Origin of the sequence: Nocardia sp. NPDC006044 (assembly GCF_042871115.1) — a bacterium.
GTDB lineage: Bacteria > Actinomycetota > Actinomycetes > Mycobacteriales > Mycobacteriaceae > Nocardia.
The window spans coordinates 2,385,703-2,499,613 of sequence record NZ_JBIAID010000001.1 but is presented as its reverse complement, the minus strand read 5'-3'; the positions used below and the strand labels follow the sequence as shown (position 1 = coordinate 2,499,613).

Sequence of the window (113,911 nt, the reverse complement as noted above, 5' to 3'; positions counted from 1 at the left end):
CCTGTTCCTCGATAGCTTTGTCGCCCACTCATCAGCCCTTCGAGTCCGAGATCAGTTCAAATCGACAGCACACTCTTGACCATTGAACCCGTTCAGCCACAACCCATACGCGTGCCACCCGGTCCACCCAGACAGTCTGCATGCCGTAATAGTCGGCCCACTCTGCAGCAATGTCGTTGCCGTACTTGCACTCCCGGCGACGGTGACACGAAAGTACCATCGCCACTCTGGGTTCGCTCCGCATCCCGCCCCGCACTCCCATCACCCTGCGTGTTAGACGCCTACCCGGTAGCCAGTGCACGGTCGCAGATTTGAAGTCCGCGGCTCGGCCTCGCTGTGTTCCGTCCCGTGTGAATCGCTACACAAACGTCGGGGTTCAGATATCGCGATAGTTCGCTGCCGCGTCGTCGATGGTGTGCAAGATCTGATCGACGGGGACCGGCTGATGGCGGGCGGTGTAGTCGGCGGACGGACGCGGAAGCAGGACCAGCCGATCGACCCCGAGCGCCGCGTATTGCGCGACGGTATCTCGGTCCACCGGACCGGCCGGTGTCACGGTGATCTCCAACCGTCCCAGCTCTGCTGGTCGCTCGTATTTCCGGCCGGCGGCCGCCAGGTTCTCGAGGTGCGCACGGGTCTGGTTCAGATCCAGCCCGAAGCCATACCAGCCGTTGGCCAGGGTGACCGCGCGGCGGTCGGCCACGCGACCACCCGAGGCCACGACGATCGGCGGGCCCGGCTGTTGCCGTGGTCGCGGATGGGCGTCGATTCCGGAGAAGGTGACATAGCGGCCGTGATAGGCGGGCTCGGGCATGCTCCACAAGGCCCGCATCGCGTTGATGAAGTCGTCGGTGCGGGCGGCCCGCTCCGACCTGGCGACACCGACGGCGTCGAATTCCGCCCGGACGTAACCCGCACCGACACCGACGATCAGCCGGCCCTGTGCCACCTGATCGAGGCTCGCCAATTCCTTCGCGAGTACGACCGGGTTCCGCAGCGGCAGGACGATGATGCCGCTCGCGATCTTCACCGTAGTCGTATGCGCCGCAACCAGAGTCAGACCGACGACGGTGTCCAGCATCGGAAGCGTCGGAGACAACGCGAATCCCTCGGGAGCCGGGTCCGGCAATACCAGATGCTCTCCACTCCACAGAGATTCGAGCCCGGCCGCCTCAGCGTGCCGGGCGACGCGGACAGCGGTGGCAGGATCGGCGCACGCGCCGTAATTGATCGCGAACAGTCCCAGCTTCATGGCCGTCACCGCCTACTCGTTCCGAAACAAGACACGCAATGGAATCTAAGACCGGGCCAGCGATGCGACTAGCGATAGTCTCGCACAGCTGCTATGACTATTCCGCATGTCTGACTTCACCGTGCCCGGTCTGCGAGTCGTCCGCGAGGCGGTGCGTACCGGTTCCTTCTCGGCGGCGGCCGAAAGATTGGGCTACACGCAGTCGGCGATTTCGCGCCAGGTCTCGTTGATGGAACAGGTCACCGGCCGACAGCTGTTCGACCGGCACGCTCGTGGCGTACGGCCGACCGAGGCGGGCCGCATCGTGGCGCGGCACGCCGAATCGGTGCTCGAAGCCCTGGACCGCGCCCAGAGCGAACTACGCGACCTCAGCAAGCACGCCACGGCGCGCATCCGCCTCGGCGCCTTCTCGACCGCCACCGCCGCGCTCGTACCACGCGCCATCACCATTGCCGCACAACACAATCCACTGCTCACCGTGCAGCTCCGCGAGGGCACGAGCCCGCACCTGCTGACCGCGCTCGCCCGCCGCCGCATCGATCTGGCCGTACTCTCCGGCGAATTCGACGTCCCCGACGGCGTCGAGGTGACCCCGCTGACCCAGGACACCCTGTATCTGGCTGTGCGCCAAGGGCATCGCCTGGCACACCAGAGCAGCACCTCGATCGCGGCGCTGCGTACCGAGAAATGGATCGTCGGCAGCGAAGAATCCCACACCTCGCTGCTCGGCGCCTGGACCAATGCCTCCTGGCAACCGATCATCTCCCACGTCGCCCGGGACTGGGTCACCAAATGGGGCCTGGTCGCCGCAGGCCTCGGCATCACCCTCGTCCCCGGCCTGGCCATCCCCGCGCTGCCCGCCACCATCGCGATCGTCGCCATAGACGACCCCGCCGCCACCCGCCGAACAGTGCTGGCCCACACCCCCAACCCAGCCAACCACATCATCCGCGACGCCCTCCTCGATGCCGGCGCACAACTGAATGTCGAACTGCGAGAACGCCTCAAGACCTGACCGGCCTCCGGCGCGTCCCGCCAATCGCTGGCCGACTATGACCGCAAACTCGGCAACTATCGCGCGGCGCCCGAGCCGCCGGCAACGACCCTCGACTGATCGCGACGTGGACCCGACAAGTCCAATCTGAACGAGAGATTGCCGCTGCTCAGCTCGTAGCCATGGAAGCCGCCACCGCAGCACGCCCTACATTGAGCCGCAACGAGATTCGGGACCTGATGGAGTCGCTCGGCGGTCTCATCAAGATCCTGCGAGCCGCCGATCCCACCGACAAGCTCGAGGACTATCGACAACTCGGCCTCAAGAGGACCAAAACCACGAAACACGGGTGGTGATGGCTGAAGTTCAGCCACCACCACCCGCGGGCGTAGTGGTCGTGTCCGGAGGGGGACACGAACACTACGCCCACGCGTTTCACCGGCAGATTTCGATAGAGCTGGCGCCGTAGTCGCTCAGTATGACCAGACCACCTGCGCGGCTGGCGTATCCACAAGCACAGTCCACCACGGTGACCGCATTCGACCACCTGACACTCACCGTCTATGGGGCACCTCCACTGCGAGGCCCGGCGCGACGTTTCAACCAGCCGATACGCGGTACCCGACAACGGAACCGCACGGCCACACAAAGCCGTACGCAATCGACAGGAGGATGTTGTGTCCGACAACAACTACCGTTCCGCAGAGACCGGCGAATATGTCACCGAACAGACCGCAGCCGAAAACCCCAAGACCGCCCTCGCCGAAGACGAACCACACGCCGGCGACAACCGCCGCGACCGCTCAGCGATCACCGGCAACTTCGTCAAACCCGAGACCAGTCGACGCCACCCCGACACCACAGTCACCGAAAACAAGTGACCCACTGAGCTACATACAGGCCATGGCCCTTTCTCTTCCCCACAATTACACCTCAGTCAACATGACCTACACTGCGGCGTCCGACGAGTTCGGTCGACGGCATCGCTACTGATCGAAGGCGATGAATATTTCGTCGGTGTCCGGCAGGGACTGACAGGCAAGGGTCAGGCCCTGCGCGATGTCTTCCTCGGGAAGAGAATCGTTGGCCACCATGCGGGTCCGGCCCTTGCGGACAAGGCACACGCAGGTACCGCAGATCGATTCACGGCAGACGTACGGCACATCGATGCCGTGTTCGAGCAGCACATCCAGCAGCCTGGTCTGCCTAGGCCAGGTCAGCGTGTGGCGGTCACCATCGATCTCGACCTCGAGGGCCGCACCTTCGGTGCCGGGCGACGCAGGCGTGGACGACGGTTCGGGTTGTTCGAAGGGATTCTCGGCCAGTGAGAGGTACTTCTCCTGGTGAATCCGGGAAGCGGGTACACCCAGGCCCGCCAACGCAGCCGCGGCTGCGGCCATGAAACCGGCAGGCCCGCAGAGGTAGGTCGCACGCTCAGCAAACGGTGCGAGCAGCGTGGTCAAGGTGGATGCGTCTGGCACTCCCTGATCTGTTTCGAACCAGTGTTGGATCCGCAGGCGCTCGGGATGCTCACGGGTGAGCTGTTCGAGCTGGCCGGCGAAGATCGTGGATCCTGGGTCTCGGTTGGCGTAGAGCAGAGCGATGTCGCCCGTACCGCACGCCAGCACTGTCTTGATGATCGACATGATCGGCGTGATCCCGCTGCCGGCGGCCAGCAGCAGCAGGTCCTCGTTCGCACCGTCGGGCCCGAACTTGCCGGAAGGCTCGAGCACGGTGAGGGTCGATCCAGGAACGACGTTGTCGCACAGCCAATTCGACGCATATCCGCCTGCGACCCGTTTGACGGTCACGGTCAGCGCCTCGTCACGATGCGGGTTGCCGGATAACGAGTAGCACCGCGCCACCGACCCGGTTTGCGCACTCGGAACACGAACGGTGAGGAACTGCCCACACGTGTATACGAATCGTTCCCGCAGCTCCGGCGTGAGTCCCAGCACGATCGATACCGCCTCGGGGGTCTCCTGGACAACGTCGAAGACGCGGACTTCGTGTGCGTGCCGGTTCATCCCAGGCTCCCTACCGTTCGGGTTCCACCCCGCCGAACTATAGATATTGACACTATTCAAATATAGCTTACATGTGAATAATTAGACAATGCAGTACTGCTCGCCTGGCCGCCCACCGGCCGCAGCATCGGAAAGGATGGCGACGATGGCTCAACCCGAATTCCGGCGCAGGATCACCGAGCGCGCCGCCAGGCTGCCGCGGCCGATCCCCGCGCTCTGGTCGCTGGTCGACGGTTTGCACTACACCGCCGATGCCGGACTGACACTCCTCGAGGAGATCCATTCCCGCTTACACCGCAACGCGATTCGGATGGCGGGCCCCCGGTTGGGTCTGTCCTCGGAACGCATAGGCGCCTACCTTCAATGGCATGACCGGGCCACCACACGGGTCTACGGCGCGGCCCGCGCGGCGCACTGGTATCTCTGAGCACTGGTCAGCGTGTGGCCGGCCACGGGTTTCAGGCTGCCGTTTCTGTCTCAGTTGCCGGTGATCTGTAGTCGGACCACTCCGTCCGGGCTGACCGAGTTCACTGCCTGCGCGATCAATGCGGACAAGTCCAGGCCCCGCACCGATCCTCCCGCGTGCTCGATCAGCGGACCGAGCACTGGATACAGCCGCTGCGCGCCGGGCCCGATCCGGTTGAGATAGTCGTCCACCTTCGACAGGAACGGCAGTAGACCGGTGCCGGTGGAGTAGGCATCGGGTACCTGCCGGGCGTTGAGGAGCTGCTGGAGCGAGTCGACCACACCTTGCACTTTGATGCCGAATTGATCGAGTTGTGGTCCGCCGGCCGCCATGTCGGCTCCTGCCTGGGCGACGTCAGGGCCCGGGACTTGGAGATTGGTGAGCAGTTCGCGGACGTTCGGTAAACGGGCGATCAGAGTGGAGGCCAGCAGGTCCGCGGCCCGGGTCAGGTCAGGGATGACCACATCGGTACCGGTCAGCGCCTGGGAGAAGGTGGCGACCAAACCAGCGAGGGCCTGCGGGTCGAGTTGCTGCATCAGCGACGTCACCGTCCGCGCGACATCCGGAATCGAACGCGGGGTGCGCACCACCTGCGTGCGGATACGTTGCCCGTCAACGACATACGGCGGCTTACCGGTGGACGGACGGAAGTCGACGTACGGTTCGCCCAGTGCGGACAGGGTCTCGATGACGACCGTGCTGTCGGCGGGCAGGCGCCGATCCGACTCGATGGAGAATCGAATCTCCACGCCGTCAACGGTGTTGTGCACCGAGGTCACCTGGCCGACCTCGACGCCCGACAGCAGAATCGGCGATCGCGGCACCAGATTCGCGGCATCCGGAATGATCATGGTGGCGCTGATCCGATGCTCGAACCAATCGACCTTCGCGACCCCGAACACCAGGTACACCGAGCCGACCACGGCCACCAGGGCGATCGAGGCGAGGGAAAGCACCGACGCGGGCCGTGGTCGTCTCAACGCACCATTCCGATCATGCGCAGCGTCGCCACGATGCGATCGGTCTGATCCTCGACCGAGAGTGGTGTGGCCGTATCGAAGCCGCTCACGTGCACGCCGAAGACGTTCACGGTCGGGCGTTGCACCCACGGAATCAGCTTGTCGCGCAAGAACTCCACCAGACGATTGAGATTCGAGGGGGCCGACAGGTTCAGCGGGCGCCCGGTGTTCAACAGCATCGGTACGAACGCACGGGCCGTCGCGTCGCCGGCGGTGAGCAGCGGTGCCAGCCACGCCAACGCGTGAGCGATGCCGCCGAGCGCCCCGATGACGCCGATCACGTGGATCAGGGTCTGGGCGATCTCGGTGATGTCGACAACGCCTTGCGGTGTGAGTATTTCGTCGAACTGCGCGCGATTGTCCAGCAGCAGCCGAGCGTTGACATCGACGGAGTCCAGGAATGCGCCGACGTCCGCGGTGTTGGCGGCGACGTCGACGAGGTCGTTCTTCAGCACGTCGGCGAGTCGGCGCGTATCGGCCGGATCGGCGGGCAGTGCGGCGTTGAGCTGGTCGACGGTGTCCTGCGCCGAACGTAGCGCGCCACCGGAAACGAAGGTCGCCAGCCCGGCGAGGACGTCCTCGATCTGTAGCGCGGGTTCGGTCTGGGTGATCGGCAGCAACGCGTTCGGCGCGAGATAGGGGCCGGTCGAGTCGGCGGGGAGGTCGAGCCCGATGTATACGTCGCCGAGGATCGTGTCTTGGCGCAGTTGGGCTTTCGCGGCGGCGGGCACGTGCACCGATTCGCGGATATCGACCTCGGAGATGACCGAGCCGCTCGCGTCCGCCGTCGGGTCGACGACGTTGACCGCGGTCAGCGTGCCGATCTGGGCGCCGTTGGCCATCACCCGGGCATGTGCGGGCAGGTTCAGCGCGTTGGCGAACTGGATTCGGATCGAATATGTCGGGCCTTGCGTTCCGGTGCCCGGCAGAATCAGGTTCGAGGGGTCGGCCCGGCAACCAGCGGACGCGGTCAGCGCCGCGCAGGCCAGTACGGCGACGGCGATCCGGTGTAAGCCGTTGGGTTTGTTCATCATGCGCGTCCGACCATGCCGAGGATCAGTGTCGTCAAATCGGTGGTAGCCAGGCCTTCGCTCGATTTCGTGCAGCGGCCCGGTAGGAGTGCGTCGAGTGCCGCGCAGATTTGATCGGCCCCCGGCTGATCCAGTGTCACCGTCGGTCCGCGATAGGACACCATAAAACGTCCGGTGCCGGGGTCGGTGACCGTACGAAACCCCTTATCCACGACAGGAATAAGGTCCAGCAGCTGCTGCAACGAACCGGCGTGCGCGGCCGCCAGATCCAGGAAAGGCACCGTGTTGTCCAGCAGCCCCAGAATCCGACCACCATATTTGCTGGTGATGTCGTTGATCCACGGCAGCAGCACGACGATCGAATTCACGATCTGCACCACCTGATCCCAGACGTTGTTGACCAATTGCAGGATCGGGGACAATCCTGTCAGCATCTGGCGCAGGTCGCCCCAGCCGTTTGCGACGCTCTTGGACAACGAGGTGAGCGCGTCGAGCAGCGATCCGATGTGTGCGATCGAGGCGTCGGGGCTGCGCAGCACCGACGCCAGCTGGGTGATGACCGTATTCAGTCTCGGTCCTGTTCCGGCGGTGGCGCGGTCGAATTCGGCGACCGCGTTGCTGATGGAGTCGCGGCGGGCCGGGTCGCCACCGCCGTCGAGTTGATCGGCAAGTGTGGACAGCGCGTCCAAGGTCTGGGTGATGCTCTTGGGCGTCGCGGTTCTGGTCAGGCAGGTCTGGGGTTTCCAGTCCGGGCCGGAACTGCTGTTCACCGCGAGGCGCCGATCGGCGACGACGGTGTCCGACACCGTCGTCGCCGTGGGGTCCCCGCGCAGTGGATACTCGGCGTCGATCCGGAAATCGACTCGGACAGCAGCGTTCTCATTGGTGATCGCGGTGACGGTGCCGACCTTGATACCGCGCAGGGTGACGTCGTTGCCGACATAGAGGCCGATGGTGTCGGGCAGGATCGCGCAATACCCGATGCGTCCTTTCGCCGGTTGCAGCAGCACGATACCGGCCGCGATCGCGATCACGCCGGCCAGCAGTGCGCCGAGCGCGGAGACGAATCCGCGAGATGCGAAGAGGCGACGCAACATTCAGCACCCCTTTCCCGGGACCGGCACGCAGATCGGTGCGGCGGTGAGGGTCTGGCCGGATTGATCGAACGCGACGCCCTGTGGGGTGATGAGGGCGCGCAGCCGGTCGCCGGCCTGGGCGAGTTGGTCGGCGACGGCGCCCAGGCGTTGGCCGAGCTGGTCGAGTTGCGGGGCGGCCGCGAGAATACGGTCGGCGAGCGGCTCGAGTTGCTGACGCCAGGCCGGTTCGATCGCGGCCAGCCGCGACAGCAGCTCGGTGGCGACGCGTAGCGCCTCGGTGACATCGGCTTTGCGGTCGAGGATCTGCGTCTCCATCAGGCCGATCTTGGTGAGCATGGCGCCGACGATCTTGCGCGAGTCGCTGAGCATGCTCACGTATTCGTCGGCCACCGCGAGCGCGCGGTCGACGTCGGCCTTCTGGGCGTCGAGCGTCGAGACCATGGTCGAGAGCGCGTCGGTGAGGGTGCGTACGGAGCCAGGGCTCGCGCGCAGCGAGGCGGTCAGGTCGGCCAGATTGCGGCGCAGGGTGTCGCCGTCGACGCCCGCGACCGGCCGTTGTGCGTCCTGCATGGCCTGAACCAGGTTGTAGGGCAGCCGGACCTTCTCCGCGGCAATGGTTTTCGACCCCAGTGGTGTCGCACCCGCTGGGGTGAGGGCGATGTAATGGCCGCCGATCGGGGTGAGCATCCGAATGTCCAGAGTGGTATCCGCACCGAGCCGCACCGAGTTGTCGACGGTGAACGTCATGCGCACCGCGTCGTCGGTGAGGGCCAGCGAGCGCACCGATCCCACCGAGATGCCTGCGATGCGCACATCGTCGCCGGCCCGCACCGATCCGCCGTCGGTGAGCATGGCGGTGACCGTGCGGTGCCCGAAGGGGACGATGTAGACCACGGCGCTGACGGCCAGCAGCACTACCACCACGACCAGCCCGACGACGCCGAGCAGTCGCTGGACTCTGGGGTCGGTGTCGGTGCCGTAGTTCAGCTCGCGCAACAGCCGCCACGGCGCGGTCAGCCTTTGCATACCGAGATCCGCTGTCCGGCAACGAGTATCGCGAGCGGAGCAGGCACGGCCGCGTTGCCTTTGCTGCACGCCGGCTGGGTATTCGTGGCGCCGTGCGGCAGCAACGCGATCATCGACTGCAACAGCCCCGGCAACTGATTGAGCAAGTCCACCGTGGTCTGCGGATCGGGAAACAGTAGCCGCAGATCCTGCTCGAGGTCGGGGTTGGCGGGCTGGGTGAACCCGAGACGGGCAAGCAGGCTGTTGAGCGGACCGAGCACCGACGGGGCGACATCGACGAAATCCATCAGCCCCTCGAACTGCTTCTGCAGGTTCACGAACACATCCGAGATCCCCTTGACCAAGGTCGCCGTTTCCGGCGTCTTGCCGCCCATCTGCTGCGATACCTGCTCGAAGTTACGCAGCAACAGCGAGATGACGGCCTGGCGATCGGAAACATAGGCCGACAGTTTCCCGATCGCGTCGAGCGTCGCCCCGACCGCGGTTCCGTCCCCCTCGATCACCGCGATGGCATTGCGCATGAACTGGTTCAGCGCTTCCGGCGAGAACTGCGTGAGGACCGGTTCCATCCCGTTGAACAGCGCGGTGATGTCGAACGACGGGATCGTGTGCTCGTTTCCGATCTTTGCTCCCACGCTGAGCCGGGTGCCTGCCTTGTCGGGTTGTTTGATGTCGAGATACCGCTGCCCGGTGAGGTTCTGGTAGCGGATGGCGAGGGTGCTTGTGTCGTAGAGCCGGCGGTTCTGCTGCAGGGTGAAGCGCACCCGCGCCTGACCGTCTTGAAGATCGATGGCTCGTACCTTGCCGACGGCGACACCGAACATGCGCACGTCGTTGTTGAGGCGCAGGCCGCTCGCGTCGGTGAACATCGCCTCGAATGTGCCGGTATCCCCGTCGACGGGTCGCTGGATGGCGATGCCGATCCCGGCGAGCAACGCGGCGATCAGCGCGGTGAAGGCGATCAAACGCACCAGCACCGCCCGTATGCTCTTGTTCTTCGTCACCGGTCTCCCCCCGTGGTCGGCGCAGCGGCGCCCAGCAGCGGCACCGCGATTCCCGGCATGCCGCGCACCAGGATGTCGAGGCCGACCTGCGGACCGTCGGGTGTGTCGCGGAAGGTGCGGTCGAGCCGGTCGAGCAAGTCGGTCAGGTCGGCGTGGGAGCGGTCCGGGTCGGGGACCGTGCGCGCCAGTTGGGTCAGCATCGTCGTCGCGCTGTCGGCATAGCCGCCGAAATAGCCGTCGGCAGTGCCGAGAACGCGGCTGATGAGTGGGAACAGTTGGTCGACGACCAGCGAGACGCCGGTGTCGAAATGCGCGCGGTCATTGCGCAGCACATCGATGTGGTAGATGTTGGCGACGAGTTTGATAAAGCCGTTGCCGAACTTGGCGACCCCGTCGAAGAGGGCGGCGTACTGGGCGATCAGGAACGACGAAGAGTACTGCTGGGTGTCGGCGACGGCGCGGCCCACCCCGACCATCGCTTGGATGAGCGGCGCGAAAGCTTCGACATCGGAACCGATCTGGTTCAGGACCTCGGTCAATTGCGGCGTGAGCACGGTCAACGTCGTTTGCGACAGTGAGCGCAACAGGCTGCCCATGGTCGCGTCGGTGACTCGGTCCGCAGCTGTCAGATCGACCACGCTGCCGTCGTGCAGCGCTACGCCGCCGTCGCCGCGCCGCAGCACCACCTCGCTGATGCCGAACAGGTTGGCGGGCGCGTACTCCACCCGCAGGCCGTCACCGAGCCCGATCAGCTGGGTTCGGTCCAAGTCCAGGGTGATCAACTGGGCACCGCCCGGCGTGCTGTCGACGGTGGCGATCCGCCCTACCTGGACACCGTTGAGCCGCACCCCGGCGCCGGGCACGACGCCGTCGCCGGTCCGACTGGTGCGTAGTTGAATTCGCCACTCCCCCGCATCACGATGTGTGGCCAGGCCGTGCCACGCGAACGCGGCCAGCACCATCGCGACCACGGTGGCGGCACCGATCGCGAATGCGGATCGGCGCGTCGCGCGCACTCCGGGTAATCCATACGCAGGCACTGGCCTCACCCCGAGAATGTGATCGGCGAGTTGATCCCCCACAGCACGATGGTCAGCATCATGTCGAGGGTGATGATGGCGATGAAGCTGGCGCGGACCGCGCGGCCGCTGGCGATGCCAACGCCCTCTGGTCCGCCGGTCGCGAAAAACCCTTGGTAGCAATGGATCAGGATCACTACGACGCTGAACACCAGCATCTTGAGGACCGCGGCGACGATGTCGTGCAGGTTGACGAACTGGTCGAAATAGTGGTTGTAGATGCCGGTGGATTGACCGTGCACCACCAGCACGACCGCCGAGCAGGACAGATAGCTCAACAGCAGGGTGACCAGGAAGGTGGGCACCACAGTGATCGCGCCGGCCAGCACGCGGGTGGTCACTACGAACGGAATCGAGCGCAGCCCGAGGGATTCGAGCGCGTCGATCTCCTCGGAGATGCGCATGGAGCCGATCTCGGCGGTCATCCGGCAGCCCGCCTGCGCCGCGAAGCCCACGGCCGCAGCGATCGGGGCCAGTTCGCGGGTATTGGCGAACGCGGAGATAACGCCCGTCATCGGGCCCAGCCCGACGAGGTTCAGCGCCATGTATCCCTGGATTCCGACTCCGCCGCCGATGGCGATGCCGAGGATCACCAGCACCGGGACGGTGCCCCCGCCGACGATCACCGAACCGCGACCCCAGGTCATGTCGGTGATCATGCGCATGGTCTGGGCCCGGTAACGCTGCAGCGCAGCGGGAATCGAGACGAACGTCTCGAAGACGAAGGCCACCGCGAAACCGATGGCCTCGACCGGCGTCGCCGCATACACCCGGCGCGCAACCCGGCGCAGCGCACCGAGCCGGAGTGGCACGTAGGGCGCGGCCATCATGCCACCTTTGTCGGGTAGAACATCGACAGCAGCTGTGTCATACCGACGTTCACCACCGCGATGGCGACCACCGAGAGCACGACCGACGCGTTGACGCCGTCGGCGACACCGCGGGGACCGCCCTTGGCTTCCAGCCCGCGCTGACAACCGATGATGACGACCAGGAAGCCGAAGAGCAGCGCCTTGCCGATCGAGATCGCCACGTCGGTGAGGGTGGAGAAGGCCCCGAAGGTGGCCCAGTAGCTACCCGGTGTCACGCCCTGCACTCCGGTTGCCACGGCGTATCCGGCCAGCACGCCGACGAAAATGATCAGGATGTTGAGCAGCGGCGCGACGAACAGCATGGCGACCAGCCGCGGGATGACCAGGCGATGCACGGGACTGATCCCCATGGTGCGCAACGCGTCGATCTCCTCACGGATCGTACGAGCGCCGAGGTCGGCGGCAATGGTGGCCGTACCCGCCCCGCCCAGCAGCAGTCCGGTCGCCAGCGGAGCCCCCTGCTGGATCACACCCAGCCCGCCTGCGGCACCGAGCAGCGAATCGGCCCCCAGCTGATGAATCAGGTTGCCGACCTGCACCGAGACCACCACACCGAACGGCACCGCCATCAGCACCGCGGGCAGAGCGGTGACCGTGATCAGATACCACGCCTGCTGCACGGTCTCACGCCATTGGAAGCGGCCCCGGATCAGATCTCCGATCGCGCCGCGGACCGCTTCGATCGCCAGCGCGACCAGCCGTCCCAACGTTTCGACACTTGAGAACACCGTACGAGAGATGTTGCCGCGCAGCACCGCAGCCGCCGAAGGCACACTCATCACGCGCGCTGCGCCGACGCATCGGCCGCTGCCGCCGAGGACACCCGGGCTTCGAACCCGCGCAGCAACGCCGGCACCGCGCCGACCTGCCCGCCGATGTCTTCGAGTGCGTCTTCGATGCTCTCGAGCCGTTGCGACGCGGACCGCAATCGGGCATCGAGCCGGGACACATCGGCAGCGGTCGGCAGGTTCAACACCCCGAGTACCACTTCCTGGACCGCGAGCACGGTCTCGCGCAATTCACCGGTTCGCTGCAGGGCATCGGCGGTAGCCGGATGCTCCAGCACGGTGTTGACCAGTTTCAGCGTCGCGCCGAACGCGTGCTCCGCGAAGCTCATCGGGACCTCCTTGTCCGTGTCGGCAGAGTTCTTCTCACACCGCGGTGTCGAAGGTGACACCACGGAATTCGGCGTCGGCGCGGCCGAGTTCGCCGACCGGCGCCGTGTTGTCGAGCCATTCGCGCAGGATTTGGTGCCAGTCGCCGGTGGCCCGCAGCTGTCCGGCGGTGGCGATGACCATCAGCATCATGCGCAGCACCACCGCCTGGTCGGCGGGCATGGACTGCTTGCGCGCGAGGTCGAAATGCGCCGCACCCGGATTGAGCGTGACCAGCACGGCGTCGTTGATCACGTCTGGGGCCAACGTCACCGCGCCCGGGGTGCTGGCCCACCAGAACAGCGTGTGGATGAAGTCGTACGCTTCCTGATCCGGTACGTCATCGCCGTCGGCGATGATCCCCGCGCGGCACAGCTCGGCATGGATCCGGCGCGGGGAATCGGACAGGACCGCCCGCATGAGGGCGCGCTGACGCTCGGTTTCGGCCCGGTCGAGGTGCTTGTAGATGCCGAAGTCCAGGAATGCGACTCGTCCGTCCTTACCGACGAGGAAGTTGCCCGGATGCGGGTCGGGCGAGAACTGCCGATGCAGATACAGGCTGCCCATGTGGAAGCGGAACATGATCTCGGCGACCCGATTTCGCTCCGCGGCATCGGTGTGGTCTCGAATCTCCTCGAACCGACGGCCGTCGAAGAACTCGGTCACCAGCACGTGCGCGCCGCAGAGCTCGCCGATCACCTCCGGCACGGTGATGAACGGATGCCCTCGGTACAGTCGTGCTACGCGCCGATGGTTCTGGGCCTCGACACCGTAGTCGAGTTCCTCCTCCATGCGTTCGCGCAGCTCGGTCGACAGTGCGGCCCAATCGACATTCGGCGCAATCACCTTGCCCCCCTTGAGGATCAGGGCGAGGTTGCGCAGATCGGCGCGAATAGCCTTGTCGATCCCGGGGTATTGGACTTTCACCGCGACCCGCCGGCCGTCGTGCAGCCGAGCGCGGTAGACCTGGCCGATCGAGGCGGCGGCCAGCGGGGTCTCGTCGAATTCGGTGAAGAACTTCGAGAGTGTGCCTCCCAGATCGCCTTCGATCACCTTACGCATCTTCTCGAACGACACCGTCGGCGCGGAATGTAGCAGTTTGACCATCGCCCGCTGCATGTCCTCGCGGATCTCCTCGGGAAACAGCCCGACGTCGACGAGCGCGAGCATCTGCCCCAGTTTCATGGCGGCGCCCCGCATCGTGCCGAGGCCGTTGACGATGGCCTTGACTGCCTCGGCCTGTCGTTTCTCGAGCTTCGCGCTGCGGTAGTCCGCGTCGCGCCCGGCGATCGCCACCTTCGTGCCCACGTGCCGCACGGCCTGTCCGGCGACCACCCGCCCCAGCATGGCGGTGCGCACCATGCGCGAGGTCGGGAGGTTGTTTTCTTGGGGCATGCCGTCGCTCCTGAGGGGACGCTTCGTCAACGAAGCTGTGGTGTGGATAATAGCGATATGCGGATAGTGAAGCAATCCATATTTGCAACATAGCTGAATGGCCTGCGGTGGAGGATTGCCACACCATCTCACATAGCGTTACTATCCACAAACTATCGCTATTCCCACTTTGGGCGCAACGACGATGATGCGGAGAAGCAATGACCGAGACACCCGTGGCCGCGGACCGTGCACCTGTCGATCCGGCGATGGAACGGCTACGGTCCATCCTCGATCCGGCACGTTTCCGCGAAATCACCGAAAGTCCCACCGGCTATCTGGAACTCGCGGGCGCCGATATCCCCTCGGCGCGTGGGCTGGGGCAGCAGTTGATGCGCACTCGCTTCTACGCGACCTTCTACCAACTGGGCCGCCCGTTGGGCATGCGGATAGCCAGCGCGCTCGAAGCGCCCGGTCGCGACGCCGACCGCGCCCGCACTGCGGCCCGGCTCAACCTGTCGCCGGGGCGCACGGTGCTCGACATCGCTTGCGGGCCCGGCAATTTCACCGGCTACTACGGTTCTGTCGTCGGCGCGGACGGCCTGGCGGTCGGCGTGGACGCCTCGATCTCGATGCTCACCCGCGCGGTCGCCGACAATTCGGCGCCGTCGGTGCACTACCTCTACGGCGCCGCGGAACGGCTCCCGTTCCGTGACGAGAGCGCCGACGCGATCAGCTGCCTGGCGGCGCTGTATCTGATCAACGACCCCTTCGGCGCGATCGATGAGATGTCCCGAGTCCTCAAGCCCGGCGGCCGGATCGTCTTGTTGACCAGCCTTGCCCCCGGCGGCCGACGCGAGCGGCTGCACGTTCGCCTGCTGGAAACGCTGTCCACCATGCGCATGTTCGGCCGAGACGAGGTCACCGGCTTCCTGCGGGGCCGTGGCTTCACCAACATCAACCAGGTGAGCGCCGGCCTGGCCCAAACCGTTTGGGCAACCAAATCATGAACCCGCCAAGGAGATTGGACGACAACCGATGAGCACCGAAACCGAAGCACCTCCGTCCGAGGCCAAACCCGTGACCGCCACGACACGATCGATCTCGATCAGCGTGCCGACGATGATCTGGACGACAGCAACAGCGTCACTGGCTGTGCTCGCGCTGGTGCTCGGCGGGTTGCTGATCTCTGTCCACGGCGACCTCGCCGTGCGGGACTCCGCCGCTGCCGACGACAAGCACGCCGAACAGGTCGCCACCGATTACGCGGTCGGCGCGGCGACGGTCAACTTCGCCGATTTCAATTCCTGGGTCGGCAAACTGAAGGCCAACACCACCCCCGCGCTGGCCACCAAATTCGAGACCACCGCACCCAAGCTTCAGGAGATCCTGACGCCACTGAAGTGGACCTCCACCGCGACACCCATCACCGCCAAGGTCACCGCGGAATCCGCAGGCGTGTACAAGGTGAACGTCTTCGTGAATGTCACCTCCACCAATGCCCAAGACCCCAACGGCGCGCAGACCACGGTCACCTACCACGTCTCGGTCGATCGCAATGCCGACTGGAAGATCACCGATGTCGGCGGCATGGACGGCGCACTGCCGGTCAAATAGGTTGCGACGGTATGGATTCGCCGAGGCGCTGCAGCCAGAACTCCATCGTCGCGGTGAGAATCGCACTGGAGTCCTCAGCCCCGATCACGTCGGCGACGCTGCCGACCGCCAACCCCACGCCGGTGGCCAGGATGCCGCGCACCGCGTCCTGGAGCAGTGCGGTGTTCTCGGCGGCATGCTCGGGCAGGTGCTCGAGCAGCAGTTCGCGCCCGGATTCCACGAAGCGCTCACACATCTCGACCGCGGCGGCCGTCTGACCTGGCTCCCGGATCACGCTGATCGCGTATTCGGCGGCCAGAACCATGGGCGCCCGTTGCTCCATGCCCTCATCCCACCACGTGGCGATGGCCCGCTTGCGCTGTTCGAAGGAGCCGTCGGTTGCGGCGATCAGGGCGGTGAGCCGCCCGAGCCGTCCGGTGGCCCAGCTGCGCAACACCTCGGTGCACAGCGTGCCCTTGTTGTCGAAATTGCTGTACACCGCGCCGATTGTGCGGCCGGCCTCGGCCGCGATCGCCGCGAGCGACGTGGTGAAGTAGCCATCGGCGTAGAACAGCGTCTGCGCGGCCTCGATCAGCTCTTCCCGGGTCTGCGCCTGACTCTCCGCGCGCGTCAACACCCTGCGAGCAGCCACGGCAGATCCTCCACTGTTCATTCGACGGAACGACTTATGCAGCCAGCACATATTCCGGGTACTGACACTATCCAGATTAGTGCAATGTGACCAAATGCTCGACCAATGCGGCCCGAAGTGTCGTAGAGCGGAATCAGCGGCTCGTGGTCCGCGACCGTTCGGCCAGCACCTGTCCGATCTCCGTGGCCGGCGGATCCCCGTACCACCATTCTCGGGCGATCCGATGCCAATTGTGGGTCGCGTGGAGCTGGCCGAGCACGCCGAATGTGAGGAAGTCGGCGCGCCGGGAGAAGACGTGCTCGGGCGGCAGTTGCTGATGACGCATGCCACCGAACTGCGCCGATCGCGGGTCGATCGCGATCAGCAGCGCACTGGTGGCGAGTTCCGGTGTGACGGTGATCGATTCGTCGGTCAGCGCGATTTCCGATGCCGCCCACACATAGTCGAGACACTCCTGCGCGGTGACCCCCGAGGCCGGGTCGATGATGCCGCGGCGCACCATCAGGGCGTGCAGGTCGTCCGCCCGGCATTCGGCGGCCAGGCGCGCCAGCGTCCGCTCGAAGTCGACGTCCTGCGGGTTCATCCGGTTGTAGAGGCCGAAGTCGATGAATCCCACCCTGCCGTCGGGCGCGAGCAGCACGTTGCCGGGATGCGGGTCACCGCAGAACTCGTTGTGCTGAAACAGCGAACCCACATAGAAGCGGTAGATCAGCTCGCCGATGTGGTCGCGCTGCTCCTCGGGCAGCCGGCGCATGGCCTCGAAGGACTGGGAGGGAAAGTATTCGGTCACCAGTACGCGGGCCGTGCAGTGCTCGACGATGACGTCGGGTACCGCGATGAACGGGTGCCCGCGGTAATGGGCGGCCACCTCGTGCTGGGTCCGCGCCTCGCGCGGATAGTCGAGTTCGCCGGCGATATTGCGCGCAACCTCCTCGACCAGCGCGCCACCCTCCAGGGTGGGCCACATGGCCTTCCACATCTTGGCGAACAGTCGCAGGTTGCGCAGATCGGCCCGCACGGCCAGGTCGATGCCGGGGTATTGGATCTTGACCGCGACCTCGCGCCCGTCCCGTAGGACGGCGCGGTATACCTGCCCGATCGAGGCGGCCGCGATCGGCGCCTCGTCGAAGTCGCGAAACACCGCCGATACCGACCCGTAGTCCTGCTCGAGGGTTGTACGCATGATGTCGAACGGTGTCGTGGGCGCTTGATCGCACAACACCGCGAGTTTCTGGCGGAACCGTTCGCGATGCGACGTGGGCACCAGGTCCAAATCCAGCAGCGACAGCATCTGGCCGAGTTTCATGGCCGCGCCCTTGAGATTGCCGAGCACGTCGACCATCTGCTCGGCAGCGTCGATCGTCGACCGCTGGGCCAGCACCGCTCGGGCCTGCTCGGAGCGGCCGACCATGCTCAAGCGAGCCGACGCGCCCCGGGCGGCTTGCCCGGCGGCCAGCATGCCGAGCTTACGACCGCGCGCTATCCGCCCTTTGGCGATGCGCTCACCCATGCGGTTCCTCCCACCGACTCGGCCACGACCTCGGCGCACAATACGCGCTCACCACGGACAATCCAGTTCGAATGCGGCCATTATCCACATTGAAGTATTATCCAGATAGGTGGGGGCGTCAAATATCACGGAGGTGCTGGCCCGGTGGCGGTTCGAAAGCTCCTGACGCGCGCGGAAAGCCAGGCCCGGACCCGGGCGGATCTGGTGGAAGCCGCCGAACGACTGTTCCTGGCCCAGGGGTATCACGCGACCTCGATCGCGGCCATCGCCGCCGAAGCCGGCCGCACCATCGGTGCCGTCTACAGCAACTTCGAGAACAAAGAATCACTCTGCTACGAGGTGATCCGGCAGCGGGTGACCACCGAGGCCGCGAAGCTGGTCGCGGTCATCGCCGCCGCGCCCGAGGACCTCGAGTCACGCCTGGCCATCCTGCCGACCTGGTGGGCAGGGGTTTCGGTGGACACGGCGATGATCAACCTGGCTGGGGAGTACCTACTCACGACCGTTCGCGACGATCAGCGGACGATCGCGTCCGGCAATCTCGACCGCATCATCGCCTCGGGCCGAGCCCTGCTCGAAGACTTCCTGCCCGCAGAGGTACAGCCGTCGAGCCCATTGCTCGACACTGCGGTGCGCGCCGTGCTCGCGACCGGCGCCGGCCTGGCCATCGGCCAAGCCGCACAGGCTGTTTCGCTCGAAGAGGCGACCGGACTGCTCGCCGACACCCTGCGGCTGTGGCTGAGCCGGTTGGCCCAGGCGGGTTAGCGCCGGGTCAGGCGCGCGGCGTTTCGACCCGGTATTCGTAGTCCTCGCGGTCGAACCGAGTCGCCTGCCGGTGCGCCCGGCGGAAGGTCCAGGGCCGGATGTAGGGGGATTCGTTCTGCGAGTTGACGAAATATGTGTTCGAGCCGCTACAACGAGTCACCAGGTAGTAGCTGAGGTTTCGGCCACTCGTCAGCATGTCCTGATGGAAGCGCTCCTGTGCTTCCGCTCGCGCCTCGACGACATTCGCCCCGCGACTGCGGGTTTCACCGATCACCGCCACGATGTGGGCTACCGCGGTTTCGAGCACCGCGAAGAACGACACGCCTCCGGTCCACGAGTACGGCCCGACCATGATGAATCGGTTGGGAACTCCCGCCACCGACGTGCTCATATACGGCTTGAGCGTCTCCTTGTTGAAGAAGTCTCCGAGGTCGAAGCCGTCGCGGCCGGTGACGACACCCGACCGGTAGCTCTCTGGGTCGGAGAACACCTCATAGCCGGTCGCCAGCACCAGTGCGTCGACGGCGCGCTCGGTACCGTCGCCGGTACGGATACCGTCCGGGGTCACCTCCGCGATCGGGGTGGTGATCAGATCGACGTTCTCCCGGTTGAGATTGCTCAGGTATCGTCCGGCCAAACCACCTCGGACACAGGCCACTCCGAACCGGACGCGCAGCTTGTCCCGGGTGGCCTCGTCCCGGACGTTCGCCCACAGCCACGCGTTGTAGGCCCGGTGCCCGGCGAAGTCGATGACCGTGGCGCTCCTGCGCCACAGCGACTCCGGTACGTGTACGACAAATCCGATCGCCACATCGGCGACGGCGTAGACCGCGCGCAGCACACCCGGCACCAATCCCGGTGTGGCAAGCAGTTTTTGGCCCCACCGCGGCATCCGGAAGTCCGGTTTGGGCAGATATATCTGTGGGGTGCGCTGGTAGAGATCGAGACTGCGGACCTTGGGGCTGAGCTGCGGAGCGATCTGCATGGTGCTGGCGCCGACGCCGATCATGGCGACGCGCTTGCCGGTGAAGTCGTAGTCGTGGTCCCAGTGCGCCGTATGCATGATCTTGCCCCGGAACGAATCCAGCCCTGGGATATCGGGTTTGTCCTTGGCGTTGATGTAGATGCCGACCGCGCTGATCACGAACCGGGCGGTGATCTGTTCGCCGTGCGCGAGCTGAACGCGCCACAGGTGCGCCTCGTCGTCCCATGCCTCCGTGACGACCTCGACCCCGAAGCGCATCTTCGCCGGCAGCCCGTGGTCGTCGGCGACTTCCTGAATGTACCGCAGGATCTGATCACGTTTGGCGAAGAAGCGGTCCCAGTCGGGTTTCGGGGCGAAGGAGTACTGGTAGGACATCGACGGCAGATCACAGCCCGCGTCGGGATAGTCGTGCGAGTACCAGACGCCGCCCGCCCCGGCATTGCGGTCCACGATCAGAAAATCGTGGATCCCGATTTCCTGCAACTTGATTCCGGCACAGATGCCACCGATGCCGGCACAAATAATCAGCACTTCGTGATGGGGAATTTCGGGGGCTACCGACTCGATGTCATCGGCGAGTGCGTTTTGCGGCATGGATTTATCCTTCGGCCCGCGTTTTGGCGAGTTCACTTGTGCGAGTGGAGATTTGCCCTTTGGCCTGCCCCAACGCGAATCGGTAGACGGCGGCGAACACCGGGGTGCAGAGGTGTCCGATCCGGAAGGGCCCGCGCAGCCGGAGGGCAATCTTCCAGGTGACGAGTGTGCGGCCGTCGCCGGTTTCGTCGAACCACAGGTGTTCGGCGTACTGCCGCACGAACAGGTGCTGCATCCAATTGCTGGAGGAGACTCCGTAGGAGACGCGCCTGCCTGGTTCGTATCGCCAGAACTTCTCGTGTTCGATCCAGAACACTCGTCAGATACCGTGGACGCTGCCCATCTCGCGAACGGCGTCCACACCCCGGTGCGGTGTCGTGTAGCGGACCCCAGCGCCGCACAGTTGCATCCCCGACAACGGCAGCCACTCCCAGGCATGGTCGCTGTCGAACACGTCCCAGACCGCCTTGATCGGCGCGTCGAAAACCACCTCGGTGGTGAAGACGATCGGTGCGGTGTCGAACGTCGAATCGTCGACCGGCTCGGTCGGCCAGTCGCGTTGCAGGAGTGAAGACAAAGCCATAACGGGCTCCTCATGGTGCCGGGTTGGTGTGGTCAGGCGGTCAGCTCGATGGTTCCGCGGGGATGCCAGGGCAGCGGGCCGCTAGGAAAGCTGAAGCGCACCATGCGATGTGGGCTCGCCACCTCGAAGTGACCGAGGAACGGCGGGAGGAACCCGGCGATCACCTTGTCCAGCAGGCCGTTCATGTGGCTGAAGCTCGGACGGATGTGCACCTGCCACACGTCGAAGGACCCGGCGGGCACGTCCACCGTCAACCGCTTCTCGACCTTCAGCTCGAGCGGCCAGTGGATCGAGAAAGCCAGCCAGAGATCGTGTTTGGATTTCGCGCCCCGCTGAAAGTCGAGGCCGCGCAGCAGGGTCAGGCCGCCGAGGAGCGGCATGACTCCGGACGGAAAGGGTGCGAGCTTGCCGCCGAACTGCATGTGTTCGGTGTCGACGAAGTAGCCCTCCTCGCGCGAGACCAGCCGCCCGCGGAAGTACGACGCCGCTTGATAGCTTTCGGCCGTAATGGTTCCCGACTCGCGGCGGATCCGTTGTTCGACTTTCATGCTGTAGGAGTCCTCGGAGCCGGACTCCAGATACGACACGTACGCATCGTCGCCGTGCTCCACGACGCTGGTGAGGCGGCCTTCGGACTTGCTGTCGGCGAGCCGGATCGAATAGGTCGATTTCTCGCCATCGGCGATGGCTGGATCGCGGAAGGGACTCGACATCACTGTCCTCGTGGTTCGGTCCGGGCGTGGCCGGACGTGCTGGTGCGGCGGAAACGGTTGTCAGGCAGTTGTTCTTGCCGGGGCGTGGATGTGCGTCGAGGCCGCGGCAAGGGTCGTGCGGGCGAACCGGCCGATCTCGGCGATGGCGTCGCGAGCGTCGGGCAGCAGGTCGGCGCCGGCTTGGAAGACGTGGATGGCGTTGTCCCAGATCTGCAGGGTGAGCGGCACTCCGGCCTCGGCGCAGCGGGCAGCCAGTTGTTCGCTGTCGGCGAGCAGGGTCTCGGTCGAGCCCACCTGAATAAGGGTCGGCGGCAGTCCGGTGAGCACCTGATTGACCGGGGACCAGGCCGGATCGAACTGGCCGTCGACGGCGACTCCCCATTTCGAGGGCAGTGCGTAGGCGTCCGCGGACAGGATCGCGTCGGTGACCGTATTGGGGTGGGCGCGTCGCACGGCGGCGTCGTAGTTCGCCCAGGGGGCGATCGCGACGATCCCCGCGGGCATCGGCAATCCGTTGTCGCGGGCGGCCAGCGCCAGCGAGAAGGTCAGGCCGCCACCGGCGGAGTCGCCGGCGAAGATGATCCGGTCGGCGGTGAACCCGCTGTCGAGCAGGTGCCGGTAGGCAGTCAGGCAGTCCTGCACGGTCTCGGTCACGTGGGCTCGCGGAATCTGCCGGTAGTCGACGTTGAGTACCGGAGCCCCCACGGCATTCGAGATACGGCCGACCAGCCGGCGATGCGTGTGCAGCCCGCACGACAGCAGCCCGCCGCCGTGGAAGTACAGGATCGCGGTGTCGCGATACCGGTCCGGGTCGGCGATGCCCTTGCCCCAGACCCATTCCGCCCGGAAATCCGGGAAGGACACCGCCCGCAGTCCGGTTCCACGCTGCGGGCGCAGCGGCATCAGCAGCGGATCAACGCGGGTGGTGATGGCCAGCATCTGATTCGGGGTCAGCAGGCGGTTGCGGTCCACCCACACAGCGAGCTCGAAGAATTGGCGGACTGTGGCGTGCAGTACCGCGTGGGCGGCACGCAGGCGCAGGCTGGCGCGGCGCGGCAGTTCCGCGACGACGGCCGGATGTAAGGGGGAAATGGTGGCGAGGGCCGGTGAAGGGGTCATTGTCGAATTCCTCTGCATCGTCGTTGATGTGGACCGGACCGGTGCTCGGCTGTTCAGAGCAGCCGATGGCACTCGAGGGTGAGACCTGCGGCGCGCAGCCGATCGATCAGGACGTCGCCGAAGGCCGCGGCGGTGGTGAGGACGCCGCTGATCTCGGGCAGCCGGTCGCCGTCTTGGATCAGTGCCAGTGCGGCCTGGCCGATCATCAGTGCGGAGACCTCGTATCCGGGATCGCCGTCGGCGTGGTAGTGGGCGACATAGTGTGCCCCGGTGGTGGTCCGCGTGTACGTCTCGACGTCGAGAACGCCTTTGTCCCTGATGGTTTCGGACGGTCCGTGGCCCGCTTCTGGCAGGAACAGACCCAACACCCGCCGAATCGGTGGCACCGCCAGCGCGGCGGCCGCGGCGGCATAACCGGCCAGAACCGCACCTGCCGCGACTGTGGAGACGATCGGGAGCTGTGTGACGCCGAGGGTTTCGCTGTAGCGGAAGCCGGGGCCGTAGGCGCCACCGAGCAATGCGTTTGATCTGCGGACAACCCGGGTGTTGTAGAAGGCGGCCGCGAAGGGTGCGAGCGTACCCCGCAGCGCTGGATAGACTGTGGCGGCCCGGAGGATCCGCAGGTCGAATGGCTGAGCGGTTCGCGGTGGTGGCTGTCCCGGGTTCGCGGTGAGCGAATCCCGGTCCAGCAGCAACCGCAGAACGCCTTTGTGGAAGGCATGTTCGGCCAGGACGCGGCCCGTGTCGACCGAACCGCCGGAAGCCCACATGACGAACTTCCGGATGACCATCGTGGTGTCGGTCAGCGTGCCCTCACCGTCGGCGGCGACCGTTCTGTGCAGCAGATACACCGGCAGATCCGAAGGGATGGAATCGAACCCGGCCGAGTGCACGATGCGGCAGCCGTTCGCGACGGCCTGGTCGTGGAACTTGTCGATGGACCAGCGCACGAATGGCGGCTCCGCGGTGAGGTCGAGGTAGTGACAGCCCGCGTTCACCGCCGCGGCCACCAGGTTCTCCCCGTACCGCATCCACGGCCCGACGCTGGTGATGACGACCCGCGTCCGTGTCGCCATCGCGTCCAGGCTGGCCGGTGAATCGACATCGGCCTGCACCAGCGTCCAGCGGGATGCCCTGGGCGGCAGCCCATCCCGGACCTTGGCGAGCTTGATGAGATCACGACCGGCCAGTGCGATCGACACCTGCGCCGGAGCATGGTCGGCGAGATAGCGCGCGATGAAACCGCCGGTGAAGCCGGTCGCTCCGAACACGACGATGTCGAACTCGCGGGTGGCGGTGTCGATGGTCATCGGAGCCGGTCGACCAGGTCACCGTTGGCGCCGAACAGCTTGAGCTGCCATTCCTGAACCAGCGCTTCGGTATCGATGTCATCGGGGTGGAAACCGGGCCGCATGAAGACGGCCAGCTCGCCGAGCAGACCTTTGAGCAGCGGTCCGCGGACGATCTCGATAGCTTGCCGGGTGGCGATGACCGGACGCCACGCCTCACGGTCCCGCAGTATCGACAAGAGCAACAGCGGCGCCAGTACCGGATACAGCAGCGTGACGACGACGGCCATGCTGCCGATTCGGGCGATCTCCGACGCGCCCAGATGTCTGGCAGCATCGAACATCACCGATTTATGCTCGAGTTCCTCGAGCGCGTGCCAGGTCAGCAACTTCAGGGCCTCGGGGTCCGCACCCGGCATGGCGTACAGCTCCGGGTTCGCCAGCATGCGGCGGCCGAGCGTGGCGGTGATGTGCTCGAGCATGGCGGTGACAGCGGCGTGCATCCGGATGCCGACGAAGTCTTCCGCCCACACGATCGCCTTGTACCCCAACTTGCTCTCGATGTGTGCCTGCATGATCCAATTCGCGATCGGGTAGCGCAGATTCACGAGATGATCGCCGTTGAGCCGGTCATGTTCCTGGCTGTGCACGATTTCTTGTCCGACGAATCCGGCGACCCGCTTCTTGAGCGCCGGGTCGTCGATGTCTTTCATGAACTTCTTGGCGGCGCGGACCAGGCTGTCCTCGCCCAGCGGAATCGCCGCGTTGCCCAGGGCGAGGCCGTGGCTGAGTGGAATGTTGCCTACGACGAACAGGTGCTCCATCGGAATCGGCTCGCCGAAGCGGAACCGCATGCGCCGCACTTTTGGCGGCGTGGTGTCTTTCGACAGCCGAGTAGGAGCGGCGACCTTGCGCCGCAGAGTCGAGATAATTGCCATGATCGTGCCTCTCCCTCAGACGGAGGTGGACGCCGGCACCACGACCGGCTCTGCTGTGGGTGATATCTGCTCGTAGCAGTAGTGATCGAGCGGGAAGCGCCGGTTGCCGCGACTGGCTTCGAAGAAGCCGGCCGGACGCAGATAGGTGGTATCGCCCTGCGAGTTGCGGTAATAGGTCGGCACGTGGCCGTTCAGGTCGGCGAGGTAGTAGCGCATGGACTCGCCCTTCGCGTACATCTGCCGGTGGTAGGCCTCGGCGATGTCCTGGCGGATCTCGCACACCTGCGCGCCACGTCGGCGGGTCTCGGTGATGGCACGGACGGCGTGATCGGCGGTCATCTCGACGAACGAATGCCAACCCGAGCCGGTCCACGAGTAGGGACCGCACAGTGTCCAGCGGTTGGGCAGGCCGGGTACCGACACACTCTCGTAGGCTTGCAGCCCCTGCTCGTTGTAGAACTTGGCGAGGTCGAAGCCGTTGCGGCCCAATATGGTTCCGGGTCGGTAGGTCTCCGGGTCGGAGAACACCTCGTAGCCGGTCGCGAGGACCAGCGCGTCGAGCTTGTGCAACACGCCGTCGCGCGTCTTGACCCCGGTGGGGGTGATCTTGTCGATCGGCTCGGTGATCAGAGAGACGTTGTCGCGGTTGTAGGCCCGAAGATAAGCGCTGGAGATGGTAGGGCGTTTGGCCAGAATCCCGAAGTCCGGGGTGAGCTTGGCCGCGGTGGCCGGGTCGGCGACGACGCTGCGGATATAGCGCCGGTAGCCGGCGATCGACCACGCGTCGAACTTGTTCATTGCCGGGTGCAGAATCGTCGGCGGCGGCACGACGATCGCACGGAACAGCAGGTCCATCGTGACCAGCACGCCACCGTGCAAAGTCTTGGTCAGCCCGGGAATCGCGAACGCGCGCTGCATGATTCGCGGGACTGCGAAGTCCGGCTTCGGTAGCGACCATACCGGAGTGCGCTGGAAGACGGTGAGCTGTCGTACTTGCGGCGCGATGGTGGGAATGATCTGCACCGCGCTGGCGCCGGTGCCGATGATGCCGATGGTCTTGCCGTCGAGGTCGTAAGCGTCATCCCAGGAACTGGGGCGCAGCACCTTGCCCTTGAACGACTTCGCTCCCGGGATTCCGACATCTTCCTTCGGCCGCACGAACGCTCCGACCGCGCTGATCAGAAACCGTGCGGTAACCGTGGAGCCGTCGTCGAGCCGCAACGTCCAGCAGCGCCTGTCGTCGTCCCATACCTCGCGTTCGACGTTGATGTTGAACCGGATCCGCGGATACAACTCGAAGCGCCGCGCCACATCGACGTGATACTGCTTGACCTCCGCACCCCTGGGAAAGATCCGGCTCCACCGCGGGTTGCGCGCGAAGGAGTACTGATAGGCCAGCCCAGGCACATCGACGCCGAGGCCGGGGTAGTGATTCTCGTGCCAGCTGCCGCCGACGTCGTCGGCCCGCTCGAGGATCAGGAAGTCGTCGATGCCGGCGGCTCGGAGTTTGACCCCGGCGGCGATGCCCGCCGGGCCCGCGCCGATGACGGCGACCTCGTACTGCGGCTGAACGGTCTCAGCGGTCAAGGCTGATCGCCTCCTGAGTCTGGTGATCGATGACGTCGACCAGTGCGGCCGTGCCGAGGGCAGGAGCAGTGCCGGAGCCGGTGACGCGATCCAGCAGTCCGAGCACGCGTTCGCCCGCGGTCTCCAGGCGCTCGACCGGGAAGTTGCGCAGCACACCGCGAGTGAGCGACGGCGCGAGCCGATACAGCGCGTATGTCAGCCATGCTTCGGTACGCACCGGCACCACATCCAGGTCGAAACGGACCGCGCGCACGGCCGCGCGCGCGACCAGGTCTGGGCTCATCGGCGAGACCGGCAGCTTCTCCGCGAATGCCTGGATCTGGCCGACGACGCCGACCCCGCGCTGGAACAGGTCGGGATTTACGCCCACGGTCTCGGCGTGCTGTCCCAGGTTGGTGTTGATCAGGCCGGGACAGATGGAGCTCGCGCTGACGCCCTTGGGGCCGAGTTCCACACGCAGACAGTCGGTGAGCATCCGCACGCCGGCTTTGGCCACGTTGTAGGCGGAGGTGCCCGGGACCGGGGTGTAGGAGGCAGCCGAAGCGATGTTGACGATGTGCCCGCGCCCGCGCTCGGCCATCTGCCGTCCGAAAATCCGGCTGCCGTGCACCACACCCAGCAGGTTCGGACCGAGCTGGCGCTCCCACGATTCGGCGGTCGTGTCCAGGAACGCACCCGCCAGAACGAAACCCGCGTTGTTGACCAAGACGTCGGTGATCCCGTACTCCGCGCGGACCTGTTCGGCGAACCGCTCCCAGGCCGCGGCGTCGGTGACGTCGAGCAGAGCGGAACTCGCCCGGCGTCCTCGTCCCCGGATGAGTTCCACGGTCTGGCCGGCGGTGTGCAGATCGATGTCCGAAACAACCACGTGCGCACCACGATCGGCGAAACGGATCGCGATCGCGCGCCCGATGCCGCTGCCCGCGCCGGTGACGACAACCAATTCTGGTCGCAAGCCGTTGATTTTCATGACAGCGCCTTCCCTGCCCCGGTCAGTTCACGGTTCGACACCGCGACCCGGGTCGCGTACCGGTAGTGATCGAACGGGAAATGCTTGTTGCCCCACCACATCTCCAGATGAGTGCTCGGGCGGATCGCGGCCGCGTCACCCTGGTAATTGACGTAATAGGTGTTGGAGCCCTCGCACGCCGAGGACAGCCACATCGTCTGCTGCGCGCGGCGCCGGTATTTGCGGTAGTACGCGTCGTGTGCGTCTTGTTTGATCTCGATCCGGGTGGCGCCCCGGCGCCTCGATTCCGTGATCGCGCGGGCCGCATGCCGACTGGTGCACTCGATCATCGCGATATAGGAGCCCGCCGCGAATCCGTAGGGGCCGGTGATGAGGAAGCTGTTGGGGAATTGCGGGACCGAGACGCCCTGGTAGGCCTGGAAATGGTTCTCGTCCCAGAACTCGTTGAGGTCCAGCCCGCCGACTCCACGCATAGGGAACGGTGGTGTGCCGCCCTTGGCCATGACCTTGAACCCGGTGGCGCACACCAGGACATCGATCTCATGGTGCGTGCCGTCGGCAGTCACGACGCCGTTGTCGGTGATGCGCTCGATCGGGTCGGTGATGAGCGTTACGTGCGGCTCGGTGAAGGTCTTGAGGTACCGGTTGGACACCGACGGCCGCTTGCACCCCGGCGCGTAGTCGGGTGTGAGTTGCTGTGCCAGTTCGGGATTGCCGCGCAGCCAAGCCCGGTAGCCCATCGCGCCGCCGCGTTCGAGTGCCTCCGCCAGGAACGGCACGCGCTCGTGGAACACTCCGATGCCGGTGATCCCGAAATCGATGGCGACGGTGAGCGCGGCCCGGATCGGGCGGCGGATCATCGGCAGCTTGAGCAGGGCCGCGCTCACCGGTCGCGGGATCGCGAAATCGGGCTTGGGGGCCACCCAGATCGGGGTCCGCTGGAACACCGTCAAATGTCCTGCGACATCGGCCAATTCGGGGATGAGCTGCAACGCCGTCGCGCCGGTGCCGATCACCGCTATGCGTTTTCCGCGGTAGTCGAAATCGTGGTCCCAGCGCGAGGTGTGCACGATTTTGCCGGTGTAGGAATCGAATCCGGCGATGTCGGGCAGCTGCGGCACCTCCAGCGCACCGATCGCGCCGATCACATAGCGGGCGACCAGCGTCTGTCCCGAAGCCAGCTGGACTCGCCACACGTGCTCGGACTCGTCCCATTCCGCGCCGGAGACCGCGGTGTTCAGCCGGATCCGGGACCGCAGGTCGTAGTTGTCGACGACTTGCTCGGCGTACTTCTTGACCTCCGCGCCCGGGGCGAACATCCGGGTCCAGGTCTTGGGCGGTGCATAGGAAAAGCTGTAGTAGATCGACGGAATATCCACGGCCACACCGGGATAGGTGTTGGCATGCCAGGTGCCGCCGATACCGTCGTTCTTGTCGATGATGAGGAAGTCGTCGATGCCTGCCTTGCGCAATTCGACGCCGGCGCCGATGCCGCCGAAACCCGCGCCGATGATGAGGACTTCGTGGTCGATCTGATAGGTCATGGGATCGCCTTTCACTGAGCGAGGCGGTTGATCAGGGGACGGGCCAGCGTCAGCAGCTGCTCGGCACGATCGAACGAGGCGATGGACAGCACCCCGCGCACCAGAGCAGGCGAGAGCCGGAAGACGGCGTATCCGAACCACGCCTCCGGATTGACCGGTACGACAGCCCAATTGCGGCGCACCGAACGCTCGATGATTCGGGCCACTTTGTCCGGTCCGGCGTAGGCGAAGCCGGTTTGCACCTTGCTCATCTGCTCGCGCCATTGAGTCTGTTGTTCGTCGGTGATGCCGTTGCGCTCACCGTGGGCCAGCAGATTGGTGCCGATGATGCCCGGGCAGATGGCGGTGACGCCGATGCCGTGGCGGCTCAGTTCGATCCGCAGCGACTGCGTGGCCATCAGCACAGCGGCTTTGGCGACTCCATAGGCGGGTTCGAGTTCCATCGGCACGAAGGCCGCAGCCGACGAGATGTTGACGATGTGACCGCGGACGCCGCCGGCGATCATCTGCTCGGCGAAGACCTTCGAGCCGTAGACGACGCTCATCAGGTCGATGTCGACCATCCGCTGCCATTGCGGAATCGTGGTCTCGACGAAACCGCCGAGATCCATCACTCCGGCGTTGTTGACCAGGACATCGGCCGGTCCGAACTCCGCGCGCACCCACCGCCCGAAGTCGTCCCACTCCGATTCGCTGCTCACATCGAGCCGGTACGGCACCGCGTGCCCGTCAGCGGCTTTGATCTCGGCCACGGTCTCCGCGGCGGCCGGCTCGTCGATGTCGGCGACGATCACGCGATATCCCTTGCCCGCGAACACCTTCGCCGTTTCCCGCCCGATTCCCGCCCCGGAGCCGGTGATGATCGCCGTCTTCATCGCGCACCCCCGAACACCTTGCCGGAAACGGTCGCGCCGAAGTCGGCCACCGACATGTTCACCAGCCCGGACAGCCCGCGCACCAGCGACGGCGACAAACGGTAGCCATACCATCCCGCCCACGCCTCGACCCCGACGGGAACCGTCGACAGATTCCATCGGACGGCCCGCTCCACCGCGGCCGCCACCCGATCCGGCGAGCGGCCGATATAGCGATGTCCCGCCGCGAGCCTGGCCGCCCAGTCCGCGCTGACGCCCTCATCGACGCCGGCACGAGAACCGTTGGCCGCCAAGCTGGTACGGATCAAACCAGGGCATATCGCGCTGACCCCGATCCCCTTGCCGCCGAATTCCGCGCGTAGCGCCTGCGTGCCGAACCACACCCCCGCCTTGGCCGTGACATACGAGGGCGCGACAGCCGTCGGCAGGAACGCACCCACCGAAGCGACGTTCACGATGTGTCCCTTGCGGCCCGCGTCGACCATCCGCTCGACGAACAACCGAGAGCCGACAAGCGGGCTCATCATGTTGATCTGGATCATCCGCCGCCAGTCGTGACCGGACTGCTCGAGGAACCCGCCGCTGATCAGAATGCCGGCGTTGTTCACCACGACATCTGGGATGCCGAAGTCCGCACACACCCACGTGACAAACCGCTCCCAGTCCTCCACATCGGCGACATCGAGACGGCGGAACACCGCCTTCCCGCCCTTCGCGCGAATGAGATCGACGCTCTCCTCACCGGTCGTCTCGTTGATATCGGCCACGATCACCGTCGAGCCACGCCGCGCGAGCCGCTCGGCGGTCGCCCGGCCGATGCCGCTGCCCGCTCCCGTCACCACGGTCACTGCACCCATGCCGACCTCCCGCAATCCCCGGCGGATCCGTACGTCTCGGGCATGCTCGACTCCCTTGTCGGTGTTGAAGCTCACTATTCTCGAATAGTAGACATATTCGAATTGCATGGCAATCCCAAAATCTTCTTTATTTGAGTTGGTCCGTTGCCACGCACCAACCCCACGCAGGCCGTCAGCACACCAACGCCGGACACGCGCGTGACACCCGCCAACGCCGGATCCCGCTCTAAAGACGACACGCGTCGGTGACGGCACGCGCAGTGCAGGCAGCGAGCCCGTCGCGCGCCAGCACCTCGCGCCGGTTCTACACGCAAATGTTCGACTGGCCGGTCACCGATCCCCCGGCCGGCCACTGTGGGGTGATGAGGGTGGTGTCCGGGGGCGGGTTCACACCGCTCGCTCCCGGCGATTCACGTGACCTGCAATGGATTCCGTACGTTGCGGAGCTCGACATGGATGCGGCGGCCAAGCAAGCGGTCGTGCTGGGAGCGCGAATCGTCAAGCCGCGCACCGATCTACGGCCGGGATCGGTAGTCGTCATCGATGAGCCCGGTGGCGCGACGCTGGCACTGTGGCAGGCAGCGAAACGGCAGGGTGATGCGTTGTCGTGTGCCCTGCGCGCACGGCGGCGATCATCGATCATGCCCGCCTCGCCGAGCAACTCGGCTACCACCGGTTGCGGGTGTTCGAATCACCCGCGCTGCATACCGATCTGTGGATCGGGCTCGCTAGAGCCGCGGCATCGACCCAACGCATCGGGCTCGGAGCCGGGGTCGCCGTCGCGGGCCTACGTCATCCAATGGTGGCCGCGGCCGCAGCCTCGTCGGTCACCGGACTCGCGCCGGGTCGACTGACAGTGACCTTCGGTACCGGCCGTACCGCGCGCCGGGTACTCGGCCAGCGGGCGGTTCGCGTCGTCGATCTCGTCGAGGAAGTTCGTCAGGTGCGCTCGTTTGCTGGCGGGCCAGGTGATCGACGTCGACGGAAAACCTTGCCAGATGCGGCAATTGCCGGCTTCGGCCCGCCCTGCCTGATCGAGGTGCCGATCTGGCTGGCCGCCGCGGGGCCACACGCCTTCGCCGCCGCGACCGATCTCAGAGTGCCTGGCGTGCTGGTCACCGACACCCCGGACCGATCGTGGCTGAATGCGCTCTGCTGCGATTCGGGGCGGTGCTACGCCCCGTCGAGGACCACAACTTCAGCCAGTCCGGCGTCTCGCTGGCAGGTCGGGCCCGGCTGTAATGCGCCACGCAGTCATCCATCGGGTACAGGGCCAGCGTTGAGTTGCCTGCGACTGGTGGCAGCCTGACTGTTCAGCGTCTGAAGCCACATTGTACAACGACATTTTATCTGTAAACGGTCGTCTCACGAATCCCGAAAAGCGGGTGAAGCACCGGCGATATACGCGCTACCTCCATATGCTTCGAGAGAGGCCGAGGGCTACCGTTCACCGCATCAAGTCAGGAGACAGGTCATTGGAGGAGCAGGAGGACGAGGCAGAGCAAGATCTGACGTCGAAGGTCGCTAAGTGGTTACAGCAACAGGGCTATCCACTTGAAATGCGCACAGCCAGAGAGCTCCAGTCTAAGAACATCTGGGCCAGCCTAGGCCACTACGAGGACGCCGAGTCTGGACAGCTGCGAGAGACCGACGTGTATGCTCGCGCGTCGCGTGAGGAAGAGGATGGCCCCACTCTCGATATCTGGCTTGCGCTTGAGTGCAAGACATCTCGGAGAAACCCGTGGGTCCTGTTCACCGATACCGTCAGCCCCTGGACGCAGAGAAATCTCAGGACGCAGCGCCTTTGCGCGCCGGACGATCGGAGGTGGCTAGCACGTGCGACGCGTAGTAGCACACAGTCCAAGCTTCCCATTCCTCTGCTCCAGGGTTATGCGCCCTTCGGATACGCCGTGGCACGCGCCCTTAACCGCAACAACGAAGATTTCGCCTTCGGCGCAATGATGTCGGTCGGCAAAGCGGCGGCCGGGATCCAAAAATCATTGTCATCAGAAGCCTCATTCTTCGGAGACCGAAACCACTCAGTAATAGTGCCAGTTCTTGTGATCGACGCTCCCTTGTTGCAGTGCCAACTGAAGGACGATGGGTCTATCGGTTTGCAGGAGATCGATCGCGGAACCGTTGTGTGGAAGTACCGCCTATCGCCAGACCATCCACCCAGCACCGTCATTAGAATTGTCACACCCAGTGTGCTTCCGCAGCTCGCAGACGATCTCAATCTGACAGCCGACAATCTGTTCGCTACCTTGAAACGTCAGCCACAGCAGTAGGTCGCCCCGTGGGTGGTTGTCTTGTCTGCGCATACCGGGCTGGCTTCCCGCTTGCCCACAACCCCCTTCTCACGCCCCCGGCGTGTGCACTATGCGGCAGAGCCAGGGGAGACGACTCGCTAAACAGCAAGAAACCGTTTGCGTTCCTTGGGACCCTCACTGGACCGGAATTGGCCGGTCTCCTAGAGCACAATGTCGAAACGAAGGAGCGAAACTGCCTCGCCGGACGATCCTGCTGCCAAGGTATCTGGCCTGAGTGCCGACAAAACCGCTTTCCGGCAGCTGGCTCTCAACCCTTCGGCTGGTCCAGAGTGCAGCTGCTGCTCGGCTATCCGAACGGGATCGGATCTATCGGAGCATGTCTCAAAGTCAACGCCGTTCGCTGCTACTACTGCGTCGCCGAATTACCGACGCGGACACGAAGTTACAGCGCCACCTGGCAGCCATCGAAGCAGGCGTAGACCCGGCAGCTTTCGTGACTTCGATGAACGCGGCACAGGCCGAGAAGGCCGCAGCACGGGCCGAACTTGACGCAATCCCGAAGCCGATTCGACTGACGGAAACCGAGATGCACAAGCTGATCGAATCAGCAGGAGACATCCGAGCCGTACTGACAGCTGGAACTCCGGAGGACAAGCAACTTCTCTACGAAGCCCTGAACATCCACGTCCGATACCAGCACTGACAACAACTCGCTGTTGTCAGTGTCAGCCTCCCTGGGTTTAGCACTGGTGTCCGGAACACTATGCCTACGCACTCCACCAGGGAACATCGCTGGAGATCGGGCAATAGAGGCGGAATGTCCACTTGGGCTGGACCGAAGGGATTTACCCGGCATGCACCGCTCAGCCGGGTTCGTTCCATCCGATGGAACGCTCGATTGTGTCGCAACAATGGCCTGCCTCAGCCTGGGCATGAGTCGCCGATTGCCGGCGTTACCGAGCAGCTTCTGCCGAGACAGCCAGAAGTCGACCGAGCCGACCAATGCGTCGGATGCTCTTGCGTCCTCTTCGCGCGCTCGTATCGAGCATCCAGTCCGGTCGGCCGCGGTGGGACTTCCGCCCTCGAACTGCTTCGCGAGACGAAATCCGCTGTGCTGCAAAAAACACCGAGGTCGCGTGGTGCGGCCTGCGCTGGTTCCACCACGCGGAACCGTTCCTTGGGGGCGAGTGATGATGCGTGCACGCTGAACGGAACGCAACGCTCGGTTAACCAGATCGCGTCCCCGGCCATCCATTTCACGCTTCGAAGCTGCGGCGCGCGGACCGCTATCGGCGGTTTCGGGTGAAGGCGAGAGTCGTGCTCGCATATCACAGGAGGTAGCGAATTATGTCGGCATCGGCACAGGATCCTATTGCGATCATCGGCATGGGGTGCCGGTTGCCGGGCGGGGTGAGTTCGCCGGCCGGTTTGTGGGATGTGGTGGCCAACGGCCGTGAAGCGGTCGGGCCGGTACCCGCTGGAAGGTGGGATGCCGCGCGGTTGAAGGAATTTCAACATCCCGATGGCGTGAATCGTTACGGGATAGGATGTTTCGTCGACGGAGACCCGTGGTCGTGGGATCCGGAGGCGTTCTCGGTGGCCCCGGTGGAGGCGGCGTGGGTGGATCCACAGTTCCGGATGCTGATGGAGGTGTCCTGGGAGGCAGTCGAGCACGCAGGGCTCCCGATCGACCGGGTTCGGGGGTCACGTACGGGCGTCTACATGGGGGTGTACTCCCCGGACAATATCTGGCGCGAGGCCAGACCGGTTCAGGAGGCGCTGGATTCGCTGTATCTGTTCGGCAATTTCCACGCCGGCGCCGCCGGCCGCGTCGCGTTCGGTCTGGATCTTCGTGGCCCGGTGATGGTGGTCGGGACGCATTGTTCGTCCGGTTTGGTCGCCGTGGATGTGGCGTGCACCCAGCTCACCGCTGGTGACTGCGAACTCGCGCTGGCCGGTGCGGTGATGCTGATGATCTCACCGGAGACCCACCATCTGGAGGCACCGTATCTGTTGTCCCGGCGGGGCCACTGCCACGCGTTCGACGACCGGGCCGACGGCTACGTGCGCGGCGAGGGCGCGGGGGTGCTGGTGCTGAAGCGGTTGGCCGACGCGCGTCGTGATGGTGATCGTGTGCTGGCGGTGATCCGGGGATCCGGCACGAACAACGACGGTCGATCCGGCCGCCTGACCGCACCGTCAACGGTGTTGCAGCAGCAGCTGTTCCGACAGGTGGTGGCGCGCGCGGACATCGATCCCGGTGCGGTAGGCCTGGTGGAGACCCACGGCCCGGGTACCGCGGTGGGCGACCCGGTGGAATTCGAGTCACTGGACGCGGTCTACGGAATCGGTAGTGGTGCTTGCGCATTGGGTTCGGTCAAAACCAATATCGGTCACACCGAACCGGTTTCGGGTATCGCGGGCACGATCAAGGCCGTACAAGCGTTGCGCCACGGGGTGATTCCGCCGAACCTCAATTTCCGGACGTGGAACCGGCAGATCACCCGACGCGCGAATTCCCGGTTGTTCGTGCCCACCGAGCTGCGGGAGTGGCCGGTAGCGGACCGGACCCGTTTGGCGGCGGTGTCCTCCTACGGGCTGGTCGGCACCAACGCTCACCTCGTACTCGAGCAGGCACCGACGCGCAACGGTTCGTCGTGGCGGCCGGCGGCGCGCACTCCCGGGCCCGCGCCGAACCCAGCCCCCGAGGTGTACCTGCTGTCAGCGGGTTCTTCGGAAACCCTGGCGCGCAACGCGATCGGGCTGGCCGACTGGCTCGGCAACGATATCGAGGGTAAGGCGACGCCGCTGACCGACCTCGCGCACACACTGAACACCCGCCGCTGGCACGCGGCCCACCGCGCCGGGCTGATCGCCGCGGATCGGGCCGAGGCGATCCAGGCCGCGCGGGCTCTGGCCGGCGGGTACGACAGCGAGGCCGTGGTGTCGGATACGGTGCGGCTGCCCGATGGGCACGCCGGTCCGGTGTTCGTCTATACCGGGCAGGGCTCCCAATGGCCGGGCATGTGCCAAGGCCTACTCGACACCGAACCCGCCTTTCGCCGAACGATCGAGGAACTCGAACCACTGGTGCAGGCCGAGAGCGGCTTCTCCGTGTACGAGATGCTGCGTGAGCCGGTGCGGTTGCGCGGGATCACGCGGATACAGCCCACCTTGTTCGCGGTTCAGCTCGCGTTGACCGAGCTGTGGCGCTCCTGGGGAGTACGGCCCGCCGGTGTCATCGGGCATTCGATGGGTGAGGTGGCCGCGGCCGTCGTGGCCGGAGCGCTCGAACCCGCCGATGCCGTCGCGGTGATCTGCCGGCGATCGGCGTTGATGGACACGATCGCCGGTGGCGCCATGGTCTCGGTTCTGCTGGGCGCCGCCGAGATCGCCGCCGATCTCGATCGCGCCCGGGCGGATCGGGTGTCGGTCGCGGTGCTCGCGGCGCCGAATTCGACGGTGGTTTCCGGTGACCCGGCGCAGATCGCCGATCTGGTACAGGAGTGGAGCGGCCGAGGCGTGCCGACCAGGACGATCGATGTCGACGTCGCGTCGCATTCCGCACATGTCGACCCCATCCTCGATCAATTGCGCACGGCCCTGGCCGAGCTCAACCCGCAGCCGCCGCGGTTGCCCTTCTACTCCACAGTCACCGACGATGCCCGCGAGCCGGGCCTGCTCGACGCCCGGTACTGGGTGGACAATCTGCGCCGCCCCGTCCGGTTCGCCGCCGCCTGTGCGGCCGCCGTGGCGGCGGGGCATCGTCTGCTGATCGAAAGCTCACCGCATCCCCTCGCGGTCGGCGCGATCATCGACACCTCCGGCGACCTCGGCATCGCGGACGCTGTCGCGCTCGGCACCCTGCGCCGCAACACCCCGGACCGTCATGCCTTCCTGACCCACCTGCTGAGCGCTCATTGCGCCGGCGCGGAGATCGACTGGTCGTGCCGCTATGGCGACGGCGCGCTGGCGGAGCTGCCGCCAACGACGTGGCGACGGATCCGCCACGGCGGCACCGACCAGCCATACCAGCTCGTCGCACCGGGTCTGGTCGGGGCTGATCAGCATCCGCTGCTGGGCGGGTACGTGCACGACCCGGACACCCCGGGGCGGCATCTATTTCAGACACCGATCAGTCCGGCCCGGGTGCCGTGGTTGGCCGATCACCGAATCGCCGGGGTTCCGGTGTTGTCGGGCACAGCGATCGCCGACATGATGCTCACCGCCGCCACCCGCGTCTTCGGCACCCACAACGTCGCGCTCGCCGGCCTGACCCTGGACCGACCGCTGGTGCTCGCCCCGGAACCGACGGTCACGACTCGTCTCACACCGAGCGCCGGTGAACGCGAGCACGAGGTGACCGTGCTGGCCGTGACCGAGCGTGGTTCGGTAGCGCATGCCCGCGGCGCCGTACGCATGCTCCGCACCGAACCCGAAGCCGTGATCGCCACCTCGGACGAGGACGACCCGAGCTGGCAGGACGCGGTGCCGGCGGAATTGTATCGGCGATTCGAACAACGCCACGGCGTGCAACACGGCGCAGCCTTCGCCGCCACCGAACGCCTGCGGCTGCATGCGGATAACACCCGCGCGATCGGCACGATCCGTATCCCCGATACGGCGCGCGTGTCTGCCTGGACGATGACGGCCCACCCGGCGTTGATCGACGCGGTAGTGCAGACCGCGGCAGCGATCTGGCTGCTACGCCACGACACCGAACCCGGGCCGGTGATGGTCGCGGGGATCGGCGACATCCGCGTCCGCGGCCGGATCGGCCACACTCGGCTCGCCCACGTCACGATGATCGCGAGCAACCGTCTGGAATTCACCGCGAACGCGGTGCTGACCACCATGACCGGCTCGGTCACCGCCGAGATCGACGAACTGCGACTGGTGAACATCACCTCACCCGAGCAACGCTTCCAGCAACGGGTCGCTCACCAGACGTGGGAACCGGTTCCACGCCCACCCGACACCGGCGATACCGCGACGCGGACTCGCTGGCTGGTCATTACCGAACCGGATACCGACTGGGGCCCGGCCCTGGCCCAGGCCCTGGGCACAGACGCCCGGATGCTCACTCACCCGCTCGCTGATCACGACACCTTCGCCGATCGGTGTAGCGCCGAGCTACGACTCGACGACGCCGAAGGATCGGCGCACAACCTCGACGGCGTCGTGATCGCGGTGGCCGACCCAGGCCCGGAACTCGTCGAGTCACCGCCGAGCAGAGCTCGCGCGCACGTCACCCGCGTAGCCGCGGTACTGGCCACACTCGCCGCGCTGCCCCGTCCGCCACGACTGTGGGTCGCGCTGCGCACCACCGGGGATCGCCCGTCACCGGCCACCGCTGGGTTATCGGGACTGGTGCGCAGTGCGGTCTACGAATGCCCGCAGTCGGCTCCCAGCATGGTGCGTACCGACGGTAGCGTCGACGCCGCCGAACTCGCGCACGACCTGCGCGCCGCCGCCGACGCACCCACGGAGATCGCGTGGCGGCACGGCGAACGCCGGCTGGCCCGATTGCGCTTGGGCTTACCCGCTTCCTGCCCGTCGTGGGCGCACGACACCCCGGTACGTCCCGACGGCGCCTACCTGGTCACCGGCGGCGTCGGCGCACTCGGGCTGACCGCGGCCCGGTGGCTGGCCGCCCGCCATGCCGGACACGTAGTGATCTGTGGCTGGAACGCACCCTCCGACGAGGTCCAAACGGTCCTGGACGGCATCCGCGACGGTGGCACCGGCGTGTCGGTCGTCGTCGGCGATCTCGGCGAGGCACGCACCGCCGAGCATGCCGTCACCGCCACGGGCGGGTACCCCCTGCGCGGCATCATCCACTCGGCGGGGGTAGTCGATGACGCCACCCTCACCACGCTCACCCCCGCGTTGATCGCCCGGGTGTGGCGCGGCAAAGTCAACGGTGCCTGGGCACTGCACGAAGCCCTGCAACGCCACGGCCGGCAGGTGGACTTCTGGGTCAACTACTCCTCGTGCGCGGCACTGCTGGGCTCTCCAGGGCAGGCCGCTTACGCCGCGGCCAACACCTGGCTGGACGAGTTCACCGAATGGCGTCGCGCCCAGGGTCTTCCGGCGAGCGCCATCCAGTGGGGTGCCTGGAGCGATATCGGACGCGGCCAGCACATGGCCGAGCGCGGTCTGGGCCTGATCAGTCCGGCCGACGGCACCGACGCGCTGGAACGCACCGTGATCGCTGGATACGGCCAGATCGCTTATGCCCCTGTCGATCTCGACCGCTGGCTGGAACCTTATCCGCACGCGGCGGCCAACACCCTCTTCGACGATGTCGTCGTCACCGCAGGCGAGGACGACATCAGCCCCGTGGTAGCCGAACTACTGTCCGCCACCAGTGAACACCAACGCCGCGGCATCCTCGAACGTCACATCATCGACTGCGTCCGGCAGGTCCTGGGCGGCACCGCGCGCCACATCACCGGCTCTACCAGCCTGGTCATCCTCGGCATGGACTCGCTCGGCGCGGTCCAGCTACAGAACCAACTCGGCCGCAGCCTCGGCATCGTGCTCGATCCCGGCGTCGTCTGGGTGCGCCCCACACCGACCGCGCTCGCCGAATGGATCACCGAACGAATGGGCCACACCGACACCCTCGGCGCGGAGCCGGTGTCGCCATGACGAACCCGGCGGTGCCGCCGCGGAACTCGACAACGACGATGACACGGCTCCACCGGTCCCCCGATGGATTGGCGGCGCACGTATGCGCGCGGTGATTCTCGGCGGCAGCATCGCCGGCCTGCTGGCCGCTCAGGCGTTGACCGAGCACGTCGACGAAGTCGTTGTCGTGGAACGTGATCGGCTACTCGACAGTCCAGGTCAGCGGCCGGGGGTACCACAGTCAGTACACCTGCACGCCTTGGTACATCGAGGGCTGCGGGAGATCGAGCAGCTCGTGCCCGGATTCGCCGCCGACCTGGCCGCGGCCGGCGCGCGAGCCTTCGATTTCGGGGCTGACACGGCCATCTACAACCCGGCGGGCTGGAGCAAACGATTCCCGTCCTCCTTGACGATCTACGGCGCCAGTCGAGTGCTGATCGAATCGGTCCTGCGCGACCGCGTCCTCGCCCACCCCCGGGTCCACCTGTGTTGCGGGCGCGCCGTCGAGGGTCTGGTCGGCGACGCGCGAACCATCACCGGAGTCCGTCTCCAGGCCACGCCCATCCCCCTCGACGCCGACCTGGTCGTCGACGCCACCGGCCGCGGTTCCCGCGCCAGGCACTGGCTGGCCAGGCTGGGCTATCCCCCGGTGCCCGAAGTCGTGATCGACGCGCACGTGGGCTACGCCAGCCGCCAATACGCGATCCCCGATCGCCACATCGCCGACTGGCACGCCTGCTACGTCCAGCTCGCCGCACCCCATCGCCCCCGCGGTGCGGTGCTCGCCCCCGTCGAAGGCAACCGGTGGATGGTCAGCCTGATCGGGGTCAAGTCCCATCGCCCGACCACGACCGAAGACGACTTCCTGCGCTTCGCCCGCAGCTTGCCTACCCCGGCCATCGCCGAGGTCCTTGCCCACGCCACACCACTCACCCCCATCCTCGCCACCCACGCCACCAGCAACCGCCGCCGATACGTCGAGAACGCGCACGGCCAACCGACCAACCTCATCCATCTGGGCGACGCCGTGTGCAGCCTCAATCCCATCTACGCCCAAGGCATGAGCACCGCCGCCGCGGCAGCCGCATTGCTGGCGCGCTGCTGCCGAACCCGACCCCGCAGCTGCGACCTCGCCCCCCGATTCCACCGGCAGCTGGCCCGCCTCAACAACTGGGCATGGCAACTGGCCACCACCACCGACCTGAGCTGGCCCACCACCGACGGCGGCCCACCGACGCTCCTCCAACGCATCACCGACCGCTACGCCGAGCACGTGTTCACCGGCGCCACCGACAACCCCCAGGTCGCGAGCGCAGTGCTCGACGTACTGCACCTGCTACGGCCGCCACGCTCGCTGCTGGCCCCGACCACTCTGGCCCGCACGCTACGAGCAACTCACCGAGGAGCACACGTTGACTAGCGACACCGCTGCCTCCCCGCAACCGGCAACCACCACCGCGGCCGTCAAAGCCGGCTGGTTCCTGCTACCTCGTCCGGTCTGGACCGGATTCGGGGTAGCGAGCCTGGTCGTACAGCTGATCATCTTTGCCCGCTGGCTCGCCGACGGCGGCCACCGGCTCGCCCCCGCCCCGACCTCCGGCAACAACTTCCCTATCGTCACCGAATTGGTGATCTGTGCGTTCTATAGCGCGATCATCATCGCGGGTCTGGTGGTCTACCTGCGTCGCATGCGCAGAGAAGGGCGCATGAACCTCGAACTGGCGCTCTGCCTGGGGACGTTGCTGTCCCTGTGGATCGAACCGCTGGTCAACCTACGGACCCGAGTCATGCAATACAACGCCCACGGTGTCGCCGTCATATCGTCCTGGGCGCCCTACGTACCCGGATGGTCCGGTGCGCCCGCGCACTATGAGCCCACTCAGCTGCTCATCCTCATTCCCGCCTGGGTGGGCGGCGCCGTCGCCGGCATGACCGCGTGCAGCCTGCTCATCCGACTACGCCGACGCTACCGACTCGGCATCGCACGCTTCATCCCCATCCTCATCGGGACCAGCGTCCTCTTCACACTCCCGGCAGACCCGCTGTTCTACGCCCTGGGTTTCTTCCGCTGGGACAGCGGAATCGCCGGATTCACCCTCTTCCCAGGCACCTGGCATCAGTTCCCGCTCTACGAAACCATCTCCTTCAGCATCCTCATGGCCAGCTACCTCACCTTCTACTACTGGTACAGAACCAAAGGCACACAATTCTTCGACCCGCCGGCCACCGCGCCCCGCCCCCTGCAACGCGTCATCCCCGTACTCGCCGTCATCGGCGTCACCAACGCAATAATGATTCTCTACATCTTCGTTTTGGGACTCTTCGGCCAGTTCGGCACCATCAGCCCCGCAGAACTTCCCGAATTCTGGAGCGTCCCGGTGCCTCCGACCGCAGCCGGATGACGGCACCGGCGCGGTGTGAACGCCAGCCGTAGCTGTCTCGGGTTCAACCAGCGCGATCGCCGAGGCTGCGGCCGCGCGGTGTCGGCGGCGATGCAGCAGGGCCGGTGAGGGCGGGTCGTGCATCCAGGACCGGCCGAGCGTGCGTCAACGCTCGGCCGGTCGCGTCGGATTACGGGTGGATCCAGGACCCGATCGGAGTGGGAGGCAATGCGCGGACCGCGACCATCACCGGCGCGCACCAGAACGTCGAGGACATGCACACGAACGCGCCCGTCTTGTCGTAGTTCCAGGCATCGCCGTGCCAGGACCAGGTCAACCCGTCCGGCGACGGGCTCATCGCGCATTCCTGCGGCGCTTTGCCCGCACACGGGCCCTCCAGTCCCCACGGGCCGACCGGGTAGGCCGACGCGGCCGGAGCGAGCGCCACACTCGCGGCGACGGCGACGGCGCCGAACGCAGCGGCGGCAAAGGCAGAGCGTTTCATGTTGAGATTCCTTCCCTGGACCGGCGGACCCCTCGACCACAGGCCCGAGGTCCGCACAAAGACTTGACAACTCGATAACCCGGAGATCGCCACAACAGGGCGACCGGACCAGTAGAATGTAAACATCAGATGTTTGTCAACCTTGCGTGTTCCCCGTATCGAGACCGGCGATGAGCAGGATGAAGGAGTTATCGAGGTGGCCGAACTGGCCAGGCCTGTTCGAGTGAGAACCTTGTCACAGCAGGTAGCTGACGAATTGCTGGATCGGGTGGTGGCGGGCGAATGGCCGGTAGGGGCCAAGATCCCATCCGAGCCCGAGCTCGTGAGTGCGCTGGGCGTCAGCCGCTCCACGGTCCGGGAAGCGGTACGGTCACTGGTGCAGGCGCGCATGCTCGAACCCCGGCGTGGCGACGGCACCTACGTGCGCTCGGCCAGCCCCCTGGAGTATCCCCTGCTCGACCGGCTGGCTCGCGCCAGCGCACGCGATGTCCTGGAAATGCGTGTGATGCTCGAACAGCGCACCGTGCGCCTGGCCGCGGCCCGCGCCAGCGACGCCGACGTCGACCGGCTCCGCGCGCAGCTGCGCCTGCTCGAGCTGGCGGCCCTGCACACCGACACGGTCGAACAATTCCTGCCCGCCGCACTGGCGTTCTACTCCGCGCTCAACGAGGCCTCGCGAAACCCGTTGCTCGCCGAGCTCTACCGGTACCTGATGACCGCCCCGATTCCCGGTGTCGCCATCGACACCAGCTGGAACCCTGACCACGCCGCTGATCTGCTCACGCGGCTGCGCGACATGGTCGACGCAATCGCCGCCCACGATCCCGATCGCGCCGAACATGCCGCCCGTGCCGCCGGAACCGCATGGTTACCCCGCATCCCCACCGCCGAGCAACCCCTGGTCTGATCGCATACCTGTATCAAATAGGTCGATTCTGCTTCGACTGCCGTCTTCTCGTAATTCTCGTGTGGGCGCCCCGGCGGGGTCATTCCCGCAGTGCGCGGGTGATGAAGTGCTGGGTCTGTTCGATCGTGTCCTGCTTCAGGTTTTCCGGCAGCGTGCTCAGTGGGCCGTCGACCAGTAGCTGCGCGAGTCCGTGAATGGTTGCCCATACCGGTGTTTCGACCTCGGCGCGGCGGTCGGCGGGCAGCACCCCGGCCGTCACCAGACCGTCGAGCGCGTCGGACAGCAGCAGGAAGGATTCCGAGGAGGACGCGGTCGGGGTCTCGTGGTTGAACGCTGCTCGGAACCAGCCCGGTTCCTGCTGGGCGAACCGCAGGTAACCACGACCGAGGGCGTGTAGTCGTGCCAGCGCTTGGGCGGGTGGTTCCGCGTGCGGGGGCACCGGCTCTGCTGCCATGGCGCGCGTCAGTTCCTGCTGGACGTGGTCCTTGACTGCGACGATCAGCTCGTGGTGGCTGGCGAAGTGCCGATAGGCCGATGTCGCTGACACGCCGACTCTGCGTGCCGCTTCCCGTAGCACAATCGCTTCCGGTCCGCCCACGCGCGCCAACTCGATCGCGGCGCCGATCAGCGCGTTCGACAGATCCCCATGGTGATAGCCCTTGCGGGTCACCCTTGCCGTGGTGCTCATGCGCCGACCTTACCGCAAATGTTGACAGTGTTACCATTCCCATTTATGTTAACGGCATAAACATCGCATCCGTCCGATCATCGTTTCGCTACTGCAGGGAGCCCGCAGCTCATGAGCACACCGACCATCGTTTTCGTCCACGGCGCCTTCGCCGATGCCACCGGTAGCTGGGATGCGATCGCCCGCACCCTGATTCAGCGCGGCTACCCGGTCCTCGCCCCGGCGAACCCCCTGCGCGGCCTGCGGCACGACGCGCAGTATCTGCGAGCGGTGCTGGCCACGGTCCCCGGACCGGTCGTTCTGGTCGGGCACTCCTACGGTGGCGCGGTCATCACCGCGGCCGCGACCGGAATCGACGCCGTCACCGCTCTGGTCTACGTCGCCGCGTTTGCTCCCGACCAGGGTGAATCCGCTGGCGCGATCGACGAAAAGTTCGGCGGCGCGGCACAACACGTCACCCAGGCCCGCCCGCTGCCCGGCGCCACCGACCCGCAGGGCCCGCCCAACATCGAACTCGCGATCGATCCGGCACAGTTCCACCGCGTCTTCGCACCCGACACCGACACCGACACCGCCGCGCTGCTCGCGGCGACCCAGCGCCCGCTGGCACTGGCCGCGATGCTCGAACCCGTCGACACTCCTGCCTGGAGATCGCTGCCCACCCACTACGCCATAGCCACCCGCGACCAGATGATCCCCACCGACGGCCAGCGGTTCATGGCCGCCCGGATGAACGCCGCCACCATCGAGGTGCCCACCGGACACCTGGCAATGCTCGGCGCACCGGAGGCCATCACCGGCCTGGTCACCGCCGCGGCCACCTGCTGACCGACAGTACTGCTCGACGAACAGGAACGATGATATGAGCCTGCGTGCCACAGCACTATTGCGCAGCCCCAAAATCTGGGTGTTCACCGTATTCGCAGCGGTACTGGGTTTGGTGTTGACGCTGGGATATCTGGGTGGGGTGCTCGACACCGACGCGCCAGCGGGCCGGATCCCGATCCTGTGGGTGAACACCGACACCGGAGCCGGAACTATCTCGGCCGGAAAGGTTCTCACCGAACATATACGCACGGGCACGGCCGCCGGGGCAGCGCACTGGATCACCGCCGACGACGAGCCGGCCGCGCGGCAGATGCTGGCCGAAGGCGCCGGCTACGCCGCGGTGATCGTGCCGCCCGACTTCAGCTCCCGCCTGGCCGGCCTGACCGATCCCACCGGCGCCCCCGCCCCGCCGACGATAACCGTACTGACCAACCCGATCGCGGGCCCCGCAGCGACCGGCACCGCCACCGGTGTCGCCCAGACAGTGCTCGCGCAGCTGTCCCGAGCACTCGGCGCGAACCTGACAACCCACCTACCCGCGGACAGTCCGGCGAAAACCGGTGCCGCACAGGTGGCGCTGGCCAACCCGATCACGGTGGTGACGACGCCCACCGCCCCCGCACCCGCACACACCGCGGGCGGGATGGCGGCCTTCTACTACACGCTGGTCCTGATCCTGACCGGATTCCTGATCGCCCAGCTGCTGCACTCCGGGGTCGACGGAATACTCGGGTTCACCCCACGAGAGTTCCTGCACAAGAGGGCAACCCACCCTCCGCTGCCGATAGGGCGCGTGCAGACGCTGCTGACCAAGGTCGTATTGATGACCGGATGCGCGGCCATCGCCGCCACCGTAATCGAGACGGTGGCAGTAGCCGGACTGGGGATGCCCAGCTCCGCCCCGCTGGGTCTGTGGGCCTTCTCGGTGCTCGCCGTCGCCACCGCCGGAGTGCTGCCCTTGGTGCTACTCGCGGTGTTCGGGGCACCAGGTGCACTGCTGGCGACGGTGGTGCTGGTGGTCTTCGGGGTGCCGTCCTCCGGCGGCGCTTACCCACCGGAACTGCTACCAGCGGTCTTCCGCCGCCTCGGTGAGGTGCTGCCGATGCGCCACGTGACCGACGGTGTCCGCGACCTCGTCTTCACCACCCCGGCGACCGGTCTCACCGGCAGTATCGCCGCCGTCCTCGGATGGCTGCTCGTCAGCCTCGCCACCGGGGTCGCCCTGACCCACTTCTACGACCACAGCGGACGCCTCCGCGCCAGCACCCACGAACTCTCCATTCCCACCGTCGCGGCCTGACCCACCGCTCCCGGCCTCATCCAAAGGAAGACACCCATGTCCACTCAGCCACTCACCCTCTCCAGCACCTGGGGCGCGGTCACCCGCACCGGCCACTGGCAGGTCCCCGCCGCGATCACCGCCAACTCGACCATGGGCTCGATCCTGCTCGACTTCACCGCCGCCGACTGCCCCCACTCCGAAGTGGACCTCCGAGTCAACTGCCAGGCCGGAAAGATCACCCTCATCGTGCCGTCGGGCTGGGCGGTCGACGCGAACGAACTTACCGCCCACGGCGCCGGAGTCACCATCACCGGCGAGCACCGCGGCGACCCAGGGCTGCCCCTGCTGCGAGTGACCGGTCGAGTCGTCTGGGGCGGAGTCCTCATCACCGACCCCGAAGGCTCAAAAACCGCCCTCGACTCCCGCGCCGACCGCGAACAGCGTCACCACGAACGCCACGAGGAACGTCACCGCGAACGCCATCGCTGACATCACACTCGGAACTATCGGACGCGAGCGGCTCATCGACAACTGGTCGTACCCGAACGTCCACGGCGACATACTGTTCACCGCAGACGGAGCAGGTGCCCGCACCGGGAGCGATTCATCTCTACGACTCCTACGGCCAGAACATCGACCCAGCCACCGGGATGATCGGCGATATTCCGATCCCAGCCACCGCCGAAGACGGTGTGGACTTCGGATACCTCGGCCAGCACACTGTCCCGATCGAACACATCGCCGGCCAGCAAGCCCTCGAGATGGGAGCCCGCACCTGCCGATACTCGCCGATTGCCGCAAATCGACCCCGTCCTCGGCGGATCAGCAAACAACTACGAGTACGAAACACGAACATCTGACGATCAGGGGCAATCAGAGAGTTCCCGATGTATTGGACCACACGCACAAGGTTATTGATGAGATAAAGAACGTGGAGCATCTGGCCTTGAACGAGCACCTCAGTGAACCGTCACGGGTTCGGGACCGGCTTCGTATTCGGCAGGGGCTTGGTTGTCCAGCCGCGAGTGCAGATGGGCGTTGTTTATACCAGTCGACCTATTCCATCAACGCGTATTCGACCTCGCTGATCGTCTTGAACGGGCCGTGCCGGTTGACGACTTCGGTCTGGAACAATCCGATGATCGACTCGGCCAGCGCATTGTCATAAGCGTCATCGACAGAACCGATGGATGCCGAGAGTCCTTGCACTGCCAGCGATTCGGTGAACTTGATCGAGGTGTATTGCTCAGGTTCAAGCGGTCGTCGGAATGATGGATCAGACCGGGTTCGCTCGGATGCCCGTAGTGACCGCGCCGCCAGATCGCCATGGTGAGCGCCTTGGACACTAACGCGGTCGTTTTCGTGCTCGCAGCTGTCCAACCACGATCGCCCGGGAGTAGGCGTCGAACACGAACGCCAAATACGCCCACCCCGACCAGGTCGATACGTAGGTGAATCCGCGACCTACACCAAATTCGGTGCAGAGCAGCTGAATTCGCGGTTGAGTTTGCCGGTGGCACGGACCCCGTCCTTGGACGCGATGGTGGTGCGATGCCGCTAGTGCTTTCACGATCCACACTCGCAGCGTTTCCGCATGCACGTCGACCATCGGCCCGATCGCGTACGCGGCGGCATACGCACACCGGAACTCATCGAGGTGATCGAGAACCAGACGCAGGGCCTTCTCACGAACCCCAGGCGGGTAACGCTTCGGCATGATAACGATCTTCATCACGAAAGGAATCGCCCCTCAACCCGTGACGGTTCATCATGACCAACGGATTCCTGCACTATCACCAACAAACCGTCCGCTACCACCCCGATTCCAATGTCGAACCCGAATATCGCAGCCCCGAATTCCACTGGGCCCCTCGCCGCCGTTCGGTCTGCCACAAACCTCGCTGCTGACCACCCCGGATATGGCTCCGTGAGGGCACCCAGCCGGCTTCGTTCCAGCCGACGGAACGCTCGATTGTGTCGCAACAATGGCGTGCCCCAGGCTGCTATCTATCACGTTGCTCATCGAACTCTGGATAGGTAAGTGAGGAGCTGATGATGCGCAGGTACGAGGTCCACATCGACTGGTCGATCACACCGAAGCTGTTGTGCCGTGGCGGGTTTCGATGACATCCGCGCATGAGTTGCCGATTGCCGGTGCTGCCACCGAGCAGCTGCAGCCGAGACAGCCAGACGTTGACCGAGCCGACCACTGCGATGTCGATCCAGCCGAAGGCCAGCTGCTGCCCGGCGATTCGAAATCGGAATGTCCGCAAAATCCAGCAGCGACTACTTCGACCAAGTCTTCCGAGCCCACGCGCAGCCAGGCCGCGGTTCGCGGTCAGCAGCAACCGAGTCCGATGAACTACGAAAAGTATGTCGCGTATCAGCCGGTGGGTCTGACCGATCGGTCCTGGCCGCAACGGCGACTCGGCACGGCTCCGATTTGGGCGAGTGTCGATCTGCGCGACGGCAATCAGGCCCTGATCGACCCGATGGACAGCGACCGCAAGCGCATCATGTTCGATCTGCTGGTTTCGCTGGGGTTCAAGGAAATCGAGGTCGGATACCCGACCGCCTCCCGGGACGATCATGAATTCGTCCGGCACCTGGTGGCAGCCGATGCGGTCCCCGACGATGTGGTGATCCAGGTGATGGCGCCGATCAAGGGCGATTTCATCGAGCGAACGGTCCGCTCGCTGGCCGGTGCTCGGCGCGCGATTCTGCAGATCTTCCACCCGACCTCGGAGGTACAACGCCGGTTGGTGTTGGGAATGAACCGGGCGGAACTGACAGCGTTGGCGCTCGACGGCGCCGAACAGGCGCTCCGCCTTCAGGATTCGCTGCCGGGTACGGAGATCTTCCTGCAGTACGCGCCGGAATCGTTCACCCAGACCGAACCCGAGTTCGCGCTGGAGATCTGTAATGCGGTGCTCGGGTTCTGGGCGCCCCGTGCTCGGAACACTCTTGCGGTCAACCTGCCCGCGACCGTGGAAGTCTATCCGCCGCACGAGTTCGCCGACCGCATCGAGTACATGAGCCGCAGCCTGCTGCATCGCGAACAGGTGCTGTTGTCCGTGCACCCGCACAACGATCGAGGGTGCGGCGTCGCCGCGGCGGAGCTGGCGGTGCTCGCCGGTGCGGATCGGGTGGAGGGCACGTTGTTCGGCAACGGCGAGCGGACCGGCAACGTCTGCCTGATCACGCTGGCGCTCAACCGTCTTGCCCAAGGCCTGGACCCCATGCTGGATCTGCGCGACCTCGACGGCATTCGGCGTGTTGTGGAGCGGTGCACGCGCATGCCGGTGGGCCAACGGCATCCGTGGGTGGGCGATTTCGTCTACACCTCGTTCGCCGGGACCCATCAGGACGCGATCGCCAAGGGGCTGAAGGCGCGCGGCGGCTCCCCTGATGCTCGGTGGGATGTACCGTATCTGCCGATCGACCCGCACGACATCGGCCGTGATTACCAGGCTTTGATCCGGATCAACAGCCAGTCCGGCAAGGGCGGTATCGCCCATCTGCTGCGCGCCGAGTACGGCTTGGAGCTCCCGCGTCCGCTGCAGATCGACTTCGCCGCGGCGATGCAGCGGGTCTGCGAGACGACCGGCGGAGAGATCACCGCGGCGCAGCTGTGGCGAAACTTCGACGAGCGGTACGTGCGGCCCGGTCGCGACGCCCACATCGCACCCGCCGATGGCATGAGCGACGAACCGATCGACGATGATTCGGCCTCGGATCTGCTTGCGGCCCACGGTGCAGAGGGCGTCGTGCAAAGACTGACGGTCGGCGCGGTCGCCGCCGGCGTCCACCACGGGTCCAGCTATGCGTGCTGCGAGGTTCTCGCGGATGGCCAATCGTTCTGGGGCGTTGGCTTGGCGGACTCTCGAAATCTGGCGATCCGCGCGGCAGTGTGTTCGGCGGCCAACCAGATCCACAAAACCGGGCCGCCTGTGACTTCTGCCGGAGCCGTCGGATGAATGCACCCACCACGCTCGCCGACAAACTCTGGGACAGCCACATAGTGATCCCCGCAGCCACCGACGACGAGCCCGACGTGCTCTACGTCGACCTTCATCTGACCCACGAAGCCACCTCACCTCAGGCGTTCGACGGCCTGCGCCTTCGGTCGCGCCAGGTGCGACGGCCAGAGCTGACGCTGGCTCTCGAGGATCACAATGTACCGACCGACTCGCTGATATTGCGTGACCCGATGGGGCGCGACCAGATCGAAACGCTACGCCGAAACTCCGCGGAGTTCGGCATCGAGCTCTATTCTCTCGGGCACGATCGGCAAGGCATCGTGCACGTAGTCGGGCCGCAATTGGGGCTGATCCTGCCCGGCATGACCGTGGTGTGCGGGGACAGCCATACGTCCACCCATGGCGCGTTCGGCACCATGGCCTTCGGGATCGGCACCAGCGATGTCGAGTACGTGCTCGCGACGCAGTGCCTCGAGGCACGCAGACCCCGGACCATGGCGGTCGACTTCGCCGGTGTGCTGCCCGCGACAGTCGACGCCAAAGACCTTGCCCTGGCATTGATTTCCCGGCTCGGCGTCAACGGCGCACACGGTCACATGGTGGAATACCGCGGCGAGGCGATCCGCGGCTTGTCCATGGAATCCCGGATGACCCTGTGCAACATGAGCATCGAGGCCGGCGCGCGGGTCGGTCTGGTCGCTCCCGACGAGACCACGCTGCGCTACCTCGCCGGGCGACCGTATGCGCCACAGGGTGCAGAACTGGATCAGGCCACCGCCTACTGGCGAACACTGCGCACTGACGAGGGTGCGCGGTTCGATCACACTGTGACCATCGACGTCTCGGCACTGTCCCCGCTGGTCACCTGGGGCACCAATCCCGCGCAGACAGTACCGGTCAGCGGAGTCGTTCCGTCGCCGGAAGTGTTCGATGATCCGCTGGAACGCGCGGCAGCCGAACGTGCTCTCGCCTACATGGACCTCTCCCCCGGCACTCCGTTGCGCGCGGTGCGGATCGACGTGGTGTTCCTCGGTTCGTGTACCAACGGACGGATCGAGGATCTGCGCGCCGCAGCGGATGTGCTGCGCGGACGCCGCGTTGCAGACGGCACTGAACTGCTGGTCGTCCCCGGCTCCATGGCGGTCCGTCAGCAAGCCGAGCGAGAAGGACTCGACGAGATCTTCGAGACCGCAGGAGCACAGTGGCGCCTGCCCGGCTGCTCGATCTGCCTCGGCATGAACAGTGATCGCCTGATCGGCCCGAAGCGCTGCGCCGCCACCTCCAACCGCAATTTCGAAGGGCGGCAAGGTCGTTCGGCTCGCACACATTTAGTCTCTCCGGTCACCGCGGCGGCGACCGCGGTGACGGGCAGGCTGGCCTTGCCGGGCGACCTTCCTGCCCCACCACAACGTGGCCGATCACAAGAGGGGTTGCGATAACTGTGGAGCCATTCATCCGTCACACCGGCCGCGCGGTGGCATTGCGCCGGGACAACGTGGATACCGACCAGATCGTTCCTGCCGAGTTCTGTAAACGTGTCACCAAATCGGGTTACGCGGATGCACTGTTCGCACGCTGGCGAGACGACCCCGAGTTCGCTCCGGCGCAAGCGCGGCACCGGGACGCATCGGTATTGCTCACCGGTCGCGCGTTCGGGGTCGGTAGTTCTCGTGAACACGCGGTGTGGGCGCTGCGGGACGGCGGCTTCGCGGTCGTGGTGGCGACCGGATTCGGCGATATCTTCCGCCGTAACGCCTGGAACAACGGTCTGGTGCCAGTAGATCTCCCGGGACCGGTCGTATGGGAGCTGATGGACGAGGCCGAATCCGCGACAGGACTCACCGTCACTGTCGACCTCGGCGAATGCGCACTGCTCTCCGACAAAGGTCGCTGGGTGTTTCCGGTGGACCAGCGAGCACGTCAGCTGATGTTGCAAGGACTCGATGTGGTCGAGTCGACACTGCTGCACCGGCACTCGATCGAGCGTTACGAACGTGGCCGCCCGGGCTGGCTGCCGCGCATACCGCGGGGCGCTTTCGAGGCGACCGCCGAGCAGAACGATGCACTGCGGTGAAGAGCGAATCGACTTATACACCGATAGGACCAATGCTGGGCGCCGAACGGGTCGCTCGTCTACCGAGCGGAGGACTGGCTGCCCTATTGCAGAACACCGGGGTCGCCGACCTGGTCGACCTTGCCGTCGGTACGCCCGGGTTTCCGGTGCCTGAACCGATGCTGATCGAAGAGGCGCTAGCCGCATTGCGCTCGGGTGCGCACCAATACGCCGACCCCGCGGGCGTGCCGGCCTTACGTGCGCGGATCGCCGCCGGATTGCCGGGCGCGCCTGACCCGGAGACCGAAGTGACTGTCACGGTAGGCGGCAGCGAAGGCCTCTGTGTCGCCCTGCTGACCACGGTAGATCCCGGCGACGAGGTCGTCGTGCTCGAGCCGTTCTACGAAAACTTCCTCAGCGCAATAGCGTTGGCGGGCGGGATACCACGATTCGTCCGGCTGCGCGGCCCGCACTGGCTGCCCGACCCGGACGAACTCGCTGCGGCCTTCGGGCCGCGCACCCGGGTGATCGTGCTCAACAGCCCCGGCAATCCGACCGGCACCGTATTCGCACGCGCGCAGCTGGAGCAGATCGCGGAGTTGTGCGAGACCTGGAATGTCACCGTGGTGTCCGACGAGGTCTACGCCCCCTTCGTCTACGGCGGTGAACCATACTGCTCGGTGGCCTCCGTTGCGGGATTGGCCGAGCGCAGCATCGTCGTCGGTAGTCTTTCCAAAAGCCATGCCGTCAGCGGCTGGCGGATCGGTTTCCTGCGGGCCCGTCCGCCATGGACTCGGCTGCTGCGCGCGGTCCACGTGGCGACCACCGTCGGAACATCCGCGCCACTACAGCACGCGGCCGCCGCCGTCGAACTGTTCGGGCCCGCGCTGCACGAGGTCGCGGTGGCCATGCGGGAGCGACGCGATCAGGCCGTGCTCCTGTTGCAGGAGAACGGGTTCCGCTGCGAGCCGCCACGCGGCGGCTGCTACATCCTCGCCGACATTCGGGCGATGACCACCACGGACAGCCCTGCCTTCGCGCGAACGCTGGCGGTGCGCGGCGGCGTCCTGATGGCACCGGCGACCGCGTTCTACGCACGGCCCGCTGACGGAGACAGCCACGTCCGAGTCGCCTTCAACCGCACCGAGGCCACGCTGACGACGGCGCGAGCGCGGCTGGCCACGTTCGGCTCCGCTACTCGGGACAGTCAACGGTCTATCAACGAAGCACAGGCAGGTTGAGGATTATGTCGCAACGGGTGTCCACCTCGTCGATAGCGGGATTGTTCGAGGCACAGGCGGCCCAGCGGCCGACTGATACCGCCGTCGCCACCGGCGAAGGCGACCTGACCTACGCCGAACTGGATATCCGCAGCAACAGGCTCGCGCACCTGTTGCGGTCCCGCGGTGCCGGTCCCGGCAGCATCGTCGCGCTGGCGTTGCCCCGCTCCGCGGATTTCGTCGCCGCCGTGCTGGCGGTGAGCAAGGCCGGCGCGGCCTATCTCCCGCTCGACATCACCTATCCGAAAGAGCGGATCGACCTCTTCCTCGAAGACGCGGCGCCGACTCATGTGATCACCTACCGGGCCGACGCGAGCGTTCTCGCCGATCACCGTCAGGGTCTGCTGTATCTCGATGATCCCGGCACCGCCGCCGATCTGGCCGCGATGCCGACGAATTCGCTCAACGATCCGCAGCATCCCGTGCCGCTCGAGACCGCGGCCTATGTCATCTACACCTCCGGCTCCACCGGCCGTCCCAAGGGAGTCGTCATCTCCCACTGCGGCATAGCGAGCATGGCACTGACCGAACAGGATCGGCTAGGGCTGGGTCCCGGTTCGCGGTTCCTGCAGTTCGCCTCGCCGAGTTTCGATGCGGCCCTGTGGGAGATGGCGGTGGTGTTCCTGGGTGGCACGCTCGTGATCGCCGCCCCCGGCAACATGCATCCCGGGCCCGCGTTGACTCGACTGCTCAGCACCGAACGAATCACCCACGTCGTGCTGCCGCCGGCGATCATGCCGTTGCTCGAGGACTGCGGCGGGTTGCCCGCCGGCCTCACGCTGGTCGTCGGCGGTGAAGCCTGCCCCGGTCAGGTCGTGGAACGATGGTCGGACCAGGTGAGGATGATCAACGTCTACGGACCGACCGAGACCACCGTCGTCGTGACCATCAGCGACCCGCTCTCAGGCTCAGCGAGTCCGCCGCTGGGCACCCCAGGGCGCGATGTCGCGCTCGGTGTGCTCGGCGATGACCTACGTCCGGTCGCGCACGGCGAAATCGGCGAGCTGTATATCGCCGGGCCGGGATTGGCCCGAGGGTACCTGGGTATGCCCGGCCTCACCGCCGCCCGCTTCGTCGCCTGCCCGTTCGCACCGGGCGAACGCATGTATCGGACCGGTGATCTGGTGCGATTCCGGCCGGATGGATCGATGGTTTACGCGGGCCGCGCCGACCACCAGATCCAACTGCACGGGTGGCGCATCGAGCCGGGTGAGATCGAGTTCGCGCTGGGGACACATCCGCACGTCAGCCGCTCGGTTGTCGTTGTCCGAGAGGACGATCCGGGTATCAAGCGGCTCGTCGCCTACGTGGTCCAGGCAAACGGGCAGGCCCCGGAGCCGGCGGACCTGCGCAGGCATCTACGGCAACGACTGCCCGCTCCCCTGGTCCCGGCGCTGTACGTCGTGCTGCCCGCCCTACCGCTGCTGCCGAACGGGAAGATCGACCGCCGAGCGCTACCCGCGCCACTCGGCACCCTCGTGGATACCCGGCCGGGTCCGGACCCCTTGCACACCGACGTACAAGGTTTGTGGTGTGAAGTGCTCGGACTGGACGCGGTCGGACTCGACGAGCCGTTCTTCGACGCCGGCGGCACCTCGCTACTGCTGATGCGGTTGCACAACCTGCTCGGCACCCGGCTCGGCGTGGCCGTCGAACCCACCACGCTGCTCGACCATCCGACCATTCGCGGATTCGTGGACCATCTGAGGTCTGTCGCTCCCAGCACATCCCATACGGACCGGCCGCGACCGACGACGCACAAGATCGCGATCATCGGAATCGGTGGCCGGTTTCCCGGCGCCGACGATGTCGCCGGATTGTGGGAACTGCTGCATGAGGGCCGGGAGGGACTCACGCACCGCTCCACCGATCGCCCCGGATACCTGGGGTCGTCCGGAATCCCGCCTCGCGCAACTGAATTCGACGCCGCGTTCTTCGGAATCAATCCAGCCGACGCACGCGACAGCGACCCGCAACTGCACCTGTTCCTCGAAACTGCTTGGCACGCGTTCGAAGACGCGGGGTACGACCCCGGCCGGCTCGATCTTCCGGTCGGCGTCTTCGGTGGTACCGGGCTGCCCTATCACTGGCTGCGCACCACATCCCATCGGCTGCTGTCCGGCATCGCCGCCACCCAGCGCGCCGCGATGGGTAACCCGATGCAGTTCTTGAGCCTTCAGGTCGCGCACAAGCTCGGCCTGCGCGGGCCGGCCGTCACGGTGAACACCGCGTGCTCTACCTCCCTCGTCGCCGTCGATCTGGCCTGCCAGAGCCTGGCCGACGGCCATTGCGATCTCGCGCTGGCGGGTGGCGTGAGCCTGCAGCCCGCAGACGCGCCGGGCTACCGGTACGAGGACGGCGGTGTGCTGTCCCCGGACGGTCACTGCCGTCCCTTCGACAGCCACGCGCAGGGCACGGTGCCCGCCGGCGGTGTCGGCGTCGTCGTACTCAAACGCTTGGACGAGGCGCTGGCCTGCGGGGACACCGTGCACGCCGTCATCATCGGGTCCGCGGTCAACAATGACGGCGCCCGCAAAGCGGGCTTCACCGCGCCCAGCGTCGAGGGCCAGGTCGAGGTGATCACCGAAGCCTGTGCGGCCGCGGGGATTTCCGCGGAAACCATCACCTATGTCCAGGCCCACGGGACCGCCACCCCGCTCGGCGACCCGGTGGAGGTCACCGCACTGACCCGCGCCTTCCGGCGGGATACCGATCGCATCGACTATTGCGCCCTCGGGTCGGTGAAAAGCAATGTCGGACATCTCGATTCGGCCGCAGGAATCACCGGGCTCATCGCCGCGGTCCAGGCCATCCGGCACCGGACCATCCCCGCGGTGGTGCACTTCCGGCAGCCCAATCCGGCCCTCGATCTCGAACGCAGCCCTTTCTACGTCAACGCGACCGCACTCCCGTGGACTCCGCCGCAGGGGATTCCGCGGCGAGCCGGTGTCAGCTCTTTCGGCATCGGCGGCACCAACGCGCACGTCATCGTCGAAGAACCCCCGGCTCCGAAGTCGACCGAGCCCGCGCACCGGGACCAGATCCTTCCGGTCTCGGCGCAGGACCTCACCGCATTGACCTCCGTGTGCGCCAAGCTGAGCGACCGGCTGCGCGGCGACTCGGTGACCAATCTGTCCAACATCGCGTTCACACTCCAGGACGGCCGCGCGACCATGCGACACCGCAAGGCGATAGTGGCATCGACTGCCGCCGAAGCCGCCCGATTGCTGGTCGATGGCGACGGCGAGCACACCTTCTCGGCACTCGCGGACTCGACCGGCGTCGCATTCCTGTTTCCCGGCGTCGGGTCGCAGCACACCGGGATGGGCCGGGAGCTGTACGCCGACGAGCCGGTCTATCGGGACGCGCTCGATCGCTGCGCCACCCTGTTCGACACCGAGCTCGGCTGCGACCTGCGGTCGCTGCTCTTCGCGCCGAACTCCGCACCGGCGGCGCTGGAGCGTCCCTCCTACAACATGGCGGCCATATCGGCGACCGAGGTCGCGTTGGCCGAGCTGCTGCTGTCGTGGGGAGTCCGTCCGAGTGCCGTAATCGGCCACAGCCTGGGCGAATTCACCGCCGCCCAAGTGGCGGGCATCATCTCGCTACCCGACCTGGTGACCCTGGTGGCGCGGCGGGGACGGCTATGCGACGACCTGCCCGAGGCCGCGATGGTCACCGTGCCGCTCACCGAGCACGAGATACTGCCGCTGATCGGGGACCGGCTGTCGCTGGCCGCGGTCAACGGCGTCCGCAACTGCACCGTGTCAGGTCGAGTCGCCGATATCGAATGGCTCGAGCAGCAACTGAAAGCAGATGGGGTACGCACGCACCGGCTGCCGATCGCGACCGGATCACACTCCGCGCTGATGGACGGAGTCGTCGACGAACTCGCGAAAGTCGCTGCCGGACTGCCGCATCGGCGACCGAATATCCCGATCATCTCCGGTCTGACCGCTACCTGGATGAGCGCGGCCGACCCCTTGGCGCCCGACTACTGGGCCCACCATATGCGCCGGCCCGTCCGATTCGCAGACGGGCTGGCGACCCTGCTCCAGACACCCGGCCTGGCTCTACTCGAGGTAGGCCCAGGGACCACCCTCACCCGGCTCGCCCGCCTCCATCCCGCCGCCGGCGCCGATCGCCTTGTGCGCTCGACTCTTTCCAGCGCGCCGGGACGGACCGAGCACGGCGAACTCAGCCGCGCGCTGGCCGAACTCTGGTGCCGCGGCGTGGACGTGCGATGGCAGGGGGTGCACCGAAGCGAACCGCGGCGCCGAGTGCCGTTGCCCACCTACCCCTTCGGCAACACAACCGGTGACCAGAACCCCGGGCCGGCGATCGAGGACATCGCGCCAGCCGAGGCCGGCGACCGCGTCCGTACCGCGTTCACCGCGCTCTGGCGCGAATTACTCGGCACAGCAGAGGTTTCCGCGACCGATGACTTCTTCCGCCGGGGTGGCGACTCGCAGCTCGCGGTGCTGCTGCGCAGCCGGGTCAAGGAATCGCTCGGCGTCGACCTGCCCGCGCATGCCCTGCTCACCCATCCCACCTTCGGGGAAATGCTGGAACTTATTCGGCCCGAACCGATTCCGATACCGCCGCTGTTGATCCCGCTGGGGCCCGGCGACGCGTCCCGGACGCCGTTGTATCTGGTTCAGCCGATCGGCGGCACCGTCTACACGTATCGGGAGCTGACCGCGAACCTCCCCCCAGAGCAGCCCGTTCTCGCTTTCCGCGCCTGCGGGCTCGAGCCCGGCGAGACCATCCCAGCGACCATAACCGCGATCGCCACCCGCAACATCGAGGAACTGCGGGCAAGTCGCCCCTCAGGGCCATACGTGCTCGGCGGTCACTCCTCCGGCGGTCTGATCGCCCACGAGATGGCCCGTCAACTGCTCGACGCCGGCTACGAGGTCGCAAAGGTCATCATGCTGGACACGGTGACAGTGGCCGACGCGCACCGGCTCGATCTGCGCGACGTCGACGACATCACGAAGGCGTTCGCGGTGTTCGAGGACACCGCGCCACGGATGTGGCAGGCATTCCACGACACGCTGCACACCGATCCCCGGGTCCGCGACGTCGTCATCGCGACCAACCAGGCGATCCGCGCACACGTACCCCGGCCGATCGATACCGACCTGCTCTACCTTCGAGCTGGCGAGCGCGACGACGGCGTCTTCGACCCACATCCGGAAACCGCATGGGCAGAACTGTTTTCCGGCGAGACAACGGTGCGCACGCTGCCCGGCAACCACCTGACCATGATGGAGCCGCCGCACGTCGAGGCCGTCGCCGCCGAGGTATCGCGCAGCCTCTCGACCCCGCACCGAGATACCGCACCGGGCCGGATCGTCGGAGTCGCGCCGTGCGGGCTGCGCATCGAAGGCTTGACCGTGGCCGATGTCGCCCAGCTGATCCAGCTCACCACCAACACCCCCCACAACTCCGGCCCAGGGACAACCCGATGACTGAACCCACACACCTCTCGGCCCAAGACGACCAGTTCGCCGCGCTCGGTTCGGCCTACGAGGCATCCGAACAATGGCCGATGCGCAGGCAATTGGAGGCGCCGAGCCTGCTGGCCGCGATCGGCGACCTCACCGGCCTGTCCGTACTGGACGCCGGCTGCGGCAGCGGCTTCTACGTGCGGGTGTTCGCACGGCTCGGCGCGGCGCGGGTAACCGGCATCGACCCGTCGCCGGGCATGCTCGCGGTTGCCGAAGAACGCGAGGCCGCCCAGCCGGCGGGTGTGCACTACGTGCAAGCCGACCTTGCCGATGCCGCACGGGTCGGTCCGGTCGACCTGGTGACCGCCGTCTATGTCCTGCCGTACGCCAAGTCGATCGCCGACCTGGGACGCATGTGCCGAGGTGCGGCGGACGCGCTCCGTCCGGGCGGACGGTTCGTGGCATTCGCCCTCAATCCCGAGTTCTCCGCCGACCCCGGCTGGTACGAGCGCTACGGCTTCACGCTCCAGTCGAAACCTGTACGCGCACAGGGTGAACCGCTCACCTTGACGTCCTACCAATTCGAACCGCCGGTGACCGTGACCGGCTATCGCTGGACCCAGGCGGCGCACGAAACAGCACTGCACGACGCCGGATTCGAGGACATCGCCTGGACCGCGCCGGAACCGACACCCGAAGGGATCGCCGAACACGGCGCGGCGTTCTGGCAGCCGTATATCCAATGCCCACACGCACTCATCGTCACCGCGCGCGTTCCCGGCGGCACGCGATGAGCGGTGAGCCCGACGTCCTCGTCGTCGGCGCGGGCATCTCCGGCCTGGCCGCCGCGATCGCCCTGCAGGCGGCAGGCCGGCAGGTCAGAGTGTGCGAACGCCGGGACACCGTCGGCGGACTCTGCGGCAGCCGGGAGCTCGACGGATTCGAATTCACGGTCGCGTGCAACGATTTCGGATCCGCGTTCGCCAGAACGATGTCCGATCTCGGTGTCGACATCGCCTTCACCGAACCGCAATCGCTGTTCTGCACCGAACGCGCCCGGTACCGGTTCCCGATCGGTCTGCGAACCATCCGGCCTTTCATCCCGTTGGCAGCAGACCTCTTTCGATTCCTGCGCGCGGTCCACACTGTCGGCGACAAGCCGATATTCGTCGCGGACATCCTCGACCGGCATGTCCGATCCCGTGACTTCGCCGACTTCATCGGCACCTTCTGCTGGGCTTTCGCGACGCCGCCCAGGCATTTTCGCGCCGATATGTTCGCGGCACTGTTCTCCAAGAAACTCGCGTACGGCTACGACCGGCCGGTCACTCCAGTCGGCGGACCGCAGGTACTCGTCGACCGGATGGCCCAGCGGCTGGTCGAGCTCGGCGGCACCATCGACCTGCGGACACCGGTCACACAGGTCTCGGAAGGACCGGGTACCAAGACAGTCCTGGCCGGCGGACAGGTCACCAGCGCCCGGTACGTCGTCTCCAGCGAGGCGCGGCTGGACCTGTACCCGCCGACGGCGATACCGGGACTCGCGGCCGGCGTCCTGCACCTGGCCACCGCCAAGGACGCGCCGTTCCCGCCCGGCGTGCACACCATCGCACACATCCCGCCGAACGTGCCCCGGCTACTCGACACCCTCGACCAAGGCGAACAACCAGCGGCCCCGTTGTTCAGCATCTTCCCCTGCGACCTGCCCGGTGAACGCGACTATCGCTCCTTCAACGCCTACGTGCTGTTCCCCCGGGGAATCACCGAGTTCGGTCCGGCCGAGCGCGATCAGCTCGAGCGGTACATCCTCGCACAGGTCGAGACCATCGCCCCGGGTTTCACCCGAAAGATCCGCTATCGCCGGCTCATTTCGCCCGCACAGTTCCAGCGGCTGCACGGACTATCCAGCGTCGCGATCCCGGCCGTGCTCCCACCGAACTTCACCAAACCGGACGGCTACGATCACGACCGCGACATCTACTACGTCGGGAACTCAGTCCAGCCCACCTGCGAACACGCCGGCAGCGCACTCGAATCGGCCTTGCACGCCGCTGCGGCCATCAACTCCCGCGAACAGCCCCATAGGGAATGGACGAAGTACTCGTCTCGAACGCAATCAATCAGATGAAGACGAACCCTGACGGTGAAACGGCATGTTCCCGCCCGTCACACAGCCGGGACCCGCTGCCTTTCAGAAACTGTCGGATGCACGTTGAACCGTCACGGGTTGGGGGCCGCTTCCTTTGGTGAGGAAGATGGTTATCATGCCGAAGCGTTATCCGCCTGGGGTTCGTGAGAAGGCCCTGAAAGCACTAGCGGAGCCGGATCGAGGCAGGCCGGACGCTCCGCGGCATCGAAGTAATTGATCCAGCACGCACGCGTCGTCGCTGTGATGCGGTGGCCGATGCCAACTACGGCGTTCGCACACAACGCCGGGTCATCGGCTCCTTCGCCGCGCGAACTGCCATGGCGTAACACTGCTGCGCCTTGCTCTGGTGCACCCCAGCGGCCGCTGAGCCCATTACCCACATGAGAGCCCTTCGGGCACACTATTGGGCAATGACCGCCCGTCCGTTGGGGTTCAAATCGCCCTATCAATACAAAAAAGCCGAAATCCCTTGCATTGCAAGGGATTTCGGCTTCAACTGTGTCCGGAGGGGGACTTGAACCCCCACGCCCGTTAAAGGGCACTAGCACCTCAAGCTAGCGCGTCTGCCATTCCGCCACCCGGACCGGTGGTGCTCAGCAAGATTATAGGATCTGGCGGCGTGGACCAAATCGCGGGTTGACCACGTGTTTTGTGGAGGGTTCGGTGTGTGGGGGCGGTGCGTAGGGGCAATCGTGGCGGGCTTGATAGGTTCGCGCGCATGTCTCGCTTCGATGATCGGACCGTTGGGCTCGTTCTCGTGACGTATCAGAGTGCGGAAGACCTGCCGGCTTTCTTGGAATCACTACCGGCGGCGGTGGAGCCGTTCGCGCTCGATGCGGTCGGGGTGGACAACGTTTCCGCTGATAGGAGCGTGGAACTGGTTGAGGAGTTCGGCGGTAGGGTGATTCGTAACAGGGAGAACGTGGGGCTTGCTGCGGCGGTCAACCAGGGGGCTGCGGCTACCGATGCCGGATGGATCTTGGTGGCCAACCCGGACACCAGGCTGGCGGCCGGGTCGATCGCCGCGCTGGTCGAGACGGCGATGAGCGACGAGCGGATCGGGATGATCGGACCTCGGGTCGCCCGGCTCGACGGAACCCCCTACCCGACCGGTCGCCGGTTCCCGTCGCTCGCGGTTGGGGCCCTCCATGCGCTGCTGGGTGGGGTCTGGCCGGGGAACCCTGCGACCCGCAGATACTTCGGTGCACCCGTCACCACGGTGAGCGATGTCGACTGGATTTCTGGTTGCTGTATGTTGTTCCGCCGCAGCGCGTTCGACTCCATCGGCGGCCTCGACACCCGATATTTCCTGTACTTCGAGGAGACGAAAGCGGCCCTGGACATGCATCGCGCCGGGTGGCGCGTGGTCCTGGACCCGACCGTCGAGATCCGGCATCGCGAAGGTGGCAGCATGCGCTCGGCGCCGTTCCGCAAGATCCGCAGCCACCATCGCAGCGCGTTGCGGTTCTACTGCGACTACCACCGATGCTCACCGTGGCTGATATTCGCGCCTGTGGTAGCGGCAGGACTGGTGCTCCGCGGTGCGATATCGGTCCTACGCACCGCGATCAGTCAACGAATCGCCTCTCCCGCAATCAGCCGCGGGTAGGACCGAAAGCAGCATCGGGCGGTGATCGCGGTGAGTTCGCCAGCGGTCAACTCGGACAGTATCGCCGCCGGCATGCTCTCGGTGTAAGAACGGGACGACCACGCCCGGTTGCTCCAAATCTGCTGTGAGCCGTCCGATCTGATTCGGACGGCATCGCCAGTAGCAGGCTCTCGGCGGGCAAACGAGGCGGCCGCACCCATTTGCTCCAGATCCGCTGTGAACAGTCCGGGCGGATGGGAGCGACGGTCTTCCATACGGATCGCACCCCGAAGGTCAGATGCCGACGTAGCTGTCGGCGAACATATCTTGGTGAGCCCGCGAGCTGGCCAGATTGTGCAGGCGCGCCTGTTGCAGTTCGCGCCGGTAGGTCCGCTCGGGTTCGTCGCAGGCGGGGGGATGAAGCAGGTCGATCATCCAGTGCGAGAATTCCTGGGCGCGTCGGATGCGTGGTCGATGGTGTGCCGAATACTGTTGCAGTGCAGTCTCATCGGCGTTCCGCACGGCATCGATGAGGCCCTCGGCGAGTAGTTGGGCGCCGGCGATGGCCAGGTTGGCGCCCTTGGCGGCGGATGGGCTGATCGAGGTTGCGGCGTCCCCGACCAGGAACAACCGCCCGGCTTGGAGTGTGTCCAGAATTTGCGAGCGCAGCCGCACCAGACTGCGTTCGATGATCGGTCCGGTGACCAGCGCGGGAGTGCCGGACGCGGACAGCCGGCGGTTCAGCTCGGTCCAGATCCGCTGCTCGCTCCACTGGTCCGGATCGGTGGCCGGATCACATTGCAGGTAGTAGCGGGTCACGTCGGCGGTCCGCGGCATGTGGCCGGCGAAGCCCGCCTCGTGCACGCCGTAGATTATCGAGTCACCGGTCGGCGGGGCCTGGGCCAGCAGTGCGAGCCATGTGATGCCGTGGTCGTATGCCGCGCTTCGGGCCGGCACCGCGGTCCGCGCCACTCCGCGCGCGCCGTCGCATCCGGCCAGGTAGCGGCCGGTGAACCGGAGTTTGCGGCCGGTCTGGTCGCGGGCCGCGACGGTGGGGCGGTCGGTGTGGATGCCGTGGATCCGCTCGACTGTGGTGCTGAACCGGAGCGTGCCGCCTCGGCGCAGGTATTCCTCGATCAGATCGGTGACCAAAGCCTGCTGGGGATAGACGGTATGCACCCGCCCACTGCCGAGCTCGCTGTAGTGCAGGGCGACACAGCCTGTGGGACTGCGGAATTCGCAGCGGTCGTGGGTGTGGCCGCGGGCGTCCAGCCCGGCGGCGAGGCCGTGCGCACGCAGGATCGCAACGCTGTCCGGCGCGAGGAACCCGGCCCTGGCCCGGCGCTGCACCTGCACGCGGCTTCGCCGCTCCAGCACGATGGACTCCACCCCCGCGGCCTGCAAGATATTGGCCAGCACCAGACCCGCCGGGCCCGCACCCAGGATGAGCACCGTGGAAGTGAGGTCGTTCGAACTCGGAAACACGTGCCGAATCTAGAGCACAAACAACGCAATCGCCTCGTGCAGTAGTTCGCCCACTGGTTGCTGTACGAGAGATCCATCATCAGCGCGAACCCGCCCCACCTGTGGGACTACCCCTGCGGTCTCGCCGCATTCGCAAAACCCTGCGCCACCCCACGGTGCCCGACGAGCCGACAACCGTCCACCCAGACCCGCCCTGAAACAGCGACAGCTAACTCTCCGCCACCACAGTCATCGCCGACCCGACGGTCGATCGCGCGACAAATCGGCGGCGATCCCCGGAATGCCAGAACCCCTAAGAGCCGACCGCCACGCCCGAACCGACGGTCGGCCACCAACGCCATCATCAACCTGACGATCGATCGGCCGACAAATCGGCGTGCTCCGCCGAGGTATCGCAGTCGCTAAAACCAACCGTCACAACCGAACCGACGGTCAACCAGCACAGCCGACCCGAGGAGCAATCAGGCGACAAATCGCCGGGCGATCCACCGAAGATCAAACCGCTGAAAGCCAACCATCTCGCCCGAACCAGCGACCAACCACCGTAGCCATCGCCGACCTAACGACGAATCGACAGCATCCCCGGAGTACCAGAACCGCGAAAAAGACCGTCACGCCTGAACCCGCAATCAACCACGACGCGACCACGCACCACGCTCTACCGCACCAGACACGTCGGCGACAACTGAAGCGTTCATGATGGATCGATGACGCGAAACGAGGACGAGTCGAGTTCCCCGGCTGCCCAGCTCCCCGCGGGACGAGAGCTACGGGTGCTCGCATTGAACGTATGGCACAGCGGCAGCAAGGTCGCGGGCGGTACCGAACTGATCGCCGATCTAATCGTCTCGAACCGAGCGTCGATCGTGCTGCTGTCCGAGGCGACGACCGCGACCACGTCCGTCGCGGCCGAATTGGCCCGGCGCGGATACGAATTCAACGCGGTCAGCTCGTCCGACACGGGCATTCTGACCGTGTTCCCGATCGAGGACAGCGCCGATCTGCGCTGGATGGTCAAGGCGCGGTTGACCGTCGACGGCAAACGCCTCACCGTTTACTCGGCGCACCTGGAGTTCCGCTGGTACGCCTCGAACCTGCCCCGCGGTTATGGCCCGGGAGTCCCGCCACCAGATGAGTTCGCCGAGTACAACTTCGAGAAGATACCGTGTGGCCCGGTGACCGACCTCGCGACGATCCAGTGGGTCAACGCGGCCTCGGGCCGCCCCGAGGTCATCGGCACTTTTCTCGCCGACGCGAAAACCGAGCTAGCCCAAGGATCTTCGGTCATCATGGCCGGCGACCTGAACGAGCCATCGGCGCTGGATTGGACGCCCGCGACCGCGAACCTGTTCGACCACAACGGCGTTGCGGTGGCGTGGGAGTCCACTCGGCTCCTGCACGAAGCCGGGTTCGTCGATGCCTACCGATCGATGTACCCCAATCCGGTCACCCACCCCGGCCTCACCTGGCCCTCGGACAACGCCGAGGTGGACGTCGCCGAACTCGCCTGGGCGCCGGAGGCCGACGAACGCGACCGCGTCGACTTCGTCTTCGCCCACAAGACCGGCTTGGAGTTGGACACCGTCGGCATAGTCGGCCCACGCGGGTCCATCGTGCGCGGCGCCCGCCAGCCGGAAACGACCCTGGACAATTTCGCCGAATCACCGTCGCGGTGGTGCAGCGACCACAAAGGAATACTCGCGACGTACCGATTCACCGGCTAGACCGCACCCGGCCCGCCCGCCTTATCGTCCGTGAAGTCGCGGACCAGCAGGAAGAACGGGATCGCGGTGGCGATACCCACCGTGAAGGTCAGCAGGAACGAGGCGGCCCACCAGCGCACGATGCCCAGCCGCCGCGCTTCGGCGAACGCCCACGTGTGGAAGCCGAGAACCACGAAGCCGAGATCGACCATGGCGAACCGGCCGGGCACCGTTTTATAGATGTCGCCGACGAAGAAATCCAGTGCCGACTTCGGCCCGTTGCGCCGCACATACGGCAGCGCGATCGAGTTCTGGGTGATGAACGCGGCGACGAGCGTCGCGATGAGGGTTGGGCGTCGCCAGGACCCCTCGGTGCGGTCGGACATGGAGCAATCTCCTTTGGTCACTCTTCCCGGTGAACCGATCAGTCCATTCGGACCATAGTAGACCGATTGGTGTGTCACAACCCCGGAGATCCATTCCCCGACCGCTCGCCCCGGAAACCGTTGTGCGGCACCGACGCGAGCCGGCCGCGGTTCAGACCAATTCCTCGACGGTGCGAGCGAATTCCCGAGCGCCGTGACCATCGGCTACCTGACGATCGATCAGGTTCTTGATCGGGGCGACGAAGTCGACGGTGACTCCGGCGTCCCGGGTGGCGCGATTGATCGCGTCGAGGGCGGCCTTGTGGAACGCGAGGGATTGGATGGGCCGGGTGTAGTCGCCGCCGTCGATGATCCGGCCGTAGGCGGGGAGCATCTGCGCCATGGCGGTCACCCACGCGGTGGCGCGCTCGGCGAACGCGCCGGCCGAGACGCCGACCGAGCGCATCATGGCCGCACCGTGCATGAAGCCGGCGAACATGGTGTACATGTTGGCGAGCAACGCGAAGTCGTAGGTCGAGGCCAGTCCGGCGTCGTCGCCGAAATACTCTGCGGCCGCGAGCAATTCGAAGGTTTCGCGGTGCTCGTCGTAGACCGCGCGGGAGCCGCTGTAGAGGATGGACGCGCCGGGCTGCCCGATCATCGGCGGAACGGCCATGATGCCACCGTCGAGATAGTCGATGCCGTGCGCGGCCGCCCAGGTCGCCAGCTCGCGGGCCTCGCCTGGCGTGGTGCTGGTCAGGTTGACGACCTGCCTGCCGGACAATTCGCCGGCCACCGGGTCGAGGGCGGCGTGTACGGAGGCGTGGTCGAACAGGACGACGATGATCGGCCCGCCGGCCTGGACCGCCTCGGCGACCGAGGTGGCGCCGGCCGCACCGGCGGCCACAAGGTCGGCATCCTTGCCGGGGGTGCGGTTCCAGACCGTCGTCGGATGCCCGCCTTTCACCAGCGTCGCGGCCAGCGCCTGGCCCATCGCGCCGAGCCCGAGGACCGTCACCGGGGTGTTCGTGGTTTCCGCCATTGCGGGGTCAACTCCTTGGTAAGTCAGTGAACAGGGTGGTCAGCGCGCTGAAACCAAGGCTGCTCTTTGCCCGCGACACCGGCAAGTACCTACTATTTGGTCGGGTACTTACCCACGGGTGTGTGAACAGGTAGCGAGGTCGAGCCATGGGCGAAAAGAGATCCGGACCATACTTCTGCGGTATCGACGCGGCGATGGACGTGGTCGGCGGCAAGTGGAAGTCGCTGATCCTGTGGGAGCTGGCGACGCACGGCGTCCGCCGGACCGGAGAGCTGCGCCGCGGCCTGCCGGGCGTCTCGGAGAAGATGCTGATCCAGCAGCTGCGGGAGCTGGAGGAGGACGGGATCGTCGCCAGGGAGATCTATCGCGAGGTGCCGCCGCGCGTCGAATACCGGCTCACCGCATCGGGTGTCGCACTCAACCGGGCACTCGAACCGCTCGGAGTGTGGGGTCGCGAGCGCATCGACCGGATCGGCGCGGACCGCGTGCACCCGGCGACGGCGTAGCGACTATTCGCGACCGAGTGCGGGCTTTTCGGTTGCGGGGGAAGGCATTTCGTTCCCGGTCGAGGTCGGCGGCGTCGAGATGAACGGCAAGGTCCGCACTTGCTGATCGGTGGCGGGCATCGGCGGTTCGTTCTCGGGCATCAGGAACAAGGCCATGATCACGAGCAGCAGAGCTGCCAACCCGCCCAGGACCGGTCGGCAGTAAACGCGCACATGCGAATGATCGGCCTCCGTGCCCTATCCGTTACCGGAATCGGCGAATCAGGCCGGGGCCAGCGCCTCGGCGAGGTAGTCGACAATCCGCCGCGCATGCCGGCCATCGACATCCAGATCGGGGTTGTAGCTCGTCAATGTCATTCCGACGCAACCGGGTTGGACAGCGGCGGCGGTGATCGCCGCGAGGTCTGACCAATCCAGCCCGCCGGGTTGCGGATGGTCGACGGCAGGCAGCGCAACGGTGGACAACACATCCAGATCGACATGCAACCACCAGGAGTATCCGCGGCGGCGAAAGCGGCCGACGGCGATCTCGGTGGGGACGGCGGCCTTTCCGCGCAACTCCTGATCGGTCAGTACCGCGATGGTCGACCCGAGCGACGCGATACCGGCCGCCCGCAGCTCGGACGCGTCGCGCGGACCGAGGGCGACGATCCGCGTGGGATCGAGAACAGGCAACCGATCGGCCACCTCCGCGGGCAGACCGTGGGCGCCGGCCAACACCAGCCCGAGTTCGCACTCGGCCGCGTGGCCGGTGACGCTGCGATCCGGCGGCCACGCGTCCTCGTGCCCGTCCACGAAAACCAGCGCGACATCACCGAGTACGTCTTGCGCACCGCGCAACGCGCCGAGCAGCACCGGACAGTCCCCGCCCAGCACCAGCGGGAACTGTCCTGCCGCGATACTCGCGACAACCGCCGCGTGCACGGAAACCGTTGCGGTAGTGAGAGACTGCTGCGCCAGCAGCCCACTCACCGGATCCCGCGACGGTACCGGCGACCCGATGTCGACGTCCCCGGCGTCACACACGTCGGCACGCCGCCCGCGTAATACATCGACCAGCCCGGCCGCTCGCCACCGCGCGGGCGCGTTTCTCACTCCGCGGGCGCGGCCGGCGGAGTTGAATGGTGCACCGATCACGGTCAGCAGTGTCCGGCCTCCTCCTCGTGCGCGGCGCGGACTGCCGAACCGACGTCTCCCCCGTTCAGACGATAACCCCGAGCGCGCTGCGGACGAGACCTTTCGCCGACCCGCCATGACCGGACCGGACGCGTTGCGACGCGCATCACATCTGCCTATTGAATGTGACCCCGCTTGATGCTAAACATTGTGGCACGCAACGCAATACACGTTGCATTATATGCAACGCGCGATGGAATGGATCGACAATCTTGATGCTGCACCGTGAATTCCGGCCAGGCGGGGCCGCGCGACGCGCACTCACACTCGGGGCCGCGCTGTTCCTGCTCGCCGGCTGCGCGCCGGTCCAGTCCGGCCCGGCCGGCTCGGGCGGCGACGAGAAGACCGGCACCGTCCGCGTCTGGCTGTTCGACGAGGCGAACCGCGCACCGAAGGAGGCGGTGGTCAACGAGGCGATCGCGGAGTTCGAGGCGACCCGGCCGAACGTCCGGGTCGACGTGCAGTGGGTGCCGGTGGCCGCACGCGCGGAGAAGTTCGCCGGCGCGTTCAACGACCCGGCCAGCGCCCCCGACCTCGCCGAGTTCGGCAACACCGACCTCGCCGGTTACGCCGTCACCGGCGCCTTCGCCGACCTCGGCGCCGATCTCGCGGCCTGGCCGGAGGGCAAGGACCTGGACCCGTCGGTGCTGGAAACGGCGAAATCCGGCGGCAAGGTCTACGGGCTGCCCTGGTACACGGGTATCCGCGCGCTGTACTACCGCACCGACATCTTCGCCGAACTCGGCCTGCGCCCGCCGGCCACGCTCGCCGAGGTGACCGAGACCGCTCGGCGCATCCGCGCGAAAAAGCCCGAACTGTACGGGATTTCGGTCGGCGGCAAGTACACCTACGCGATGCTGCCGTACCTCTGGGCGCACGGTGGCGAGCTCGCCGAGAACGACGGCACCATGTGGAACGCCACGATCAACTCGGACAAGGCCAAGGAGGGGATCACCCGCTACACGGAGCTGATCCACGACGACATCTGCCCGCCCGCGCAGTGCGCCGACTTCACCGGAACCCAGAGCGTGCAGGCGTTCGCGGGCGGCAAGGCGGCGATGACGATCGGCGGCGACTTCAGCCGCAAGGCGATGGATCAGGGGGCGTCCAAGGACAAGTACGCGGTGATACCGCTGCCCGGCACCACACCCGGCTCGGTCGCACCGGCTTTCGCCGGCGGCAACCTGCTCGGCGTCTTCCGCGCGGGCATGCGGCGCGGCCTGGCCGTCGACTTCGTCGAATTGCTCGGCAGCGCAAAGTATCAGGAGAAGATGTACGCGGCGATGGGCAATCTGCCGACGCTGTCCGGGGTGCAGCACAAGCTGGCGACGAACGACCCGTTCCTGGCCCCGTTCGTCGAATCACTGAGGGCCGGAACCAAGTTCGTGCCGAGCACCCCGGCCTGGTCGAAGATCGACAGCCAGAATCTGCTGCCGACGGCGGTGCAGCAGATCGCCACCGGCGCCAAGGAACCGTCGGCAGCGTTGAACGCGGCGGCCGCCGCGATGAACAAGGCATTCAGGTAGGCGCACATGGCAATTCAGCAACTGACCGTCCCGACCCCGGCCCCGCGCACGCCGCCGGAACCGCGTCGGCTCCGCCGGGACACCCTCACCGCATGGCTCTACCTCGCCCCGGCGGGGATCCTGCTGGCCGCCGTACTGATCTATCCGATCTATCAGATCGTGTTGATCTCGTTCTTCGACTACGGCCAGGCGCAGGCCACCGGCGCGGCGCCGCTGGAGTTCATCGGCCTGGGCAACTACCGGGAACTGCTGTCGGACAGCCAGTTCTGGGTCGTGCTGGCCAATACCTTCGTGTTCGGCGGGGTCTGCGTGATCGGCGGGCTCGTGGTCGGCACCGCGCTGGCGGTGCTCGCGACCCGGGTCCGCGCGGTGCCGCGGATGCTGCTGTTCCTCGCCGCGCTCGGCGCGTGGGCGACGCCCGCCATGGCCGGTTCCTATGTCTGGCTGTTCCTGTTCGACGCCGACTTCGGCATCGTCAACGAGGCGCTGTCCGGTCTCGGGCTCCGTTCGATGGACGGGCACTCGTGGACCTTCGACACCCTGAGCGCGTTCGGATTGGTTGCCGCCGAGGTGATCTGGTGTTCGTTCCCGTTCGTGATGGTGACCATGTACGCGGGCATCAAGGCGATCCCGGAGGAGGTGCTGGAGGCCGCAGCGCTCGACGGCGCGTCTACCTGGCGTTCGGCCCGCTCGGTGATCCTGCCGATGCTGCGGCCACTGCTGCTCATCGCGACCATCCAGTCGATCATCTGGGACTTCAAGGTATTCACCCAGATCTATGTCATGACCAATGGCGGCGGCGTCGCCGGGCGCAACCTGGTGCTCAACGTCTACGCCTACCAAAAGGCTTTCGCCGGGCAGGAATACGGGCTCGGCTCCGCGATCGGAGTCCTGATGACGCTGTTGCTGTTGTCCATCACCGGCCTCTACGTCCGGTCCCAGCGCAGGAGCACGCCATGGCAGTGAAACCCTTGCTTCGCGCGCCGCGCAAGCCCGGTCGCCTGATCGCCGAGGTGATGACCGTGGTGATCGCCGGATTCGTCGCGTTCCCGCTGTACTGGATGGCGCTCTCGGCGCTCAAACCGCCGGGTGAGATCCAGTCGGCCGACCCGAGACCGTGGACGCTGGCGCCCAGCCTGGACAGCTTCACCCGGGTGCTGTCGATGAACGGGTTCGGGCGGTTCTTCCTCAACAGCTTGCTGATCGCCGTTGTGGTGGTGCTGTTTTCGCTGCTGCTGTCGTTCCTGTCCGCGGTGGCGCTGAGCCGCTTCCGATTCCGCGGCCGGACGGTCCTGCTGGTGATGATCCTGGTGGCGCAGATGGTTCCGGTCGAGGCGCTGACCATTCCGCTGTTCTTCCTGATGCGCTCGATCGGCGGCACCGTTCCGGCGTTGGGGCTCAACGAACTCGGCTCGATCATCTTGGTGGATCTGGTGTTCAGCCTGCCGCTGTCGATCTGGTTGCTGCGCGGATTCGTCGCTGCGGTGCCGTTCGAACTGGAGGAGGCGGCGAAACTCGATGGCGCGAGCCGGCTTCGGTTCGCCTGGCAGATCCTGCTCCCGCTGGTCGCCCCCGGGCTGGTGTCGGTCAGCGTGCTGTCGTTCATCCACGCGTGGAACGACTTCCTGTTCGCCAAGACGTTCATCATCTCCAAGACCGAGAATCAGACGCTGCCGCAGGCGATCCTGGTGTTCTTCAAGCCCGAGGACACCGATTGGGGCGCGGTGATGGCGGCCTCGACCCTGATGACCATTCCGGCGCTCGTGCTGTTCGTGCTCGTGCAACGCAAGCTCGTCTCCGGCCTCGGCGGGGCGGTGAAAGGCTGACATGCCAGGCTTCGACACTGTGCTCCCACGGCCCGTCAAGGTCACCCCGGCGCCCGGCGTGTGTGCCTGGCCCGCCGAACCCGACGTGCGTATCGATCCGGATCTGCCGTCCGAGGGCTACCGACTGGAGATCACCCCCGGCGGAATCACGCTCACCGCAGCGGATCACGCCGGACAGACCCACGCGCGACAGACGCTGCGCCAACTCGCCGGGCCGAACGCGTTCCGGGCGGCGACCATCGACACCGGCCCGGCGGTCGTGCCGTGCGGCGTCGTCGAGGACCATCCCCGATACCGTTGGCGCGGTTGCCTGCTCGACGTCGCCCGCAATTTCCGCACCAAGGCGGAGGTACTGCGGTTCATCGATCTGCTGTCCGCGCACAAGCTCAACGTGCTGCACCTGCACCTCACCGACGACCAAGGGTGGCGCCTCGAGGTCCCTGGTTTCCCGAAGCTGACCGAAATCGCCTCGTGGCGGACCGGTTCGATGGTCGGCAGGCACGACGGCCCCGAGCGCGACGGTCGCCCGCACGGCGGCTTCTACACCACCGGCGACCTGCGCGAGATCGTCGCGTACGCGGCCGGCCGGTCGATCACCGTGGTGCCGGAGATCGATGTCCCCGGCCATGCCCGCGCCGTCATCACCGCCTACCCCGAACTCGGGCCCGAAGCCGAAACCCCTTGGGAGGTATGGACTTCCTGGGGCATCAGCACATCACTGCTGAAGCCCACGCCCACCACACTCGACTTCTTCCGCCGGGTCTTCGACCATGTGCTGACCATCTTCCCCTCGGAGGTCATCGGTATCGGCGGCGACGAAGTCCCCGGCGCGACACCGGAACACGGCCGCCTCGTCGCCGACCTCGCCACGTATCTGGCAGACCGGGGCCGCCGCGCCTTCGGCTGGGACGAGGTGCTCGACGCAGGCCCGCTGCCGCCCATGGTGATCGGCGCGTGGCGCGACGCGACCGCCGCCACCCGCGCGGCGACCGCGGGACACCACGTCGTGCTGTGCCCGGAGGATCACTTCTACCTGGACCACCGCCAGTCCGACCATCCCCACGAACCGATCCCGGTCGGCTACCTGCGCACCCTCGAAGACGTCTACCGCTACGAACCCCCGCTCGACGATCCGCGGGTCATCGGCCTGCAAGCCCAGCTGTGGAGCGAACACCTGGATACCGTGCGCCGCGTCGACTACGCCGCATTCCCCCGCCTGTGTGCCATCGCCGAACTCGCCTGGAGTTCCGCCGACCGCGACTACCCCGAATTCCTGTCCCGCCTACGCGACCACCACCTCCCCCGCCTGGACGCCCTCGGCGTCGAATATCGCCCCCTCGACGGCCCTCACCCCTGGCAAACCCGCCCCGACGTACCCCCGACCGCACATCGCCCGAACCAGCTGCCCGTCGCAACGACCTGAGCGGCTGGGCCCACCGTCACGAACCTCGAACGCTGATACCAACTCTCCCCGCGCGTCAACCCCCGGCCGTCCATCGGACCGATCGGACACGCGACGGCCGCTATCCGGAGATAGCTCTGCGGATAGCGGCCGAATTCGCCGGACCGGTAATCGCCCACCCGATCACCGTGCCTATTCAGGAAATCTACGCCGTTCGGCGTTATTCGTTAAGGGCACTTCTTCCAGGCGAAGTGGTAAGTGGTTTTAATACTGCCGTCCGTGGAGTCCATCGTGATGAAGCTGGTGGTCTTTTTCGGATCCGAGGTACCTGCGTCGACGCGCAATTGTGTATTGATATTGAAATTGCGGAACTCGCCGCACGGCTGGTAAACGATCGCGCCGACCTCGGTGGAGTCGGTGTACTGCCAGTCGTCACCGAACGGGCCCTTGAGGTTGTGGTCGACGTAGTCGGTGGGTGAATTGCCCTGGAAGTAGTAGCGGGCCCTTTCCAGGGCGGTCGCACCCTTCGCCAGGGAGGCGAAGCCGCGGTAGTCGGCCTGTGCGATGCCGTAGGTGAAGCCCTGCGGGACATGCACTTTCAGATTCAGCTGGCAGTTCATCCGGAATTCGGTCGGACCGGCTCCGACACCGACCTTGGCGGTGTATTGACTGTAGGTGACCGTGAAGGCCTCATTGTCGGGTGAGACCGCGACGGCCGCGGTTCCCGCCGGGCAGCCGGTGCCATTGACGGTCGCGACGTCGATGACAATCTTGTCCGGTGGGGTGGGCATGTCACGATCGGTGGTCGGCATTCCAGACGCCGGCGAGCCGGACAGCGGAATAGCAAGCGCGAATAGTGCAGCACCGAGCGTGACTGATTTCTTGTACATGAGATGCCTCACAAAGGGCGGGGATCGGATGGCTCTCACTGTAAGGTGTCTATACCCGCGCGCGACTCCCCAATAGAAGTGGGGAAAATCCGGAAACTCTTACCGCCCCTACATAATTGGCGGTCGGTTCTCCGGATGCGTCGATAACCGTTGAATGTTGGAGTTTTACCTGCTCCAGCCGTCAATTACGGGCGCAGTAGATGAAAGGTCTCCATCCGCTGCCGGTGGTACTCCAGGTCGTCCTGGTCGTGCTGGACGCCGCGACCGACCGCGATGCCGAAATACACTGCCTCCCTGCGCAACCGGTGCCGCATCAACTGCGCGAGGGCGAGGTCGTCCAGCTGCCCGGCGGTGCCGCCCGCGGCGTGGTAATCATCGACGAATCGTCGCGCACCGGTCAGATCACTTCCGAGCACGTCGGCGAATTCCAGTGCGGCGGAAGCCAACTCGACCTCCGGCGGGCCGATCAACGCCTCGTCCCAGTCGAGCACCGCGGTGACGTGCCCGTCGCGGGCGAGCAGATTGCCCTCGTAGTAGTCGCCGTGCAACGGGTGCGAGCGGGCGGACTCGCTGAACTCGCGCAGCCAATGGTCCAGATCGGGGTCGGGCAATTCCGCGGACGGCGACCCGTCGAGCCCGATCTCCAGAAACGACCGCTGGGGCCGCGGCGCAGGCCGAAAGCCGGTCAGCGCGCGATGCACGCGCGCCAGCAGCGCGGCCGCCTCGGCAACCTGCACCGGATCCTCGCTACTCGCCCACTGCCCTTCGATCAGCGGCCACACGGTGATCGGCCGCCCCGCCACCACCTCGACCGTCGACCCGTCCGAACGTGGCAGCGGCGCAACCGCTTCCGGCACCGCCCGCGCGGCCGCAACGGCAATCGCGTTGCACCACTCCACTTCCGCCGGGTCCCGATCCATCGCCCCGATCCGCACGACCACCTCGCCGACCCGGTAGGCGGCGGACTCCTCACCCCCGTACTGGCGCACACCGTCGCCCTTGAATCCCCATTCGGCCGCCACTGCGGCCTGAATCTCCTCGGTCAGCGGAACGTCGGCATAGATCACGGGTCCACTTCTACCAGCGACTCACCGTTAGCCTGCCCACCTATAGCCATCAGGCGTAATACGCGCGTATTATGCGAGGTGTGGGTTTCGAGTGGCCTGATTGGGCGTTGGACATGCTCATCGGGATCTCTCCGAACGAGGTGACGCAGGTGCTGACCAAGCAGCGACGGTGGCCGCGGCGCGGACGTGGCACGGCCGGTATGGAGATGCTGACGATCTGGGGCCGTACGGCCGCGGGTCGCCCGCTGATCGTCGGCCTGCGCCAGGCCGAGGCCTGGCAGTGGCAGATCGTCGCCGCCCGACCGATGAGCCCGGAGCAGCTGACCGAGTTCGAAAAGTGGGAACAGGAGAATCAGTGATGGGCGACAACACATTTCCCACCACCCCGCAGGGCGTGGACGAGTTGATGGACAGCCTCGTCTTCGACGACGCACCGGTACGCGAGGCCGACGTACCGGCCCCGATGGCGCCCGGCGAAGACATCATGGTGGTCAGATCCCTGCGCATCCCCCTCGACATGGACCAATCCATCAAGGCCGAGGCCCAAGCCCGCGGCGTCTCCATGAGCGAACTCATCCGCGAGTGGCTCGCCGTAGAACTCGCCGCCCTGGCCGACGACCAACCCATCTCCCGCGCCGACGCCCTGCGCGCCCTCGCCGGGGTTCGGCCGATTCACCATCGAGCCAGCTGAATATTCGACCCGGTCCGGTGCGGCCTCCGGCGAACCGATGCCGCCGTCACGCGGATAGGCCCCGCAGTCGGCTACCCGTTCCCGCAACGTCATTGTCGTAGTGCGGGCTCCAAGCCATCGGCAGCATTCACAGTCGCCGGACACGCAGCACGCAGGTCAGCATCGGAAGCGTGAATTCACCGCGAGCGGTCTCCGGTCGGCCGGCGAGAAACGCACGAATTCGATCCAGCGCGGCGCCTCGTTCCCGGTCCGGCATGACCAACATGCCCGCCCGCGTCGCCAGCGTCGCGACGAGTGAGTCGGCGGTGCGAACCTGACCGTGGGCGAACTCGGCTTGCTCCGGCGAACCGAACCGCGCGGCCGCACCCGACTTCGGGAGATACATCTCGGCCGTCTCCGCTCGCCAACTGGCCGGAGTATCCCGTGGACCGATCGCCGCGCTCCCGCTGATCCGCGCGAGCTCGGCAACCCAGTCGACGCCGTCGTCCATCACGTTCCACAGACCGGCGAGGACCCCGCCGGGGGCCAGAACCCGGGCAATCTCGGGTCCCGCGACATCCATGTCGAACCAGTGCATGGCATTGCCTGCCAATACGGCATCGACGGACGCGTCCGGGAGCGGAATCGACTCGGCGCTGCCGCCAAGCGCACGGACGCCGGGCAAGGCCTGACGCAATTCCGCCAGCATCGCCGAATCCGGCTCGACCGCAACAACTTCAGCACCCGAGTCGAGCAACGTGGCAGTCAGCTTCCCCGTGCCCGCCCCGAGGTCCAGCACCCGCGGCCCGGGAGCACCCGCCCGCGCCCACCGCACCGCGGCCTGCGCATAGTCCGGGCGATGCTCGGCATACGCCGCCGCCGCGGTTCCGAACGAAGAGGCGAGAACTAGCCGATCATCCTGGTGCACGCACCCACCCTACGTACTCACACACCGCTCGGCGGCACTTCACACGATCGTGAACGCGAGCAAGATCCGCACCCGAACCCCAGCTCCACACCCACTCCACGGTCCTGTTTCCGCCTGCGGATCCCGGGCGGGAGCGCGGATCCCGGGCGAGGTGCGGTCGGTCGGGCAGGGTCCGCAACAACGGGTGTTCGACACTGCTGAACTGGTGAAACGCTGGGTGAACTGTCGGTGAGTAGACACCTGATCCGGGGCCGGAATCCGCCAGCCGACCAGGGGTGAACTCGTTCGCGCCACCCCGAGCGATCGCAGCGTGAAAGTAGTCACGGCTAATTTCCAGCGAATCTCCTCTACTCTCCCCTCAACTGGTCGTACGACCAGTTTCTGTCTCACCCGAGCAGTCACCTCCCATACACCTGTGCCACAGCACCCCGCTTGCTAGGAACCAGCAAATGAGAAGCATCCTCCGTTCGTCGCGCATGGCCGCGGCGATGATGGCAGCCGCGATTGCCGGATTAGGGCTCAATGCCGCGGTGGCCGTTGGGGATCCGGGCTCGGCGACGCACTCCGCCGACACCGTCGGATACGGCCCGGTACTGACCGACGAGGCCGCGGCCTTCGCCTACGGCCTGGTCAACCCGGACGTCGCACCGCAAGGCTCGAACAACTGGGCCTGCAAACCCGACGACGCCCACCCGCGCCCGGTCGTGCTGGTGCACGGAACCTGGGCCAGCGCGTTCGGCGCCTACTCCTACATGTCCCCGCAGCTCGCCGAGGCGGGCTACTGCGTGTTCACCTTCAACTACGGTCGCGCGAACGTCGCCGGCGCCGGACTCAACCAGCCGACCATCGGCGCCACCGGCTACATCGAGGACTCCGCGAAACAACTCGCGACCTTCGTCGATCGGGTCCGCACGGCCACCGGCGCCGGCCAGGTCGACATGATCGGCCACTCCCAGGGCGGTGTAGTGGCACGCCAGTACCTGAAATTCGAGGGCGGCGCGAACGCCGACGACCCCGTGACCAACAAGGTGAAGAAGCTGATCACCTACGGCGCCACCAACCACGGCACCACCCTCAGCGGTCTGGGCAGCCTGCTCGGAGTCTTCGAAAACACCATGGGACTTGACCTTTCGACCCCGACCGAGGCACTGATCGGCCACGCCGGCATCCAGCAGCTCATCGGCTCGCCGGTGCTCACCGCGCTCAACGAGGGCGGCGACACAATGCCCGGCGTCGACTACACCATCGTCGCCGACCGCTACGACGAGGTCTCCAGCCCGTTCACCCGCACCTACCTCGCCGCGGGACCGGGCGCGACGGTCGACGATGTCCTCCTCCAGGACGGATGCGCCCAGGACATCTCCGACCACAACTCGATGCTCTACTCCCCGCGCGCGGTCTCCCTCGCACTGCGCGCACTCGACCCGGCCACCCACCCGGCGCCGGTCTGCACGATGAACCCGTGGCTGCTCTGATCAAAGCCAGCCGCGGATCTCGTCGGTCAGCGGAATCGGGGCGTCGTAGTGCATCAGATGCCCCGACCCACCGATCAACCGGAACGTCGCGCCGGGAATGAGGTCGGCGATTCGCCGGCCTTGGGCAGCGGGGATCCACGTGTCCTCGCTGCCCCAGAGCACTCGAACCGGAATGTCGATCCCGCCGAGTCGCTGCTCGTTCTCCACCAGGAAACGCTCGTCGTAGTCGGCGATTTGGCGATAGAAGGCCGGCTGCCCCTCGTCTCCGGTCCACGGCGCGACCAACGCGTCGAGGTCGTCATCGCGCAGCCCACGATGACTCGCACCCTGGATATAGGCCCGCACGAGCGCCGCGTGAATGTAGGCGGGAAGCTGCCCCAGCAGGTCCGGATGCTCCTGCACGAACCGGAAGAACGGCGACCCACTCGGCGGAATCGCGACGACATCGAGGAGCATCAGCGACCGATACGGCACCCGCTCCACCAGATGCGCGCGCAACGACACCGCACCACCGAAGTCGTGCGCGATGACATGCGGACGCTCGAGCCCCCAGTGTTCGAGCAACGCCGCGAACGCCGAAGCCTGACTACCGAAGTCGACCGCATCCTCGGGCCGCTTCGACGACTGCCCATACCCAGGCATATCCCAGACATACACGGTGAAGTCGCGACTCAACGCCTCGGCGAACGGATGCCACAGCACCGAAGAGAACGGCGTCCCGTGACAAAGCACGACGGCCGGTCCCCGCCCGACACTCCCCCACGCGATCCGCCGGCCCCGCCATTCGAAACATTCCGAAAGGTCCATACACCGGCGCTACCCGCATCGCGGCCACCGAAAACCGAGACGCCTCCCACTGAAGTCCTACTGCACGGACCGTCCCCGTCGCCGTCGGCCGCGACCACAAAAGCACTGATCAGCGGCGTGTCGGGCGCTCCCGCCCTGCGGCATCCTGCCAGGATGGGCACGCACCGGGGCAACGTTGTCGGACGCTCGTCGAGGAGAGGTATGTCGCGTCGCCGTCTTGTCGGCATTGTTGTTCCTTTGTTGCTTCCCCTGGTTCCCGTTGCGGCGCACGCTGAGACTGTGGCTGATTCCAGTAGATACGTGAATCCATTCGTCGGCACGCAGGACGGCGGCCCCGATTTCGGACACGGCGGCGGTGCGGGGATGACGTTTCCCGGCGCGGTGACGCCGTTCGGGATGATGCAGTGGAGCCCGGATACGGTGCGCACCGCGGGCGGCGGATACAAGTACGAGGACAACCGGCTCTACGGGTTCTCGATGACGCACATCTCCGGTCCCGGTTGCACCGGCGCACAAGACTTTCCGGTGCTGCCGGTGCCCGGGATCATCGGCCGCTCCCCGGCCGTCGACGGCGCGGGCTACGTGCAGACCTTCGATCACGCGAACGAGCAGGCCGATCCCGGCTACTACCGCGTCACCACCGACAGCGGCGTGCAGACCGAGCTGACCGCGTCGACCAGGGCCGGCGTCGCCCGCTTCACCTTCCCGAAGAACAAGCCGGGCACGCTGCTGCTCGACGTCACCGGATCGGTCAACGGCGTCGACGACTCCGAGATCACCATCGACGGCAACACCGTCTCCGGCTGGGCGCTGACCGGCGGATTCTGTGGCGCGCGCACCCGCTACCGGGTCTACTTCCACGCCACCTTCGACCGCAAGATCACCGCCTCCGGCGCGTGGAAAGACGACGTCATCAGGCCGGGCGCGACCGCGACCGGCGGCGCGGCCCCCACCCGCCGCACGAATTCCGGCGATATCGCGAGCAACGGCCTCGGCACCGGACTCTTCCTGCAATTCGATTCCGCTCAGCCGGTGCAGATGCGCACCGGGCTGTCCTACGTCAGCGTCGACGGCGCCCGCCGCAACCTCGCCGCCGAGATCGGCGCGCAGGATTTCGACGCCGTCCGCGGGAACGCGCTCGACGCGTGGCAGCGCAGATTCGATCAGATCCAGGTGACCGGCGGCGACCAGAAGCGGCTGCAAACCTTCTATTCCGCGCTCTACCACGTCTTTTTGCAGCCGTACATCTTCGACGACGTCGACGGCGACTACACCGGGTTCGACGGTCAGACCCACCAGGTACGGCCCGGTCACCACTACTACGCCACCTTCTCCGGCTGGGACATCTACCGCAGCGAGGCCCAGCTGCTCGCGTGGCTGGCGCCCGACGTGGCCTCCGACATCGCCCAATCGATGTACGACAACGCGCACGTCCTCGGCGACGTATGGGACCGCTGGTCGCATCAGAACACCATCACCGGGGTGATGAACGGCGACCCGTACCACTCGGTCGTGGCCAGCGCGTACGCGTTCGGCGCGCGCGATTTCGACGCCGACGGCGCGCTCGCCTCGATGGTCGCCGGCGCCGAACGCATCGGCGAGAAGGCCGGTTACACCGAGCGCCCCAGCAATGCCGAATACCAGCGGCTCGGCTGGGTGCCCGGCCAGGTCTCCGACACCCTCGAGTACAACATGGCCGACTTCGGCATCTCGCAGCTGGCCCAGCGGCTCGGCAACACCGAGGTCAACGCGAAGTTCCTGCGCAGCGCGCACAGCTGGCAGCACCTGTTCAACCCGCGCACCGGCTGGCTGCAACCACGGTCCGCCCAGGGCCTGTTCAACCCGTTGTACAACCCGGCCGACACCGAGGGATACGTGGAAGGCAATGGCGCGCAATATCATTGGATGACGTTCCACGACGTTCGCGCGCTCTTCGACCTGATGGGCGGCGACGGGGCGGCGATCAAACGGCTGGACACCTTCTTCACCGAATTGAACGCGGGTCCGCACGAGCCCTACGCCTACCTCGGCAACGAGCCGACCCTGCAGACGCCGTGGTTGTACGCGTGGGCGGGGCTGCCCAAACGCACCCAGGACGTGGTCAGCCAGGCACTCGGCACATTGTTCGCGCCGACGCCGAACGGACTGGTCGGCAACGACGATCTGGGCACCATGTCGGCCTGGTACGTCTGGGCCTCGCTCGGGCTCTATCCGGTAATCCCCGGCCGCGCCGAACTTTTCGTGCACGGCCCGGCGTTCCCCCGGGCCGAGATCCGGCGTTCGTCCGGTGAGCAGTTCACCATCACCGCCGACGCCGAGACCGATCCCGCCCCTTACGTTCACGCGTTGCGGGTGAACGGCGAGAACACCACCAAGGCGTGGCTGCCGGAATCGTTCGCGCTCTCCGGCGGCCGGCTCGATTTCACCATGGGTGCGGAGCCCGGCCCGGATTTCGGCACCGCGAAGGCCGACGCGCCACCCTCCTTCCCGGTCCCCCGCTAGGCGGTATTGGTTCGGTCATCGGATGGTGGGAGGGGTACCGATCCGATGGAATCCGCTCTCGGGAGCACAAACCGGCCCCCAGCGGGCCCGCCGAGCCCACTATTGAGGAGGGCGCGGAGGATGAGGTTTCGGTGGTGGATCAGGTGCGTGCGATCGTCGGTGTGGTCGAGTCGGCCGACTCGTTTCCGACGGTGGACGAATTGAGTTCCTACGTCGATGAATTGGTCGCCGCGATGCCGGATCGGGTGGCGGTCACCGAGATCGGCAGATCGCGCGGGGGTGATCCGATCCGCGCGGTCCGGGTCGGATCGGGTGCCAGACAGGTGGTCGTCATCGGGAACCCGCACCCGAACGAACCGATCGGGATGGCGACGATCCGCCATCTACTGGGCAGGCTCACCGCGGATGACGCGGAAACACTCGGCACCACTTGGCATTTCGTGCTGTGCCTGGATCCCGACGGCACGCGGCTCAACGAAGGCTGGTTCGCCGGGGCGCGCACCAGAGCCGGCGTCGCGCGCGGCTTCTACCGCCCGCCCGCCGCCGAGCAGCCGGAATGGTGCTTCCCGACCAGTTGGCGCGGCAACCCGGTCGGCACGCCGCTGCCGGAAACCCTGGCCCTGATGCGCCTGATCGATCGGACCCGCCCCGCGCTGATCGTTTCCCTGCACAACGCCGATTTCGGCGGCGGATTCTTCTACACCACCGGCGGCGACCGCGACTACTGGTCCGAACTCACCGACCAGCTCACCGCCACCGGCGTGCCGATCCACGCGGGCGCGGCCGACATTCCCGGCGCCAAAACCTGGGCCCCGGGAGTTTTCGAGCTGCCGTCGTTCCAGCGCATCGCCGAAACCCTTGCGGCCGAGGGCGTCGAGCCGTTGGCAATGATGTACGGCGCCGGCGTCCGCGACTACGCGGCCGCGCACGCGACCGCCCTGCTGGTCTGCGAATTGCCACTGTGGGTCGACTGCCGGGTCACCGACAACGCGCCCAGCGGACTCTCCATGGCGAGCGCATTGTGTTCCACCGCAACCGCTTACGAGGAAATCGCGGATCTCGTGCAGCGCGTCCTGGACCGGCTGGCCGACCGGCTGACCGGCCGCAGCCCCTTCGAACGGGCACTCGCCGACACCGTGCGCGCCCTGCGCGGCAACGCCACCGCCAAACGCTCCGCCACCGCTGCCCGTCCCGCCACCCTCGGCGACATCTTCATCGAAGACTACGTCTGGGTCGGCGTGGCCCGGCTCCGGGCCGGCGGCATGCTCCTGCGTCTGCTGGACGAGCAATCCCGCGACCACCCGTCCGCCGAGGTCGCCGCCGAACGCACCCACTTCGCCGCCATCTTCGAGAAGTGGTGCGCGGACATCGAAACCAACGCCCCCGGCCGGCCCATCCCGGTTCCGCACCTGGTCGCCATCCAATCCGCGGCGATCGTCACCGCGGTGATCCGCCTCCGCGACAATCTCCCGCTGTGACGGATTCCCTCAGCTGATCGGATTCAATGACGGAATCCGTGAGAAGCGGCTCGATGGCTCGCGGCGAGGCAGATAGCCAGGTGAAGCTCGGATCATGATTCTCGACTTCGATGACCTGTATACGACCGCTACCGTGCCCTGGGATCTCGGTGAGCCCCAGCCTGCCGTTGTCGCGCTCGACCGTGCGGGACGGTTGTCCGGCGCGGTGCTCGACGTGGGGTGCGGACTCGGCGACAATGCGATCTACCTGGCGCGAAAAGGATTTCGGGTGACCGCGATCGACGCCGCCAGACCTGCTGTCGAACAGGCACGGCGGCGAGCAGCGGAAGTGGACATCGATTTCCGCGTCGCCGATGCCACCGACCTCACCGGCTTCGCCGGGCGGTTCGACACCGTACTGGACAGCGCGCTCTACCACTGCCTCGCCGAGGCGGACCGCGGGCGTTACGTCACCGCCCTGCACCGCGCTACGAAACCTGGCGCGCGGCTGAACATGCTGTGCTTCTCCGACCAGAAGATCGGCCCGGTGCCTTCCCCACTTCCCGTGCCGGAACGCAATATTCGCGACACGCTGACCGCCGGCGGTTGGGCGATCACCGATTTCGCCCCCGGCGAACTTCTCGCGCGCACCGAACCTTCCCGCGAGTTCGTCGAGCAGTACCCCGAGGCCGAGACCGACGACAAGGGGCGGATCGCGATGCCGATCTGGATCGTTCAGGCGAACCGGGTCACCTGAAATCGTAAGTGCCACATCGGGGGCGATCCGGTTTCCGGAGTGCGCGCCCCGGTCATCAGGCCGGGGCGCGCACGCGGATCAGTAACCGAACTGGCGCAGAATCGGCCCGCACACGTGCCATTCGTCGCCGCCGTCGTGCGCCTCGTGGGCGAGGTGCGCGACGTACCACATCACGATGTCGGCCCCATCGGTGTTCTCGCCGTTGACATGCCGCCAGAGCTCGTCGTCGTTCGCGTTGCCGAGCGCGCCACCGAGATCCTCGGGACCGTGGTAGGCGGTGACGGCGACATCGAGCCGGGAGAACCAGTCGCTGGCCCCGTCGAACGGTCCCCGGTCGATGAGAAACCCACGCCCGGTGCCCTTTTTGAGCACCGCCCAGCGATTGTCGCCGATGTGGATCGTGGACAGTTCGCTGGTGCGCGGGATCCAGCCGGGCCCGTAACCCCAATCCTGGCTCGTCAGTGCGTGTTGCAGCGCGAGGTTGTTCGCCGGACCGTCGATGTCCCAGTCGAATCGCCAGTAGGTGTGGTGGCGATGATTGGCCGGGTGTTGCAAGCCCGCGCTGTAGAGCTGCGGCAGGATGATGCCGTCGCTGCGGAAGATCCACCGGTTGAGCAGGCGATAGCGGCCGATCACGTGGTAGCTCTCCACCACGAGGAAGCGGTACGCCGGGTTGGTCCCCTCGTACACCGCGACGGGTCGCTGCATGTTGCCGCTGCTGAGCGCGTCCTTGTACGGACCGCCTGCCCCACCGTCGTATTGCACGCGGATCATCGGCAGGCTGGCGCGGTGCAGCACCTTGACGCCCTTGTAGAAGACGTCGCGGAAGGCGATGGCCTCGCTCTTGCCGTCCAGCACCTCCCAGTAGAACTTCCAGACCGGGGCCTCCGGCGGCCAACTGACCGTCCCTGAGCTACTCATGACCGTGCCTCCGGGATCAGGCCGACCTCGGCGACGTCCTCGGCGCTCAGATCCACGATGGCGAAGGCCGTGGGCAGCCGCCGATCCGCGGGCCCGAAGCGCAGATCGACGAGCCGGTGTCCATACCGTGAGCTGTGGAAATTCACGTCCTCGACGATCAGCCCGGCACCGGTGCCGACGTCGATACCCTGCTCGCTCAGCCTGCCGTCGCGGCGCACCAGTTCGATGGCGCGGGCCTCCTCGGCCGCGGACACGGCGGGCTGGTTCAGCGTCGTGTGCACCTCGACGAGCGCTCGCGTGGCCACGTCGACCAGGACCTCGACGACGATATCGTCGGCATAGTTGTAGATGACGACCACCGGATATTCGGTGTCCCGGTCCAGGAACCGGGTACCGACGCTGATGATCTCGTAGCGTTTGCCGTCGAGCAGATCGGCGATGCCCGGCAAACCGAGGGCGATCTCGGGCGCGGCCGCGGCGGCGGCATCGGCCGCCCCGAGGTCCCGTTCCGGCGAATGCACCGGCGTGGTCCGCACCGGCGAGAGCAGCTCGCTCCAGTCGCGCGCGTCGGCGAATTTCGGCTCGATGTCGTGGCCGAGATCGGTGATCTCGGTACGCAGAAATCCCGGAGGCGGCAGGGTGAATCTTTCGGCCATGAGCGAACTCCATGCTCTTGGTATTGATTGCGCGGTATTCCGCACGCCCCCCATACTTCGACGCCGCGCCGCCCGGGTCGCGAGTACTTCTGTACTCCACTTGCCCGTCCCGGCAAGCGGCGCTAGCAGGTAGCCGACCAGCGCATTCACCGCTCTGGCCGCAGGGCGGGTCCGGGCGATCCGACAGTCACGGTTTCGTAACGGGCCGGAATGGGTATTGAGAGATGTATGACATCGACGGATCACCGACCCACCCGGATCGCCGGCGTGGAGCCGGGGACCGCGGTACTGGCATTCGCTACGTGCCTTGCCTTTTCGATCGGCATCGCAGCTCTGACGCAGTCTGCTACCACCACGGTCCTCGCGCTCGCCAGCCTCGCCGCCGGACTCGCGCTTGTACTGACCATCCTCCCGCACAAGGCCTGACCCCGTACGCCTCCGCCATCACCGAGCGCCCGGCGCTTGCTTACCGCGCCCGAGCCTGGTGGCATAGCGCCAAGACGATCGGCGCATTTCGGAGGCAAGCATGCTGTCCCTGCAAGAGATTTCGGACCGCCTGGAGATCCAGGACCTCATGGTCCGGTACTCCCACGCGGTCGACACCGGGCAGTGGGAGCTGCTGGACGACATCTTCACCGAAGACGCGCACATCGATTACTCCGCGATGGGCGGTGCGGCCGGCGACGTGGCAGCGACGAAGAAGTTCCTCGCCGCCATGCTGCCGAATTTTCCCGCGTTCCAGCACTTGATCAGCAACTCGTCGATCACCGTCGACGGCGACACCGCCACCGGCCGGACCATGTGTCACAACCCGATGCTGCTCTCCGGCGGGGACGGCCCGCCGAGCCTGATGCTGTGCGGGCTTTGGTATCTGGACACGTTCGAGCGCGTCGACGGGCAGTGGCGGATCGCGCGGCGGGTCGAGGAGAAGAGCTACATGTTCGTCGCGCAGGCGCTGCCGGGCACCAGCTGAATCGACTGCGGCTCAATCGATATCAGCCGACGATCGGCAATCCGCGTTCCTCCGCGAGACCGCTCAGCGCCTCCTGCATGACGCCGGTGACGTGCTCGTAGGCGGCGTCCAGATCCAGCTCCGGCCCCAGCTCGGCGCGCAGATCGATCGGGTCTAGGAACTCGACGGTGACCTTGCTCGGCAACGGGATGTGCCCCGCGAGGTCGCCGACATTGAGTCCCCACGGCAGGGCCAGCGAGATCGGAAACACCTTGAGCCGCAACATCTGATCCAGCCGCAGCAGCTGGGCCAGCCGGTCCCCGCGGGTCAGCATCAGCGCGGTCTGCTGGGCGCCCATGTTGACCATCGGCACGATGGGCACGTTTTCCTCCCAGGCCAAGCGGAGGAAGCCGGTTCGGCCGGCGAAGTCGATCTCGTCCTCTTTCCAGCTGGGACGGTGCACTTCCCAATCGCCGCCGGGATAGACGAGCACCACCGCGCCGTCGCGCAGCACCTGCCGGGCGCTGTCCGGGTCCGCACCGACCGTGCCGAAGCGGCGCAACAGGGTGCCGATGACCGGGTAGGCCATCACCATGTCGTGCGCCAGCTGAAAGAACGGGCGGTGCGGGCCGAACCGGCGCACGAAGGCCAGCGTGGCCACCAGCACCTCGGGCGAGACGTTGCCCCCGGAATGATTGCCTACCAACAGGACCGGGCCCTCGTCCGGTATCCGCTCCAGCCCCCGGACCTCGGCCCGGAAATATAGCCGCGCGAACATCCAGCCCGGACCCACCCTGTCGATGATGAATTCGGGATCCCGGTCGGCCGGATCGGCCGCGGGGACGCGAGAGTTCACCTGCTCGGCAACCCAGTCGGCGAGCCGATCGATCCGCTCGGTCGGCAATCGAAACAAGTTCATGGGCAACGCTTTCCGTGGAAACGCTTACGACTCGATCGACAGCAGCCTGCGGAAGAAGCCCCGATAGCCACGCAGCGCCTGACGGAGATCTTCGGTATCGGCTTCCTGCAACCCGGCGCTGCGCTCCTCGAGCACCCGCTTGCGTTCGGCGTAGACGGTGGTCAGCTGATAGATGACATCCGAGACGATCTTGTCGGCCTGGGTGACCGCGTCGCGCGGGCTGTCGACGAAGGCGCCCTGCACCTCGCGCCACTGACTGCGCAGCCGATCCAGGTCGGCATCGGCGAACAGCGGGGTTTCCACCTCGTCGAGCGAAACATGCTGCTGCTCAGCGCTATCGCCCGCAGGGGTGACCTGCTCCGCGGCCGTGTCCGTCGTCTCGGGCGAGACCTGATCAGCTTCGGTGGCGGGCGTGACCTGATCCGCTTCGGTGCCTGCCACATGATCCTCGGCGGTCGGTCGCGCGTCGTAGTCGTAGTCGGCGCCGGTCGTCTCGGCGGGCTGCGCCTCGTAGTCGGCCGTGGGCGCCGCACCCGCGCCGGCGTTCGCCGTGGTCGCCCGGTCGGACTCCGCGTCGTACTCCGTCGTGCGCACGTGCTCCGGTTCGACCCCCACGTCGGACGTGCTCGCCCGCTCGGCCGCAGTGCCGGAATTCTCGTCCGCGACCCCGGTCTTCGATCCGCTTGTCGCCCTGGCGTGCTCGTCCTCGTGCCAGGACGACCGCGCCTCCTCTTCACTCAGCGGGGCGTCGTCGCTCGACTTGCCGGAATGCACGGTGCGGTCGTATTCGGTGCTCATGACAGTGCTTTCTTGTCGTGCTCGGAATTCTGGTCAGCGGCGTGCTTGTCGGACGCGCCATTCAGCAAGTCTTGGAACAGTTCCCGGTAGTGCACGACGGCGGTGCGACGATCCTCGGTGGACACCTCGGCACCGGTCGCCCTGGTCGCGATGTCGTGCGCGGCGCGATAGTGACCGAGTGCCTCCGCATGCTCCACCGACAGGTCGGCGACCTGCTGATCGAAATTCTCGGTGGGATAACCGCGTTCGCCCATCACCGTGGTCAGCAGCCGATCGGCAGCCTGCAGCGCCTCGGCCGGATCGTCGATGAACCGCTCCTGCACCTCGACCCACTGCGCGGTGTAGAGCTGCTTCTGCTCCGGCGTCAGCGTGCGCAACTCCAGTTCGGCGTGGCGCTTTTCGCGCTCGGCCAGTTCACGCTCGGCCGCCCGGCGGTCGTCGTGTTCCTCGACCGTCCGGTCGTATTCGGGGCCGAACTTGCTGCGCAGCCGCTGCCTGCGCACCATGGGCCACACCGCTGCCGCGACGACCACCGCCGCGACAACGACCAGAACGATCACGATGATCAACACTCCAGACGACACCTGAACCTCCTTGCCGAGCCTGTCGTATTCGGACAGGTAATGCCTCGCCGCCGAGGTTCCAAACTCTTGATCTACCCCCAATATCGCCCTGCGAGATCACCTCGCCTGTGCCACTTTCCACCGCACGGCGCCGAAGGCCGCTTCCCGCGTACCGAATGCCAAGCAGCGCAGCGCTTGCCGATCACGCACGGCCGCATCACGCATGCGCGGGCGCGCTGCTAGGTCAGCCGCAGCGCCTCGACCGGGCAGCTGTCGACGGCGAGCCGGATGAGGTCGCGGTCGGTGTCGGCGATCGCGTCGGCGACCGGGACGACGATGCCGTCGTCGCCGACCCGGAACAGGTTGGGCGCCAAGGCCTCACACATGCCGTGGCCTGCGCAGCGGGCGCGATCGGCGTCGATCTTCATGACGGCAGTCGCTCCAGGTGGACGGGCAATCCGTCGGCCGGCATCGGGCCGGTGCCCGCGACCAGCGGCACCTGGTAACCCGGCCGCACGGACCACCTGTATTGCCACAACATCTGGTGCAGAACGGCTTTGACAGTCATGCCGCCGAAATAGAGGCCGATGCATTTGTGCGCACCGCCGCCGAACGGCGACCAGGCCAGGCGGTGCGACTTGTCCTCGCGCCGGTCGGCGCCGAAGCGTTCCGGGTCGAACACATCCGGGTCGGGCCAGTAGTCCTCGGTGCGCATCATCGGGTATCCGCCGACCATCACCAGCGTGCCCTTCGGCACGTAGTGACCGAGAATGTCGGTGTCCCGGATGGTTTCGCGAATCTGCTGCGCCACCGGTGAATACATGCGCAGCGCCTCCTTGAACGCCAGATCGAGGCCGGGTAGCCGATCGAGGTCGGCGTAGTCGAGCGTCGGCTTGCCCAGCGCGCGCGATTCGGCGCGCAGCCGGTCCTGCCATTCCGGATGACGGGCGAGTTCGTAGGCGAGCATGGACGCGGCGATGGTGCTGGTGTCGTGCGCGGCCATCATCACGAAGATCATGTGCTCGATCACCTCCTGATCCGAAAAGGCATGCCCCTCATCGGTTTCGGCGTGGCACAGCACGCTGAACAGATCGGTCCCCGCCCCCGCCCGCTTGGCGGGCAGCTCGCGCCGGAAGTACTCGCTGAGGATGCGCCGCCCGCGCATGCCGCGCGACCACACCCCGCCGGGCACATTGGTGCGGATGAGCGCGGCCCCGCCGTGCACCGCGTCCTCGAAGGCCCGCTCCACCACCACGCTTTCCGGGCCGAGCTCGGCCCCGGCGAAGACCTCGGTGGCCTGCGCGAGCATGATCTGCTTGATCGCGTCGTACAGCGGGAAGTGCGGGCCGGGCCGCCAGCCGTCGATGCCGCGGCGGATGCGCGGGGTGGTCAGGTCGAGGTAGCCGATGAGCCGGGGCCGGGTGAACGCCTGCTGCATGATCCGGCGATGGAACAGATGCTCGTCGAAGTCCCGCAGCAGCAGCCCGCCGCGAAAGAACGGGCCGATCAAGAACTCCCAGCCGCGCTGCGCCGAGAACACCTTGTCCCGGTCCATCAGCACCACCTCGATGGCCGCGGGGCTGGTGACGCCGACCGTGCGGCGGCCGAGAATGCCCATCCAGTTCACCGGGCCGTAGCGCTCGGCTCGATGGCGCACCAGCTCTATCGGATCGGTCAGCGCGTGCAAGGTGTAACCGATTCCCGGAGCGCCGAAGTCGCCCGGCACAGGCCGTAAACCGCTGCCCGGCGGCGGATCCGCCAGCGGCCGCTCGACCGACGGGAATCGGCCGGCGACGCGGGCGCCCAGCGTTTGCGCGTGTTTGGCGACCCGAGCCCGCAAGCGCCGGACGTCGCCCTGGACATCGGCGACTTTCGGGGTAATCAGAAGACTCATGACGGCCGTCCCTTCGCAACGCTGCGGCCCCTCAGACGATAGAGGAAACATGGGTTTCCGTAAACAGTTGTTTCCCGACTTCTCCTCTGCCAGACTGGCCGGGTGACCCGAGCATTCAGCGGCACCTACCGCGGCACCTCGACCGCCGAACGCCGGGAAGATCGACGCAGGCGACTGCTGGACACCGCCCTCGATATCGTCGGCACCCAGGGCCTGTCCGCGTTGACCGTGCGCGGGCTCTGCGAGCAGGCCCGGGTCGGACCGCGCTTCTTCTACGAGGCGTTCCCCGATCTGGACACCCTCGCCGCCGAACTGCTCCTGGAGATCCAGGAGTCCGCCCTCGGCACCGCGCGCGCGGCCGTCGCGGGCACCGGCGGCGCGCCGTCGGACAAGATCCGGGCCGGCGTCGCCGCCCTCATCACCGAACTCACCGACGATCCGCGCCGGGCCAAGGTGGTCTTCGCGCAGGCCTCCGGCAGCGAACCGCTGATGCGCAGCCGCTTCGACGGCATGCGCCGGGTCGCCGACGTCATCACCGAACAGACCCGCCTGGTGCTCGACCTGCCCGCCGGGCACGACACCGCGGTCACCGCGACCTCGCAGCTGATCACCGGCGGCGCCGCGGAACTCGTCCTGGTCTGGCTCGACGGCGGGCTGGACGTCGACCGTGACGGCCTCATCGATCTGCTCGCCGAGTTCACCATCGCCATGGTCGGCCGGCTCCCCGACGTCGCTCAGCGCCTGGCCATGGGGGCCGGGAGCTAGCCGATCGGCGCGTGCCGCAGGCTCTCACCCGCGCGCAGCAGCAGGCCCAGCACCTGCTGTTCCGGGGGATGGCCGCAGCCGAGCAGCCGGTTGCAGTGCATGTGCACGAAGCTACGGGCGAGTTCGAGCCGGGTTCGACGCAACTCGCCGCGGGCGTCGAGTGCCTCGAGCCGGGCTGCGGCCTCCTGCACGCGAATTCGGCGGCGCGCGAGGACTTCCGCGATCGCGTCGCCGCCCGGTTGCCCGCCCAGCCAGTCCGGATCGCCGAGCAGTGCCCTGAGCACGTCCTGCTGACCGCGGTACTCCTTGGCGGTGGCCCGCCGGTCGAGCACGCTGTGCCGGTACAGCGTGTCGCGCTCACGGTCGTCGAGGCCGAACGCGGTCAGCAGGTCGTGCACCGTGTACACCCCGAGCAGGGTCCGGTCCAGCTCCACCCGCCGCTGCTCGATCAGCTCGACCAGCTCCACCACGGCGACGCTGTCGGCGGCGAACAGCTCCTCGGCCACCGCGGTACCGGCCGCGCCGCCGTAACGCTCGACCTCTTGGTCATAGGTGTCCAGGCACACGCGGCGGCAGAACCCCTTGTCCACCAACGCGGCTGCCCACCGCAGCAGCGCGGGCGCCAGCCGGTCGGCCAAGACGTCGGGATCGCCGTGCCAGCGGATCCGCAGGTGCGGATCCGGATCGGTGTAGCGGATGAAGAACCAGCTCCGCGCCGTTCCGTCGGCCACGGTCTGCGCGCAGAACGTGCGGATCTGCTCGGCCAGCAGGTCCTCTTCGAAGGTGGGCACGTGATAGAGCTTGGCGAACAGCCAGTCGCTACCCGGCGGATGTACCCGATCGGCGACCGGCGGCACGGATGTGCGGGCCGCCCGCACCGGAACGGCTGCGGTGTCCCGGGTTTCGTGTGCGGCCAGCACCACCGGCACCACGACCTCGCTGATGTAATGCCCGTCGGGGCCGGGCAACCACGCCTGATCCGGCGCGGGCAGCGCTTCGTGCAGGTAGATCTCCTGGACGCCGCGCCCTTCGGTGCGGATCTGCTCGACCTGGGCGGGCGAGTCGAGGTCGAGGAGCAGGCGATGGTCCGACAGCGCCAGGTAGACGTAGCGCGGCGGCTGCCACCGCTCCCGCCACCGGTCGAAGAACTCCGTGAACGCGGCCGCCGATTTCGCGGTCGGCTCATCGATGGTGAGCCGCCATCTGGCCGGAGCCAGCACGATCCGCCCCATCTGAACCCTCGGCAGGAACGGGAATCCGGCCACCGCACCCCAATGGAACGGCGCCGCAACCGGTTTGCCCGCCCGGCTGATCTCGTCCAGGAACCGCAGCACGGCGGGCGCGACCTCGGCGTTGAGCATGTGCCCGGCGCAGGCCACGACCTCCTGGTCGACCTGCGGCCAGCGCACCACGAACCGGCCGTCGTGCACCCCGACCATCAGTTCGGAGAGCGGGACCACCCGATCGGGCGGCACACCGGGCGTGGTGTCCGACGCCAGCTCCCACTCCCGCACGGCCGGCCGGATCGCGACGTTCGCCAGGCGGCCCGGCAGCGGGTAGTAGCTGACCTCGGCCCACAGCCGGCCGGGCCGGCTCGCCGCCTCCGCGCCGGCCGCGGCGCGCAGCGCGGCCTCGGCCCGCGGTCCGATCAGATCGGCGAAGCGGCCGAGCACCCGGCCTGCCGCCGCGGCGCCCATGTTGGGTCCGACCACGACCTGGAAGTCGCTCGCGTCCACCGCGGCCGCGGACTCGGCCACCACGAACAGCGAAATATCGAGGGACGGCGGCACTTTGGCTGGATCAAGAGGCTGTAGTTCGAGCTTGGCGACGGTCGCCGCGTCCAGCTCGACCACCTGCCGTCGATCCCTGATCGCGTCGAGGGCCAGCTCGGTGAGTGTGCGCAGCCGCAATTGCCGGGCGGCGTCCTCCGGTTCGGCGCGGTCCGCACGGCCCGGGGCGCCGAGTCCGATCTCCGGATCGATCAGTTCCAGCAGACCGACCTCGCGTTCAGCGCCGTAACGCTCGATGAAGGACTCACGGTACTTGTCCAGGTGGGACATGCCGGTCGGCCAATTGCTGAGCCGCAGTAGGAGTTCGGCGGCGCGGGCGGCCTCGTCCGCGACGGCGTGGTTGACCAGGCTCCCCGCCAACGGCGTGGCCATATCCGTCTGGAACGGCCCCTTCGGCGTCGGCGCGGAGTGCACCGACCGCGCCTGGGCAACCAGCTTCGGATATCCGGCGGCGGCCTGGTCGTGGTCGAGCCGATCCCAGGCGTCGAGTTGTTCGAGGAGATCGCCGAGGGCGGCCGAATCGTCCGCGGCGGCCGGGATTTCGGCGAGACGGCGGGCCACGTATCCGGCGGGTTCCGCGGCGGTGAGCGGCGGGCGGAGGTCGGTGAGCAGCAGCGTCTGTTCGCACAGCTGGTCCACCAGCCGTGCCGCCTTATCCGCGTCGACGCCGAAGGCCGCACGCAGCTCGTCGACCAGGCGCACGTAGGGCAGCGGCGACCGGGCGCACTCGAGCGCCCGCCGCACCGCGGGCGTGGCGCGGAGCGAAACCGATTGGCCCGCTTGGGCATCCGCGCCGATCGCCGCGCGTTCGCTCAGGAACACCCGATCAGCCTGGACGAAGGTGGCCGGGTTCGCGAATACCCGCAGCTGCGAACGCACTTCGGCGCGCTGCTCCAGCTGCCGGACGAAGTCGAGCAGCCAGCCCATGTCCGGTCTGGTGCGCACGATCGCCGGTGCGTCGGCCAGCGCGAGATCGGTGCGCTCACCCCAGTTCGCCAGTCCGACCCCGGCGAACAGACCGAACGGCGTCGGCCTGCTCGACATCCGGATGAGGTACCGCTGGAGCTTTCTGGATAACCTGCTGCGGGCGCGGGCGTCGCCTTTCGGCCGCTCCAAAGCGCGGAGCAGATCACCGCCACCCACCGCCAGCGCCCGGTGCACCCGCGGGTCGGCGGGCAGCAGTGTTTCCGGCGGTCCGGCGCCGTCCTCCGCGGGCCGCGCTCGACCCGGCGACGCGTCGGCCAACGCCAGATACTCCTCGATGGGCAGCAGTGGCGCGCGGACCATCAGCCAGTCGAGCGGACGGTAGATCTTCGAACCGGTCATGGTGATCTCAAATCCTCAGGCCAGCAACAGCGTTCGGTCCCAATTCGGTGGGATGTCGGTGGCGGCGCCGAGTAGCGCGAGAGCGATTCCGGCGGCGCCGTCGAGCAGGCCTGGATCGTTCGCCGTCGCGCCGCCCTCGGCGAGCGCGACGTAACCGAAGGGGTTCTCCGGCCGGAACATGGAAAGCAATCGAGTGGTCAGCTCCGCGGCGGCGCGGACGAACGCGGCGTCGCCGGTGTCCTGGGCAAATCGCAGGGTGATCTGCAGCAGCCCGGCCACGCCATGGCACAGGCCGGGCGAATGGTCGCTGCGCCGCGCATGCGGCGGCCTGGCGTAGACGGCGGTCATCGTGTCCACCGCGAGCGTGCGTAACGCATTGTCCCGCAATGCCGTTCCAGCGAACCACAGGCTTCTGGCCACCCCGGGACTGCCGTAGCACCAGGCGTTGTGGGTCGGACCGTAGCTCGGCGGTGCGGCCCCGGCCGGATCCGGCAGCGAAACCGCCGTCGGCCAGTTGGGTCCCCATTCGTCATCGGCCCGGTGGGCGAGCAACCAGCTCGCCACGCGTTCGATCGCGTCTGGTTGGCCCGGCACCGAGATATCCGCACTCTCGGCCAGCGCCAGCAACGCCAGTGGGCCGGGAATCCCGTGCGCCAGGCCGCAATTGAACACGCCGTCCGGAAACGACCGGGCCAGCGGGGTGTCCTGGACCATGGCGGCGGCCGGGGTGTGCCAGTTCGGCAGGCCGGCGCGCTCGTCGCAGATCGCCACCAGTCCGGTCAGTATCGCGCGCAGTGCGGCGTCGGTGCGCTCGTCGCCCCTGCGGCACAGCAGGTATGCGCCCACGCCCGCACCGCCCGAGATGACGTCGAACGACCTGAACGGCTGACCCGCCGGGTGCGCCGTGAGCAGCTCGCCCAGCGCGGTCGACGACACGGCGAGCGGACCGTCCAGGCTGTCGAGCAGACGGCGGTACCTGGTTCCCGCCCTGGACACGGTGTCGGCCGCGAACGCCACCTCGCACAGGCCACCGAACAGGCCGAGAAATCCGGGCTCGGCCTGCCGGACGGTATGCACGGCGTCCGCGAGGCAGTCGTGCGACAGTTCTGCCCAACCACGTTCCGGCATAAGCTGATCCAGCTGGCCGAACAACACGGCACGTCCGGTACTGCGGGGCGGATCCGGCATCTGCCGGGCGATCGCCGCGGGGTCGCACAGCCGCTGCCCGACGTCGATGGCGACGGCGAGCGCCCGCTCGGCAAGCCCTCCCGGCAGCATCCGCCGCCAGCCCCGGTCGGCGGCATGGATCTCATCGACCACGGTCGACGCACGGTCCGCGTTCACCGTTGACCATCCTTTCACTGAGCTCGGACTATTCGGTGACCTGCGGGTCCTCCGAAACTCTGATGCGCGGACCCGATCCGACGGGCCCGCGCAAGCGATCAGCAGTATTTGGTGCACCGGGGCGGATGCTCGGTGTCGCAGGCCGAACCGCAGGTGGGACAGTGCGAGTCGTCGCACCAGTCGCCACCGGTGGTCTTGGTGACCATCACCGGGGCGAGGATGCGGATCGGCTCGCTGATCCGGATATCGAGGTCGAAATCATCTACTGGAGCGGACATGTCATTCCTTTCGAGATACCTACTTGAACTCCGTGGTCAGCACGTGCGCTGATTCGTATCGGTCGGCTGTCTCCCACGGTGCTCCGCGACGATGCCTCGGCGACAGGGGGATCCGGCCTCGATGCCCGGGAAAGTTTCCCGGTTCCGCCCGGTCGCGGCCCCTGCCGATCGGGAAGCCGGTCGTGCCAGCCTGATCGGAGTTCTCGTCACCGAGGAGGGATGCATGACCAGCACAGCGGACGCGTTCGATCTGGACATCCGGATCCGCCCGCCCCGGGCGCCGGTGGCGCTCGACCCACCGACGGAGACGGACCCGGATTCGCACGAAGCCACCTGCGGGAGCGCGTGTTCCAGCCAGGGGCCGGGCTGCCGGCGGGTGCGATAGTTGTCCGGCCGACTCGGCGAACCCGGAACGCCGTCAGCCGAACCGCTGGTCGGCGTGGACGAAATGACCACGCCCACCTGGATGACGGTGGACCAGCAGGTCGCCACCGCCGGGCTGTGGCGGACAATGCTCGCGCTGCCCGCCGGCGCGCGCGTGGTGATCGGCCTGGCCTGGCAGGCCTCCGCGCGGTTGACCGTCGGCACCGTGCTGCTCGCGGTGGCGGGCGGCTGCGCGACCGCCTTCGGCCTGCTGGCCACCGCCGACGTGCTGGGCGGATTGCTCGCGCAGGGGCCGACACCGCAGCGAGTGGTGGCGGCCCTGCCGTCGATCGGGCTGGTCGCGGCTGCGCTCGCGGCGCGCGCCCTGATCGAAAGCGCCACCGCCACAGCGGAAGCCCTGTTGAAACCCAGAGCCGAGCGGATCGCCAGGGATAAGGCGCACACCGCCATCGCGCGGGTCGAACTGGTCGCCTTCGAGGACAGTCACTACGCCGACCTGGTCCGCCAGGGCCTACAGCGCGGCATGGGCAGCATCGATCGGTGCGTGCAGGCCATCGTCGGCATTTCCGGGGCGCTGATCCACGTGATCGCCGCGGTGACCACGACGGCGGTGCTGCACCCGTTGCTCGCGCCGCTGGTCCTGCTGGCCGTGCTGCCGGAGATGTGGGCCTCGGCGCGGGCGGCGAAACTGTCCTATCAGTCCTATGTCCGGATGGTGACCCGTAATCTGCGGACCGCGATCGCCAGCGAGCTGCTGTCCGGCCGGGACACCGCGGCGGAGTTGCGCTCGTGCACCGCCGGGCCGGCATTGCTCGCCGAGTACCGGCGGATCAGCGGTCAGCTCACCGACGAGACCAGCCGGGTCGAATTGACCAGGGCGCGGGTGCGATTGGCCGGACGCACCGCCGCGGGGGCAGGCACCGGCCTGGCCTACGGCGTGCTCGGCCTGCTGCTCTATCTGGACTCGCTGCCACTGGCGCTGGCGGGCACCGCGGTGGTGGCGATGCGGATGACCGCGGCCGCGGTGTCGCAGACCATGATCGGAATCAACAGCCTCTACGAGAACATCCTCTACCTCGGGTTCTACGCCGATCTGCTGGAGCAGACCGAGCGCCGCACCCGGCCGCCCGCGACCGCGACCGCGCCGGCCGATCCGCGCGAAATCACCCTGGATTCGGTGTCGTTCACCTATCCCGGCCAGGACGAGCCCGCCGTGCGCGCGGTGAACCTGACCATCGGCCGCGGCGAGATCGTCGCGCTGGTCGGCGAGAACGGCTCGGGCAAGAGCACCCTGGCCAAGCTGATCACCGGCCTGTACCTGCCGACCAGCGGTCAAGTGCGTTGGGACGGTGTGGATCTGGCCACGGTCGACGAACAGTCCATCTACCGCCGGATCGCGATGGTCATGCAGGATCCCGCCCGCTGGCCGATGACCGCCCGCGACAACATCCGCATCGGCCGGATCGACCGGACCGACCCCGCGGGTGACGCGATCGCCCGTGCGGCAAAGGAATCCGGCGCGGACGCGGTCATCGCCGAGCTCCCCCGCGGCGAGCGGACCGTGCTGTCCCGGCGCTTCGCCGAGGGGCAGGACCTGTCCGGCGGCCAGTGGCAGCGGATCAGCGTGGCCCGCGGCCTCTACCGCGACGCCCCCATCCTGGTCGCCGACGAGCCCACCGCGGCCATGGACGCCAAGGCCGAGCATCAGGTATTCCGGTCCCTGCAGCACCTGAGCCGCGGCAACGGCGAGGCCGCGGGAAACCGGACCACGATCCTGATCACCCACCGGCTGGCCAACATCCGGCATGCCGACAGGATCGTCGTGCTCGACCACGGCCGTGTGGTGGAGGCGGGCACCCACACCGAACTCATGCTCGCCGAGGGCGCCTACGCCCAGCTGTACGGCCTCCAGGCCGCCGCCTACCTACCCGAGCGTGCCGCGACCTAGCCGAAGAAGGCGGTCAGTTCACGCACCACCCGTTCCGGCTGCTCTTCGGGGATGTAGTGGCCGCTGCCCTTGACCTCGACGACCCGGATGTCGGTGCCCTTGTCCGCCGACATCTGTTCGCGCAGAGCGGGATACGACTCCTCCCCGGCCAGGGTCAGGATGGGCAGGGTCACCGGATCGTAGGTGGCGAGATCGGCGATGTCCTGGCGCATCGTCTGATACCAGCCGTTGCCCGCACGGATCGCCTCCGGCGCATCGTAGGCCTGCGCGTAGATCCGCCGCGCTTCCTCCTCGACCGACGACTGATCGAGCAGCATGTGTCCATAGAGCCAATCGATCACCAGCCGAAAGCGGTCGGCCAGCAGCTGTTCGGGCAATCCGTGCAGCTGGTTCAAGGCGAACCACCAGGGATAGCCGCCGCGCCCGTGCTCGAGCGCCTTCACCTGTTCATCACTGCCGGGCAACATAGGAATCGCCTGCCAGGCCGCGTCGGGGACACCCAGGTCGATGGTGACCAGCCGCCGCACCGACTCGGGAAAGTTGGCGGCGAGGTGATAGCCGAGCGACGCGCCGATGTCGTGCCCGGCCACGAACGCGGACCGGTGACCCAGATGCCGGATCAGTTCGTGGATATCGCGGGCCATGGTCTTCTTGTCGTAGCCCGACTCGGGCTTGGCCGAGCCACCCATGCCACGCAGGTCGACCGCGGTCACCCGATAATGAAGTGCCAACTGCGGCAGGATTTTCCGGAATTGCCACCAGGTCTGCGGCCAGCCGCCGAGCAGGATCAGCGGCTCCCCCGCGCCGCCGGTGACATGGTGCAGCCGGACGCCGTTGACCTCGGCGTAGTCGCTGGTGAAATCGCCGGCCAGGGAGGTGGCCAGCTCGGCATCGGTGGGGACGGTGCGTGTCACAGAGTTACCTTTTTCTTTAACGATCGATCCAGAAAATGGACATGGCGATACCCGAACCGGCGATGGACGCGGCCCGAACGGGCGGTATGGCGCGAAACGAAGGTCAGCCGAGCAAGGCCAGCGCCTGTTCGACGGTGTCGTCGAGGAAGCGTTGCCGAAGGGGCGTCTTGCCGACTACGCGAACCCCTTGCAGCAGTGTCACGAAGAACCTGGCGAGCACGACCGGATCTCGGTCCACCGGCAACTCCCCCTCGGCGCGAGCCCGCAGCAGTGCGCTCGTGAGCACCGTCTCCATGGTTTCCAGACTGGAGGTCACCAGTCGGCGCGCGCCCTCGTCGGCGGGGAGTTCGACCGCGGTATTGGTCATCAGGCAGCCTTTTCGCTGCTCGTCGGCGAGCGAGCCCTCGGCGTACCAGCGGACCATGGCGCGGACCGCGTCGAGCGCGGAGCCCGGCCCGGACAGCCGCGCGAGCAGGTCCGCCCTGGTGTCGTCCACGTAGCGTTCGACCGCCTGGAGATAGAGCTCGCGCTTGCCGCCGAACGCGCCGTAGATGCTGCCGCGGCCCAGCTTCAGGTGCTCGACCAGGTCCTGCATGGACGTGGCCGCGTAGCCCTGCCGCCAGAACAACTCCATCGCCGTCCGCAGCGCGACGTCCGGATCGAATTCCTTCGTTCTACCCACCCCGGCGAGGCTACGTTATCTGGACCGATCATTCAAATAAATCAGATCGGACTGGTCGATCGGGCCGGTGATCCCTTAAGCTCGACTCATGAACTGGTGCACGCGATTTCTGCGCCCCGGGCCGTCAGTCGGCCGCGGGGCCTGTCGCGTGCGTCCGCTCGCGTAGTTCCGGTGGCAGTCGTCGGTTCGGGGGTTTCACCGAATCCGGCCGACTACCAAAGGAATTCACATGCCTACCTATCTCACTCCGGTGGATCTGTCGCGCGCGCTGACCGTGCGCGATCTCAGCGATGCCGCGCAGGGCGCGCACGCCATGCAGACCCTGCTGAACGAGACCGTCGACGCGCTGGTCCGCGCATGGGGGTCGAACGTGCGGGTGGTGCGCAACTCGCCGCTCGTCGCGGTCGCCGACAACTACGACAAGCTGGGCTACGACCCGGCGGACGTGACCCGGGATGCCCGCTACACCCGGTACGTCAGCCCCACCACGATGCTGCGGAGCCACACGTCGGCCGATATCCCGGAGACGCTGCGGGGTTACGCGGGCTCGACGGCGCGGATCGATGACCTGATCGTGGTGCCGGGCCTGGTCTACCGCAGGGACGTGGTCGACCGCGTCCATGTCGGCGAACCGCATCAGGTCGACCTGTGGCGGCTGCGCTCGCGCCCGGACACCGGCGACGCCGACGTCCGGGACCTGGTCGCCCACCTGGTGGAAGCCGTGCTGCCCGGCGCCGAATGGCGCACGACACCGGCCCGGCACCCCTACACCGCCCTCGGCCGGCAGGTAGACGTGCGCCTCGGCGACGACTGGCTCGAACTCGCCGAGTGCGGGCTCATCGCCGACCACGTCCTCGCGGGCGCCGGACTCGATCCCGCGCGCTGGTCCGGCACCGCGCTCGGCCTGGGGCTGGATCGAGCCCTGATGTTGCGCAAGGGAATTCCCGACATTCGCTACCTGCGCTCGGCGAACCCGCGGATCGCCGAGCAGCTGCACGACCTGTCGCCGTGGCGGCCGGTCTCCACGCTGCCGCCGATCCGCCGCGACCTGTCGGTGGTGATCGCCGACGACACCGACGACGAAACCCTCGGGGACACCGTGCGAAAGGTGCTGCACGATCGGGTCGACGACATCGAGTCGGTGCTCGTCTCGGCCCGGACGCCGTGGGCGGAGTTGTCCGAAAAGGCAAGGGAACGGCTCGGAATCATCCCGGGTCAGACGAATGCCGTTGTGCGGCTGATCCTCCGGCCCCTCACCCGCACGCTCACCGACGCGGAGGCCAACGCGCTGCGCAATCAGGTCTATCGCGCGATCCATATCGGCCCGCACCTGGAATTGGCCTGAGCGAGCGCACGGCGGTAGGCCGGAAATTCGCCGAGGACAACCGTTTCCGACCTACCCCCACTACGCCGCAGGGCCGAACCAGCGGGCCAACGCCGTCTCCAGCCCAGCCCGGGCACCGGCGTCCGCGGCCCACGCCACGAACCCGTCGGGCCGAGCCAGCATCGCCGTCACCTCGACCGGTCGAACGGTCTTGGCGGTGACGACCCGGACCCGATCTGCCCAGGGCGCCGCCGCCGTGCGCAGTTCCGCCGAGTCGGCCAGGTCGAACAGCACCGCCCCGCCTTCGGCGAAGTGCTCGCCGACCCTGGTCCCATCCGACAACTCGAAGTCCGGCACCGCAGCGCCGACCCGGTCATGGCCACCGCCGAGGTCGTAGCGGTGCAGCACGCCGGAGATCTTCTGGAACACCATGGTCGCGGCCTCGCGGGTGGCGAGCAGCTCGGTCATCACCGCGCGAAGTTCCCTGCTGCGCTTGTCGGTTCGCATGAGAGCGACCTGCGCCCGGGTCCAATCGAGCACCCAGGCGCCGATCGGGTGCCGCTCGGTGGTGTAGGTGTCGAGCAGCTCGGCCTGCGCGCGCCCCTGCACCACCGCGGCAAGTTTCCAGCCGAGGTTCACCGCGTCGCCGACGCCGAGGTTCAAGCCCTGCCCGCCGAACGGCGAATGCACGTGTGCCGCATCGCCGGCCAGCAACACCCGGCCCCGGCGGTACTCGGTGACCTGCCGGGTGTTGTCGGTGAACCGGGTGGCCGAGTGCACGGCGGTGATCTGCACCGGAACCCCGGACACCGCACGCAGACTCGCTTGGAGCCCGGCGGCGGTGATCGGGGCATCGCGGTCGGCGGGTGGGCCGTCCAGCTCCACGGTGAGGATGCGGCCCAACGTCGGGTTGTAGACGTACATGCCGGTGTCGGTCGTCGTCCAACCGGGGACGAGCGCTTCGGCTCCGGTCATTTCGACAAGGGCTTGATGGCCGGTCACCTCCGGGTCCAGTCCGGGGAACTCGAAGCCGGACAGCTTGCGTACGATGCTGCGCCCGCCGTCGCAACCGACCAGCCAGCCGGCCCGAATCGTGGTGTCGCCGAGCCGGATCGCGACGCCGTCGCCCTCGTCACTGAAATCGGTCAGCTCGACGCCGCGTAGCACGGTGACACCCAGCTCGGCGGCGCGCCGCCCGAGGATGGCCTCGATGTCCTGCTGCGGGACGAAGAACACCTCACCGGCCGGGCCGAGGTCGGCGAACTCGGGACGGTCGAAGTCGACGGCACCGATGTCGAGCATGATGCCCGCGAAATGCCCGGCGAACCGCAGCCTCACCGGCTCGGTCGCGGACCGGGTGCTGTCCCGCACGAACAAGCCCATCTTCGCGCGCGCCCGCTCCTGATCGGCGAGCAGATGCGGCAGCAGCCCGCGCCGGTACAGCGCCTGCGCCGTCGGCACATTGATCCCCGCGGCCTTCATCGTCGGATCGATCTCCTCGAGCCGCTCGATGACCAGCACATCGACCCCCGCGAGCCGCAATTCGCAGGCCAGCATCAGCCCTACCGGCCCGGCTCCGGCGACTACTACATCACATGTCTCGTTCATGAATCCGACTGTGCCGTCGGCCGATTGCGGCGCCCTTGCACCGCCCTTGCGCGGCGTCTTGCGTCCGGGTCACTTCACCTTGCGCAGCAGCCTGATCACGGCGCGGTCGACCAGCTCGCGGCGGGCGTCGTCGGAATCGGCCCGGCGGGCGCGGCGAAGCGCGGACGCGATGGTCGATCCGTTCTCGAACGCCGTCACCACCCGCGGATCGACATAGGAGTTGCGCGCCACCGTCGGCGTATTACCGAGGGCGGTCGCGACATCCTCCATCACCTTCTTCACCACCGCCTTGCGCCCGGTTTTCGACGCGGGGCGTTCGGCGGAGGCGAAGTCCGCGGCCGCCAAAACCGTTGCCTGCCAGGTGCGCAAGTCTTTGGCGCTGCACTCGCAGCAGGCGAGTTCCTTGAACCGGAGATTGATGTCGTCGGCGTGCAATTCGCGATATCCGGCGCCGTCGCGGTAGACGAGCAACCGCTCCGAGCCGGACTTGCAGCGCCGCAGCGCACGAACGGTCTTGGCCACCAACGGTTCCCGAATGCTCACCCGGCGCCGGATCCCGCCTTTGGCCGGGTAGTCGAACAGCATCTCGTCCCCGGACAACCGGACCTGCTCGCGCAGCAGCGTGGCGACGCCGCGGGTGCCGTTCTCCTCCGCGTATTCCTCACCGCCGACCCGGAATACGCCACGATCCAGCAGTTCGATCGCCACCGCCTCGGCCCGGTGCCTGCTGAGCCCCGGCTCGGCCAGATCGGCCTTGATCTGCCGCCGCACCTCGGGCAGCCGGGCCGCCAGCTCGAGCACCCGGTCGAACTTCTCTTCGTCGCGTTCCTTGCGCCACTGGTCGTGATACCGATACTGCCGGCGACCGGCCGCGTCGACGCCGACCGCCTGCACGTGACCGTTGGGGTGCGGGGAGATCCAGACCTTGCGCCACGCGGGCGGGATCACCAAAGCCTTGATGCGGTCCAGGGTTTCGGCGTCGGTCACGGGTTCGCCGTCGGTGGTCGCATAGGAGAACCCGCGGCCGCGTCTGACCCTGGTCAGGCCTGGGCCGTACACGGTGCTGCGGCGTAGGCGCATGGGGCTGCCCTCCCTCGGAGACGGCCGATGGGCGAGGCCGCTGCCTCGCCCATCGGGTGCTTCTCGACTATCGGTTCAGGTGGCTGCGTTCGCCGCCGAGGCGTTTGGCCGCGGTCGGCTGGGCCGCCGCACCCTTCTTGCCTGCCTCGCTGGCCCGCTTGGGGTCGTTGTCGAAGCTGCCGCTGCTCGCCTTGCCACCCAGGCTGGCGATCTTGCGCTGCTGCTCCGCGTCCATGGCGGCAAAGCCACGTCGGGCGGCCATGAATCCCTCCTTGCCTCGAGTAATTCTGTCGGCGACGGCTCGGTGCCGTCATTGACGGCCCTACCCGGGGATCCCGGCAGCAAACACTCGGGAGGTCAGGATCAGTGTTGCGACACCAGCGCGGGGGCAGGCTCGGGTATCCGGGCGGCGCGGCGGCCGGAGACGAAGTACAGCGCGACGAGTAGAACGCTGAACCACACGTAGGTGTTGCCGACGAAGTGTTGCCATGGCGTCCACTGGGTTTCGCGATGCTCGCCGTCGGGCAGCCAGTTCTGCGGGCCGTAGACGAAGACCGCGGTCATGACCGCGATGGTGATCGACCAGCCGATGGCCTGTTTGCGCGGCAGCAGCGTGGTGTAGCCGATCGCGGCGGCCAGCGCCGGGGCGATCCACACCCAGTGGTGCGACCAGGATATCGGGGACAGCAGCAGCGTGAAGACCGCGTTGATCGCGAGCGCGAGCGGCGGGAAGTCGGCGGCCCGGCGCATGGCCGCGACCACGAGGACCAGCAGCGCGGCGCCGAGGATCAGCCACAGCACGGTGGAGGCGGGCTTGGGCACCTGCAACCGGGACAGGACCGCCTGGATCGACTGGTTCGTATGGAATGCCGATCCGCTCAGGCCGGACACGTTGCCCATGCCGCCGAACCAGTACTTCACCGAATCGCGGGGCAGCACCGCGAAGCCGAGCGCGGTGGCCGCCGCGCCGGTCGCCGCGGCCGTGGCCGCCGACTTGTAGTCACGGCGGACCAGGAAATACAGCACGAACGCGGCGGGCGTCAGCTTGATCGCGGCGGCGATGCCGATCAGCATGCCGCGCCGCCAGCGCGGTTTGAACGCGAGGCAGTCGGCCGCCACCAACGCCATCAGCAGCAGATTGACCTGCCCGAAGTCCAGCGTCGAATGCACCGGTTCCAGCAGCAGGGCCAGCGGGGTCGCGCACGCCGTGGCGAGCAGCACCAGCCTGCGCTGCTCCTCGCCGGGCCACACCCGCCGGGCGACCAGGTACAGCGTCAGCGCGAGCGCGAGCACCGAGGACACGAAGAAGGTGAACGCGGCCGCGTGCCAGGGCAGCAGCGCGAACGGGCTCAGCGCGAGCGCGGCGAACGGCGGGTAGATGAACGGCAGCCCGAACCCGATGCTGGTCTGCGGCAGCTGGCCGTACATGTCGTTGCCGTGCCGGAGCGCGTCGACCCCGAGGCGATAGACCTGCAGGTCGATGAATCCACCGGTGATCTTGTGGAACGGCCAGGTCGGCAGCAGCAGACAGAACGCGGCGAACGCGATACAGGCGACGGGTGCCAGCCACACCGCGACGCCGAGTCGACGGTTCTTGGTATCCGGCTCAACGCGGGCGGTCACACTACTCATCCGCGGCGACTATACCGACCTATCGCGTCCGGCACACCAGGTGGGAGGGGCCTTCCGGGGTCCACGGAGTGATCCGGGACAAAACGGGTACCTCGGCGGGTGTCTCCCATCCGAAGGAGGTAGGCCCGATGACCGCGTTGGCGGCCGCAGGCGCGAGCAAGGCCCCGGGGGCAGCCGAGTTCGTCCCCGACACCGGGGACTTGTCGGCGCTACGCACAGCGTCCGGTGATTGCCGGGGATGCGACCTCTATCGGCACGCGACACAGACCGTCTTCGGCGAGGGTCCCGCCGACGCCGCCGTCGTGCTGGTCGGCGAACAGCCGGGCGATCAGGAAGACCAGCAGGGACATCCGTTCGTCGGACCCGCCGGGCAGTTGCTCGACCGCGCGCTGGCCGACGCCGGTCTCGACCGCGACACGCTGTATCTGACCAACGCCGTCAAGCACTTCAAGTTCGTCGAACGCGGCAAGCGGCGGATCCACAAGACGCCGGGGCGCACCGAGATCGTCGCCTGCTCGGCCTGGATGAGCGCTGAGCTGGCGCTGATCAAGCCGAAGCTGGTCGTGTGTCTCGGCGCGATCGCGGCGCAGGCGGTGATCGATCGGTCGTTCAAGGTGAGCGAGCAACGCGGACAGGTGGTTTCGCTGCCGGACTACCGTGCGATCGCCACCGTGCATCCGTCGGCGGTGCTGCGCGCGCCCGACCGGGCCGAGGCCTACGCGGCGTTCGTCGAGGACCTGAAGCAGGTGCGCGCCGAGATGAGGAAGCGGACCGCACGGTGAGTGTCACCTGGGCGTGGTAGGAATGGCCGATGAGCGATCACCTGGATCCGGAACTCGTCGAGCTGGCCACCAAGGTGTTCGGCTTCGCGCGGCAGGGCGATGCCGCCGCACTTGCTCAGTATGTGGATGCCGGGGTGTCCGCGGATCTGACCAATGACTCGGGTGACACGTTGCTGATGCTGGCGACGTATCACGGGCATCGGGACGCGGTGGCGGCGTTGCTGGATCGGGACGCCGATCCGAACCGGGCCAACGACAAGGGGCAAACCCCCTTGGCCGGTGCGGTTTTCAAGGGTGAGGCGGAGATCGCGCGACTGCTCATCGAGTCCGGTGCGGACCCGGACGCGGGTACTCCGTCCGCGCGCGACGCCGCCGTCATGTTCGACAAGGCCGATCTGCTGAAGCTGATGGCCGACTACTGAAGGCCGGAATTTCGCCGCTCACCCGGTGGTTGCCGGAAGAAACGCAACCACTGGAGGCCATGTCGTGTCCGACCCCAACACCACCATCGAGCCGAAGAGCTTCAACGAGCAGGTGATCGACGAGTTCCGCGCCAACGCGGGCAAGGTCGGCGGCATGTTCGAGGGCGCGGCCATGGTGCTGATCACCACCACCGGCGCCAAGTCCGGACGGCGGATCACCAACCCGCTGGTCTACCTGCCCGACGGGGACCGGATCGTGCTCATCGCGTCCAATGGTGGCGCCGACAAGCACCCGTCCTGGTATCACAATCTGCGCGCGAACCCGGACCTGACCGTGGAGATCGGCACCGAGCGCTACGAGGCGAAAGCCGAGGTGGTCACGGGGGCCGAGCGGGACGCGCTCTACGCCAGGATGGTCGAGATCATGCCCGGCTTCGGCGAGTACCAGGAGAAGACCTCGCGGGTGATCCCGGTTTTCGTGGTACGCAGGCACGCGGCCTGAGCGCTACCCGCGCTCCCGCACCGCGGCGACCGCCTTGCGGGCGGCCACCAGGACGGGGTCCCACACCGGGGAGAACGGCGGCGCGTAGCCGAGATCGAGGGCGGTCATCTGTTCGACCGTCATCCGTGCGGTGAGCGCGACGGCGGCGATGTCGACGCGCTTGCCCGCGCCCTCGCGGCCGACGATCTGCACGCCGAGCAGGCGGCCGGTGCGCCGCTCGGCGAGCATCTTCACCGTCATCATCGCGGCATCGGGGTAATAGCCTGCGCGGCTGGTGGATTCGATGGTGACGGCGACGTATTGCAGCCCGGCGGCGCGCGCGTCCTTCTCCCGCAAGCCGGTTCGCGCCACCTCCAGATCGCAGACCTTGCTGACCGCGGTGCCGACCACGCCGGGGAACGTCCCGTATCCCCCGCCGACATTGGCGCCGATGATCTGGCCGTGTTTGTTGGCGTGCGTGCCGAGGGCGATATGGCGCTCCCGCTCGGCGACCAGATCCAGCACCTCGACGCAATCGCCGCCCGCCCAGATGTTTTCGTGGCCGCGCACCCGCATCGCCAGATCGGTGAGCAGCCCGCCGTACTCCCCCAGCGGCAGACCCGCCGCGCTCGCCAGTTCGGTGTCCGGGCGCACGCCGATGCCGAGCACCACCACGTCCGCGGCGTATTCCGCGCCGTCGGCGACCACCGCGCGCACGAAACCCTGCTCGCCGGTGCGGATCTCGGTCACCTCGGCATTGCCCACCACCTTGATGCCCATGCCGCACATGGCATCCCGGACCAGCGCGCCCATGTCCGGGTCCATCGTCGACATCGGCTCGGGACCGCGGTGCACCATGGTGACGTCGTAGCCGCGCCGAATCAGCGCCTCCGCCATCTCCACGCCGATGTACCCCGCGCCGACCACCACCGCGCGCTTGCCCTCGGTCCGTTCGAGCGTCTCGATCAGCGCCTGCCCGTCGTCGAGGGTCTGCACGCCGTGCACGCCCGGCGCGTCGATGCCCGGCAGCGGCGGCCGGATCGGACGCGCGCCGGTGGCGATCACGAGTTTGTCGTAGTCCGTCCATGATTCGGCGCCGGAGTCCAGTTCCCGGGCGCGCACCCGTCCGCCCGCGACGTCGATCTCGGTCACCTCGGTGCGCAGGCGCAGATCGATGTCGCGGGATCGATGCTCCTCGGGCGTGCGGGCGATCAGCGCGTCCCGCTCGCGCACGTCGCCGCCGACCCAGTACGGGATGCCACACGCGGAGAACGAGGTGAACCGCCCGCGCTCGAAGACCACGATCTGCAGCTCGCTCGCGTCCTTCAGCCTGCGTGCCTGCGCGGCCGCCGACATTCCGGCCGCGTCACCACCGATGACCACCAGTCGCTCCATGGGCTTCACGCTACGTCGGACCGTCCGGCGCCGCCGGGAGGGGTGGCCGCGATGTGCTGCGGTATTCCTGGTTGCCGTGCGGTTGACCCGGGTTTACTCCACACTGATCTTCTGGCAAACGCTGTGTGAGGGCAGCGTTTACACCCTGGAGCTACACATGAGTGATCAACCGTCCTCGTCCGACGATGAACGCCGGCTCGCCGAACTCGGCTACAAACAAGAATTGGCCCGATCCTGGTCCGGATTCTCGAACTTCGCCATCAGCTTCACCATCGTCTCCATCCTGACCGGCGGATTGGCCAGTTACGGAATCGGTTTGGCCAATGGCGGCCCGATCACCATGGCCTGGGGCTGGCCGCTGGTGTCGGTCATGGTGCTGTTCATCGGCATGGCGATGGCGGAATTGGCGTCGGCCTACCCGACCTCCGGCGGCCTGTACTGGTGGGCCGCGCAGCTCGGCGGGCCGGTCTGGGGCTGGTTCACCGGCTGGTTCAACCTGATCGGCCAGATCGCGGTGACCGCGGCCATCGACTACGGGGCGGCGATCTTCACCACCGTGGTGCTGAACGTGATCGGCATCGATATCGGCACCGACCGGACCGCGATCTTCCTCGTCTTCATCGTGATCCTGGTGCTGCACGCCGTGCTCAACGCGATCGGGCCGCACCTGTCCGCGGTGATCAACAACGTCTCCGCCTGGTGGCACGTCGGCGGCGTGGCGATATTCGTGCTGGTGCTCGCGTTCGGCGCGAATCACCATCAGAGCGTCGAGTTCGTGTTCACCCACACCGTGGACAACGCCGGAGTCGGGTTCGGCGGCGTGGCGTTCAGTTTCCTGCTGGGTTTGCTGCACGCGCAATACACGTTCACCGGATACGACGCCTCCGCGCACATGTCCGAGGAAACCCACGACGCCTCGCGGATGGCGGCCAAGGGCATCATCAACACCATCGTGGTGTCGGCGATCGCCGGTTATCTGCTCATCATGGCGGTGACCTTCGCCATCCCGAATCTTGACGATGCCCTGGACCCGGCGAAGAACAGCGGCTATCCGGTGATCTACATCCTGGAGAACTCGCTCAATTCGTTCTGGTCCGGGCTGTTGCTGATCATCGCGGCGATCGCGCAGTTGTTCTGCGGATACGCCTCGGTCACCTCGGCCTCCCGCATGCTGTTCGCGTTCGCCCGCGACGGCGCCGTGCCGGGATCGGCGCTCTGGTCGAAACTTTCGGCCAAGCGGGTGCCGGTGAACGCGGTGCTGTTCATCTCGGTGTTCGCGTTCGTGCTGCTGATCCCGTCGATGCTGGTGCCCGCGGAGAACGCGCCGACCGCCTACGCGGCGGCCACCTCGGTCGCCACCATCGGGCTCTACATCGCCTACGGCATCCCGATCCTGCTGCGGCAGGTGCACGGCGCCCGGTTCCGCACCGGCCCCTGGCAGTTGGGCACCTGGTACCGCCCGGTCGGCGTCGTCGCGCTGATCTGGATCGTGCTGATCAGCTTCCTGTTCATCCTGCCCACCGACGACCGCGGCTACCCGTGGAACAGCGAATTCACTTGGAACACGGTCAATTACGCGCCGATCGCGTTGATCGGCGTGGTCGGCGCGATCGGCATCTGGTGGCTGGTCTCGGCGCGCACCTGGTTCACCGGGCCCAAGCGCACGGTCGAGGAGGCCCCGGACGCCGGCGGCGAAACGGCGGTCAACGCCTGAGTGGACGGCGCGAAACGACTGCTGGTTCGCGATTTGTCGGTACCGGTCGCTAGGTTCATCGGTATGGAAAGGATCGACCTGGAAGACAATCCGGCCCGCGGCCGGATTGTGTTTCCGGGAAACCCGTGGCCGGCCGGGCATGCGATCGAAGAGTTCGCGTGGACCGGGCGGATCGACGAGAACGGCAATTTATGGTTCGACCTGCACCTGCGGTCGGCCCGGTATGTTGCCGCGGGGGGCGTGGAAAGCGCCGAGGCGGCCGATGATTGGTCGTCGCCGGAGGTGTGGCAGAACTACGGGAGTTGCACGCTGTCGTCCACCTACTGGGGCGAGGACGACGGCACCGGTTTTCTGGCCGCCACGCCCGGAAATCCATTTCATCTGAAAGAGTTGACGCCACAACGACTAACGGCCGATCCGCTACCGCTCATCGAGATCGATCAGCTCGAATATCTCGCCTTCAACATCTACCTGCTCGGCCACGATTCGGTGGCCGACCAGGAGGTGGTTTTCACCCGCCGCCCGGACGGCAGCCACGACATCGCCTGGCGCGGGCGGATCGCGCTGACCTACGTCGACGACGCCGAATTCCGGCATCGATTCGAGGCCCGAATCGCCGCGCCGCTGGAATACATCCGCTACCCGGCCAGCCTTTCGCTGGAGGAGGCGCACGATCATCTCCAGGCCGTCGTGGACGCGCCGGAATTCTTCACCACCGGATTGGTGGACGGCCAGCCGGCCTGGGTGCCGAACCGTTAGCCGACGGAAAGCGGTTGTCCCAGCCTTTATTTCGCGGAATCACGCTACCGTTGGACAGATGAATTACGAGTTCGTGGTGCTGCCGATGGGAGCCGTCGACTCGCCCGCCGAGGTACCGGCATACCTCCGGACCCAGACCGGACAGCCGGTCGACGAGCAGTTACGCAGATTCGTGGTGTCCGGCCTGCACCTGTGGAACAGCCGGGTGCCCGCGGCCTACCGGCACGCGATGCTCCATGTCGAGGCCGCGGGGAATTCGGTCCGGGTGACCGCGGCCGACCGCGCCGACCGGCGCCGGTATCGGGGGTCGGCGGTCGACAGCGCGGCGACCGCGGTGCGCGGCCTGCTCGAGAGTTTGATTTCCGGTTCGGCGTATCAGCTCTACGACGCCGTGAACCACACGCTGTGGCCCGACCGCACCGAATAGTCGTTAGTTATGCGGCCGAATGTCCGGGCAGCACGCAGACGGTGTCGAGGCCCAGCACCCGATTCAGGCGGCCGAAGGCGAGCCAGGAACCGATGCTCATGCTCAATTCCACGAGTTCGGCCTGGGTGTACTCGGTGAGCATGCGGGTCAGGAACTCGTCGTCGATGCCGTGATGGTCCAGCGCATAGCGTTCGGCGTATTCGGCCGCGAGCCGGGTGCGTTCGTCGAACGACTCGGTGAGCCGCCAGTCGGTGACGGCGTCGGCGAACTCCGGTTCCACCTTTTTGCCGTCGCGTTCGGTCCGCCAATCCTGACAGAAGAGGCAGCCGTTGATTTGTGCGATGCGCAAACGGGCGGCCTCGAATTCGCGCAGTCCGAGGGTGCTGTGCGAATACACCGACATCGAGAATTGCGCGGCGGCAACGCCGATGCCGGGCACCATTTCACCCCAGACGTAACCGATCGGGTCCTTGCCCTCGGGGATATCGATGATCATGGGTGTTTCCTTCCGAGTTTGCCGACTGCCGGACGCAGCGGAATATCGAGCGCGTCATAGAGTCCGGGCCCGGCCTCGGCGAGCCAATCGATGGCGCTCACCAAACGGCCTACGGCAGTGGCATTTCCGCCCGCGGCCCGGTTGCCGTTCTCGTCCGACGCCTCGATGGTGACCTCGATGCGCGGACGGCCCTCGATGATCACCCGGTGCGCGCCGTCGCCGTCGGCGGGCGCGGGCCAGTCCGGCGCGCACGACGGATGGATCCGGGTGACGTGCTCGACGATGATGCGCGGCTCGCCCTCGACGATGCCCTGCACCTCGAATCGGACGGCGCCCTGGCCGCCGGCCACGAACTCGCCCATCGACTGCGTGGTGATCGTGGATGCGAGCGGCCGCCGATCCAGCGTCTCGCGAATCTCGTCGAGTTCGACGCCGAGCGCCCGGGCCATCAGCCGAATCTGCCCGCCCCACACCATGGTCGGCACTGTCGGCGCGAGCATGGGCGGCTGATAGTCCATCGGCTGACCCATGCCGACCAGCCAGCGGACCGAGTCCGGCTGGTCGTAGGTGGAGTAGTCGAAGATCTCCTGGCAGCGGATCACCTCGACGGTGCCGCCGAGACCGCTGATCAGCAGCGGCAGCACGTCGTTGCCCCAGCCGGGGTCGACGCCGGAGACGAACAGCGAACCGCCGCCCTCGGCGATCGCGGCCAGCACGGGGTCGCGGATCTCGGGCGGGGCGTTGCGTGGATCGTAGAGCGCGTAGAGCGCGGGCGTGACGACGATCGCGCCGGCCCGGATCGCGCGGACGATGTCGGCGAGTGCGTCGTCGGGGCGGATATCGCCGGAGGCGGCGTACACGACCGCGCGCGGCTTCGCCGCCAGGACCGCGTCGATGTCGTCGTTCGCCGCGACACCGACCTGATAGTCGAGTCCGCTCAACTCCCCCGCGTCGCGCCCGACCTTGTCCGGATTGTGCACGAGCACATTCGTGAGGGTCAGCGCCGGATGCGCCTCGACGGCCCGAATGGCCGCCCGGCCGACATTGCCGGTGCCCCACACCGCCGTGGAGATCATGCGGGGAGCGTAGCAAGCGCTTGGTCGG

General features: G+C 66.9%; 107 protein-coding genes and 1 tRNA gene. 50 read left to right on the top strand and 58 right to left on the bottom strand.

Going from position 1 to position 113,911, the window contains the following annotated elements; all coding sequences use genetic code 11:
• Positions 1–376: 376 nt before the first annotated feature.
• Positions 377–1,252 (bottom strand): TIGR03619 family F420-dependent LLM class oxidoreductase, encoded by an 876-nt coding sequence (locus ACFYO1_RS11775; protein ID WP_387231846.1) that lies wholly within the window; start codon positions 1,250–1,252, stop codon positions 377–379.
• Between the two features lie 106 nt (positions 1,253–1,358).
• Between ACFYO1_RS11775 and ACFYO1_RS11770 the strand changes: the two genes are divergently transcribed.
• The 3 genes from ACFYO1_RS11770 to ACFYO1_RS11760 all read left to right on the top strand — a co-directional run bounded on the left by ACFYO1_RS11770 (position 1,359) and on the right by ACFYO1_RS11760 (position 3,127).
• Complete coding sequence (locus ACFYO1_RS11770; protein WP_387229642.1) at positions 1,359–2,267, top strand: LysR family transcriptional regulator; 909 nt, start codon at positions 1,359–1,361, stop codon at positions 2,265–2,267.
• A 161-nt stretch (positions 2,268–2,428) separates the two neighbouring features.
• Complete coding sequence (locus tag ACFYO1_RS11765; RefSeq protein ID WP_387229640.1) at positions 2,429–2,602, top strand: hypothetical protein; 174 nt, start codon at positions 2,429–2,431, stop codon at positions 2,600–2,602.
• Between the two features lie 321 nt (positions 2,603–2,923).
• Positions 2,924–3,127, top strand: a complete 204-nt coding sequence (locus ACFYO1_RS11760; RefSeq protein WP_387229638.1) for a hypothetical protein — start codon at positions 2,924–2,926, stop codon at positions 3,125–3,127.
• A 105-nt stretch (positions 3,128–3,232) separates the two neighbouring features.
• Here the strand turns inward: ACFYO1_RS11760 and ACFYO1_RS11755 are convergent, their stop codons facing one another.
• A complete protein-coding gene (locus ACFYO1_RS11755; protein ID WP_387229636.1) occupies positions 3,233–4,273 on the bottom strand; it encodes a 2Fe-2S iron-sulfur cluster-binding protein in 1,041 nt (346 codons plus the stop codon).
• A 145-nt stretch (positions 4,274–4,418) separates the two neighbouring features.
• Here ACFYO1_RS11755 and ACFYO1_RS11750 point away from each other — a divergent pair, with 145 nt between their 5' ends.
• Positions 4,419–4,700 carry a hypothetical protein gene (locus ACFYO1_RS11750; protein ID WP_387229634.1) on the top strand — a complete coding sequence of 94 codons (282 nt, stop codon included), beginning with the start codon at positions 4,419–4,421 and terminating at the stop codon, positions 4,698–4,700.
• A 50-nt stretch (positions 4,701–4,750) separates the two neighbouring features.
• On the opposite strand, the gene ACFYO1_RS11745 is transcribed toward ACFYO1_RS11750, so the two are convergent.
• From ACFYO1_RS11745 to ACFYO1_RS11700, 10 genes are read right to left on the bottom strand one after another with little or no spacing between them, the layout of a single operon-like run.
• Positions 4,751–5,719 (bottom strand): MlaD family protein, encoded by a 969-nt coding sequence (locus ACFYO1_RS11745; protein WP_387229632.1) that lies wholly within the window; start codon positions 5,717–5,719, stop codon positions 4,751–4,753.
• Positions 5,716–6,792 (bottom strand): MlaD family protein, encoded by a 1,077-nt coding sequence (locus ACFYO1_RS11740; RefSeq protein ID WP_387229630.1) that lies wholly within the window; start codon positions 6,790–6,792, stop codon positions 5,716–5,718. The genes ACFYO1_RS11745 and ACFYO1_RS11740 overlap by 4 nt, the downstream gene beginning before the upstream one ends.
• On the bottom strand, positions 6,789–7,886 hold the full coding sequence (locus ACFYO1_RS11735; protein WP_387229628.1) for an MlaD family protein: 1,098 nt from the start codon (positions 7,884–7,886) through the stop codon (positions 6,789–6,791). The genes ACFYO1_RS11740 and ACFYO1_RS11735 overlap by 4 nt, the downstream gene beginning before the upstream one ends.
• The gene (locus ACFYO1_RS11730; RefSeq protein ID WP_387229627.1) at positions 7,887–8,912 is read right to left on the bottom strand and encodes an MlaD family protein; all 1,026 of its coding nucleotides are present in this window, start codon (positions 8,910–8,912) and stop codon (positions 7,887–7,889) included.
• Positions 8,900–9,916 carry an MlaD family protein gene (locus ACFYO1_RS11725; RefSeq protein ID WP_387229625.1) on the bottom strand — a complete coding sequence of 339 codons (1,017 nt, stop codon included), beginning with the start codon at positions 9,914–9,916 and terminating at the stop codon, positions 8,900–8,902. Before ACFYO1_RS11725 ends, ACFYO1_RS11730 begins: the two co-directional genes overlap by 13 nt.
• Entirely contained in the window at positions 9,913–10,932 is a 1,020-nt protein-coding gene (locus tag ACFYO1_RS11720; protein ID WP_387229624.1) for an MlaD family protein, read from the bottom strand. The genes ACFYO1_RS11725 and ACFYO1_RS11720 overlap by 4 nt, the downstream gene beginning before the upstream one ends.
• Before the next feature lie 29 nt (positions 10,933–10,961).
• Positions 10,962–11,825 (bottom strand): ABC transporter permease, encoded by an 864-nt coding sequence (locus ACFYO1_RS11715; protein WP_387229622.1) that lies wholly within the window; start codon positions 11,823–11,825, stop codon positions 10,962–10,964.
• Complete coding sequence (locus ACFYO1_RS11710) at positions 11,822–12,646, bottom strand: MlaE family ABC transporter permease (RefSeq protein ID WP_387229620.1); 825 nt, start codon at positions 12,644–12,646, stop codon at positions 11,822–11,824. The genes ACFYO1_RS11715 and ACFYO1_RS11710 overlap by 4 nt, the downstream gene beginning before the upstream one ends.
• Entirely contained in the window at positions 12,646–12,984 is a 339-nt protein-coding gene (locus ACFYO1_RS11705) for a hypothetical protein (protein WP_387229618.1), read from the bottom strand. Before ACFYO1_RS11705 ends, ACFYO1_RS11710 begins: the two co-directional genes overlap by 1 nt.
• A 34-nt stretch (positions 12,985–13,018) precedes the next feature.
• Positions 13,019–14,416, bottom strand: coding sequence for an ABC1 kinase family protein (locus ACFYO1_RS11700; protein WP_387229616.1), 1,398 nt, complete (start codon positions 14,414–14,416; stop codon positions 13,019–13,021).
• Positions 14,417–14,616: 200 nt separating this feature from the next.
• Between ACFYO1_RS11700 and ACFYO1_RS11695 the strand changes: the two genes are divergently transcribed.
• Both ACFYO1_RS11695 and ACFYO1_RS11690 read left to right on the top strand, forming a co-directional pair.
• A complete protein-coding gene (locus ACFYO1_RS11695; protein WP_387229614.1) occupies positions 14,617–15,405 on the top strand; it encodes a methyltransferase domain-containing protein in 789 nt (262 codons plus the stop codon).
• Between the two features lie 28 nt (positions 15,406–15,433).
• A complete protein-coding gene (locus ACFYO1_RS11690; protein WP_387229612.1) occupies positions 15,434–16,012 on the top strand; it encodes a hypothetical protein in 579 nt (192 codons plus the stop codon).
• Here the strand turns inward: ACFYO1_RS11690 and ACFYO1_RS11685 are convergent.
• Positions 16,005–16,643, bottom strand: coding sequence for a TetR/AcrR family transcriptional regulator (locus ACFYO1_RS11685; protein ID WP_387229610.1), 639 nt, complete (start codon positions 16,641–16,643; stop codon positions 16,005–16,007). The genes ACFYO1_RS11690 and ACFYO1_RS11685 overlap by 8 nt on opposite strands.
• 133 nt (positions 16,644–16,776) lie before the next feature.
• A complete protein-coding gene (locus ACFYO1_RS11680; RefSeq protein WP_387229609.1) occupies positions 16,777–18,153 on the bottom strand; it encodes an ABC1 kinase family protein in 1,377 nt (458 codons plus the stop codon).
• A 144-nt stretch (positions 18,154–18,297) separates the two neighbouring features.
• Between ACFYO1_RS11680 and ACFYO1_RS11675 the strand changes: the two genes are divergently transcribed.
• Positions 18,298–18,918, top strand: coding sequence for a TetR/AcrR family transcriptional regulator (locus ACFYO1_RS11675; protein WP_387229607.1), 621 nt, complete (start codon positions 18,298–18,300; stop codon positions 18,916–18,918).
• Positions 18,919–18,925: 7 nt separating this feature from the next.
• On the opposite strand, the gene ACFYO1_RS11670 is transcribed toward ACFYO1_RS11675, so the two are convergent.
• From ACFYO1_RS11670 to ACFYO1_RS11615, 12 genes are read right to left on the bottom strand one after another with little or no spacing between them, the layout of a single operon-like run.
• Positions 18,926–20,497 carry a flavin-containing monooxygenase gene (locus ACFYO1_RS11670; protein WP_387229605.1) on the bottom strand — a complete coding sequence of 524 codons (1,572 nt, stop codon included), beginning with the start codon at positions 20,495–20,497 and terminating at the stop codon, positions 18,926–18,928.
• A 4-nt stretch (positions 20,498–20,501) separates the two neighbouring features.
• On the bottom strand, positions 20,502–20,813 hold the full coding sequence (locus ACFYO1_RS11665; RefSeq protein ID WP_387229603.1) for a hypothetical protein: 312 nt from the start codon (positions 20,811–20,813) through the stop codon (positions 20,502–20,504).
• Between the two features lie 3 nt (positions 20,814–20,816).
• Positions 20,817–21,080 (bottom strand): hypothetical protein, encoded by a 264-nt coding sequence (locus ACFYO1_RS11660; protein ID WP_387229601.1) that lies wholly within the window; start codon positions 21,078–21,080, stop codon positions 20,817–20,819.
• Between the two features lie 32 nt (positions 21,081–21,112).
• On the bottom strand, positions 21,113–21,793 hold the full coding sequence (locus ACFYO1_RS11655) for a hypothetical protein (RefSeq protein WP_387229600.1): 681 nt from the start codon (positions 21,791–21,793) through the stop codon (positions 21,113–21,115).
• Between the two features lie 60 nt (positions 21,794–21,853).
• Entirely contained in the window at positions 21,854–22,912 is a 1,059-nt protein-coding gene (locus ACFYO1_RS11650) for an alpha/beta hydrolase (protein WP_387229599.1), read from the bottom strand.
• Between the two features lie 53 nt (positions 22,913–22,965).
• Positions 22,966–24,222 (bottom strand): saccharopine dehydrogenase family protein, encoded by a 1,257-nt coding sequence (locus tag ACFYO1_RS11645; protein WP_387229597.1) that lies wholly within the window; start codon positions 24,220–24,222, stop codon positions 22,966–22,968.
• On the bottom strand, positions 24,219–25,139 hold the full coding sequence (locus tag ACFYO1_RS11640; RefSeq protein ID WP_387229595.1) for a metal-dependent hydrolase: 921 nt from the start codon (positions 25,137–25,139) through the stop codon (positions 24,219–24,221). The genes ACFYO1_RS11645 and ACFYO1_RS11640 overlap by 4 nt, the downstream gene beginning before the upstream one ends.
• 15 nt (positions 25,140–25,154) lie before the next feature.
• Entirely contained in the window at positions 25,155–26,726 is a 1,572-nt protein-coding gene (locus ACFYO1_RS11635) for a flavin-containing monooxygenase (protein WP_387229594.1), read from the bottom strand.
• Positions 26,716–27,696 carry an SDR family NAD(P)-dependent oxidoreductase gene (locus tag ACFYO1_RS11630; RefSeq protein WP_387229592.1) on the bottom strand — a complete coding sequence of 327 codons (981 nt, stop codon included), beginning with the start codon at positions 27,694–27,696 and terminating at the stop codon, positions 26,716–26,718. Before ACFYO1_RS11630 ends, ACFYO1_RS11635 begins: the two co-directional genes overlap by 11 nt.
• A complete protein-coding gene (locus tag ACFYO1_RS11625) occupies positions 27,693–29,240 on the bottom strand; it encodes a flavin-containing monooxygenase (protein ID WP_387229590.1) in 1,548 nt (515 codons plus the stop codon). The genes ACFYO1_RS11630 and ACFYO1_RS11625 overlap by 4 nt, the downstream gene beginning before the upstream one ends.
• Positions 29,241–29,251: 11 nt before the next feature.
• On the bottom strand, positions 29,252–30,115 hold the full coding sequence (locus ACFYO1_RS11620; RefSeq protein WP_387229588.1) for an SDR family NAD(P)-dependent oxidoreductase: 864 nt from the start codon (positions 30,113–30,115) through the stop codon (positions 29,252–29,254).
• A complete protein-coding gene (locus tag ACFYO1_RS11615) occupies positions 30,112–30,972 on the bottom strand; it encodes an SDR family NAD(P)-dependent oxidoreductase (protein WP_387229586.1) in 861 nt (286 codons plus the stop codon). The genes ACFYO1_RS11620 and ACFYO1_RS11615 overlap by 4 nt, the downstream gene beginning before the upstream one ends.
• Positions 30,973–31,579: 607 nt before the next feature.
• Here ACFYO1_RS11615 and ACFYO1_RS11610 point away from each other — a divergent pair.
• The 6 genes from ACFYO1_RS11610 to ACFYO1_RS11585 all read left to right on the top strand — a co-directional run bounded on the left by ACFYO1_RS11610 (position 31,580) and on the right by ACFYO1_RS11585 (position 42,277).
• On the top strand, positions 31,580–32,281 hold the full coding sequence (locus ACFYO1_RS11610; protein WP_387229584.1) for an LLM class flavin-dependent oxidoreductase: 702 nt from the start codon (positions 31,580–31,582) through the stop codon (positions 32,279–32,281).
• Between the two features lie 166 nt (positions 32,282–32,447).
• Positions 32,448–33,260 carry a hypothetical protein gene (locus ACFYO1_RS11605; RefSeq protein WP_387229582.1) on the top strand — a complete coding sequence of 271 codons (813 nt, stop codon included), beginning with the start codon at positions 32,448–32,450 and terminating at the stop codon, positions 33,258–33,260.
• A gap of 358 nt (positions 33,261–33,618) precedes the next feature.
• Complete coding sequence (locus ACFYO1_RS11600) at positions 33,619–33,945, top strand: hypothetical protein (protein ID WP_387229580.1); 327 nt, start codon at positions 33,619–33,621, stop codon at positions 33,943–33,945.
• A 644-nt stretch (positions 33,946–34,589) separates the two neighbouring features.
• A complete protein-coding gene (locus ACFYO1_RS11595) occupies positions 34,590–39,896 on the top strand; it encodes an SDR family NAD(P)-dependent oxidoreductase (protein WP_387229578.1) in 5,307 nt (1,768 codons plus the stop codon).
• Between the two features lie 82 nt (positions 39,897–39,978).
• Positions 39,979–41,295, top strand: a complete 1,317-nt coding sequence (locus tag ACFYO1_RS11590) for an FAD-dependent oxidoreductase (protein ID WP_387229576.1) — start codon at positions 39,979–39,981, stop codon at positions 41,293–41,295.
• On the top strand, positions 41,288–42,277 hold the full coding sequence (locus ACFYO1_RS11585) for a spirocyclase AveC family protein (protein WP_387229574.1): 990 nt from the start codon (positions 41,288–41,290) through the stop codon (positions 42,275–42,277). The genes ACFYO1_RS11590 and ACFYO1_RS11585 overlap by 8 nt, the downstream gene beginning before the upstream one ends.
• 169 nt (positions 42,278–42,446) lie before the next feature.
• Here the strand turns inward: ACFYO1_RS11585 and ACFYO1_RS11580 are convergent, their stop codons facing one another.
• Positions 42,447–42,761 carry a hypothetical protein gene (locus tag ACFYO1_RS11580; protein WP_387229572.1) on the bottom strand — a complete coding sequence of 105 codons (315 nt, stop codon included), beginning with the start codon at positions 42,759–42,761 and terminating at the stop codon, positions 42,447–42,449.
• 232 nt (positions 42,762–42,993) lie between these two features.
• On the opposite strand from ACFYO1_RS11580, the gene ACFYO1_RS11575 reads away from it, so the two are divergent.
• Positions 42,994–43,668 (top strand): FadR/GntR family transcriptional regulator, encoded by a 675-nt coding sequence (locus tag ACFYO1_RS11575; protein WP_387229570.1) that lies wholly within the window; start codon positions 42,994–42,996, stop codon positions 43,666–43,668.
• 79 nt (positions 43,669–43,747) lie between these two features.
• Here the strand turns inward: ACFYO1_RS11575 and ACFYO1_RS11570 are convergent, their stop codons facing one another.
• A complete protein-coding gene (locus ACFYO1_RS11570) occupies positions 43,748–44,356 on the bottom strand; it encodes a TetR/AcrR family transcriptional regulator (RefSeq protein WP_387229568.1) in 609 nt (202 codons plus the stop codon).
• 111 nt (positions 44,357–44,467) lie between these two features.
• On the opposite strand from ACFYO1_RS11570, the gene ACFYO1_RS11565 reads away from it, so the two are divergent.
• From ACFYO1_RS11565 to ACFYO1_RS11550, 4 genes are all read left to right on the top strand, one after another.
• Positions 44,468–45,184: an alpha/beta fold hydrolase gene (locus ACFYO1_RS11565; RefSeq protein WP_387229566.1), complete on the top strand. Its 717-nt coding sequence runs from the start codon at positions 44,468–44,470 to the stop codon at positions 45,182–45,184.
• Between the two features lie 34 nt (positions 45,185–45,218).
• Positions 45,219–46,484 (top strand): YhgE/Pip domain-containing protein, encoded by a 1,266-nt coding sequence (locus ACFYO1_RS11560; protein ID WP_387229564.1) that lies wholly within the window; start codon positions 45,219–45,221, stop codon positions 46,482–46,484.
• A 36-nt stretch (positions 46,485–46,520) separates the two neighbouring features.
• Positions 46,521–46,955, top strand: coding sequence for a hypothetical protein (locus ACFYO1_RS11555; RefSeq protein ID WP_387229562.1), 435 nt, complete (start codon positions 46,521–46,523; stop codon positions 46,953–46,955).
• 95 nt (positions 46,956–47,050) lie between these two features.
• Entirely contained in the window at positions 47,051–47,326 is a 276-nt protein-coding gene (locus tag ACFYO1_RS11550; protein ID WP_387229560.1) for a hypothetical protein, read from the top strand.
• 196 nt (positions 47,327–47,522) lie between these two features.
• Here the strand turns inward: ACFYO1_RS11550 and ACFYO1_RS11545 are convergent, their stop codons facing one another.
• A complete protein-coding gene (locus ACFYO1_RS11545) occupies positions 47,523–47,846 on the bottom strand; it encodes a hypothetical protein (RefSeq protein WP_387229558.1) in 324 nt (107 codons plus the stop codon).
• Between the two features lie 623 nt (positions 47,847–48,469).
• A complete protein-coding gene (locus ACFYO1_RS11540; protein ID WP_387229557.1) occupies positions 48,470–48,814 on the bottom strand; it encodes a hypothetical protein in 345 nt (114 codons plus the stop codon).
• 9 nt (positions 48,815–48,823) lie between these two features.
• Between ACFYO1_RS11540 and ACFYO1_RS11535 the strand changes: the two genes are divergently transcribed.
• From ACFYO1_RS11535 to ACFYO1_RS11505, 7 genes are all read left to right on the top strand, one after another.
• Entirely contained in the window at positions 48,824–50,443 is a 1,620-nt protein-coding gene (locus ACFYO1_RS11535) for a 2-isopropylmalate synthase (RefSeq protein WP_387229555.1), read from the top strand.
• A complete protein-coding gene (gene leuC, locus ACFYO1_RS11530) occupies positions 50,440–51,885 on the top strand; it encodes a 3-isopropylmalate dehydratase large subunit (protein WP_387229553.1) in 1,446 nt (481 codons plus the stop codon). Before ACFYO1_RS11535 ends, leuC begins: the two co-directional genes overlap by 4 nt.
• A gap of 2 nt (positions 51,886–51,887) precedes the next feature.
• Positions 51,888–52,520: a 3-isopropylmalate dehydratase small subunit gene (gene leuD, locus ACFYO1_RS11525; RefSeq protein WP_387229551.1), complete on the top strand. Its 633-nt coding sequence runs from the start codon at positions 51,888–51,890 to the stop codon at positions 52,518–52,520.
• Positions 52,521–52,606: 86 nt separating this feature from the next.
• Positions 52,607–53,740, top strand: a complete 1,134-nt coding sequence (locus ACFYO1_RS11520) for a pyridoxal phosphate-dependent aminotransferase (protein ID WP_387229549.1) — start codon at positions 52,607–52,609, stop codon at positions 53,738–53,740.
• Positions 53,741–53,745: 5 nt separating this feature from the next.
• Positions 53,746–59,253, top strand: a complete 5,508-nt coding sequence (locus ACFYO1_RS11515; protein ID WP_387229547.1) for an amino acid adenylation domain-containing protein — start codon at positions 53,746–53,748, stop codon at positions 59,251–59,253.
• A complete protein-coding gene (locus tag ACFYO1_RS11510) occupies positions 59,250–60,026 on the top strand; it encodes a class I SAM-dependent methyltransferase (protein ID WP_387229545.1) in 777 nt (258 codons plus the stop codon). The genes ACFYO1_RS11515 and ACFYO1_RS11510 overlap by 4 nt, the downstream gene beginning before the upstream one ends.
• The gene (locus ACFYO1_RS11505) at positions 60,023–61,360 is read left to right on the top strand and encodes a phytoene desaturase family protein (protein ID WP_387229543.1); all 1,338 of its coding nucleotides are present in this window, start codon (positions 60,023–60,025) and stop codon (positions 61,358–61,360) included. The genes ACFYO1_RS11510 and ACFYO1_RS11505 overlap by 4 nt, the downstream gene beginning before the upstream one ends.
• A 520-nt stretch (positions 61,361–61,880) precedes the next feature.
• On the opposite strand, the gene ACFYO1_RS11500 is transcribed toward ACFYO1_RS11505, so the two are convergent.
• Positions 61,881–61,965 (bottom strand) — tRNA-Leu (locus tag ACFYO1_RS11500).
• Between the two features lie 83 nt (positions 61,966–62,048).
• On the opposite strand from ACFYO1_RS11500, the gene ACFYO1_RS11495 reads away from it, so the two are divergent.
• Complete coding sequence (locus ACFYO1_RS11495) at positions 62,049–62,990, top strand: glycosyltransferase (RefSeq protein WP_387229541.1); 942 nt, start codon at positions 62,049–62,051, stop codon at positions 62,988–62,990.
• A gap of 273 nt (positions 62,991–63,263) precedes the next feature.
• Here the strand turns inward: ACFYO1_RS11495 and ACFYO1_RS11490 are convergent, their stop codons facing one another.
• Positions 63,264–64,454 (bottom strand): 4-hydroxybenzoate 3-monooxygenase, encoded by a 1,191-nt coding sequence (locus ACFYO1_RS11490; RefSeq protein WP_387229539.1) that lies wholly within the window; start codon positions 64,452–64,454, stop codon positions 63,264–63,266.
• A 707-nt stretch (positions 64,455–65,161) separates the two neighbouring features.
• On the opposite strand from ACFYO1_RS11490, the gene ACFYO1_RS11485 reads away from it, so the two are divergent.
• The gene (locus ACFYO1_RS11485) at positions 65,162–66,178 is read left to right on the top strand and encodes an endonuclease/exonuclease/phosphatase family protein (RefSeq protein WP_387229537.1); all 1,017 of its coding nucleotides are present in this window, start codon (positions 65,162–65,164) and stop codon (positions 66,176–66,178) included.
• On the opposite strand, the gene ACFYO1_RS11480 is transcribed toward ACFYO1_RS11485, so the two are convergent.
• Positions 66,175–66,543, bottom strand: coding sequence for a DUF2834 domain-containing protein (locus ACFYO1_RS11480; RefSeq protein WP_387229535.1), 369 nt, complete (start codon positions 66,541–66,543; stop codon positions 66,175–66,177). The two genes, ACFYO1_RS11485 and ACFYO1_RS11480, sit on opposite strands and share 4 nt — an antisense overlap.
• 151 nt (positions 66,544–66,694) lie before the next feature.
• Complete coding sequence (locus tag ACFYO1_RS11475) at positions 66,695–67,564, bottom strand: NAD(P)-dependent oxidoreductase (protein WP_387229534.1); 870 nt, start codon at positions 67,562–67,564, stop codon at positions 66,695–66,697.
• A gap of 146 nt (positions 67,565–67,710) precedes the next feature.
• On the opposite strand from ACFYO1_RS11475, the gene ACFYO1_RS11470 reads away from it, so the two are divergent.
• Complete coding sequence (locus ACFYO1_RS11470) at positions 67,711–68,070, top strand: winged helix-turn-helix transcriptional regulator (protein ID WP_387229532.1); 360 nt, start codon at positions 67,711–67,713, stop codon at positions 68,068–68,070.
• A 261-nt stretch (positions 68,071–68,331) separates the two neighbouring features.
• Here ACFYO1_RS11470 and ACFYO1_RS11465 read toward each other — a convergent pair whose 3' ends face one another.
• Positions 68,332–69,207, bottom strand: a complete 876-nt coding sequence (locus ACFYO1_RS11465; protein WP_387229530.1) for an arginase family protein — start codon at positions 69,205–69,207, stop codon at positions 68,332–68,334.
• A gap of 254 nt (positions 69,208–69,461) precedes the next feature.
• Here ACFYO1_RS11465 and ACFYO1_RS11460 point away from each other — a divergent pair, with 254 nt between their 5' ends.
• Genes ACFYO1_RS11460 through ACFYO1_RS11445 form a run of 4 tightly spaced genes read left to right on the top strand, consistent with a single transcriptional unit; the run spans position 69,462 to position 74,021 of the window.
• Positions 69,462–70,772 carry an extracellular solute-binding protein gene (locus tag ACFYO1_RS11460; protein WP_387229529.1) on the top strand — a complete coding sequence of 437 codons (1,311 nt, stop codon included), beginning with the start codon at positions 69,462–69,464 and terminating at the stop codon, positions 70,770–70,772.
• A gap of 6 nt (positions 70,773–70,778) precedes the next feature.
• Positions 70,779–71,738, top strand: a complete 960-nt coding sequence (locus ACFYO1_RS11455) for a carbohydrate ABC transporter permease (protein WP_387229527.1) — start codon at positions 70,779–70,781, stop codon at positions 71,736–71,738.
• A complete protein-coding gene (locus tag ACFYO1_RS11450) occupies positions 71,729–72,598 on the top strand; it encodes a carbohydrate ABC transporter permease (protein ID WP_387229525.1) in 870 nt (289 codons plus the stop codon). Before ACFYO1_RS11455 ends, ACFYO1_RS11450 begins: the two co-directional genes overlap by 10 nt.
• Positions 72,599–72,617: 19 nt before the next feature.
• Positions 72,618–74,021: a beta-N-acetylhexosaminidase gene (locus ACFYO1_RS11445; protein ID WP_387229522.1), complete on the top strand. Its 1,404-nt coding sequence runs from the start codon at positions 72,618–72,620 to the stop codon at positions 74,019–74,021.
• A 206-nt stretch (positions 74,022–74,227) separates the two neighbouring features.
• Here ACFYO1_RS11445 and ACFYO1_RS11440 read toward each other — a convergent pair whose 3' ends face one another.
• Positions 74,228–74,890, bottom strand: coding sequence for a DUF4360 domain-containing protein (locus ACFYO1_RS11440; protein WP_387229519.1), 663 nt, complete (start codon positions 74,888–74,890; stop codon positions 74,228–74,230).
• Positions 74,891–75,075: 185 nt separating this feature from the next.
• On the bottom strand, positions 75,076–75,957 hold the full coding sequence (locus ACFYO1_RS11435; protein WP_387229517.1) for a phosphotransferase enzyme family protein: 882 nt from the start codon (positions 75,955–75,957) through the stop codon (positions 75,076–75,078).
• A gap of 80 nt (positions 75,958–76,037) precedes the next feature.
• Here ACFYO1_RS11435 and ACFYO1_RS11430 point away from each other — a divergent pair, with 80 nt between their 5' ends.
• Together ACFYO1_RS11430 and ACFYO1_RS11425 are read left to right on the top strand one after the other, a co-directional pair.
• A complete protein-coding gene (locus ACFYO1_RS11430; protein ID WP_387229514.1) occupies positions 76,038–76,316 on the top strand; it encodes a hypothetical protein in 279 nt (92 codons plus the stop codon).
• On the top strand, positions 76,316–76,648 hold the full coding sequence (locus tag ACFYO1_RS11425) for a ribbon-helix-helix protein, CopG family (RefSeq protein WP_387229512.1): 333 nt from the start codon (positions 76,316–76,318) through the stop codon (positions 76,646–76,648). The genes ACFYO1_RS11430 and ACFYO1_RS11425 overlap by 1 nt, the downstream gene beginning before the upstream one ends.
• A 127-nt stretch (positions 76,649–76,775) precedes the next feature.
• On the opposite strand, the gene ACFYO1_RS11420 is transcribed toward ACFYO1_RS11425, so the two are convergent.
• Entirely contained in the window at positions 76,776–77,555 is a 780-nt protein-coding gene (locus tag ACFYO1_RS11420) for a class I SAM-dependent methyltransferase (protein WP_387229509.1), read from the bottom strand.
• Positions 77,556–78,004: 449 nt separating this feature from the next.
• On the opposite strand from ACFYO1_RS11420, the gene ACFYO1_RS11415 reads away from it, so the two are divergent.
• A complete protein-coding gene (locus ACFYO1_RS11415; protein WP_387229506.1) occupies positions 78,005–79,030 on the top strand; it encodes an esterase/lipase family protein in 1,026 nt (341 codons plus the stop codon).
• On the opposite strand, the gene ACFYO1_RS11410 is transcribed toward ACFYO1_RS11415, so the two are convergent.
• Positions 79,031–79,837 (bottom strand): alpha/beta fold hydrolase, encoded by an 807-nt coding sequence (locus ACFYO1_RS11410; RefSeq protein WP_387229503.1) that lies wholly within the window; start codon positions 79,835–79,837, stop codon positions 79,031–79,033.
• 153 nt (positions 79,838–79,990) lie between these two features.
• On the opposite strand from ACFYO1_RS11410, the gene ACFYO1_RS11405 reads away from it, so the two are divergent.
• The 3 genes from ACFYO1_RS11405 to ACFYO1_RS11395 all read left to right on the top strand — a co-directional run bounded on the left by ACFYO1_RS11405 (position 79,991) and on the right by ACFYO1_RS11395 (position 84,553).
• Positions 79,991–82,339 (top strand): GH92 family glycosyl hydrolase, encoded by a 2,349-nt coding sequence (locus ACFYO1_RS11405; protein WP_387229500.1) that lies wholly within the window; start codon positions 79,991–79,993, stop codon positions 82,337–82,339.
• A gap of 134 nt (positions 82,340–82,473) precedes the next feature.
• Complete coding sequence (locus ACFYO1_RS11400) at positions 82,474–83,817, top strand: M14 family zinc carboxypeptidase (protein ID WP_387229498.1); 1,344 nt, start codon at positions 82,474–82,476, stop codon at positions 83,815–83,817.
• 94 nt (positions 83,818–83,911) lie between these two features.
• Complete coding sequence (locus ACFYO1_RS11395) at positions 83,912–84,553, top strand: class I SAM-dependent methyltransferase (protein WP_387229496.1); 642 nt, start codon at positions 83,912–83,914, stop codon at positions 84,551–84,553.
• Positions 84,554–84,631: 78 nt separating this feature from the next.
• Here ACFYO1_RS11395 and ACFYO1_RS11390 read toward each other — a convergent pair whose 3' ends face one another.
• The gene (locus ACFYO1_RS11390) at positions 84,632–85,474 is read right to left on the bottom strand and encodes a hypothetical protein (RefSeq protein ID WP_387229494.1); all 843 of its coding nucleotides are present in this window, start codon (positions 85,472–85,474) and stop codon (positions 84,632–84,634) included.
• On the bottom strand, positions 85,471–86,130 hold the full coding sequence (locus tag ACFYO1_RS11385) for a hypothetical protein (RefSeq protein WP_387229491.1): 660 nt from the start codon (positions 86,128–86,130) through the stop codon (positions 85,471–85,473). Before ACFYO1_RS11385 ends, ACFYO1_RS11390 begins: the two co-directional genes overlap by 4 nt.
• A 228-nt stretch (positions 86,131–86,358) precedes the next feature.
• Between ACFYO1_RS11385 and ACFYO1_RS11380 the strand changes: the two genes are divergently transcribed.
• A complete protein-coding gene (locus ACFYO1_RS11380) occupies positions 86,359–86,556 on the top strand; it encodes a hypothetical protein (protein ID WP_150404742.1) in 198 nt (65 codons plus the stop codon).
• Positions 86,557–86,656: 100 nt separating this feature from the next.
• Entirely contained in the window at positions 86,657–87,103 is a 447-nt protein-coding gene (locus ACFYO1_RS11375) for a nuclear transport factor 2 family protein (protein WP_387229487.1), read from the top strand.
• Positions 87,104–87,125: 22 nt separating this feature from the next.
• Here the strand turns inward: ACFYO1_RS11375 and ACFYO1_RS11370 are convergent, their stop codons facing one another.
• The 5 genes from ACFYO1_RS11370 to ACFYO1_RS11350 all read right to left on the bottom strand — a co-directional run bounded on the left by ACFYO1_RS11370 (position 87,126) and on the right by ACFYO1_RS11350 (position 91,256).
• Complete coding sequence (locus ACFYO1_RS11370; RefSeq protein WP_387229484.1) at positions 87,126–88,001, bottom strand: lysophospholipid acyltransferase family protein; 876 nt, start codon at positions 87,999–88,001, stop codon at positions 87,126–87,128.
• A gap of 24 nt (positions 88,002–88,025) precedes the next feature.
• The gene (locus ACFYO1_RS11365; protein ID WP_387229483.1) at positions 88,026–88,799 is read right to left on the bottom strand and encodes a hypothetical protein; all 774 of its coding nucleotides are present in this window, start codon (positions 88,797–88,799) and stop codon (positions 88,026–88,028) included.
• Positions 88,796–89,383, bottom strand: a complete 588-nt coding sequence (locus ACFYO1_RS11360; RefSeq protein ID WP_387229480.1) for a hypothetical protein — start codon at positions 89,381–89,383, stop codon at positions 88,796–88,798. The genes ACFYO1_RS11365 and ACFYO1_RS11360 overlap by 4 nt, the downstream gene beginning before the upstream one ends.
• A 218-nt stretch (positions 89,384–89,601) precedes the next feature.
• Positions 89,602–89,790 (bottom strand): ferredoxin, encoded by a 189-nt coding sequence (locus tag ACFYO1_RS11355; protein ID WP_387229477.1) that lies wholly within the window; start codon positions 89,788–89,790, stop codon positions 89,602–89,604.
• Positions 89,787–91,256, bottom strand: coding sequence for a cytochrome P450 (locus tag ACFYO1_RS11350; protein ID WP_387229474.1), 1,470 nt, complete (start codon positions 91,254–91,256; stop codon positions 89,787–89,789). The genes ACFYO1_RS11355 and ACFYO1_RS11350 overlap by 4 nt, the downstream gene beginning before the upstream one ends.
• A 102-nt stretch (positions 91,257–91,358) precedes the next feature.
• Between ACFYO1_RS11350 and ACFYO1_RS11345 the strand changes: the two genes are divergently transcribed.
• Positions 91,359–92,021, top strand: a complete 663-nt coding sequence (locus ACFYO1_RS11345; protein ID WP_387229471.1) for a TetR/AcrR family transcriptional regulator — start codon at positions 91,359–91,361, stop codon at positions 92,019–92,021.
• Here the strand turns inward: ACFYO1_RS11345 and ACFYO1_RS11340 are convergent.
• From ACFYO1_RS11340 to ACFYO1_RS11330, 3 genes are all read right to left on the bottom strand, one after another.
• Positions 92,018–95,137, bottom strand: a complete 3,120-nt coding sequence (locus ACFYO1_RS11340; RefSeq protein ID WP_387229470.1) for a lantibiotic dehydratase — start codon at positions 95,135–95,137, stop codon at positions 92,018–92,020. The two genes, ACFYO1_RS11345 and ACFYO1_RS11340, sit on opposite strands and share 4 nt — an antisense overlap.
• Positions 95,138–95,152: 15 nt before the next feature.
• Complete coding sequence (locus ACFYO1_RS11335) at positions 95,153–96,481, bottom strand: lanthionine synthetase C family protein (RefSeq protein ID WP_387229468.1); 1,329 nt, start codon at positions 96,479–96,481, stop codon at positions 95,153–95,155.
• Between the two features lie 98 nt (positions 96,482–96,579).
• Positions 96,580–96,759, bottom strand: a complete 180-nt coding sequence (locus ACFYO1_RS11330) for a hypothetical protein (protein ID WP_378725818.1) — start codon at positions 96,757–96,759, stop codon at positions 96,580–96,582.
• A 223-nt stretch (positions 96,760–96,982) separates the two neighbouring features.
• On the opposite strand from ACFYO1_RS11330, the gene ACFYO1_RS11325 reads away from it, so the two are divergent.
• Both ACFYO1_RS11325 and ACFYO1_RS11320 read left to right on the top strand, forming a co-directional pair.
• The gene (locus ACFYO1_RS11325) at positions 96,983–97,144 is read left to right on the top strand and encodes a hypothetical protein (protein WP_387229465.1); all 162 of its coding nucleotides are present in this window, start codon (positions 96,983–96,985) and stop codon (positions 97,142–97,144) included.
• Entirely contained in the window at positions 97,145–99,091 is a 1,947-nt protein-coding gene (locus ACFYO1_RS11320) for an ABC transporter ATP-binding protein (protein ID WP_387229463.1), read from the top strand. It abuts the gene before it with no gap.
• On the opposite strand, the gene ACFYO1_RS11315 is transcribed toward ACFYO1_RS11320, so the two are convergent.
• Together ACFYO1_RS11315 and ACFYO1_RS11310 are read right to left on the bottom strand one after the other, a co-directional pair.
• On the bottom strand, positions 99,088–100,005 hold the full coding sequence (locus ACFYO1_RS11315; RefSeq protein WP_387229461.1) for an alpha/beta fold hydrolase: 918 nt from the start codon (positions 100,003–100,005) through the stop codon (positions 99,088–99,090). The two genes, ACFYO1_RS11320 and ACFYO1_RS11315, sit on opposite strands and share 4 nt — an antisense overlap.
• A gap of 103 nt (positions 100,006–100,108) precedes the next feature.
• Entirely contained in the window at positions 100,109–100,687 is a 579-nt protein-coding gene (locus ACFYO1_RS11310) for a TetR/AcrR family transcriptional regulator (protein ID WP_387229458.1), read from the bottom strand.
• A 229-nt stretch (positions 100,688–100,916) separates the two neighbouring features.
• On the opposite strand from ACFYO1_RS11310, the gene ACFYO1_RS11305 reads away from it, so the two are divergent.
• A complete protein-coding gene (locus tag ACFYO1_RS11305; RefSeq protein ID WP_387229455.1) occupies positions 100,917–102,032 on the top strand; it encodes a hypothetical protein in 1,116 nt (371 codons plus the stop codon).
• A 60-nt stretch (positions 102,033–102,092) separates the two neighbouring features.
• On the opposite strand, the gene ACFYO1_RS11300 is transcribed toward ACFYO1_RS11305, so the two are convergent.
• From ACFYO1_RS11300 to ACFYO1_RS11285, 4 genes are all read right to left on the bottom strand, one after another.
• Positions 102,093–103,619, bottom strand: a complete 1,527-nt coding sequence (locus tag ACFYO1_RS11300) for an FAD-dependent monooxygenase (RefSeq protein ID WP_387229452.1) — start codon at positions 103,617–103,619, stop codon at positions 102,093–102,095.
• A gap of 69 nt (positions 103,620–103,688) precedes the next feature.
• A complete protein-coding gene (locus ACFYO1_RS11295) occupies positions 103,689–104,699 on the bottom strand; it encodes a DNA topoisomerase IB (protein WP_387229449.1) in 1,011 nt (336 codons plus the stop codon).
• 67 nt (positions 104,700–104,766) lie between these two features.
• Positions 104,767–104,961, bottom strand: a complete 195-nt coding sequence (locus ACFYO1_RS11290) for a general stress protein (RefSeq protein ID WP_040735295.1) — start codon at positions 104,959–104,961, stop codon at positions 104,767–104,769.
• A 101-nt stretch (positions 104,962–105,062) separates the two neighbouring features.
• Positions 105,063–106,331 (bottom strand): glycosyltransferase 87 family protein, encoded by a 1,269-nt coding sequence (locus ACFYO1_RS11285; protein ID WP_387229446.1) that lies wholly within the window; start codon positions 106,329–106,331, stop codon positions 105,063–105,065.
• A 128-nt stretch (positions 106,332–106,459) separates the two neighbouring features.
• Between ACFYO1_RS11285 and ACFYO1_RS11280 the strand changes: the two genes are divergently transcribed.
• The 3 genes from ACFYO1_RS11280 (at position 106,460) to ACFYO1_RS11270 (ending at position 108,037) form a co-directional block, all read left to right on the top strand.
• Positions 106,460–107,113, top strand: a complete 654-nt coding sequence (locus ACFYO1_RS11280) for a UdgX family uracil-DNA binding protein (RefSeq protein WP_387229444.1) — start codon at positions 106,460–106,462, stop codon at positions 107,111–107,113.
• Positions 107,114–107,142: 29 nt separating this feature from the next.
• Positions 107,143–107,535, top strand: a complete 393-nt coding sequence (locus tag ACFYO1_RS11275; RefSeq protein WP_387229442.1) for an ankyrin repeat domain-containing protein — start codon at positions 107,143–107,145, stop codon at positions 107,533–107,535.
• 64 nt (positions 107,536–107,599) lie between these two features.
• Positions 107,600–108,037 carry a nitroreductase family deazaflavin-dependent oxidoreductase gene (locus ACFYO1_RS11270; RefSeq protein WP_387229439.1) on the top strand — a complete coding sequence of 146 codons (438 nt, stop codon included), beginning with the start codon at positions 107,600–107,602 and terminating at the stop codon, positions 108,035–108,037.
• A 3-nt stretch (positions 108,038–108,040) separates the two neighbouring features.
• Here ACFYO1_RS11270 and ACFYO1_RS11265 read toward each other — a convergent pair whose 3' ends face one another.
• On the bottom strand, positions 108,041–109,411 hold the full coding sequence (locus tag ACFYO1_RS11265) for an FAD-dependent oxidoreductase (RefSeq protein ID WP_387229437.1): 1,371 nt from the start codon (positions 109,409–109,411) through the stop codon (positions 108,041–108,043).
• A 157-nt stretch (positions 109,412–109,568) separates the two neighbouring features.
• On the opposite strand from ACFYO1_RS11265, the gene ACFYO1_RS11260 reads away from it, so the two are divergent.
• From ACFYO1_RS11260 to ACFYO1_RS11250, 3 genes are all read left to right on the top strand, one after another.
• Entirely contained in the window at positions 109,569–111,125 is a 1,557-nt protein-coding gene (locus ACFYO1_RS11260; RefSeq protein WP_387229434.1) for an amino acid permease, read from the top strand.
• 63 nt (positions 111,126–111,188) lie between these two features.
• Positions 111,189–111,884 carry a hypothetical protein gene (locus tag ACFYO1_RS11255; RefSeq protein ID WP_387229432.1) on the top strand — a complete coding sequence of 232 codons (696 nt, stop codon included), beginning with the start codon at positions 111,189–111,191 and terminating at the stop codon, positions 111,882–111,884.
• Between the two features lie 58 nt (positions 111,885–111,942).
• Positions 111,943–112,311: a hypothetical protein gene (locus ACFYO1_RS11250; RefSeq protein WP_387229430.1), complete on the top strand. Its 369-nt coding sequence runs from the start codon at positions 111,943–111,945 to the stop codon at positions 112,309–112,311.
• Between the two features lie 7 nt (positions 112,312–112,318).
• Here the strand turns inward: ACFYO1_RS11250 and ACFYO1_RS11245 are convergent, their stop codons facing one another.
• Positions 112,319–112,807, bottom strand: coding sequence for a carboxymuconolactone decarboxylase family protein (locus tag ACFYO1_RS11245; protein ID WP_387229429.1), 489 nt, complete (start codon positions 112,805–112,807; stop codon positions 112,319–112,321).
• Positions 112,804–113,883, bottom strand: coding sequence for a dihydrodipicolinate reductase (locus ACFYO1_RS11240; protein WP_387229426.1), 1,080 nt, complete (start codon positions 113,881–113,883; stop codon positions 112,804–112,806). The genes ACFYO1_RS11245 and ACFYO1_RS11240 overlap by 4 nt, the downstream gene beginning before the upstream one ends.
• Positions 113,884–113,911: the final 28 nt, after the last annotated feature.

Bases quoted from the DNA above. Each gene is read 5' to 3' on its own strand.
- ACFYO1_RS11655 (WP_387229600.1), bottom strand. From the start codon at position 21,793: ATGTCGAGTCCCTTCCGCGATCCAGCCATCGCCGATGGCGAGAAATCG.
- ACFYO1_RS11645 (WP_387229597.1), bottom strand. From the start codon at position 24,222: ATGACCATCGACACCGCCACCCGCGAGTTCGACATCGTCGTGTTCGGA.
- ACFYO1_RS11380 (WP_150404742.1), top strand. From the start codon at position 86,359: ATGACATCGACGGATCACCGACCCACCCGGATCGCCGGCGTGGAGCCG.
- ACFYO1_RS11480 (WP_387229535.1), bottom strand. From the start codon at position 66,543: ATGTCCGACCGCACCGAGGGGTCCTGGCGACGCCCAACCCTCATCGCG.
- ACFYO1_RS11750 (WP_387229634.1), top strand. From the start codon at position 4,419: ATGGCTCAACCCGAATTCCGGCGCAGGATCACCGAGCGCGCCGCCAGG.
- ACFYO1_RS11280 (WP_387229444.1), top strand. From the start codon at position 106,460: ATGACCGCGTTGGCGGCCGCAGGCGCGAGCAAGGCCCCGGGGGCAGCC.
- ACFYO1_RS11385 (WP_387229491.1), bottom strand. From the start codon at position 86,130: ATGGCCGAAAGATTCACCCTGCCGCCTCCGGGATTTCTGCGTACCGAG.
- ACFYO1_RS11510 (WP_387229545.1), top strand. From the start codon at position 59,250: ATGACTGAACCCACACACCTCTCGGCCCAAGACGACCAGTTCGCCGCG.
- ACFYO1_RS11620 (WP_387229588.1), bottom strand. From the start codon at position 30,115: ATGAAGACGGCGATCATCACCGGCTCCGGGGCGGGAATCGGGCGGGAA.
- ACFYO1_RS11690 (WP_387229612.1), top strand. From the start codon at position 15,434: ATGAGCACCGAAACCGAAGCACCTCCGTCCGAGGCCAAACCCGTGACC.
- ACFYO1_RS11255 (WP_387229432.1), top strand. From the start codon at position 111,189: ATGGAAAGGATCGACCTGGAAGACAATCCGGCCCGCGGCCGGATTGTG.
- ACFYO1_RS11625 (WP_387229590.1), bottom strand. From the start codon at position 29,240: ATGACCTATCAGATCGACCACGAAGTCCTCATCATCGGCGCGGGTTTC.
- ACFYO1_RS11460 (WP_387229529.1), top strand. From the start codon at position 69,462: ATGCTGCACCGTGAATTCCGGCCAGGCGGGGCCGCGCGACGCGCACTC.
- ACFYO1_RS11775 (WP_387231846.1), bottom strand. From the start codon at position 1,252: ATGAAGCTGGGACTGTTCGCGATCAATTACGGCGCGTGCGCCGATCCT.
- leuC (WP_387229553.1), top strand. From the start codon at position 50,440: ATGAATGCACCCACCACGCTCGCCGACAAACTCTGGGACAGCCACATA.
- ACFYO1_RS11770 (WP_387229642.1), top strand. From the start codon at position 1,359: ATGTCTGACTTCACCGTGCCCGGTCTGCGAGTCGTCCGCGAGGCGGTG.
- ACFYO1_RS11470 (WP_387229532.1), top strand. From the start codon at position 67,711: ATGGGCGAAAAGAGATCCGGACCATACTTCTGCGGTATCGACGCGGCG.
- ACFYO1_RS11565 (WP_387229566.1), top strand. From the start codon at position 44,468: ATGAGCACACCGACCATCGTTTTCGTCCACGGCGCCTTCGCCGATGCC.
- ACFYO1_RS11300 (WP_387229452.1), bottom strand. From the start codon at position 103,619: ATGAACGAGACATGTGATGTAGTAGTCGCCGGAGCCGGGCCGGTAGGG.
- ACFYO1_RS11570 (WP_387229568.1), bottom strand. From the start codon at position 44,356: ATGAGCACCACGGCAAGGGTGACCCGCAAGGGCTATCACCATGGGGAT.
- ACFYO1_RS11370 (WP_387229484.1), bottom strand. From the start codon at position 88,001: ATGAACTTGTTTCGATTGCCGACCGAGCGGATCGATCGGCTCGCCGAC.
- ACFYO1_RS11660 (WP_387229601.1), bottom strand. From the start codon at position 21,080: ATGGCTTTGTCTTCACTCCTGCAACGCGACTGGCCGACCGAGCCGGTC.
- ACFYO1_RS11600 (WP_387229580.1), top strand. From the start codon at position 33,619: ATGTCTCAAAGTCAACGCCGTTCGCTGCTACTACTGCGTCGCCGAATT.
- ACFYO1_RS11680 (WP_387229609.1), bottom strand. From the start codon at position 18,153: ATGGGTGAGCGCATCGCCAAAGGGCGGATAGCGCGCGGTCGTAAGCTC.
- ACFYO1_RS11355 (WP_387229477.1), bottom strand. From the start codon at position 89,790: ATGAAGATCGACGCCGATCGCGCCCGCTGCGCAGGCCACGGCATGTGT.
- ACFYO1_RS11275 (WP_387229442.1), top strand. From the start codon at position 107,143: ATGAGCGATCACCTGGATCCGGAACTCGTCGAGCTGGCCACCAAGGTG.
- ACFYO1_RS11590 (WP_387229576.1), top strand. From the start codon at position 39,979: ATGCGCGCGGTGATTCTCGGCGGCAGCATCGCCGGCCTGCTGGCCGCT.
- ACFYO1_RS11365 (WP_387229483.1), bottom strand. From the start codon at position 88,799: ATGAGCACCGAATACGACCGCACCGTGCATTCCGGCAAGTCGAGCGAC.
- ACFYO1_RS11555 (WP_387229562.1), top strand. From the start codon at position 46,521: ATGTCCACTCAGCCACTCACCCTCTCCAGCACCTGGGGCGCGGTCACC.
- ACFYO1_RS11515 (WP_387229547.1), top strand. From the start codon at position 53,746: ATGTCGCAACGGGTGTCCACCTCGTCGATAGCGGGATTGTTCGAGGCA.
- ACFYO1_RS11440 (WP_387229519.1), bottom strand. From the start codon at position 74,890: ATGTACAAGAAATCAGTCACGCTCGGTGCTGCACTATTCGCGCTTGCT.
- ACFYO1_RS11630 (WP_387229592.1), bottom strand. From the start codon at position 27,696: ATGAAAATCAACGGCTTGCGACCAGAATTGGTTGTCGTCACCGGCGCG.
- ACFYO1_RS11375 (WP_387229487.1), top strand. From the start codon at position 86,657: ATGCTGTCCCTGCAAGAGATTTCGGACCGCCTGGAGATCCAGGACCTC.
- ACFYO1_RS11700 (WP_387229616.1), bottom strand. From the start codon at position 14,416: ATGCCCCAAGAAAACAACCTCCCGACCTCGCGCATGGTGCGCACCGCC.
- ACFYO1_RS11295 (WP_387229449.1), bottom strand. From the start codon at position 104,699: ATGCGCCTACGCCGCAGCACCGTGTACGGCCCAGGCCTGACCAGGGTC.
- ACFYO1_RS11475 (WP_387229534.1), bottom strand. From the start codon at position 67,564: ATGGCGGAAACCACGAACACCCCGGTGACGGTCCTCGGGCTCGGCGCG.
- ACFYO1_RS11410 (WP_387229503.1), bottom strand. From the start codon at position 79,837: ATGGACCTTTCGGAATGTTTCGAATGGCGGGGCCGGCGGATCGCGTGG.
- ACFYO1_RS11450 (WP_387229525.1), top strand. From the start codon at position 71,729: ATGGCAGTGAAACCCTTGCTTCGCGCGCCGCGCAAGCCCGGTCGCCTG.
- ACFYO1_RS11390 (WP_387229494.1), bottom strand. From the start codon at position 85,474: ATGAGTAGCTCAGGGACGGTCAGTTGGCCGCCGGAGGCCCCGGTCTGG.
- ACFYO1_RS11330 (WP_378725818.1), bottom strand. From the start codon at position 96,759: ATGTCCGCTCCAGTAGATGATTTCGACCTCGATATCCGGATCAGCGAG.
- ACFYO1_RS11580 (WP_387229572.1), bottom strand. From the start codon at position 42,761: ATGAAACGCTCTGCCTTTGCCGCCGCTGCGTTCGGCGCCGTCGCCGTC.
- ACFYO1_RS11260 (WP_387229434.1), top strand. From the start codon at position 109,569: ATGAGTGATCAACCGTCCTCGTCCGACGATGAACGCCGGCTCGCCGAA.
- ACFYO1_RS11240 (WP_387229426.1), bottom strand. From the start codon at position 113,883: ATGATCTCCACGGCGGTGTGGGGCACCGGCAATGTCGGCCGGGCGGCC.
- ACFYO1_RS11290 (WP_040735295.1), bottom strand. From the start codon at position 104,961: ATGGCCGCCCGACGTGGCTTTGCCGCCATGGACGCGGAGCAGCAGCGC.
- ACFYO1_RS11715 (WP_387229622.1), bottom strand. From the start codon at position 11,825: ATGATGGCCGCGCCCTACGTGCCACTCCGGCTCGGTGCGCTGCGCCGG.
- ACFYO1_RS11735 (WP_387229628.1), bottom strand. From the start codon at position 7,886: ATGTTGCGTCGCCTCTTCGCATCTCGCGGATTCGTCTCCGCGCTCGGC.
- ACFYO1_RS11740 (WP_387229630.1), bottom strand. From the start codon at position 6,792: ATGATGAACAAACCCAACGGCTTACACCGGATCGCCGTCGCCGTACTG.
- ACFYO1_RS11340 (WP_387229470.1), bottom strand. From the start codon at position 95,137: ATGACCGGTTCGAAGATCTACCGTCCGCTCGACTGGCTGATGGTCCGC.
- ACFYO1_RS11285 (WP_387229446.1), bottom strand. From the start codon at position 106,331: ATGAGTAGTGTGACCGCCCGCGTTGAGCCGGATACCAAGAACCGTCGA.
- ACFYO1_RS11765 (WP_387229640.1), top strand. From the start codon at position 2,429: ATGGAAGCCGCCACCGCAGCACGCCCTACATTGAGCCGCAACGAGATT.
- ACFYO1_RS11325 (WP_387229465.1), top strand. From the start codon at position 96,983: ATGACCAGCACAGCGGACGCGTTCGATCTGGACATCCGGATCCGCCCG.
- ACFYO1_RS11405 (WP_387229500.1), top strand. From the start codon at position 79,991: ATGGGCACGCACCGGGGCAACGTTGTCGGACGCTCGTCGAGGAGAGGT.
- ACFYO1_RS11425 (WP_387229512.1), top strand. From the start codon at position 76,316: ATGGGCGACAACACATTTCCCACCACCCCGCAGGGCGTGGACGAGTTG.
- ACFYO1_RS11415 (WP_387229506.1), top strand. From the start codon at position 78,005: ATGAGAAGCATCCTCCGTTCGTCGCGCATGGCCGCGGCGATGATGGCA.
- ACFYO1_RS11505 (WP_387229543.1), top strand. From the start codon at position 60,023: ATGAGCGGTGAGCCCGACGTCCTCGTCGTCGGCGCGGGCATCTCCGGC.
- ACFYO1_RS11350 (WP_387229474.1), bottom strand. From the start codon at position 91,256: ATGAGTCTTCTGATTACCCCGAAAGTCGCCGATGTCCAGGGCGACGTC.
- ACFYO1_RS11595 (WP_387229578.1), top strand. From the start codon at position 34,590: ATGTCGGCATCGGCACAGGATCCTATTGCGATCATCGGCATGGGGTGC.
- ACFYO1_RS11755 (WP_387229636.1), bottom strand. From the start codon at position 4,273: ATGAACCGGCACGCACACGAAGTCCGCGTCTTCGACGTTGTCCAGGAG.
- ACFYO1_RS11695 (WP_387229614.1), top strand. From the start codon at position 14,617: ATGACCGAGACACCCGTGGCCGCGGACCGTGCACCTGTCGATCCGGCG.
- ACFYO1_RS11485 (WP_387229537.1), top strand. From the start codon at position 65,162: ATGACGCGAAACGAGGACGAGTCGAGTTCCCCGGCTGCCCAGCTCCCC.
- ACFYO1_RS11650 (WP_387229599.1), bottom strand. From the start codon at position 22,912: ATGACCCCTTCACCGGCCCTCGCCACCATTTCCCCCTTACATCCGGCC.
- ACFYO1_RS11535 (WP_387229555.1), top strand. From the start codon at position 48,824: ATGAACTACGAAAAGTATGTCGCGTATCAGCCGGTGGGTCTGACCGAT.
- ACFYO1_RS11640 (WP_387229595.1), bottom strand. From the start codon at position 25,139: ATGGCAATTATCTCGACTCTGCGGCGCAAGGTCGCCGCTCCTACTCGG.
- ACFYO1_RS11560 (WP_387229564.1), top strand. From the start codon at position 45,219: ATGAGCCTGCGTGCCACAGCACTATTGCGCAGCCCCAAAATCTGGGTG.
- ACFYO1_RS11730 (WP_387229627.1), bottom strand. From the start codon at position 8,912: ATGCAAAGGCTGACCGCGCCGTGGCGGCTGTTGCGCGAGCTGAACTAC.
- ACFYO1_RS11455 (WP_387229527.1), top strand. From the start codon at position 70,779: ATGGCAATTCAGCAACTGACCGTCCCGACCCCGGCCCCGCGCACGCCG.
- ACFYO1_RS11615 (WP_387229586.1), bottom strand. From the start codon at position 30,972: ATGGGTGCAGTGACCGTGGTGACGGGAGCGGGCAGCGGCATCGGCCGG.
- ACFYO1_RS11305 (WP_387229455.1), top strand. From the start codon at position 100,917: ATGCCTACCTATCTCACTCCGGTGGATCTGTCGCGCGCGCTGACCGTG.
- ACFYO1_RS11670 (WP_387229605.1), bottom strand. From the start codon at position 20,497: ATGCCGCAAAACGCACTCGCCGATGACATCGAGTCGGTAGCCCCCGAA.
- ACFYO1_RS11710 (WP_387229620.1), bottom strand. From the start codon at position 12,646: ATGAGTGTGCCTTCGGCGGCTGCGGTGCTGCGCGGCAACATCTCTCGT.
- ACFYO1_RS11395 (WP_387229496.1), top strand. From the start codon at position 83,912: ATGATTCTCGACTTCGATGACCTGTATACGACCGCTACCGTGCCCTGG.
- ACFYO1_RS11265 (WP_387229437.1), bottom strand. From the start codon at position 109,411: ATGGAGCGACTGGTGGTCATCGGTGGTGACGCGGCCGGAATGTCGGCG.
- ACFYO1_RS11245 (WP_387229429.1), bottom strand. From the start codon at position 112,807: ATGATCATCGATATCCCCGAGGGCAAGGACCCGATCGGTTACGTCTGG.
- ACFYO1_RS11250 (WP_387229430.1), top strand. From the start codon at position 111,943: ATGAATTACGAGTTCGTGGTGCTGCCGATGGGAGCCGTCGACTCGCCC.
- ACFYO1_RS11705 (WP_387229618.1), bottom strand. From the start codon at position 12,984: ATGAGCTTCGCGGAGCACGCGTTCGGCGCGACGCTGAAACTGGTCAAC.